This is a genomic window from Dyella sp. 2HG41-7 (assembly GCF_021390675.1).
GTDB lineage: Bacteria > Pseudomonadota > Gammaproteobacteria > Xanthomonadales > Rhodanobacteraceae > Dyella_B.
In genome coordinates this window covers 3,834,144-3,917,500 of record NZ_JAJEJV010000004.1, presented here as the reverse complement: position 1 = coordinate 3,917,500, position 83,357 = coordinate 3,834,144, and the positions used below count along the sequence as shown (strand labels likewise).

Sequence of the window (83,357 nt, the reverse complement as noted above, 5' to 3'; positions counted from 1 at the left end):
GCTACACACGTACTACAATGGTCGGTACAGAGGGTTGCGAGACCGCGAGGTGGAGCCAATCCCAGAAAGCCGATCCCAGTCCGGATCGTAGTCTGCAACTCGACTACGTGAAGTCGGAATCGCTAGTAATCGCAGATCAGCTATGCTGCGGTGAATACGTTCCCGGGCCTTGTACACACCGCCCGTCACACCATGGGAGTGAGTTGCTCCAGAAGCCGTTAGCCTAACCGCAAGGAGGGCGACGACCACGGAGTGGTTCATGACTGGGGTGAAGTCGTAACAAGGTAGCCGTATCGGAAGGTGCGGCTGGATCACCTCCTTTCGAGAACGACAGAACCTCCTCCGCAAGACGTCCACACAAGACACCTGCACATCCGCACGCCGACGGCGTGAACGATTCACTCCGCAAGGAGTGGGTCGTAAAGCTTTATGGGTCTGTAGCTCAGGTGGTTAGAGCGCACCCCTGATAAGGGTGAGGCCGGTGGTTCGAGTCCACCTAGACCCACCAGTTATTGGGATGCGACCCGGAATGACGGGGCCATAGCTCAGCTGGGAGAGCACCTGCTTTGCAAGCAGGGGGTCGTCGGTTCGATCCCGACTGGCTCCACCAGTTTTTAGGATGTGTAGCGCACACAAAAGATTTGAACGAAGCGAGCTGGCGTTGAGGCCAGTGTCGTGTTCTTTGAAAACGTAAACGAGTGACAAGCGTCTTGGTAAAACCTGGATGGCTTGCGTGAAAGCGTAAGTCGCCATTACCGAGATGTGTCGTTGAGGCAAAGAAGTAAGCGAAAGCGTTGTTTGGCGAAAGCTCATGCCCTGAGGAGGGAAGAGCGTAGCCCTGAGGCGACTTGGGGTTATATGGTCAAGCGACTAAGCGTATACGGTGGATGCCTTGGCGGTCAGAGGCGATGAAGGACGTGGCAGCCTGCGAAAAGTGTCGGGGAGCTGGCAACAAGCTTTGATCCGGCAATGTCCGAATGGGGAAACCCACTGCTTCGGCAGTATCCAGCACTGAATTCATAGGTGTTGGAAGCGAACCCGGGGAACTGAAATATCTAAGTACCCGGAGGAAAAGAAATCAACCGAGATTCCGTCAGTAGCGACGAGCGAACGCGGAGTAGCCCAAAAGTGCAGCATGTTTTAGCCGAAGGGTCTGGAAAGGCCCGCCGTAGCAGGTGATAGCCCTGTAGGCGAAAAGGCACGTTGCATGAAATTGAGTAAGGCGAGGCACGAGAAACCTTGTCTGAACATGGGGGGACCATCCTCCAAGGCTAAATACTCCTGACCGACCGATAGCGAACAAGTACCGTGAGGGAAAGGCGAAAAGAACCCCGGAGAGGGGAGTGAAATAGACCCTGAAACCGTATACGTACAAGCAGTGGAAGCCCGCAAGGGTGACTGCGTACCTTTTGTATAATGGGTCAGCGACTTACTGTCAGTGGCGAGCTTAACCGTCTAGGGGAGGCGAAGGGAAACCGAGTCTGAATAGGGCGCATAGTCTCTGGCAGTAGACCCGAAACCGAGTGATCTATCCTTGGCCAGGTTGAAGGTGCGGTAACACGCACTGGAGGACCGAACCCACATCTGTTGCAATAGATGGGGATGAGCTGAGGATAGGAGTGAAAGGCTAAACAAACTCGGAGATAGCTGGTTCTCCTCGAAAGCTATTTAGGTAGCGCCTCGTATGAATCTTCCTGGGGGTAGAGCACTGTTATGGCTAGCGGGCCATCGCGGCTTAGTAAACCATGGCAAACTCCGAATACCAGGACAGAATGTACGGGAGACACACGGCGGGTGCTAACGTCCGTCGTGAAAAGGGAAACAACCCAGACCCGCAGCTAAGGTCCCCAAGTTATCGCTAAGTGGAAAACGATGTGGAAAGGCATAGACAGCCAGGAGGTTGGCTTAGAAGCAGCCACCCTTTAAAGAAAGCGTAATAGCTCACTGGTCGAGTCGGTCTGCGCGGAAGATTTAACGGGGCTAAGCGATACACCGAAGCTCGGGGTGCATAGCAATATGCGCGGTAGAGGAGCGTTCTGTAAGCCTGTGAAGGTGGGTTGTAAAGCCTGCTGGAGGTATCAGAAGTGCGAATGCTGACATGAGTAACGATAATGCGGGTGAAAAGCCCGCACGCCGAAAGCCCAAGGTTTCCTCGCGCAACGTTCATCGGCGCAGGGTGAGTCGGCCCCTAAGGCGAGGCAGAAATGCGTAGTCGATGGGAAGCTGGTTAATATTCCAGCACTTGACTGTAGTGCGATGTGGGGACGGAGAAGGTTAGGTCTACCGGGCGTTGGTTGTCCCGGGGAAAGGCGGTAGGCATGTGGATTAGGCAAATCCGGTCCACTTTATGCCGAGCACCGAGACGAGCCCTTATGGGCGAAGTGACTGAGACCACGCTTCCAGGAAAAGCCACTAAGCTTCAGCTACAGCAAACCGTACCGTAAACCGACACTGGTAGGCAGGGTGAGAATCCCAAGGCGCTTGAGAGAACTCGGGTGAAGGAACTAGGCAAAATGGCACCGTAACTTCGGGAGAAGGTGCGCCCGCCGGTGTGGTCACATGCGTGACTGAGCACTAGCGGGTCGCAGTAACCTGGCCGCTGCGACTGTTTATCAAAAACACAGCACTCTGCAAACACGAAAGTGGACGTATAGGGTGTGACGCCTGCCCGGTGCTGGAAGGTTAATTGATGGGGTCAGCCGCAAGGCGAAGCTCTTGATCGAAGCCCCAGTAAACGGCGGCCGTAACTATAACGGTCCTAAGGTAGCGAAATTCCTTGTCGGGTAAGTTCCGACCTGCACGAATGGCGTAACGACAGCGGCGCTGTCTCCACCCGAGACTCAGTGAAATTGAAATCGCTGTGAAGATGCAGCGTTCCCGCGGCAAGACGGAAAGACCCCGTGAACCTTTACTATAGCTTTACACTGAACGTTGAGTTCTTCTGTGTAGGATAGGTGGGAGGCTATGAAACCGAGACGCTAGTTTCGGTGGAGCCATCCTTGAAATACCACCCTGAAGTGCTTGACGTTCTAACCTAGGTCCGTAATCCGGATCGGGGACCGTGTATGGTGGGTAGTTTGACTGGGGCGGTCTCCTCCCAAAGCGTAACGGAGGAGCACGAAGGTACGCTCAGCGCGGTCGGACATCGCGCACTGTGTGCAAAGGCATAAGCGTGCTTGACTGCAAGATCGACGGATCAAGCAGGTACGAAAGTAGGTCTTAGTGATCCGGTGGTTCTGTATGGAAGGGCCATCGCTCAACGGATAAAAGGTACTCCGGGGATAACAGGCTGATACCGCCCAAGAGTTCATATCGACGGCGGTGTTTGGCACCTCGATGTCGGCTCATCACATCCTGGGGCTGTAGCCGGTCCCAAGGGTATGGCTGTTCGCCATTTAAAGTGGTACGCGAGCTGGGTTCAGAACGTCGTGAGACAGTTCGGTCCCTATCTGTCGTGGGCGTTGGAGATTTGAGGGGGGCTGCTCCTAGTACGAGAGGACCGGAGTGGACGTTCCGCTGGTGTTCGGGTTGTCATGCCCATGGCATTGCCCGGTAGCTACGAACGGAAGTGATAACCGCTGAAAGCATCTAAGCGGGAAGCACGCCCCAAGATGAGATCTCCCGAGACTTTAAGTCTCCTAAAGGCCCCATCTAGACTAGGTGGTTGATAGGCGCGGTGTGGACATGCAGCAATGCACTGAGCTAACGCGTACTAATGAGCCGTGCGGCTTGACCATATAACCCCAAGACGCTTCGTGAGTCTTCGCACAACGAAACATCTCGAACTTCACCAGACGCTTGTCACTCGTTTACATCTTTGCGGAGCCGGCGCTTCAAAGCGCTGCTCCCACCCTTTCCCTGGCGGCTATAGCGCTGTGGCCCCACCCGATCCCATCCCGAACTCGGAAGTGAAACGCAGCTGCGCCGATGGTAGTGTGGACTTCCATGCAAGAGTAGGTCACCGCCAGGGGCTTTATCCTAAAAACGCCTTCCCAATCGGGAAGGCGTTTTGCTTTGCGCGGCCTACGAAATAGCGTCGTTGCGCACCGCCAACGCGGTCAACCAATCGAGGCTTGCTTACCTTGCGTGCTGGCAAAACGATCTGCTGCAAGCCTTCCTCAATTCGAAAATGACTCGGCCAGCCACTCCGGTACGGGAATGTTCTTCTCGCGCAAAAATGGCGGGTTGAAAAGTTTGGCCTGATAACGAGTTCCCGCATCGGCAAGTACAGTCACAATGGTGTGCCCAGGCCCTAAGTGCTTGGCGAGACGAATGGCGCCGGCAAGATTGACGCCACTGGAGCCGCCAACGCACCAGCCTTCGTCATGAAGCAACTGATGCAATAGCGGCACGGACTCCTGATCAGGGATCGACCAGGCAAGATCGATCGGCGCATCCTGGAAATTGGCGGTGATGCGGCTCGAACCGATGCCCTCGCTGATCGAATTTCCCTCAGCAATCAGCTCGCCTCGATTGATGTAATTGGCCAGCGCCGAACCGGTCGGATCGGAAAGTGCGATCGCGACGGTAGCCTTGCGAGCCTTTAACGCGCGACCGACACCGGCAAGCGTCCCGCCCGTTCCAGCCGAACAGACGAAACCGTCGATGTTGCCCTTCGTCTGCTCCCAGATCTCCACGGCCGTCGTCGTTTCGTGCCAGTCGCGGTTCGCTGTGTTGTCGAACTGATTCCCGAACCACGCGCTGCCAGGCGCCTGCTCGTTCAGGCTCTCGCAATAGGCACGCGCAATGTGCACGTAGTGGCGTGGGTCCTTGAAGGGGGCGGCCGGTACCAGCCGAACATCGGCGCCGGCGATCCGCAGCGCATCGATCTTTTCGCGACTCTGCGTATCGGGCATGAATATGATCGATCGATACCCTCGGCTCGCTCCGATCAGAGCCATGCCAATCCCTGTATTCCCGGCCGTCCCTTCGACGATCGTGCCGCCCGGCCGGAGCAGTCCTTTGCGCTCGGCATCCAGAATCAGGCCGAGCGTCGTGCGGTCCTTGATCGATCCGCCAGGATTGAGAAATTCGGCCTTGCCCAGTACCTCGCAGCCGGTCAGTGCCGAGGCGTGGCGAAGGCGCAGCAAGGGCGTGTGACCGACGGCCGAGGAGAGATCGGGCTGAATGCTCATAACGCGAAATATGACAGTCGAAGAGGAAAAGGGCCAGAAATATCCGGGCGTCTAGACTGCCATTCGGGCCCTCGGGATGGCGTCGCCGGGATATGGTTATTTCACATATGCCTAAAATATACGGCTATTTAGGGGTGTTTTTACGTATAGACGTCTAAACGTCCATTGACGGTAAAAAACGCGGTAGGTATAGTCGATTCCACTCATCGAGACCGGCTGAGGGACAGGCCCTTTGAAGCCGGGGCAACCTGCGGGATTCATTCCTGCAACGGTGCCAACTCCTGCGGGGCGCTACGGCGCCGACCGGTAGATGGGATGTCGTCAATCTATGCATTGCATGATTGATTTGGCGGCAGCTCTTCACAGGTTCTCCGCAGGGCGATGTACACGGAGAATGAAGATGCCTTACCTCGCCAATTCCTCACTCGACGATCGCCATACTGCTGTGATCGTATCCCTGCACCCTCGTAGCGCATTGACCGAGCAGCGCAGCTCTCGTCGCCTGACCTTGCAGCCCAAGTACGGCCAAGGCCCGAGTCATGTCGACGTTCGCTATCAGTGGACCGGCGCGCCCGATGCGCCGACCATCATCGTGCAGGGCGGCATCTCCGCGGATCGTCATGTTGCGGACAGCGAACAAGGTCAGTCCGGATGGTGGTCGGAATTGGTGGGCCAAGGTCAGGCGATCGATTTGGCGCATTGCCGCGTGCTCAGCATCGATTGGTTGACGCCCTCCGATTTCGAAAATAGCCCGCGCGCTATTTCCAGCGAAGACCAAGCGGATGCGCTGGCTGCGCTTGTCGATGCGCTCTGTATCGATCGTGTCGCGGCATTCGTCGGCTCGTCGTACGGCGCAATGACCGCGCTCGCCTTCGCCGCGCGCCATCCAACCAAGCTGGAAAAATTGGTTCTGCTTGCCGGTGCGCACCGCGCGCATCCGATGGCGACCGCACAGCGCGCGATTCAACGTCAGATACTGCGCCTCGGCCAATCGTCGGGCCAGATCGATCAAGCCCTTTCTCTAGCGCGTCAGCTTGCGATGACGACGTATCGAGGCAGCGAAGAATTCGGTCGTCGTTTTGCGAGCACACCCGATTATCGCGAAGGCCGTTTCCACTTTCCGGTCGAGGATTATCTCGAACACGCCGGACGCCGTTTTGTAGAGCGTTTCGATCTGGATCGTTTTCTCGCGCTATCCGAATCCATTGATCTGCACGAGGTTGCGCCGGAATCGATCACCGTGCCCGCCACGTTGATCGGCTTTCCTTCCGATCGTTTGGTGCCGCTGGCCGATCTGTGCGAACTGCAGCGTCGCCTGCGCGGTTCGGCAACGCTGGAAGTGATCGATTCGCCGTACGGCCACGATGCCTTCCTCAAAGAAACCCATCAATTGGCGCCGCTATTGCGCCAAGTCGTTACCCGTCGTTGTGGAGTCTGAGCCATGTGTGCTGACGTCGTGAAAGGAACCGCCCCCAGTACGCGCGCTGTGCGCGCAGGCATCGAATCGGATACGCAGCACGGCGCTATCGTGCCGGCATTGCATCTGTCGACCAACTACAGCTTCACCGGATTGGGCGGCAAGCGCGCCTACGATTATTCGCGCAGCGGCAATCCCACACGCGATCTGCTTGGCAATGCCCTCGCCGAATTGGAGCAAGGCGTGGGCGCTGTGGTTACGTCCAGCGGCATGTCCGCCGTGGCTGTTACGTTGGAATTGGTGCCTGCAGGCGCCACCGTTCTCGCTGCGCACGATTGCTACGGCGGCACTTGGCGCTTGCTCGATGCCTGGGCGAAGAAAGGCCGTTTCAACGTTCGGTTTATCGATCTCACCGACAACCATGCGCTTGCCGAAGGCCTCGCGCTGAAGCCGGCGCTGGTGTGGGTGGAAACGCCGTCGAATCCTTTGCTTCGCATCACCGATATTCGCCATGTCGCCCAGGCTGCGCACGCCGTAGGCGCGCTTGTCGTGGTCGACAACACGTTCCTCTCGCCGGCGTTGCAACAGCCGCTTACGTTGGGCGCCGACGTAGTCGTCCACTCCACGACCAAATACATCAATGGTCATAGCGACGTGGTCGGCGGCGCGGTGGTGGCTCGCGATGCCGCCGTTGCGGAGCAGTTAAAGTGGTGGGCTAACTGCAACGGACTTACGGGTGCGCCGTTCGATAGCTTTCTTACCTTGCGCGGTTTGCGCACCTTGAGCGTGCGTCTGCGTCAGCATCAGGAAAACGCGGAGCGCATCGCCACGCATCTCAGTCAGCACGATGCCGTGCGCAATGTGTATTACCCCGGTTTGGAACAGCACGTCGGGCACGCCTTGGCCGCGCGTCAGCAACAAGGTTTCGGCGCCATGTTGAGCTTCGAACTCCACGGCGACGTTCCGCAGATCGAAGCCTTTGTGGACGGCTTGCATTACTTCTCGTTGGCCGAATCGCTCGGTGGCGTGGAAAGCCTGATCGCACACCCCGCCACCATGACGCACGCCGCGATGGCTCCGGAAGCGCGTCGGGCGGCTGGTATCGCCGACACGTTGCTGCGCCTGTCGATCGGTATTGAAGACGGCGACGATCTGTTGAGCGATCTCAGTGCCGCGCTTGAGCGCGCTCAGGCGGTTGTGGAAGGCGCATCGAAACGTCGGGTGATCGCATGAATGCAGTGTTGGCCGAAGCGACTGTCCCGAGCATCGCGCCGGTTGTCCCACGGGATATCGCGCTGGTCTTGCTTGGCACAGGTGTCGTAGGCGGAGCGTTTCTCAAATTGCTGCGCACGCCGGTCGGCAAGCGCTTGCATCTCGTCGGCGCCGCGAATTCACGTAAGCAGCAAACCGAAGCCGCGCAACTTGCAGCACGCGATTTGCGCGATCGATTGAAGCGCGAAGGATCGGCGCGCGACGATGCTGCGTTGTTGTCGGCGTTGGATGCACATCACGCAAGTTTGAAAGTGATCGTCGATGCCACCGCATCGACCGAATTGTCATCGCGTCACGCCGATTGGCTGGCTCGTGGCTATCACGTCGTCACCGCGAATAAGTCGCTTGCGGGAGGCCATCTCGCAGGTTGGCGTGCGCTTCAAGCGGCGCGCGCGGCGGGTGGTCGCTATGGTGATTCGGCCACGGTGGGCGCTGGATTGCCGGTGATCTCCACCTTGCGCCGTCTATGCGATTGCGGCGATGCCTTGCTGACGCTGGAAGGCGTCTTTTCCGGCTCGTTGTCGTATTTGTTCAATCAATACGACGGCAGCCGTCCGTTCTCAGTGTTGCTCCGCGAGGCGCGCGCGTTGGGTTATACGGAACCGGATCCGCGCGCCGATCTCTCCGGTGAAGATGTCGCGCGCAAGTTGCTGATCCTCGCGCGCAATGCAGGTTTTGCGCTCGGCAGCGACGAAGTGATCGTGGAAAGCCTGGTGCCGGAAAACCTGCGTAGCATTTCCACCGAGGAATTCCTCGACCGTCTAGAGGAACTGGATGAACCACTGGCCGCATTGCACGAAGCAGCGCTCAAGCGTGGGCAAGTGCTGCGCTTTCTCGCGCGTCTCAATCAACGCGGCCGCGCGCGAGTCGGTATTACGGAAGTGCCGCTCACGCATCCTGCCACGCGCTTGTACGGCACCGACAATCAGTTCGCGCTGACCACGACGCGCTATCACACGCAGCCACTCGTGATCCAAGGGCCGGGCGCCGGCCCTGAAGTGACGGCGCAAGCGTTGTTAGGCGATATTCTCGCACTGGGTTGACGCGCAATGCGCGTCAACCGCACCGCCGATCAATGGCGCGCAATGCGCTCGGCGGCTTCTTCATCCGGCGGCACCAGCGGCAGATCGGGATGCATGTGCGCCGCGTCGCGCGCCGCTTCCACGGCTGGCGTGCGCCAACCCGACTTCACGCCCCACAGGTAAAACACCAGCCCGATCATTGCGACGACGAGCAGGTCGATGCCATACGGTAGATAACCCTGACCGCCGAAGGTGGTGCTTCCTGCCCACGACACAAACGCGATCACGGGCAAATAAACAATCAACCACCACGCACCGTTCAATTGACGTCCGAAGTCGTGCCAGTTGGATTTCGCCTGGTAGTAGAGATACACCGGCAGCGCCACCACCATCAGCAAAATAATTTCGCCGGTGAGCGGCCAGCGTGCCCAATACAGCAATTCCGTCGCCATGATGAAGGCGACGCCAGCAAGCACGGGCAGTCCTTTGATGCGCAACGGGCGATGCAATTCCGTGGCGGTTCGACGCAGGGTCATCACGCTCACCGGGCCGGTGAGATAGGAAATGATCGTGGCGACGGAAATCACCGCAGCCAGCGTGCCCCAACCGCGGAAAAAGAACAGAAACAGAAACGACACCACCAGATCGAGCCACATCGCCGCGCGCGGCACGCCCCATTTCGGATGCACGCGACCGAAGACTTTGGGCATCGTGCCGTTGCGCTCCATACCGTAGATCATGCGCGCCGTGGTGGCGGTATACGTCATGCCCGTGCCGCTCGGGCTGATAAACGCATCCACGTAAAGCAGCATCGCCAGCCAATGCAGATTGACGATAATCGCGAGCTCCGCGAACGGCGAGCGGAAATTAATGCCGTGCCAGCCTGCTTTGGCCAACAAGTCTTGCGGTACGGCGCCGAGATAGGCGACCTGCAAAATCACATACACCACGGTCGCCAGCAAGATCGAACCGATCACCGCGAACGGAATGCTGCGCCCCGGATTGTGCGCTTCGCCGGCAAGATTTACCGGACTCTGAAAACCGTTGAAGCTGAAAACGATGCCTGCCGTCGCGACCGCCGTCAGCACCGCAGCAAAGTCGATGGCGTGACGATCGCCATGAATGCCTACCGAGAAATTTTCCGGATGGAAGCCGCTGGCAATCAGCGCCAAGCCCGTTGCCGCCGGCACGATCAACTTGAACACGGTGATCGCCGTGTTCGAATGCGCAAACAACTTCACGCTCCAGAAATTAAGCAGGAAGTAGATGATTACCAACACGGCCGCAATCGACAGACCGGTGTGACTCAACTCGCCCACGCCGTTGGTGACGTGATACAGATCCTGCGCCCACTGCCACGGCCACGAGGCCATGTATTGCACCGATGCTTCGGCTTCCACCGGAATCACCGACACGATCGCGATCCAGTTCGCCCAGGCGGCAATAAAACCGACGAGCGAACCGTGCGAGTAATGGCCGTAACGCACCATGCCGCCGGATTCGGGAAACATCGCGCCGAGTTCGGCATAGGTGAGCGCGATGGTCATGATGATCGCCGCGCCCAGCACCCACGCCCACACGGCGCCGGGACCGGCCAAACCTGCCGCCTTCCATGCGCCGAACAGCCAGCCGGAGCCGATGATCGAACCTAGGCCGGTCAGCATGAGGGCAAACGGGCCCACATCGCGGCGGATCGCGTTGGAAGAAGACATCGAGCACTCCCTGAGGCTAAAGAACGGCCGCCTGCGCGACACAATCCGGCGATGATGACAGACCGGTACAGGTAGTGTCAGCCCGTGGCCGCCTTGGTTGCGTGTCAGGGCGGCGGCTCGTCGGCGTCCGAGCGTATGGCGGATTAGTCATATATCGCTTCATCCCGAATAAGAGATATATACTCTCTGGCGTGACGCCAAGGATCCCTTTATGCCGGCCATCAGCTTCGAATTTTTCCCCCCCAAGACCGACGAACAGCGCGCCCAGCTCGACCGCACCGCCAAGGAACTCAAGGCACTGAAGCCGGAATACGTCTCCGTGACCTTTGGCGCCGGCGGTTCGACCCTGAGCTACACCAGCGAAACCGTGGCCCGACTGCATCAGCAGCATGAGCTGGATGTTGCGCCGCATCTGTCCTGCATGGGCGGCACCCGCAAGGAAATCGCCGACTTGCTCGACGCGTATCGCGCGGCCGGTTACCGGCGCCTTGTCGCGCTGCGCGGAGACCTGCCTTCGGGCATGGCGACGCCGGGCGATTTCCGTTATGCCGCCGAGCTGGTGAGTTTTATCCGCAAGCACAGCGGCGATCACTTTCATATTGAAGTGGCGGCGTATCCCGAAATGCATCCGCAGGCGGAAGACGTCCACGCCGATCTGCGTCATTTCAAAACCAAGATCGATGCCGGCGCGAACGGTGCGATCACGCAGTACTTCTTCAACGCGGATGCGTATTTCCGTTTTGTCGACGATGCGCGTCGCCTGGGTGTTTCGGTGCCCATCGTGCCGGGCATCATGCCCATCTCCAATTACGCGCAGCTCAAGCGTTTCTCCGATGCGTGCGGCGCGGAAATTCCGCGTTGGATCGCCAAGCGCATGCAAGCGTATTACGACGACGTGGAAGCCATTCGCGCCATGGGCGCGGAAGTCGTTGCGGAAATGTGTCGTCGTCTGTTGCAAGGCGGTGCGCCGGGCTTGCACTTCTACACGCTGAACCGTGTGAAAGCGACGCGCGCGGTTCTTGATCAGCTGCACTGATGCACATGGCGCATCGGGCTATGCTTGCCCGATGCGTATCATCATTCTTCTACTGCTGCTTGGGTTGTTGCCGATGTGCGCCGCACATGCGCAAGGCGATATTCATCGCTGCATGGGTGCGAATGGCATTCCGGTATTTACTGATCGCGTGTGCGCCGACGTCGATGCGACACCCACGACGCCGGCGCCGACATCTACATCGAGCACGCATGCATCGGTCGAACTTCAGCAGCCTCCCGCCGTGCTTTGCGCGGCGGATCTGAAGCAACTCAAGCAAGCTGTCGTCGATGCATTCGCCGAACGCAATCCCAATCGTCTTGCGGGACTGGCGTTGTGGAATGGCGATGGAAAATCCACGGTGGTGACCGACATCCGCTTTTTCAGTCGCCTGATGTCGCATCCCTTGCTCGGCGTCAAAGCGATATCGGCTGCCGGCGACGACGATAGCGATGCGGATGCGTCCACGCTCGCGCTGTCGTCATCGCCCAGCCCGGCGCCGCCAAAGGGCGAAGCGCTTATCGTGCAAACCCAATCCGATGACGGCAGCGGCGCGGCCCAAAGCACCCGCTTCGATGTGGTGCACCGTTCCGGATGCGTCTGGTTGCAGCCTCAAAGCTGAGGCGTGAAAGGTGTCGAAAGCTTCGGCACGCTATCATGAGCGGTCCCCAACGGAGATCCCCCCATGGCCCAGCAGTACCCCGAATGGATCTGGCAAAACGGCGAAATTAAGCCGTGGAAGGATGCCACCGCGCACGTGATGTCGCATGCCCTGCATTACGGTTCGTCGGTCTTCGAGGGGATACGCAGCTACGTCACGCCGGAAGGCGCGGCGATCTTCCGCCTCACCGATCACCTCAAGCGTCTGTATCTCTCCGCCAAGATCTACGACATGGTGCTGCCGTACTCGCAGGATGAGTTGGCGGCGGCGTGCCGCGACGTGATCCGCAAAAACGGTTTCAGCGCGGCCTATTTGCGCCCGGTGGCGTATCGCGGCCTGGGCGGTTTCGGGCTCTCGGCGGAAACGCCGATCGATGTCGCCGTGGCGAGCTGGCCGATGGGTCCGTACCTCGGGCCGGAAGCGTTGGAAGTGGGCATTACCGCGTGCGTGTCGAGTTGGCAGCGTTTTGCGCCGAACACCATTCCCGCAGGCGCCAAGGCCGGCGGTAACTATCTGTCTGGTCAACTGATCGCGCGCGAAGCGCGTCGTTTGGGCTTTGGCGAAGGTATCGCGTTGGCGGCGAGCGGCTTGTTGAGCGAAGGCGCCGGTGAAAACTTGTTCCTGGTGTACGACGGCGTGCTGCATACCACGCCCGCCAGCGCGTCGATCCTGGCCGGCATCACCCGCGACACCATCAAGGTGTTGGCGCGCGAAGACGGTATCGAGGTGGTAGAGCGCGATATTCCGCGCGAATATCTGTACTTGGCCGACGAAATCCTGATGTGCGGCACCGCCGCCGAAATCACGCCGATCCGCGAAGTCGACGGCAAGCAGATCGGTAGCGGCAAAGCCGGGCGCATCACCCGTCGCCTGCAGGAACTCTACTTCGGTCTGTTCAACGGCAAGACCCAGGACAAGTGGGGCTGGCTGGAGCCGGTTTGACCCCTTGATGGACTAGTTCACGGAGAGTTTTGGGCGGGCACTTCATTTTCACCAAAAAAGGTGAAAAGATGTGCCCATGACCCTACAGCTCACCAGCCGTCAGTTCAACATCCTCGCCTTTGTCCGCGAGCGCATCGAGCGTGACGGCGAGGCCCCCACGCTGGAAGAAATCGGCCAGGCGATGGGCATCCCGAGCGTCAGCGCCGTGCTCAAACATGTGCGCTCGCTGGAGGCGAAAGGGCGGCTGGTGATCGAATCCAACCGCTCGCGCGGCATTCGTCTGGTGCAGGAAGTCGATCCGCTCGCCGCCGATACGTTGGAGCTGCCGCTGATCGGCCGCATCGCGGCAGGCGAGCCGATTTTTTCCGAATCGCGCGTGGAACGCAGCCTGCATGTATCGCCCTGGTTGTTTCGCCTGAAGCCGGATTACCTGGTGCGCGTGATGGGCGATTCCATGCGCGACGAAGGCATCCTGGACGGCGACCTCGTCGCCGTGCACGCCACACCGGTTGCGCGACACGGCCAAGTGGTGGCGGCCCGCGTGGCGGGTGATCGTTTCACCATCAAGCGGCTGTACTGGAAAGGCGACGTCATTCGCTTGCTGCCGAACAGTCCCGGCTATCAGCCGATCGATCCCGATCCGACGGAAGACTTCGCCATCGAAGGACTCTTCGCCGGCCTCGTGAGGGGCAGTTGATGGGCGCGGTAGTCGCTCTGTCGGAACTGTTGGACGCGCGGCAAGTCTGGCGCGGTCAAACGCTGTCGCCGATCGATGGCGAGCAACCCACCGGCTGGCCCATGCTCGATGCGGCATTGCCCGCGCGTGGTTGGCCGGAAGCATCGCTGACGGAAATCCTGTTGCCCGCCGACGGCATCGGTGAATTGCAATTGGTGTTGCCGACCTTGGCGCGACTTACGCAGGGGCATCGTCCGGTGGCGTTGATCGCGCCGCCGTATCTGCCGTGTGCGATGGGGTGGCGCCAGCAAGGCGTGAATCTGCAGCGATTGGAAATCGTCGATGCGGAAGAAAAGCACGTGTTGTGGGCTGCCGAGCAATGTCTGCGCTCGGGCAGTTGCGCCGCTGTGCTCGTGTGGCCGCATCAGGCGGACGACCGCAGTCTGCGTCGCCTGCAAGTCGCGGCGGATACCGGGCGCGCCTTGGCGTTCGTGTTTCGCGATCGCAAACATCTGGCGAACGCGTCGCCCGCATCGTTGCGGCTCGAGCTGGCGACACCGCCGCATACATCCATCTGGATACGCAAATGCCGCGGCGGCAACGCGCCGTCGCAACCCGTTTCCTTCGATCCTTCTCAACGTCTTTCCAGCGAGAGCCGGAATCCGGCGGCGGTGCATGTGGTTCATCAGCATATGCCTCGCACACCGGATTCCGGCGCTCGCCGGAATCACGCTCGAAAGAAGCAGAGCGCGTGAGGCCCCGCTATGTTGTGGGCCTGTCTGCTGCTGCCGCATTTGGCGCTGGATGGCGTCCTTCGTCGCCGGCCCGATGACGACCATCCGCTGGTGTTGGTGGACGGGCCGCTCAACGCGCGCGTTGTCGTCGCCGTCAATGCTTCTGCGCACCAAGCGGGTTTGCATATCGGGCAGCGCCTGACGACGGCGCAAGCTTTGCTCGCGCGTTTCGAAGCGATTCCGTATGACGCCTCTGAGGTCGATCGCTGGCAGCAGTTTCTCGCCAGCGTGGCGTATCGCTACAGCTCGCAAGTGGTGCTATTGCCGCACGCCATCGTGTTGGAAATCAGCCGCAGTCGCAGCCTGCTGGGCGAATGGCCGACGATAGAGCGCCATCTTCGCCACGATTTTTCCGCATTGGGTTTTCATCATCGCGTGGCTGCCGCACCCACGCCGCATGCGGCGTACGTGCTCGCGGGCGTGAGCGATGGTCAAGCCGTTTTTACGCATGACGCGATGCTGCACGCACTTGATGACGTGCCTTTGCAACACAGTCGCTTGCCGGACGATGCCATCGACGCGTTGCCGCGCATGGGCATCCGTTCGCTGGGTCAGTTGCTGCGCATGCCGCGCGATGGATTGCAGCGTCGCTTTGGCAAGACGCTTCTGCAAGCGATGGACCGCTTGCTCGGCGACGCGCCGGCCGGGTTCGATCTGTTCGTGCCGCCCGATGCGGTGGATTGGCGCATCGAGCTGTCGCACGAAGTGGAAAACATCGCCGCCCTGGTCTTTCCGCTGAAGCGCATGATGGGGGATCTCGCGGCTTATCTTTCCGGTCGCGACGGTGGCGTGCAGCGCTTTGTATTGCAGTTGGAGCATCGCGAAGGCGAGGCAACCCGCGTGCCGGTTGGCATGCTCTCGCCCGAACGCGATGCCGACGTGTTGTTCGAAGCCGCGCGTGGTCGCCTGGAACAAGTGCAATTGCCGTCGCCGGTGTTGTCGCTGCGTTTGATCGTCGACGATCTGCCGGGTTTCGTGCCAGCCGGCCGCGATTTGTTCGACGAACGTCCCGCCAATGCGTTGCCTTTCGAACAATTGCGCGAACGTTTGCGCGCGCGCTTGGGCGATCGCGCGGTGTATCGCTGGGGCACGACCATCGATCCACGGCCGGAGCACTCGCAACGTGTCGCGGTGCAGGATGAAAGCTTTATCGAGCCACGCGCACGTCCCACTTGGCTATTGGAACGTCCTATTCCCTTACGCGGCAATGTGCACATCCTTGCCGGTCCGGAACGCCTGGAAACCGGATGGTGGGACGGCGGCGAGATGCGTCGCGATTACTACATCGTCGAAACGACGCTCGGACAATTGGCCTGGGCGTTTTGCGCGCCGGACGAACAATCCGGATGGATGCTGCACGGGTGGTTCGCATGACGGACTACGCGGAACTGCATTGTCTGTCGGACTTCTCGTTTCAACGCGGCGCATCCAGTGCGCCGGAGTTGTTCGAGCGTGCTCGCGAATGCGGCTACGCCGCGCTGGCGGTTACCGACGAATGTTCGCTCGCCGGCATTGTGCGCGCGTGGGAGGCCTCGCGCGATACCGGTGTACCGCTGATCGTCGGCACGGAAATCCAGCTTGCCGATGGTCCCAAGCTGGTGCTGCTGGCGGAGAACAAACAAGGTTACGTTTCGCTTTCTCGTTTGATTACGCAAGGGCGACGAGCTTCCGAGAAGGGCGAATATCGTCTCGCCAGAGAAAATCTGGCCGATGGAGCGCCCGGCACGCTGGCGCTGTGGGCGCCCGAACGAAGACCTATTCGTGAGCATGGCGAGTGGGTGAAACACATCTTCGGCGATCGCGCGTGGTTGGCGGTCGAACTGCACCGCGACAGTTATGACGAAGCGCGCCTCGCCGAGCTCGAAGCCTTGGGCGATGCGTTGCAATTGTCGCGCGTCGCATGCGGCGACGTGCATATGCACATACGCAAGCGACTTCCCTTGCAGCAAACGATGACGGCGATCCGTCATCGCCTGACTATCGCCGAGGCGGGAGATGTGTTGTTTCGCAATGGCGAACGGCATCTGCGCAAACGGTCGGCGCTGGAAAAGATTTATCCCAAGGCATTGTTGGAAGAGAGCGTTCGCATTGCAAAACGCTGCACGTTCTCGTTGAAAGGGGATTTGCATTACCAATATCCCAAAGAGCTGGTGCCCGAGGGCTATGCGCCCATGCAGTGGCTGCGTCAGCTTGTAGCCGAAGGGTCGGTGCGTCGTTGGCCAAACGGCATTCCACAAAAGATTCAGGTCGATATCGAGAACGAGCTGAATCTGATCGAGAAGAAGGAATACGAAGCGTTCTTTCTCACGGTGAACGACATTGTGCGTTATGCGCGCAGCCAAGCCATCCTTTGTCAGGGGCGCGGCTCGGCGGCCAATTCCATTGTGTGTTTTGCGTTGGGTGTCACGGATGCCGATCCAGAGAAGGTCGGGCTTCTAACGGAGCGTTTCATTTCCATGGAACGCAACGAACCGCCCGATATCGATGTCGACTTCGAACACGAGAGGCGCGAGGAGGTCATCCAGTACGTTTACAACAAGTATGGGCGAGAGCGCGCTGCTATCGCGGCAACGGTCATCCGGTACCGCTCGAAAAGCGCAGTGCGCGATGTAGCCAAAGCTTTGGGATTGCACGAGGATCAAATCGAAAAACTCAGCAACAGTTTTTTCCGTCTTGGCGATGCGTCGCTTGACGGGCGCTTGCGTGAACAAGGCTTCGATCCCAGTGCGCCCGTGATACGCAAGCTTCTTGCGCTGACGGCGCAATTGCGCGGCAAGCCACGTCATCTGAGTCAGCACGTGGGTGGCTTCGTGATTCACGATGCGCCCTTGCATGAATTGGTGCCGGTCGAAAATGCGGCCATGCCGGATCGCACCATCATCCAGTGGGACAAAAATGATCTGGATACGATGGATTTGCTCAAGGTCGATTGTTTAGCGCTTGGCATGTTGACGTGCCTGCGCAAATGCTTCGATCTGGTCAAGCAGCATCGCAACAAAACACTGGATATTGCAACGATCGATTCGCGCGACGAAAAGACTTACCAAATGATCCAGCGCGCCGACACCATCGGCGTATTTCAGATCGAAAGCCGTGCGCAGATGTCGATGCTGCCGCGGCTCAAGCCCGCCCATTACTACGATCTGGTGATCCAGGTCGCCATCGTGCGGCCTGGGCCGATTCAAGGCGATATGGTGCATCCCTATTTGCGCCGCCGACGCGGGGAAGAACCCGTCACGTACCCCTCGGAGGCTGTCCGTCCAATACTTCAGCGCACGCTTGGCGTGCCGCTTTTTCAGGAACAAGTGATGAAGCTCGCCATGGTTGCGGCGGGTTACGAGCCAGGAGAGGCGGATGAGTTGCGGCGATCCATGGGAGCATGGGAACGCCGTGGCAACATGGAAAAACACCACGAGAAGCTTGTTTTCGGCATGCTGAAAAGAGGCTACACACAGGAATTCGCCGAGCAGATTTTCAATCAGATAAAAGGCTTCGGCAGTTACGGTTTTCCGGAAAGTCACGCAGCGAGCTTCGCCAATCTTGCTTTCGCCAGCAGTTGGCTGAAATGCCACGAGCCGGGCATCTATGCCTGCGCACTGCTCAATGCGCAGCCGATGGGTTTCTATGGTCCGAGCCAGATCGTGCAGGATGCGCAGCGGCATGGCATTCGCGTGCGGCCGATGGACGTGCGTTACAGCGATTGGGATTGCACGTTGGAACCCGATGCGCATAGCGAGAAAGAGCTGGCTCTGCGTTTGGGCTTACGTCAACTGCGCGGATGCAGCGAGAAAGTGGCTGCGCGTATTTCCGACGCGCGCAAGGTGATGCCTTTCCGAGATGTCGTCGATCTGTGTGCGCGTGCGGAGCTGGATGCGCGTCATCAAGATTTGCTGGCCGACGCTGGCGCTCTGCGTGGCTTGACGGGACATCGCCATCGCGCGCTATGGCTCACCTCCGGCGTGGAGTCGCAGTTGCCGTTGTTCGGTCGCGACAGCCCGCGCGAGCAGGACATCGTGCTTCCGCTGCCCACGTTGGCGGAAAACACGAAAGCCGATTACGCGCACAGCGGTTTGAGCCTTGGGCCGCATCCGTTGAGACTGTTGCGCCCGCGTCTGCGAGCAGCCCGGTTTGTGGATTCGCGCCGTTTGCAGAAACTGCCGCATGCCTCCCGCGTGCGCACCGTGGGTTTGGTCACCCAGCGTCAACAACCGCAAACGGCCAGCGGCGTCACCTTCATCACCATCGAAGACGAATTCGGTCCCGTAAACGTGGTGGTGTGGAACCACATTGCGCAAACCCAGCGTCGCCCTTATCTGGAAGCGCGCTTGCTATCCGTGGAGGGCAAATGGGAGGCCGTCGATGGCGTGAGTCACCTGATCGCGCGTCGGCTGCTGGATATGAGCGACATGCTGGCCGATCTGGATGTGCGCTCGCGAGATTTCCATTGACGCCATCCGGAGCACGCATCATGCAGACACTGCTTTTTGAGCCAAGCGTGCAAAGGATTGCCGACGATATGACCGGGCCGATCACGTATCGGCCGGACGTCATTCCACCCTCCTTAGCCACGGCGTGGTTCGACGCGTTGCGTCGTCAAGGCGATTGGCACGAAACCTCGCGCATAATGTACGAGCGCATGGTCGGCGTGCCGCGCCTGCATTGTCACTACGCCATCGCCGATCCCGCATTGCCGAAGGTATTGCGCGATGCATTGCTTATCGTCAAACAACATATCGACGCGCCGTTCAACAGCATTGGTCTGAATTTTTATCGCGACGAACACGACAGCGTGGCACCGCATAACGACAAATTGCATGAGCTGACGCCGCATCAACCGATCGTGCTGCTATCGCTGGGTGCGACGCGCACCATGGTGATTCGCCGCAAGTTGCCGCCGCATCTGAAAACCGAGCTGGAGCTGGAGGCGGGAAGTTTGCTGCTGATGGGGTGGAATGCGCAGTTGCATTACGACCACGGCATTCCGAAGTTGTCGCAGCCGGTGGGGCCACGGATCAGCGTAGCGTTTCGTGTCAGGCCGGTGCGTGCTTCGGAAACGTGGGGTGCTCAATGAAGAGCATGACCTGCTTGTAGAACGTCAAGCAATCCGCAACAACCCGGCAAGAAGCGCAGGATGCTCGACCACCACTTGCGCACCCGCTTCTTCAAGCTCTTGCCGACTACCAAAACCCCACAGCGCGCCAATGCCTGCAACACCATTAGCGACCGCGCCTTCGATATCGAAATGACGATCGCCGACCATGATGGTTTCTTTTGGCGACGCTTGAAAGTCCGCTAACGCCGCCGCAATCATCGATGCCTTTTCGCTATGCGGACTGGACGGATGCGGCCCATAGAGTTTTTCGAAGCGATGACCGAAGGGCAGGGCTTCGACGATCGGTTTCGCATGCTGTTGCGGTTTGCTGGTCACGACGGCAAGTCGATGACCTGCCGCATGCAGATCATCGATCATGTTTTCGATGCCGGGATACACGGCATGTTCGCGCCAGCCGTGCGTAGCGAAACGCTCGTGGTAATACTCGACGGCTTCTTCGATGCGTAGCGCGTCGTGATCGAGCAACGGCGCAAAGCTATGCCGTAACGGCGGACCGATCCAGGAGCGCAATTCGGCCGGTTCCGGCACGCCCAGTTTAATGAGCGCGTGCCGGATGCATGCAGTGATGCCGAGTTCGGAATCGATCAGCGTGCCGTCGAGGTCGAACAGACAAAGCATCGATTACTTCGCAGCACGCGCCTTGAGCGCGGCGACTGCCGGCAGTTCCTTGCCTTCCAGGAATTCCAGGAACGCGCCGCCGCCGGTGGAGATGTAGGAAACCTTGTCGGCGATACCGTATTTTTCCACGGCCGCCAGCGTGTCGCCGCCGCCGGCGATGGAAAACGCCTTGGAATCGGCTACCGCGTGCGCCAACACTTCCGTGCCTTTGCCGAAAGCATCGAATTCGAACACGCCCACCGGGCCGTTCCACACCACCGTGCCGGCTTTGGCGATCAGATCGGCGTAACGCTTGGCGGTTTCGGGGCCGATGTCGAGAATCATCTCGTCGTCTTTCACTTGTTCCACCGATTTCACCGAGGCGGGCGCATGCGCGGAAAATTCCGGCGCAACGACCACATCCACCGGCATCGGCACTTCGGCGCCGCGACGCTTGGCGTCGGCGAGCACTTTCTTGGCGGCCTGAAGAAGATCCGGTTCGTACAGCGAATTGCCGACCGGGTAACCGGCCGCCGCGATAAAGGTGTTGGCGATGCCGCCGCCCACGATCAGTTGATCCACTTTGCCGATCAGGTTTTCGAGCAGCGTGAGCTTGGTGGAAACCTTGGAACCGGCCACGATCGCCAGCAGCGGATGCGCGGGTTTTTCCAGCGCCTTGCCCAGCGCATCGAGTTCGTCACACAGCAGCGGGCCGGCCGCCGCGATGGGCGCGAATTTGATCACGCCGTGCGTGGACGCTTGCGCGCGATGCGCGGTGCCGAAGGCGTCCATCACAAATACGTCGCACAGCGCTGCGTATTTCTTGGAAAGCGCTTCGTCGTCTTTGCCTTCGCCGACATTCATGCGGCAGTTTTCCAGCACGACGACTTCGCCTTCGGCCACGTCCACGCCGTTGAGGTAATCGGCGACCAGGCGCACCGGCGTGCCGAGATGCTCACCCAACCATTTCGCCACCGGCGCCAGCGAGGATTCGGCATCGAACTGACCTTCCTTCGGCCGACCCAGATGTGAGATCACCATCACCTTGGCGCCGGCGTCGCGCGCGGCTTTGATGGTGGGCAACGAGGCATCCAAACGCTGCGTGGAGGTGATGTGACCGTTTTCGATCGGCACGTTCAAATCTTCGCGAATCAACACGCGTTTGCCGCGCAGGTCGAGGTCGCTCATGCGGGTGATGGTCACGGGAAAACTCCTGGCAGCTTCAGAAAAGTCGACCACAAGGCCGGAACCGCTTATTTTCCCGCCGCCTTCGCAACGATGCAAACGCCGCGGGATTAAACTGGCGCCCTCCTCATCCAGGGAACGGTCCATGTCCTCCAGCCTCGTTCTTTACAGCTACTGGCGCTCCAGCGCGGCGTTCCGTGTGCGCATTGCCCTGAATCTAAAGGGTTTGCGTTACGAAACGCGGGCAGTGCATCTGGTTCGCGACGGCGGTGAGCAGCACGCGCCGGACTATGTGGCGTTGAACCCGCAGCAGCTGGTGCCCGCCTTGATCGATGGCGAAAAAGTGATCACTCAGTCGATGGCCATCATCGAATACCTCGATGAAACCCATCCGAGTCCGGCGTTGCTGCCCGGCGATGCGGCAGGACGGGCTCGCGTGCGCGCCTTATCGCAGCTGGTCGGCTGCGATATCCATCCGATCGGCAATCTGCGTGTGTTGCAATGGATCGAATCGCAATTCGGCGCGGACGACGAACAAAAAGCGGTGTGGTCGCGGCATTGGATCGCGACTGGATTCCAGGCGTTAGAGGCGATGCTGGCCAACAACAAAGACACCGGCCGTTTTTGCCACGGCGATATACCGAGCATGGCCGATGCGTGTCTGGTGCCGCAGGTGTACAACGCGCGGCGGTGGAAAGTGCCGCTGGGGGATTACCCGACCATCCTGCGCATCGACGCGGCGTGTGCGGCGATGGATGCGTTTCATGAGGCGACGCCGGAGCGGCAGCCGGATGCGCCGAAGGCGTAGGGTGTTTGCCCTTTACAGAAAACCCCAAAGTTCGTCGTCCCGGCTTGACCAGCTTCGCTGTTGAAAAGCGCCTCGCCGGGACGACGATGGTGTGAGGTAAAGGTTTTAGAAGCCCAAGCCGTACGGATCGTTGCCCGCCAGCTCCGCCGTCTCCGAATTGCCGCCTTCGGACAAACGAATCTTCAGCGCCAAGCCATCGCGAGAGTCGGCCTTGGCCAGCGCTTCTTCCAGCTCGATGCGTCCGCTCTTGTACAACTTGTAGAGCGATTGATCGAACGTCTGCATGCCTTCCTGCAGGCTGCGATCCATGGCTTCTTTCACTTCGTGGATCTGGCCGCGGCGGATCATGTCGCGAATGAACGGCGTGTTGAGCAGCACTTCCACCGCCGGCAGACGGCGGCCGTCCTTGCCGCTCACCAGGCGCTGGCTGATCACGGCGCGCAGGTTCAGGGCAAGATTCATCAGCACGTTTTTATGTGCCGATTCGGGGAAGAAGTTGAGGATGCGTTCCAGCGTCTGGTCGGCGTTGTTGGAATGCAGCGTCGCCAAGCAAAGGTGACCGGTTTCGGAGAAAGCGATCGCCGCCTCCATCGTGTCGGTGTCGCGAATCTCGCCGATCATGATCACGTCCGGCGCTTCGCGCATCGCGTTGCGCAGGGCTTCGTGATACGTGTGCGTATCCAGGCCCACTTCGCGCTGATTGACGATCGATTTCTTGTGGCGGTGGAGGTATTCGATCGGGTCCTCGATGGTGAGGATGTGTCCGGACGAATTGCTGTTGCGGTGGTCCAGCATGGCCGCCAGCGTGGTCGACTTACCCGAACCGGTGGCGCCCACCACCAGGATCAGTCCGCGCGGCTCCATGATCAGGTCGCGGAAAATCTGCGGCAGCTGCAGCTGTTCGATGCTCGGGATCTCGCTCTTGATCGCGCGGATCACCATGCCCACTTCGCCGCGTTGCTTGAATACGTTGATGCGGAAGCGGCCGGCTTCTTTCACGGCCAGGGCCATATTGAGTTCCAGGTCACGCTCGAACTGTGGAACCTGTCCCTCGTCCATCAGCGAATAGGCGATTTTTTTCACCATGCCGCTGGGCAGCCCGGTGTTGCCGAGCGGGTACAGCTTGCCCTCGACCTTGATGTTCACCGGGGCGCCCGTCGTCAGAAACATGTCCGACGCGCCCTTGTCCACCATCAACTTGAGGAAGTAACCGATATCCACCTTAAAGACCCCAAAATTTTACGCATTGCATTCAAGTATTGTGCCTGCCCACAATACGCTGTGACACTCGAAGAGGAATGAGTGATGGTCCACATATTTTCCCCGTTGAAGCTGCGTGGCAAGCGCATCTTGGCGGTGGCCCCGGTGTTGCTGGTTTTGACGCTGAGTCTTGGCGGTTGCGCCAGCGTTCCCCCGCCGGATAGTGCAATGAATCAAGCACAAGCCCAGCTTCAGGCTGCGCGCGATGCGGGTGCGTCCGATTACGACCCGGTCGATTTCGGCTTCGCCCAGGATAAGTTCCAGCAGGCGCAGGCGGCCATGGCCGACCGCAAATATGCCCAGGCGGCCGACCTGGCCGACGAGTCCCGCGCAGACTCCACGCTGGCCCGCACCAAGGCGCAGCTTGCGGCAGCACGTGCCCAAATTCAGTCCAAAATGGACGCAAACAGTCGCCTGCGTGCTCAGAACGCCCAAGCGCAGTCCGAGAACGACCAGCATTACCAACAGCAGAAAGCGCAGTTGGCCACGCAACAGGCCGCCGCGCAGCAGCAAGGGCAGGGCGACGACCAGGGCAACGGCGACAACGGCGGCAATCCCGAGCAGCCGTCCTCCGGCGCACCGGCGCCGTCGAGCAGCGCACCGCAGCTGCCGACCCAGGCGCCCGTGCAGCAAGACATGCCGGCTCCGTCGTCCTCGGTGCTTGGCAATCCGCAACCGCAGCAGCAACAACCGGGGCAGGGTTTCCAGACCATGCCTGATTCTTCCGGTCAGCAGAATCCGGGAGGCCAGTAATGAAAAACGCCATCTCCAATCATCGCTTGTCGATCGTCGCCGTGTTTCTTTTGGCCATGTTGGTCAGCGTCGCCGCCCAAGCGCGCAAAACCGATATGGACGTCGATCGGCTTAACGGTTCGTTGAATCAGCTTGCGTCGGATCCGAACCTGGGCATTTATGCGCAGGCTGATCAGGCGCTCGCACGCGATGCCGTCAACCAGCTCGCGCAGGCCAGCTCGCACGACCGGCCGCATGCGTTGTATATCGCCGAGCGCCGGGTGGATCAGGCCAAGGCGGAAGCGCAGTTGCAGTCCTCGCAGCGCCAGCTCAATCAGCTCGATCAGGAAAACGCCCAGCTGCAGCTGGAACGCAGCCGTATCGACGCCACCGCCGCGCAGCAGCAGCTGGATATTCAGCGCATGCAGTACCAGATCGCCCAGCAGCAAGCTTTGCAGGCGCAAGCCCAGGGCCAGGCCGCTGCCGACCAAGCCGCGCAAGCGCGTCAGGAAGCCGAACAGGCCCGCAAACTGGCTGCCGCCCAGAGCCGCGTCGCCCAATCCGCCCGACGCCAGGCCGAGCTGGCCGCCAAGGCCGCCAAAGCGCTGCGTTCCCAGATGCAGGACAACCAGTCGCCCAGCGATTCCAACGGCGGCAAGTAAGCTTTTTCACGTCCTCTCCCGCGCGGGAGAGGACGATGCTACTTACGCAAATTTGACGACCGACCGCGCTCTGATGCGGTCTGGCGTGGGGTCCTTGCGCCCCTTTCGAGGGCGGAGTAGGGTCAAAGTCGCCGCGGTTCTCAAACCCCTGCGGCCTACCGACTGAACCATGCGCATTCTTTCCTTTCGTCCCCGTCCCTGTTCCCTGCACAAGGGTTACGGGGTTTGGTTATGCGTGTGATTCGCTTTTGTTCGCGAGCGCTCGTTAGCGAGCGTCCGCCGTTTTATCGCGAGGAGGTTGGATCATGTTCGAAGATCAGCAGCGAGATGCTGTCGAAGCCCTGATGAAAGCCGACGCTGAGTTTCGCCGGCTATACCAACGACACAAGGAGCTGAACAGCAAAGTGGACAATGCCGAGATCGGCGTTCTCCCTGTTGACGACATGACGCTTACTTCGATGAAGAAAGAAAAGCTTTACGCCAAGGAGCGCTTGCAGCGAATGTGGGACGAACATCGCGCCCATGAACGCCAGATTCATTAGCGCCTGACGTGCAATCCAAAAAAGCCCCGGAGCCCGCGCTACCGGGGCTTTTTTTCGCCCATGCGCAACCTGTTGGGCGGCGGCCCTACCGTGCCGCTTCGCCGTTCCCGTTATGATTGGGCTTCATATCAATCACGCATCACCGCTACGGAGTTTTCATGTCGGTCAACGCCAGCGTCCTCGAGCTGATCGGAAACACCCCCATGGTCCGCGCCCAGCACCTCGATACCGGGCGCTGCGAGCTGTTCCTGAAACTGGAAAGCGCAAACCCGGGTGGATCGATCAAGGACCGCATCGGCTTGTCGATGATCGAAGGCGCGGAAAAAGCCGGAAAAATCAAACCCGGCGCGACTTTGGTAGAAGGCACTGCCGGCAACACCGGCTTGGGGCTGGCGCTGGTGGCGCAAGCGAAAGGTTATCGACTCATTCTCGTCGTGCCCGACAAGATGAGCCGCGAGAAAATTTTCAATCTCAAGGCGATGGGCGCGGAAGTCGTGCTCACGCGATCGGATGTCGCCAAAGGGCATCCGGAGTATTACCAGGACATGGCCGAGCGCATCGCGCGCGAAACGCCCGGCGCGTACTTCATCAATCAATTCGGCAATCCCGACAACCCGCGCGCGCACATCGAAACCACCGGTCCGGAAATTCTCAAGCAGATGGACGGCAAGGTGGATGCGGTGGTGGTCGGTTGCGGTTCGTCCGGCACCATGACGGGGCTCTCGCAATACTTCGCCAAGACTTCGCCGAACACGGAAATCGTACTCGCCGATCCGGTGGGTTCCATCCTCGCGCAGTACATCAACGAAGGCGTGCTATCCACCAAATCCGGCAGTTGGATGGTGGAGGGCATCGGCGAAGATTTTCTTCCCACCATCAGCGATTTCTCGCGCGTGAAAAAAGCCTACGCCGTGTCCGACAAAGAAAGCTTTCTCGCCGCGCGCGAATTGTTGGCGAAGGAAGGCATTCTCGGCGGCTCGTCCACCGGCACGCTTTTGACGGCTGCACTGAAATATTGCCGCGAGCAGACCGAACCCAAGCGCGTGGTGACCCTGGTTTGCGATACGGGCAACAAGTATTTGTCGAAGATGTACAACGACTACTGGATGCTCGATAACGGATTCATCGACCGCGAACAGCGCGGCGATCTGCGCGATCTGCTGCTTCGCCCGTTCGCGCGTCGCGATACGGTAGTGGTAGGCCCGAACGAATTGCTGATGACCGCGTACACGCGCATGAAGCTTTACGACGTGTCGCAGCTGCCGGTGATGGACGGTCATCGCATCGTCGGCATCCTCGACGAATCGGATGTGTTGATGCATGTGCATTCGGACGAAGCGCGCTTCCGCGATTCGGTCGCCACCGCCATGATCAGCGATCTGCAAATGCTCGACGTGCGCTCGCCGATCGAAGCCTTGTTGCCGGTATTCGAACGCGGACATGTCGCCATCGTGGTCGACGGCGAACAGTTTATGGGCCTGATTACACGCATCGATCTGTTGAACTATCTGCGGCGCAAAGTGCACTAAGCTTGCGCTCCCTCTCCCCTATGGGACGCGGGGAGCGGCCATGGATGGCCGCGTTTTGATGAGCGAGGAAGATGGTTGGGGTGAGGGGCCAGCCCGCCTAGTAGCTGAATAAAGTGGCCGAACCAATGCATGCTTTTCATGGCGTGCCAAAGACAATCCCGGCCTCTCACTTTCCACTTCCAATCCCATGGAAAGTGAGAGTAGAAAGCTAGTCGAAACGACTTCCGTTCAAAGTCGCCGACTTCACATAACCTGTATTAGGAAAACACTTTATGTGTGGAATCGTTGCCGCCGCCGCCCAACGTGACGTTGCGCCTCTGTTGATCGCCGGTCTCAAGGCGTTGGAATACCGAGGTTACGATTCGGCCGGCTTGGCCGTGCTGGAAAGTGGGCAGGTACGCCGCGTTCGCGCCAAAGGCAAAGTGCGCGAAATGGAAGCCCTGTATCTGGCCGATCCGTTCCCCGGTGGCACCGGTATCGCGCATACGCGCTGGGCGACGCACGGCGTTCCCAACGAAGCCAATGCGCATCCGCATACGATCGGCCGCGTCACCCTCGTGCATAACGGCATCATCGAAAACTACGCATCGTTGCGTGCCGAACTGCAAGCGAAGGGCTGCGTCTTCACCTCCGAAACCGACACGGAAGTGATGGCCGCTTTGATCGATCAAAATCTTTCCAAAGGCGTGAGCCTGCGCGAAGCCGTGCTCGCCACCGTGCGCGATCTCGAAGGCGCCTACGCCATCGCGGTGATCAGCCGTGACGATCCAGGTCGCGTGGTCGGCGCACGTCGCGGCGCGCCGCTGCTGGTCGGCGTCGGCATTGGCGAAAACTTTCTGGGCTCCGATGCGCAGGCGCTGGTGCAGGTGACCAACCGCATCATCTATCTCGAAGAAGACGACGTCGTCGAGATGAGCCGCGAAGGTGTGCAGATTTACACACTGGACGGCAAGCCGGTCGAGCGCGGCATCCACGAAAGCGAATTGTCGGCCGATGCCGTGGAACGTGGCGAGTACCGCCACTACATGCAGAAAGAAATCTTCGAGCAGCCGCGCGCTGTCGCCCAAACGCTCGAAGCGCGCATCGGCGCCCACGGAGTCTTGCCCAACGTCTTCGGCGTCGGCGGCGACGAGTTGCTGTCGAAAGTGAAAGGCGTGCACATCGTTGCATGCGGCACCAGCTATCACGCTGGCATGGTCGCCAAATACTGGATCGAAGATTACGCGCGTCTTCCCGTCAGCGTGGAAGTCGCCAGCGAATACCGTTACCGCGAGGCGGTGGTGGCGGATGGCACGCTGTTCGTCGCCATTTCGCAATCCGGAGAAACCGCCGACACGCTCGCCGCCATGCGCGAATCGCGTCGTCGCGGCTATCTGGGCACGCTCGCCATCTGCAACGTGCCCGAATCGTCGGTCGTGCGCGAAGCCGATCTCAAGCTGATGACGCGCGCCGGCCCCGAAATCGGCGTGGCATCCACCAAGGCTTTCACCACTCAGCTTGCCGCGCTGGCGCTGCTGACACTGCACTTAGCCAAGCAGCATGGCTTGGACGAAAAGCGTTATCGCGAACTCGTCGAGCAATTGCATCGCTTGCCGCGCGCCATCGATGAAGCGCTCAAGCTGGAGCCGGAAGTCATTGCGCTTGCCGAGCGTTTCGTCCATCGCCATCACGCGTTGTTCCTGGGCCGTGGCGCGCACTATCCCGTCGCGTTGGAAGGCTCGCTCAAGCTCAAGGAAATTTCTTATATACACGCCGAAGCATATCCCGCCGGCGAACTGAAACACGGCCCGCTCGCGCTCGTTGACGAAGATATGCCCGTGATCGCCGTAGCGCCCAATGGTCCGCTGCTCGACAAGCTCAAATCCAACCTGCAGGAAGTTCGTGCACGCGGCGGCGAGTTGATCGTGTTCGCCGACGCCGCTGCGCACGTAGACGGCACCGCGACACGCGGTTCCATCTTACGCATCGATGCCGGCGGTGATTTCATCGCGCCTGCCGTGTTCACCGTGCCATTACAGTTGCTCGCTTATCACGTCGCCGTATTGCGCGGCACCGATGTGGATCAGCCGCGTAACTTGGCGAAGTCGGTGACGGTGGAATAGTCAGTCGGTTTTCGAATTTTCGTTGCTTGAATGCAAAACGGGCCAAGTCGAACTGGCCCGTTTTCGTTTGTGCGGCGTGCACTTGGGTGGTGCACTGCAACGGTGCAATTGAAAGTGCGCTCGCCCTTTAATGGTGCGCGATACGCGTATATTTCTAGCGATAGCTGCATAAGGCAGCCGAAATAAGCGTTTTCTCCCGTGGCATAAATGATGCAACGCATCATCCAGCAAGGCTCGCCGATCAGCGTTTTGCGCGACGGACGGGCCACGGTGTTGGACAGGTCATAGCGGCGGGGAAGACATGTCGAGCAAAGCTACGCGGATCGAGTTGTTTCGGCTGCGCACGCCTTCCATGCGTGCGTTCCATTTGAGTTGGTTGGCGTTTTTTGTGTGCTTTTTTGCGTGGTTCGCGGTGGCGCCGTTGATGCCGTTGATCAAGGGCGAGTTTCATCTCGATAAAGATCAACTCGCCAATATCAATATCGCGGCGGTCGCGGTTACCGTCTTTGGGCGATTGATCGTCGGTCCGTTGTGCGATCGATTCGGTCCGCGACGCACGTACACATGGCTGCTGGCGCTTGGCGCGATACCGGTATTCGGCATCGCTTTCGCGCACAGTTACACATCGTTTTTGCTGTTCCGTCTGGCGATTGGCATCGCGGGCGCAGGCTTTGTCATTACGCAGTACCACACGTCGGTGATGTTCGCGCCGAATGTTGTCGGCACCGCGAACGCCGTGGCGGCAGGGTGGGGGAATGCAGGCGGCGGCGTGGCGCAATCGGTCATGCCTTGCTTGGTTGCAGCGATGCTGGCGATAGGCGTGCAACACGACTTGGGCTGGCGCGCAGCGATGTTCGTGCCTGGCGTATCGATGTTGATCGTTTCGGCGTTGTATTGGCGTTACGCGCAAGATACGCCGCAAGGCGATTACAAAGATTTACGTGCGCAAAGTGCGCAGCGCGGAAGCGGCAGGCCCGGCGGATGGGCCGTGTTTCGCGCAGCGATGCGCAATTACCGCGTCTGGATGTTGTTCGTCACGTATGCCGGTTGCTTTGGCGTCGAGCTGTTCGTGCACGGCGTCGCGGCCAGCTATTACGTCGATCGATTCGGGCTGGATTTGCGTCACGCAGGCTTGGCGGCGGGGAGCTTCGGTTTATTGGCGCTGTTCGCGCGCGCACTGGGAGGCATCGCCTCCGATCGCTTGGCGCGTAAAAACGGACTCGCGGTACGCAGTTGGCTGCTCGGCGCCTTGATGCTTGGCGAAGGTCTGGGCCTGTTGTGGTTTTCCAGCACGCAAGTCGCGACGGTGGCGATTGCCGCGATGATCGTCTTTGGATTGTTCACGCATATGGCATGTGGCGCCACGTATGCGCTGGTTCCGTTCGTTGATCGCAAGGCGCTCGGCGGCGTGGCGGGCATCGTGGGCGCGGGTGGCAACGTCGGCGCAGTGGTCGCAGGTTTTTTGCTGAAAGGCACCGGATCGGTGCAGCACACGTTTGCACTGCTCGGCGCATTCGTCATCGCCGGTTCGTTATGCGCACTGGCAGTGCGTTTCAGTGCCGAGCACACGGCGCGTGAAGAACAACTCTATCGAGAGGCGTTACGTCAGGCGGAGCCGGTAGCGTCGCCTTCCGCCGCATGGGCCATCGACTAAGCGAGGAGACACGACAGATGACGATCAAATTGCTCGTGATCGGCAACGGCATGGTCGGGCACAAGCTGCTGGAAGCGTTGATGCAGCGCAATCCTCCCGGTCTGGATATCACCGTGCTATGCGAAGAAAGCAGGCCTGCATACGATCGCGTGCACTTGTCCGAATTCTTCAGCGGCAAAAGCGCGGACGATTTGTCGCTGGTCGCGCCAGGTTTCTTCGAGCAACAAGGTCTGCATTTGCGTTTGGCGTCGCAGGCCGCGCATATCGACCGCGCACAGAAGCGCGTGACGACGCAAGACGGCGAAGTGATCGCTTACGACAAGCTTGTGCTTGCCACTGGCTCCAAACCTTTCGTACCGCCAATTCCAGGCAACGATCGGCCCGCGTGCCTGGTCTATCGCACCATTGCCGATCTGGAAGCGATGACGACGTGGAGCAAAAGCTCCAAAGTCGGCGTGGTGATCGGTGGCGGCCTGCTTGGTCTGGAGTGCGCGAAAGCTTTGCGCGAATTGGGACTCGAAACGCACGTGGTCGAATTTGCGTCGCGCCTGATGGCGGTGCAGGTGGACGATGTCGGTGGACAGATGTTGCGCCGAAAGATCGAAGAGCTCGGCGTCACCGTGCATACCGGCAAAAGCACGGCCAATATCGTCGATGGCGACGGCGCGCGGCATCGCATGAACTTTGTCGACGGCGGCCATCTCGAGACCGACATGATCGTGTTCTCCGCCGGCATCCGTCCGCGCGACGAACTGGCCAGGCAATGCGAACTTGGCGTAGGCGAGCGCGGTGGTATTCACGTCGACAACTATTGCCGCACGCGCGATTGGGATGTCTACGCTATCGGCGAGTGCGCGTATTGGGGCGGTAAAACTTTCGGCTTGGTGGCGCCGGGTTATGACATGGCGCGTGTGGTGGCCGCGCATCTGAACGCGTTGCTGGAACGCAAGCATGCGCAAGTGTTGCCGGAATTTATCGGCGCCGATATGTCCACCAAACTGAAACTGATGGGCGTGGATGTGGCGAGCATTGGCGATGCGCATGGTGCGACGCCGGGCAGTCGCAGTTATCAGTTCAGTGACGAGCGCCGCCAGATCTACAAGAAACTGGTGGTGTCGGGGGACGGCAAACAATTGCTGGGTGGCGTGCTGATCGGCGATGCCGCCGAATACGGCACGCTGTTGCAGATGATGCTCAACGGCATCGAACTACCCGAAGATCCCGAGTTTTTGATACTGCCGTCGGCGGAAGGCAAAGCGAAGCCCGGACTGGGTGCGAATGCGTTGCCGGCGTCCGCGCAAATCTGCTCGTGCAATAACGTCTCCAAAGGACTGCTTTGCGAGGCCGTTGCGGCTGGCGCTACGTCCATTGGCGAGTTGAAGGCGAACACAAAGGCGGGAACGACCTGCGGCGGTTGCGTGCCGCTGGTCACGCAAATCATGAAGTCGGAGATGAAGCGCCAAGGTTTGGCGGTGAACAATCATCTGTGCGAGCACTTCGCGTATTCGCGCCAGGAATTGTTTCATCTGGTGCGCGTAGAACGCATCAAGTGTTTCGATGACTTGCTGCATCGACACGGTCGCGGTCTGGGTTGTGATATCTGCAAGCCGGTCGCCGCCAGCATCCTTGCTTCCTGCTGGAACGAATTCGTGCTGCAGAAAGAGCACGCCTCATTGCAGGATTCGAACGATTACTTCCTCGCCAATATTCAGAAAGACGGCACGTATTCGGTGGTTCCGCGCATGGCTGGTGGGGAGGTCACACCGGACGGCCTGATCGCCGTCGGCCACGTCGCGAAGAAATACGGTCTCTACACCAAGATCACCGGCGGCCAGCGCGTGGATATGTTCGGCGCGCGACTGGAGCAGCTCCCGTCGATTTGGGAGGAGTTGATCGCAGCCGGCTTCGAATCGGGACACGCATACGGCAAATCGTTGCGCACGGTGAAGTCGTGCGTCGGCTCCACCTGGTGCCGGTACGGCGTGCAAGATTCCGTCGGCACGGCGATTCATTTGGAAAATCGCTACAAAGGTTTGCGCTCACCGCACAAACTGAAGTTCGGCGTATCCGGTTGCACGCGCGAATGCGCCGAAGCGCAAGGCAAAGATGTCGGCGTAATCGCCACCGAGAAAGGCTGGAATCTTTACGTGTGCGGCAACGGCGGCATGAAGCCGCGCCACGCCGAGCTGCTGGCGGGCGATCTGGATACGCCCACCATGATTCGCTACATCGACCGTTTCCTGATGTTCTATATCCGCACGGCGGATCGCCTGCAGCGCACCAGCGTATGGCGCGACAACCTCGAAGGAGGCCTGGATTACCTCAAGGATGTCATCGTCCAGGACACGCTCGGTATCGGCGCGGAACTGGAAGAGCAGATGCAACACATTGTGAACACCTACGAGTGCGAGTGGAAAAAGGCTGTGACCGATCCGCAAACGCGCGCCCGATTCCACCATTTCGTTAATAGCGCAAACAGCGATGAAAACGTTGTCTTCGTGGCGGAGCGCGGACAGATTCGACCTGCCACGATGGAAGAGAAGCGAACTCGTCGCCCCCCAATCCCTGCACACGTCGTAACGGAGTAATCGCGATGGACGATACGATAATCGCGCAAGGTTGGGTGCTGGCATGCAGTCTCGACGATATCGTGCCGAATACGGGCGTCTGCGCTTTGGTCGACGGCGAGCAAGTCGCGATATTTCGCGTCGGCGAGCATCAGCTTTACGCCATCGACAACTACGATCCGAACGCAGATGCGTCGGTGCTCTCGCGCGGCCTGCTTGGCAGCATCGGAGATCGCGTCGTCGTCGCTTCGCCGATCTTCAAGCAGCACTTCGACTTGCGTACCGGCACGTGTCTGGAAGCACCCGAATATTCCGTCAATACGTGGCAGGTGCGGTTGGAAGGCGACCTCGTCTTGCTGGGGCAGCCGAAACGGTGAGCGCGACGCGGCCCAAGCTGGTGGTGATCGGCAACGGTATGGCTGGCATTCGCACGGTCGAGGAGCTGCTGCAACTTGCGTCCGGTTTGTACGACATCACGGTGTTTGGCGCGGAACCGTATGGCAATTACAACCGCATCCTGCTTTCGATGTTGCTGAGCGGTGATAAGGGCGCCGACGAGATCATGCTCAACACGCGGGAATGGTATGCGGAGCGCGGTATCGCGTTGCATGCGGGCGATCCGGTGGTAGCGATTGATCGGCGTCGCAAGCGCGTGCGGTCGCGCAGAGGCGTGGATGTTTCTTACGATCGCCTGCTGATCGCAACGGGTTCGCAACCTTTGATCATCCCCGTGCCGGGACGCGATTTGCCCGGCGTGATCGGGTTTCGCAGCATCGACGATGTCGAGCGCATGCTGGAAGCGGCGCGTATGCATAAGCGCGCGGCGGTGATCGGTGGCGGCCTGCTTGGCATCGAAGCGGCCAATGGACTTTCCCGGCGCGGGATGCGTGTGACGTTGATTCATCGCACCGATTCGCTGCTCAATCAACAACTCAACGCCGACGCGGCGAGCTTGCTTGCCCGCAATCTGGAGGCGCGCGGCTTGACGCTACGATTGAACGCTGAAACGGTGTCGTTGTACGGCGACGAGCGTGTTGAAGGGGTGGCGTTGGCGGACGGCAGTCGGATCGACGCCGATCTCGTGGTGATGGCGGTGGGCGTACGACCGGATATCGCGTTGGCGAAGTCCTGCGGCTTGTATTGCGAAAACGGCATCGTGGTCGATGACACGTTGCAGACCTACGATCCCTACATCTACGCGGTAGGCGAATGCGTGCAGCATCGCCGCATCACGTTCGGTCTGGTGGCGCCGGTATGGGAGCAGGCGCGCGTATGCGCTTCGCATCTGGCGCGTGTTGGGCATCGTCGCTATCGCTCAGCGCAAACCGCCACCAAGTTGAAAGTCACCGGCATCGATCTGTATTCGGCAGGCGATTTTATCGGCGGCGCCGGCACCGAGGATCTGGTGCTGCGCGATCCGCGCCGAGGCGTTTACAAGCGGCTTGTGTTGAAGGGCAATCGAATTATCGGCGCCGTGCTTTACGGCGATGCGAAAGATGGCGGCTGGTATTTCGAACTCATCCAGGACGGCACGGATATCACGCCCGTACGCAACCGCTTGCTGTTCGGCAAACACTATTGCCAGCCTGACGCGGAGCAAGTGGGAGCGGTTGCATGAATATCGCAACCACCTGTCCCTATTGCGGCGTAGGTTGCGGCGTATTGGCGCGCGTCGGTAGAGATGGCGCGACGCATGTGGAAGGCGATCCGACGCATGCGTCCAACTTCGGCCGCTTGTGCGTAAAGGGCGCAGCGCTGGGCGAAACGGTCGACCTGCAAGGACGGCTGTTGCATCCGATGGTGCGCGAGGCGGATAGCTCGTTGCGCCGAGTCAGCTGGAACGATGCGCTGGATCGCGTGGCGGCCGGATTTCGTCGCGTCATCGATGAGCACGGCCCAGATGCCGTCGCATTCTACGTATCGGGACAGTTGCTCACCGAGGATTACTACGTCATCAACAAGCTCGCCAAAGGCTATATCGGCACGGCGAATATCGACACCAATTCGCGCTTGTGCATGTCGTCCGCCGTGGCGGGCCACAAGCGAGCTTTCGGCGAAGATGTCGTGCCGGGCTGTTACGAGGATCTAGAGCAAGCCGAGTTGGTTGTGCTGGTCGGTTCGAATACGGCGTGGTGCCACCCCATCGTGTTTCAACGCATCACCAAGGCGAAAGAAGCCGGCGGCGATGTGCGCGTGGTGGTAATCGATCCGCGGCACACCGCGACGTGCGAATCGGCGGATTTGCATCTGCCGATCAAGCCGGGCACCGATGTCTGGTTGTTCAACGGCCTGCTGGCGTTTCTTTGCCGACACGGCGCGATGGATGCGCACTTTGTCGACGAGCATACGGAAGGTTTTGCGCAAGCGTTCGCGGCAGCCGAGGCGGATGCGGGCGATCCTGCGGAGGTGGCGCGCATCTGTGGTGTGCAACTTACGGATCTGCTGACGTTCTATCGTTGGTTTGCGCGGTATGAGCGAACGGTAAGCCTGTTTTCACAGGGTGTGAATCAATCGTCCAGCGGCACCGACAAGGTCAACAGCATTATTCATTGTCATCTGCTGACGGGGCGCATCGGCAGGCCCGGCATGGGACCTTTTTCCATTACCGGGCAGCCCAATGCGATGGGCGGTCGCGAAGTGGGTGGGCTGGCGAACATGCTTGCCGCGCATATGGAGTTGGAAAACCCTGTGCATCGGGAGATCGTGCAATTGTTTTGGCGATCGCCGCGCATCGCGAGTCGGCCGGGATTGAAGGCAGTCGATCTGTTTGACGCCATCGACGATGGCAAAGTCAAAGCGGTGTGGATCATGGCGACCAATCCCGTGGTCAGCCTGCCCGCCGCCGACCGCATCAAGCGCGCGTTATCGCGCTGCGAATGGGTGGTGAGTTCCGACATCGTTACGCAAACCGATACGAACGCGTTCGCACATGTGTTGCTACCCGCATTGGGATGGGGCGAGAAAGACGGTACGGTCACCAATTCCGAGCGACGCATCTCGCGACAGCGCGCGTTTCTGCCGACACCCGGCGAAGCGCGGGCGGATTGGCGCATCGTGTGCGATGTCGCACAGCGCATGGGCTTCGACAAGGGTTTCCAGTTCGACCATCCGCACGAGATCTTTGTCGAACACGCGCGTCTCACCGCATATCACAACGGCGATCAGAAATCGGACGGCGAGCTCACCGCACACCGACTGCTCAATCTTGAAGGGTTGACGGCGATATCACGCCGAGCCTATGACGCGATGTCTCCCGTGCAGTGGCCCGTATTGCCGAACGGCGACGGTACCGCACGCTTGTTTGCGAACCATCGCTATTCGCATCCCAATGGTCGCGCGCGCTTCATCGCGATCAGGGCGCGCGCGCCAGCTTACGTCGCGGACCGCGACTACCCGCTGATTCTCAACACCGGCCGCGTGCGCGACCAATGGCACACCATGACGCGTACCGGCAAAGCGCCGCGATTGACCGGACATATCCCCGAACCTTTTGTCGACATGCATCCGCATGACGCCTTGCGTTGCGGCGTACGCGAAGGCGAACTGGCGCGCGTGCAATCGGCGTGGGGGGCGATGGTGGCGCGGGTAAAGCATGGTGGCGGCGTGCTTGCGGGAAACGTGTTCGTGCCGATTCACTGGAACGATCAATTCGCGTCCGACGCACGCGTAGGCAGCGTGGTGAATCCGGTTGTCGATCCGATTTCCGGCGAGCCCGAATTCAAGCACACGCCGGTGCGCATCGAGCCGTTCCCCGTGCGTTGGTACGGCTTTGCGCTCAGCCGACGCTCCCTGGCGCCGGATGATTTGAGCTATTGGACCTCCATCCAGGGCGACCGCTTTCGCCGTTACGAAATCGCGCATCGCGAACGGCCGTCCGACTGTCGCGCTTGGGCCCGCGCATGGCTTGGGGTGACGGATGCCGATGCCGACTGGCTGGAATACGAAGACCGCAGCACCGGTATCTATCGCGCTGCGCATTTGGTGGATGATCGCATCGAGTCGAGCGTGTTTCTCTCCTCGCGTCCCGATCTACCGTCTCGGCATTGGCTGGCGGGTTTGTTCTTGCACGAGCGCTTGGATGAGGTGGATCGGATTGCGCTTTTGATCGGCGAACCTGGCGATGCGGGTGCGTCGACCGGACCGATGGTGTGCTCGTGTTTCGGCGTGGGGCGCAACACGATTTGCGATGCCATTCGCTCGCAGGGTTTGGAGTCGCCCGCGCAGATTACATCGCGCTTGCGCGCGGGCGGCAATTGCGGTTCCTGCGTGCCGGAGTTGCGTCAGTTGATTGCGGAGGTTCGCGCGGAAGTCAACGCTTGAAAGTAACTGCTGGGCGCACAAGCCTGCGTATCGAGGAAACACCATGAGTCTCTATCCACTCTTTGCGGATTTGACTGACCTGCCCGTGCTGGTGGTGGGTGGCGGTCACGTTGCGGAACGCAAGGTCGCGGCGCTTCTTACGGCTGGTGCGAAGGTGCGCGTCGGGGCGTTGCAATTCACCGATACGCTGACGCAGTGGGCGAGCGCCGGGCGCATCGAACCGATCCTTGAGCCTTTTGATACAACTTGGCTCGACGATATATGGCTCGTCATTGCAGCGACGAACGATCGTGAACTCAATGTTCAGGTCGCTGCGTGCGCGCACGCGCGGCGCATCTTGGCGAACGTGGTGGACGATCCGGCGCTCTCGCGTTTTCAGGTGCCGGCGGTGGTGGATCGCTCACCCTTGACGGTCGCCATCTCCACCGGTGGCGCGGCGCCGGTCGTGGCGCGGCGCGTGCGCGAAACGCTAGAGTCCGAGCTTGATCATGCATTAGGTCCGCTGACGGCGTTGGCCCAGCGACATCGCGCGCGGATCACGCGGCGATGGTCGGATATGAGCGAGCGCCGCGCGTTCTACGACTGGTTGCACGACGGACCTGTGATGGCACTGCTGCGCAATGCGCAGCCCGAGGAAGCCGAGCGTGTTTTGCTTGACGCCTTGAGCGCGAAACCATCCACGCCGGAAAAAGGCTCGGTGACGCTGGTCGGGGCCGGGCCCGGCGATCCCGGACTGCTCACGCTGCGCGGATTGCGCGCACTCAACCAAGCCGACGTGATTCTTCACGATCAACTTGTCAGCGAAGCGATCCTTTCGCTGGCGCGACGCGATGCCGAGCGCATCGACGTGGGTAAGCGTTGCGGTGGACGCCATACGCAACAGGAGCGGATTCATCAGCTTCTACTTGAGCATGCGCAAGCGGGGCGCCGCGTTGTGCGACTGAAAGGCGGCGATCCGTTTGTATTCGGGCGAGGCGGCGAAGAAATGGAATTTTTGCACCGACACGGCATTGCCTGCGAGATTGTGCCAGGCATCACCGCCGCCGTGGCGTGCGCTGCCTACGCTGGCATCCCGCTGACGCATCGCGATCATGCGCAATCCTTGCATCTGCTCACCGGTCACGGCAAAGAATCGCTGGACGCCCTCGATTGGCCCGCACTGTCGCAGGCGCATCAGACGTTGGCCGTCTATATGGGCGTGGCGACATTGGGTATTTTCACGCAGCGATTGCTCGAACACGGTCGCCATCCCGATACGCCCTTCGCCATCGTCGAAAGCGGTACGCTGCCGCAGCAGCGCGTGGTGACGGGCGCGTTGTATGAGCTTCCGACGCGCGCGAAACTGCACGATATTCGCACCCCGGCGCTGCTTGTCGTCGGGGAGGTGGCGGCTATGGCGAACGACTATCATTGGTTTGGCGTATCGTCTCCCGCTATAGAGGTGAGAGACGATCTTGCGTCCACGCCGATGGAGGTTTGCGCGCATGATTGAACCGGTCGGGCCGGGTCTTCCATTGCAGGGGCGCTGCATCGCCATTTCGGAGTCGCGCGAACTGAATGTGTTCACCGCGCTGCTCGAACGACGTGGCGCTACGGTGATGCGTTGTCCGTTGATCGATATTCGCGACGCGCCCGAGCCGGGTCCCATCCTGACGTGGCTTCACACTTTCTGCTCAGGCGGTTGCGACGATCTGGTTTTGTTTACCGGCGAGGGATTGCGTCGCTTGCTCGATCTGATCGAGCATCGCGTGCCGGAACTGCGCGAACCGTTTGTTGCGCGTCTTGCTGACGTGCGCATCATCGCGCGCGGCCCCAAGCCGGGACGCGTGCTGCGCGAGCTTGGCCTGAAGGCAACGCTTGTTGCCGATCCTGCCACCACGGCAGGAATCATCGCTCTGCTTCAGACGCTCGATCTGAAAGGACGTCGCGTCGGTGTGCAGCTTTACGGCAGCGATCCCAACGCACCTTTGATGGATTATCTCGCCGTCGCGGGCGCGAAGGCGTTGCCGGTTGCGCCTTACATCTACGCCGATGCCGCCGCGGATGCGGATGTGCTTGCCTTGATCGAGGTCATGCATCAAGGACGCATCGATGCGATCGCCTTTACCAGTTTGCAGCAGGTCGAGCGTTTGTTTCGTGTGGCCGATGCGTTCCAGCATGTGGAACTGCTTGAAGAAGCATTGAAGCGAACCGTCGTTGCCGCTGTCGGTCCATTGGTGGCCGATGCACTGAGCGCGCATGGCGTGACGTCACAAGTGATTCCCACGGACAACTATTACTTGAAGCCGCTCACGCAGGCGTTGATCGAAAAATTGGGTGCGTGACCCAGACGGCGCGATGGACGCGCGGTCTGGATCAACGCATGCACGGTTACGGCCGAACGGCCGTGACTTCGATTTCGACGCGAAATCCCGGATTGGCGAGTCCCGCAACCTGGACGGCCGAGCGCGCAGGCAGCTTGGGTTGATCCTTGGTGCCGAAAAACTGCGTATAGCCGGCCATAAAGCCGGCAAAATCCATGCGCCCGCCATGGCTTTCATCGCCAACCAGAAAGACGTGCATCTTGACGATATCGCCCATATCCAGGTGCATGCTTTGCAGTTGTTTCTGGATCGCGGTGAGCGCGCCGATGGTCTGCGTTTTGGTGTCGCCGTAGGCGGCAATCGAATCCTTCGGCGCTTTGGCGTCGACGACGGGCGGCACCATGCCGCTGAGGTAAACCGTGGATTTGCCGCTGGGCACTTCGACGGCGGCGGAAATCGGGAACGTGCTGTTGTTGGGGAGTTTGTAGCGAGTCACGTCTTGCGCGTGGGCGGGAGCGGCAAGCCATAACGCCACGGCTACGATGGGGACGAGCTTTTGCATGGTGGTCCTCTCCGGGTGGAATGCGAGCGGCGGTAGTTGAGCACAACTACCGCGGGCCTGTCGCGGACCGCTTTGCTTAGAAATCAAAGGTCGATGGTCGACCACCGTGCTCGTTGGCATCGTTCGCCGACAAACAAAAGAAACCCTCCCGTGCGGGTCGCAGGGGAGGGAAAAGTCAGAGCAACTTCGCTATGCAGGGGAAGCTTCGATGGCTCAGACGGCCATTTCTTCAGTTTCTTCGGCCGTCACGTCGACGGGCAGGCGGATCAAATAATCGAATGCGCTCAGCGAAGCTTTGGCGCCTTCTCCCATCGCAATCACGATTTGCTTGAACGGCGTCGTGGTGACATCGCCCGCAGCGAACACGCCGGGTACCGAGGTTTCGCCGCGTGCGTCCACTTCAATCTCGCCGCGCGGCGACAATTTCACTGTGCCCTTCAGCCAATCGGTATTCGGCAACAAACCGATTTGCACGAACACGCCTTCCAGCGCGACCTGTTGCGATTGACTGTTTGTGCGGTCGGTGTAGGTAAGGCCAGTCACCTTGTTGCCGTCGCCAAGCACTTCGGTCGTTTGCGCACTGACGATCACTTTCACGTTGGGCAAGCTGCGCAGCTTGCGTTGCAGCACGTCGTCCGCGCGCAGCTTGCTGTCGAATTCCAGCAGCGTGACGTGATCAACGATGCCGGCCAGATCGATCGCCGCTTCCACGCCGGAATTGCCGCCGCCGATCACCGCCACACGCTTGCCCTTGAACAGCGGACCGTCGCAATGCGGGCAATACGTCACGCCCTTGTTGCGATATTCCTGTTCGCCCGGCACGTTCATATTGCGCCAGCGCGCGCCGGTGGAAAGCACCACCGTTTTCGCCTTCAACGACGCGCCGCTGGCAAGGCGCACCTCGATCAGGCCGCCGGCTTTGTCGGCGGGAATCAGTTGCTCGGCGCGCTGCAGATTCATCACATCCACGTCGTATTCGCGCACATGCTGTTCCAGCGATGCGACCAGCTTCGGGCCTTCGGTGTACGGGACCGAAATGAAATTTTCGATGGACATCGTGTCGAGCACCTGACCGCCGAAACGCTCGGCCGCGACACCGGTGCGTATGCCTTTGCGTGCGGCATAGATCGCCGCCGCCGCGCCGGCCGGGCCGCCGCCGACCATCAGCACGTCGAACGGCGCTTTGGCGTTGAGCTTCTCGGCATCGCGCTGCCCAGCGCTGCTATCCAAGCGCGCAGCGATCTGCTCGATCGTCATGCGGCCTTGATCGAACGGTTGGCCGTTGAGAAACACGGTGGGCACGGCCATCACCTGACGTTCGTTCACTTCGTCCTGAAACAGCGAGCCGTCGATGGCGATGTGTTTGATATTCGGGTTGAGCACGCTCATCAGGTTCAGCGCCTGCACCGTATCCGGGCAGCTGTGGCAGCTGAGCGACATAAAGGTTTCGAACACGTACTCGCCTTCGAGGTTGCGCACTTGTTCGATCACGTCCGTGTCCGCTTTCGGCGGATGGCCGCCGACTTGCAGCAGCGCCAGCACCAGCGAGGTGAATTCGTGTCCGAGTGGAATACCGGCAAAGCGCACACTCACGTCCGTGCCGATGCGGTTGATCGCGAAGGACGGCTTGCGCGACTCATGACCGTTCGTGCGCAGCGATACTTTCGGCGACAGCGATTCGATATCGCGCAGCAATCCGAGCAACTCCTGCGAAGCGGCGCCGTCATCGACCGAGGCAACCAACTCGATGGGATGAACAACCCGTTCGAGATAGGCCTGCAATTGCGATTTGAGATCGTTGTCCAACATGGTTGCGTCTCCGTCGAGGCGTGTTTTGGAGTAGACGCCGCCGTCACCCGATACAACATGGGTGGGGAGGCGTCTGCTTGTTTCCGATAATTCCCTCTCCCCTTTGGGGAGAGGGTTAGGGTGAGGGGGGCAATCTTGCGTTACGGGTAATTAGAGCGACGTTGCGATGAACTTTTGCGCCAGCCTTGGCCCCTCACCCCAGCCCTCTTCCTCGCTCCTCAAAACGCGGCCATCCATGGCCGCTCCCCGCGTCCCGGAGGGGAGAGGGAGTAGTGCAGTGTGTTTAGATCTTGCCGACCAGATCCAGCGACGGCTTCAGCGTAGCGGCGCCTTCCTTCCACTTGGCCGGGCACACTTCGCCCGGATGCGCGGCGACGTATTGCGCGGCTTTCACCTTGCGCAGCAGTTCTGACGCGTCGCGGCCGATGCCGTTGTCGTGGATTTCGCACAGCTTGATCTGGCCTTCCGGATTGATCACGAAGGTGCCGCGCAGCGCCAGGCCTTCTTCTTCGATCATCACGTCGAAGTTGCGGGTCAGCGTGCCGGTCGGATCGCCCACCAGCGGGTACTTCACCTTCTTGATGGCGTCGGAGGTGTCGTGCCATGCCTTGTGCGCGAAATGGGTGTCGGTGGACACGCCGTAGATTTCAACGCCCAGCTTCTGGAATTCAGCGTAATGGTCGGCCAGGTCTTCCAGCTCGGTGGGGCAAACGAAGGTGAAGTCGGCCGGATAGAACACGATCACGGACCACTTGCCTTTCAGCGTTGCGTCGGTTACGTCGATGAACTGGCCATCTTTGTATGCGGCGGCCTTGAATGGTTTGACTGCGGTGTTGATCAACGACATCTGTATCTTCCGTTGGTTGAGTAAGGGGCAGGCGTTCAACGATACGGGGGACGCATCGAAAGAGCCAATTGATTGTTGGGATGGGAGTGATTTATCAAAGCTATCGATCAGCCCGCGCGCGTTTCCCCGCGCCAGGCGATCGATGGAATACACGAGGTGGGGATGCGTCGACCCCATTAAAAGCCGCCATGCGCGGCGGCTCGCGTCCGCTAGAAAACTATTCGCGTTCGGCCAACGCCTTGTTGACGCGCAACGCCAGCAGCGTGCAGGCCACGCCGGACAGAAGATACAAACTCACCGCCGCCAGGCCGAATCGCGTCGACAAGCCCAGCGCGACCAAGGGCGCGAAGGCGGCGCCGATCAACCACGCGAAATCGGACGTCAATGCGGCGCCCGTGTAGCGCAGACGGATATCGAAGTTCGACGTCACGCTGCCGGCCGCCTGTCCGTACGACAGTCCCAGCAAACCAAAGCCGATGATGATAAAGGCGTCCTGGGCGGCTGCGCTACCGTCCAGCAGCCATGGCGTGAACAGCGCGAACACGCCGATCAGCGCGGCCGCCGTGCCCAACATCGTGCGTCGGCCGATGCGGTCGGCGATCATGCCGGACGCCACGATGCCGAGAATGCCGACCAGCGCGCCGACGATCTGTACCCCCAACACCGAATTGATCGATTGCGTGGTGCCGAGCGAAATCCACGAGAGCGGAAAGATCGACACCAGGTGGAACAGCGCATAGCTCGCCAACGCCGCGAACGCGCCGACGAAAATGTTGTAACCCTGCAGCTTCAGCATTTGGAAAATGCCGATCGGCGCCAGTTCGCGCTCTTCCATCGCCAGCGTGTATTCCTCCGTCACGACCAGGCGCAAGCGTGCGAACAACGCCACGACATTGATGGTGAAGGCGACATAGAACGGATAACGCCAACCCCATTGCAGAAAATCGTCAGTCGCCAATTGCGTATGCAAAAACAGGAACAGGCCCGCGGCGATGATGAAGCCGATCGGTGCACTGAGCTGACCGAGCATCGCGTACCAGCCGCGACGCTGCGGCGGCGTGTTCAGCGCGAGCAGCGAAGGAAGGCCATCCCACGAGCCGCCCAATGCAAGACCTTGCAGGAATCGGAAGAACGTCAACAGGCCGATCGCCCAGCCGCCGATGGTGTTGTATTCGGGCAGAAACGCCATGCCCGCCGTGGCGCTGCCCAACAGAAACAACGCGATGGTCAGCTTGGTGCCGCGGCTCCAGCGACGCTGAAACGCCATAAACAGCGTGGTGCCGAGCGGGCGCGCGATAAACGCCAGCGAGAAAATCGCGAACGACAGCAGCATGCCGTCCAGTCGGCTTTCGAACGGAAAGAACACCGACGGAAACACCATGACGCAGGCGATGCCGAACACGAAGAAGTCGAAGTACTCGGACGTTCGCCCGACGATCACCCCGACGGCGATTTCGCCAGGGGCGAGTTTGGCATGGGCATGAATACGCCCAAGATCTTCCGGGGAAAAGCCGGCGGGTTCGCGCTGATCCTGAAACGTACTGGACATCGTCGTTACTCGGATAAGGGTGCGGCGCGTACAGCATGGCACCGTCGCGCCGCGAAGGCTAGGGCGTGCGGCATATCGGCCCACGGTCCCGAGCGGAAAGAGGGGCTTGGGTGCGCGTCAAACTTTAAAGAGACGTTACGAACACAAGCATTTCATGCCGTGGTTGCGCACCGATCCGCATCATGACAAGTCTTGTCCTCGCCAACCTCCCCCGAAGGAGTGGGAGCGCATGTGGTCTCTACACATAGACATGACAACCAGATTTCCGCAGGGCGAAATGTCGCAAGATGCGTCCAAATGCGCCCGAACCATTTGCGCATCGCCTGCTGATCGGCGTACCTTGTGAACACAGTAGTACCTCTTCCCTCTTGGTTGCGTCGTCGGTTATGTCCATGAAGGCTCTCCGCGGACTGCTACTGCTAGCCGTTGCCCTGGCGTTGACGGGCTGCCACACGGTGCTGATGTCGCCGTCCGGCGACGTCGCGCTACAGCAGCGCGATCTCATCATCATCGCGTTGATTTTGATGCTGATCATCGTGGTGCCGGTGATCGTGGCCACGTTCGTATTCGCGTGGCGGTATCGAGCGTCGAACGAGAAAGCGCCTTACGATCCGGATTGGGATCACTCCACCATCGTGGAGTTGATGATCTGGTCCGCACCGCTGCTGATCATCATCGCGTTGGGCGCCGTCACCTGGGTGAGCACGCACAAACTCGATCCGTATCGTCCGCTCGATCGCTTGTCGCACGGACAGGTGGTGCCGGCCGATGTGAAGCCGCTGGAAGTCGATGTGGTCGCGCTCGACTGGAAGTGGCTGTTTATCTATCCCGAGCAAAACGTCGCAGTGGTGAACGAATTGGCGGCGCCGGTGAATCGGCCGATACATTTCAATCTCACCGCGTCAACGGTGATGAATTCCTTCTTTGTGCCCGCATTGGCCGGACAGATCTACGCGATGCCGGGCATGCAGACTACGCTGCATGCGGTGATCAACAAGCCCGGCGACTACTGGGGCTTTTCCGCCAATTACAGCGGCGCGGGTTTCTCGTACATGAACTTCACGTTCCACGGCATGAGCGACGACGATTTCGCCAAGTGGATCGCCAAGGCCAAAGCCCAGGGCGTTGGCACGCTCGATCACGAGACGTACGCCAAGTTGGAAGCGCCTAGTCAGCAAGAGCCTGTGCGTTATTACGGCAGCGTGGCGCCCGAGCTTTTCCAATCGATTCTCAACCGCTGCGTGCATCCCGGTCCCGATTGCATGAACATGCTTCGCGTGCCGGAGTCTGGCGAGGGCGGCGAAACGTCTGCGACATCCGAAAGCCATGCGGCGATGCCGATGGCTCATCCACAGTGAATTCAAGCCCGGTGCCGCGATGACTTATCAACATCCCGATCTCACCAAGCTGATTTTTGGACGTCTGACGCTTGACGCCATTCCGTATCACGAGCCGATTCTGATCTTCACGTTTATCGGCGTAGCGATCGGCGGCATCGCGGTGCTCGGTCTGACCACGTATTACGGCAAGTGGGGTTATCTCTGGCGCGAGTGGTTCACCAGCGTGGACCACAAAAAGATCGGCATCATGTATATCGTGCTGGCGCTGGTGATGCTGCTGCGCGGTTTCGCCGACGCCTTGATGATGCGAGCGCAACAAGCCGTGGCATTCGGTCCGCACGAAGGCTATTTGCCGGCGGCGCACTACGATCAGATCTTCACCGCGCACGGCACGATCATGATCTTTTTCGTCGCCATGCCGTTTATCACCGGCCTGATCAATTTCGTGATGCCGTTGCAGATCGGTTCGCGCGACGTGGCGTTTCCATTCCTCAACAACTTCAGCTACTGGATGACCGTGGCTGGCGCCATCTTGATCATGGCGTCGCTGTTTATCGGTTCATTTGCGCGCACCGGCTGGCTGGCGTATCCGCCGTTGTCGGAAATCGCGACCAGTCCCGATAGCGGGGTGGATTACTGGATATGGGGGCTGCAGATCGCAGGCGTCGGCACCACCCTCTCAGGCATCAACATGCTCGCCACCATCGTCAAGATGCGTGCGCCCGGTATGACCATGATGCGGATGCCGATTTTCACCTGGACCGCGTTGTGCGCGAACGTGCTGATCGTCGCGGCGTTTCCGGTGCTCACCGCCACGCTCGCGCTGCTGACGCTGGATCGTTACGCCGGCACGCATTTCTTTACCAACGAGCTTGGCGGCAACTACATGATGTACGTCAACCTCATCTGGGTGTGGGGACACCCGGAGGTGTACATCCTGGTGTTGCCGGCATTCGGCGTGTTTTCCGAAGTCACCTCCACGTTCTCGCGCAAGCGTCTGTTCGGCTATGCGTCGATGGTGTATGCCACGGTGGTGATTACGGTGCTTTCCTATCTGGTGTGGTTGCACCACTTCTTTACCATGGGGTCGGGCGCGAGCGTCAACTCGTTCTTCGGCATCACCACGATGATCATCTCCATTCCAACCGGAGCGAAGATTTTCAACTGGATGTTCACCATGTACCGCGGGCGCATTGTGTTCGACGTGCCGATGCTCTGGGTGGTGGCGTTTATCGTGACCTTCGCGATCGGTGGCATGACCGGCGTATTGCTGGCGGTGCCGCCGGCGGATTTCGCGCTGCATAACAGCCTTTTCCTCATCGCGCACTTCCATAACGTGATTATCGGCGGCGTGTTGTTCGGCATGTTCGCCGGCGTCAATTACTGGTTCCCGAAAGCGTTCGGTTTTCGACTCGATGCGTTCTGGGGCAAGGTGTCGTTCTGGTTCTGGGTGGCGGGCTTCTACTTTGCCTTTATGCCGCTATATCTGTTGGGATTGATGGGCGTAACGCGTCGCCTTCGCCATTTCGACGATCCATCGCTGCAGATCTGGTTCGAATTGGCCGCGTTCGGTGCGGTGCTGATTTTGATCGGCATTGCCGCGATGATCGTGCAGATTGCCGTGAGCATCATGCGTCGCGATCAATTGCGCGATGACACGGGCGATATCTGGCATGGGCGTACGCTGGAATGGTCCACGTCTTCGCCGCCGCCGCCGTACAACTTCGCGTTTACGCCGATCGTGCACGACGTGGATACGTGGTGGCAGATGAAGCAGAGTCATTGGCGTAGACCGACGCAAGGTTTTCTGCCGATCCATATGCCGAAAAACACCGGCACGGGCGTTTACCTCGCCGTGCTGAGTTTTATCTTCGGCTTCGCGATGGTCTGGTACATGTGGCTGCTGGCGGCGGTGTCGTTCGTGGCGCTGCTTGCGGTGGGCATCCACCACACCTTCAACTACGACCGCGATTACTACATACCCGCTGATGAAATAAATCGCGTCGAAGCGGCCCGCGTGGGAGCCTGACCGCCATGTCCGACATGACCATGACTGCAAGCAGCGGCGGTGCAGACGAGGCGCTCACGTTTCATGTGATCGACGACCGTCATCCGGAAAACGGCACCTTGCTGGGTTTCTGGTTGTACCTGATGAGCGACTGCCTGATTTTTGCGTGCTTGTTCGCGACGTACGGCGTGCTCGGTCGCGAATACGCGGGCGGACCTTCGGCAAAAGAAGTGCTGGAATTGCCAATCGTGGCGGTCAACACCACGCTGCTGTTGCTCTCATCGATTACCTACGGCTTCGCCGTGCTGGAAATGCAGGTCAATCGCCGCGGGCCGATGATGGCGTGGCTGATCGTGACGTGGTTGCTCGGCGCCGGGTTTATCACGTTGGAACTGACAGAGTTCACGCATCTGGTGTCGATCGGCGCGGGTCCGCAGCGCAGCGCATTTCTGTCTTCGTTCTTTACCCTGGTTGGCACGCACGGCTTGCACGTCACCTGCGGTTTGATTTGGATGATCGTGTTGCTGGTGCAAGTGGGTAAGAAAGGCCTGACCGGCGCCAACAAGCGAAGGCTGATGTGCTTGTCGATGTTCTGGCATTTCCTCGACGTGGTATGGGTGGGCGTTTTCAGTTTCGTGTATCTGATGGGAGTGTTGTCATGAGCGAACATGCAACGTCACACGGTCATGACGACGGTCACCACGAAGGCGCGCACGATGGCGTCGACGCCATCCATGTCACCCTCAAGGGTTATCTCACCGGGTTCACTGCGGCGGCGTTTCTCACCATTCTTCCGTTCTGGCTGGTGATGTCGGGCGCGTTTTCGAAGACCGGTCCCGCCGATGCTTTCATTCTTTTGCTGGCCGCAGTGCAGATCGTGGTGCATATGGTGTATTTCCTGCACTTAAACGCGAAATCCGAAAACGGCTGGAACATGCTCGCGTTGATTTTCACCATCGTGCTGGTGGTGATTACCTTGAGCGGATCGATCTGGGTGATGTACCACCTCAACCAGAACATGATGCCGTCGATGATGAAGAACGTGCAAAACCTGCCGTAATCGACATACTTCGTTGATACCGCACGTCATTCCGGCGAAGGCCGGAATCCAGTTTAAATTCGTCGTGCGAAGCACTCAAAACCTTGAATGTGTGCTTCGCACCACGTACCTGACTGGATTCCGGCCTTCGCCGGAATGACGTAAGGATGCGACTGAGACATTTTGCTTCGCCGTGTGCCGCGTCGAGTCGTGCGATCATTAACGCATGCCTCCCCACGACACCACCTCCTACGACACCCCGCGCGCCCCACGCGGCCCCGCCGCCTTGTTCTTCCTTATCGTCTTCGCGCTAGCTCTCTTCGCCGGCTTCGTTTCACTCGGCAACTGGCAAGTGCACCGACTCGCGTGGAAACGCGACCTGATTGCCCGCGTCGATCAGCGCGTGCATGCGCCGCCCATCGCGCCACCGTCGCGCGCTCAGTGGTCCGGCGTGAATGCCGAAAAAGACGAATACGTCCATGTGCAACTCACCGGCGAATTTCTCCACGACAAACAAACCTTGGTATGGACGGCTTCGGACGAAGGCAGCGGCTTTTGGGTCATCACACCATTGCGCATGGCGGACGGCTCCATCGTGCTGATCAATCGCGGTTTTGCGCCGGCCGATTGGTGTGGTCGCGATGCGCATTGCGCGCCGGGGCCATCTGGCGACACCACAGTGACCGGCTTGCTACGGATGTCCGAACCTTCGGCCTTCCTGCGTCGCAACGATCCGGCGCACAACACGTGGTACACGCGCGATGTGCCGGCGATCGCCGCCGCGCGCGGCCTTACGAATGTAGCGCCGTATTTCGTCGATGCCGACGCGTCATCGAGCGGAAGCAATTCGCCGCAGTGGCCGGAAGGCGGAAAAACGGTGATCGAATTTCCCAACAATCATCTCAGCTACCTGATCACCTGGTATCTGCTTGCGTTGATGGTGTTGGGCGCCAGCCTTTACGTGGGCTACGACGAATATCGCCTGCGGCGATCTCGTAAGGCGTAACGGCGAAATCAGGGGTTGGAGCCGAAGAACGTCGCGGTGAAAATCGTGCTCAGCACCGTTCCCGTGGACGCATCGGACATCTCGTTGGGCATGCTCATATTGAAGTACAGCATGCCGTCGATCAGCGACATCATCGCCAGCGCAAGATCGGCGGCCGGCGCGGGCAGCGGTTTTTCCATACGACGGCAGAACTGCGTGATGTAGTAGGCGATCATGTCGCGCTTTTCCAGGCACAGCGTGTTCAATCGCTGGCGGAATTTCGCATCGCGTACCGAATGCAAGCGCGCTTCGGCCCACAACACGTAGCTGGTGTGATCGCGATAGCACTGGCTGTAGAACTGCGCGAGCTGCTTCTGCAGATCTTCGGTGGACAGATCCGCGTCCAGCAGCTGTTGCATGTCCTGCTGAATATCGGAGTGATCGCGCTTGAGTAGCTCGATAAAAAGATCGGTTTTGCTTTTGAAGTTCGAATAGAACGCGCCGCGCGTGTACCCGGCGTGCCCGGCGACGTCTTCCACGCTGGTTGCGGCCAACCCTTTTTTCGCGATAACCACCGCCGCCGCGTCCAGTAGGCGCAGGCGGGTCTGTTCGCGGCTTTCTTCTCGGGTCAATCGTTTGCGTGACATGCGCCATGGTACCACGACGCATGGCACATGTATTTGGATGCTTAGTTGCATTCAGATACAACACTGAATTAGAGTTCATAGCCGTATTTTTAACGCATCCCCTTCTCATCCCCAGGAGCGGTCTGTGAGTGACCTACCTTTTCCCAAGCCCAATGGGCTGACGAAGCGCTACGCCGGACGAACGCTGTTCCTGGCTATCTCTTTGATTTTACTGGCGGCATGCGGCAAAAAGCCGGCCGACGCTGACGCGGCCGTGCCGGTCATCGCGCTACCTGTTAAGGCCGTCGATGGCGCCCAGACGGGTCGTTTCCCTGGCGATGTGCATGCTCGCTACGAAATGCCGCTCTCGTTTCGTATCGGCGGCCAGCTGTCGGCCCGGTACGTGGACCCGGGCCAGGCGGTGAAGCAGGGCCAAGCGCTGGCCCAGCTCGATCCGGCCGATACCAATAAGCAATTGGCCGCGGCCAAGGCCGCGCTGGATGCGGCGGAGCACCGTCTGTTGTTCGCCACGCAACAGCGCGACCGCGACGAAGCGCAGTTCAAACAAAACTTGATCAGCCAACTTCAGCTGCAAACTACGCAGGATGCGTATGCCTCCGCACTCGCCGGTCGCGATCAAGCGAAGCAGCAGTACGAGCTTGCGCAAAATCAATCGCATTACGCGACGCTGGTGGCCGACCACGATGGCGTTATCACCAGTCGTCAGGCCGACGTGGGGCAGGTGCTTGCTGCGGGGCAGTCCGTGTTCGGTTTCGCGTGGTCGGGCGAGCGCGAGATTTATCTGGACGTGTCGGAAAGCCGCGTCGACGGCATCGCGATCGGGCAGTCCGCGACCGTAACGTTGCCCGCGTTGCCTGGCCGCACGTTCACCGCGCACGTGCGCGAAATCGCGCCGGCCGCGGATGCGCAGTCGCGCACGTATCTGGTGAAGTTGAGCGTCGACAATCCCGGCGCAGCCTTGCAATTGGGCATGACGGCGGATGTCGCGTTGCGCAGCGATGCGTCTTCGGCTGCTGCTGTCGAAATTCCCGCCACCGCGTTGTTTCATCAGGACGAACATCCCGCCGTATGGGTGGTGCGCACCGATTCCACGCTTGAGCTTCGTCCCGTCACCGTGGTGCGTTACGGCGAACGCGACGTGTGGATCAGCAACGGGTTGAAGGCTGGCGAACGCGTGGTGATGCAAGGCGTGCATACGGTCTCGGTCGGTGAGAAGGTCGCGCTGATCGCGCCGCCGCATCCTGAGGATGCGCCGCGATGAATCACGAAGAACGCTTCAATCTCTCTGCATGGACCTTGCGGCATCAGTCGTTGGTCTTCTTTTTGATGGCGTTGATCGCGCTGTTCGGCCTGCTGTCGTACAAGAATCTGTCGCAATCGGAAGACCCGCCGTTCACCTTCAAGGTGATGGTGATTCAAACCTATTGGCCGGGCGCCACGTCCAAGCAGGTGCAGGAAGAGGTCACGGACCGCATCGCGCGCAAGCTGCAGGAAACGCCGAATATCGATTTTCTGCGCAGCTATTCGCGTCCGGGTGAGTCGCTGATCTTTTTCAATATCAAGGATTCGGCGCCCTCCGCCGTGGTGCCGGAAACGTGGTACCAGGTGCGCAAAAAGGTGGGCGATATCGCCGCGCAATTGCCGCAAGGCGTCCAAGGTCCTTTCTTCAACGACGAATTCGGCGACGTTTACACCAATATCTATGCGTTGGAAGGCGACGGTTACACGCCCGCGCAGTTGCACGACTACGCCGATCAATTGCGCGGAGAACTGCTGCGCGTGCCAGGCGTCGGCAAGGTCGACTATTTCGGCGATCAAAATCAGCACATCTATATCGATGTGTCGAACGCGAAATTGGCGAAGCTGGGCATCAGTCCGCAACAGATCGGGCAGGCCATCAACGAACAGAATGCGGTCGCCTCGACCGGCGTGCTCACCACGGCGGACGACCGCGTTTATGTGCGGCCGAGCGGACAATTCGACGATCTGGATGCCTTGGCCGATTCGCTGTTGCATGTCAATGGCAAGAGCTTCCGCTTGGGCGATATCGCCACGATCCGTCGCGGCTACGACGATCCGTCCAGTCAGACCATGCGCTTTATGGGCAGGCAAGTGCTGGGCATCGGCGTCACCATGCAGCCTGGCGGCGATGTGATCCATCTCGGCAAAGCGCTCGATGAAAAGATGGATGTCTTGCAAAAACGCTTGCCGGCGGGATTGAAGCTGTCGGAAGTAACCAGCATGCCGCACGCGGTGTCGCACTCGGTCGACGATTTTCTGGAGTCGGTCGCGGAAGCCGTCACCATCGTGTTGATCGTGAGCTTGCTGAGCCTCGGTTTCCGCACGGGCATGGTGGTGGTGATTTCGATTCCGTTCGTGCTCGCGGCCACCGCGCTCTGCATGGATATGTTCGGCATCGGTCTGCACAAAGTCTCGCTGGGTACCTTGGTGCTGGCGTTAGGTTTGCTGGTGGACGACGCGATCATCGCCGTCGAGATGATGTCGGTGAAATTGGAGCAAGGCTGGGGCCGCGTGCGTGCGGCGGCGTTTGCGTATACCAGTACGGCGTTTCCGATGCTCACCGGTACTTTGGTGACGGTGTCGGGATTTCTGCCGATCGCGTTGGCGAAATCGAGCACAGGTGAATACACGCGTTCGATTTTCGAAGTGTCGGCCATTGCGTTGCTCGTATCGTGGCTCGCGGCGGTGATCGTGATTCCGCTGCTGGGCTATCACATGCTGCCCGAGCATCACGAGCGCGCCAAACCTGGCCAGGAATGGTGGGCTCGCATGCTACCCGCGCGTTGGAATGAAGCGCGCGCGGCCAAAGCCGTTGCGCCGGTACACAACGGCGATGAAATCGAAATTTACGACACCCGGTTCTATCGGCGCTTCCGCGGTTGGCTGGATGCGTGTCTGCGTTATCGCTGGTTGGTGCTCGCGTCGACGGTCGCGTTGTTTGTCGTGGCGCTCGCCGGTTTCGGGCTAGTGCCGAAGCAATTCTTCCCCAGTTCCGATCGCCCGGAATTGTTGGTCGACCTTCGCTTGCCGGAGGGCGCTTCCATCATAGCCACGCAACGCGAAGTCAAACGTTTCGAAGCCGCGCTGCAAGGCCGCAAAGAGATCACCAACTTTGTGAGTTTCGTCGGCAGCGGCGCGCCGCGCTTTTATCTGCCGTTGGACCAACAATTAGCGCAACCCAACTTTGCGCAGTTCGTGATTACTGCGAAAGACGTCAAGGAACGCGAAAAGCTGGCGACGTACCTGGAAGGCGAACTGAAGCGCGACTTCAGCGAGGTGCATAGCCGCGTGAGTCGTTTGGAAAACGGGCCGCCCGTCGGCTTTCCCGTGCAGTTCCGCGTCGAAGGCGACGATATCACCACGGTGCGCGGTATCGCCGAGCAAGTGGCCGGCGTGATGCGCGCCAATCCGAATACCACGAACGTGCAATTCGATTGGGACGAACCGGCCGAACGCTCTGTGCGCTTTGAAGTGGATCAGTTCAAAGCGCGTCAGCTGGGCATCAGCTCGCAGGACATCGCCAACTTTCTTGCCATGACTTTGTCGGGCACGACGGTGACGCAGTTCCGCGAACGCGACAAGCTGATCGCCGTGGATCTTCGCAGCCAGGAAGGCGACCGCATCCATCCCGATCAGATCGAGCGTTTGGCGATACCGACGCCCAGCGGCACCGCCATTCCGCTCGCGCAACTCGGGCATGTGGCGTACGGCCTCGAATACGGCGTGGTCTGGGAACGCGATCGCCAGCCGACGATCAATGTGCAAAGCGACACGCGCGGCGGGGCCCAGGGTCTGGATGTTACCAACGCCATCGACCAGAAACTTGGCGATATTCGCGCGCATTTGCCGGTGGGCTATCGCGTCGAAGTCGGCGGGTCAGTAGAGCAGAACGAGAAGGCGCAGGGTTCGATCAATGCGCAGATGCCGCTGATGGTGGTGGCGGTGCTTACGCTATTGATGATTCAGCTGCAAAGCATCGGCCGCACCTTTATGGTGGTGTTGACCGCGCCGTTGGGATTGATCGGCGTGATTCTCGCGTTGTTGTTGTTCCATCAACCGTTCGGGTTTGTGGCGATGCTCGGCACGATTGCGATGTTCGGCATCATCATGCGTAACTCGGTGATCTTGGTGGATCAGATCGAGCAGGATATTCGTGCTGGTCATCCGCGTTGGGAGGCGATTGTCGGCGCGACCGTGCGACGATTCCGGCCGATCACCTTGACCGCCGCCGCCGCCGTGCTGGCGTTGATTCCGCTCCTACGCAGCAACTTCTTCGGCCCGATGGCCACGGCGTTGATGGGCGGTATCACGGTAGCGACCGTACTGACGTTGTTTTATTTGCCGGCGCTGTATGCCGCGTGGTTCCGCGTGCGCGCCGACGAACCTGCCAAGGAACCGGAGGCTCTCACATGAAGCCCTCACGCAGCATCGTTTTTTCGACTCGAATCACGGCGTTGGCCGCGGTGCTGGCTTTGACGGGTTGCGCTTTCGCGCCGCCCGCCAAGCCGCCGGCTTCGCCTTTGCCGAAACAGTACACGGCGACACCCGTGCCTGCCGACAGCACCAAGGTGGACGGCGTCGCGCAACACTTCAGTCTCGGCGAACGCGCTGTGCCCGAATGGTGGCGCGAATACGGCAACGAGACGCTCGATGCATGGGTGGAAGAGGGATTGCGCAACAATCCCTCGTTGGCTGCGACCAAGCACACGCTTGAAGCCGCGCATCAGCTGCTGCGCGCGCAGATCGGCGCCACCATGCTGCCATCGTTAGACGCCCAAGCGCAGGCTACGCGACAACGCGCGTTGGGCTTTCCGAGTTTCGGTCCGCCGACCAACCTTTACGATGTCTACGCCGGTCAGCTGGCGCTGAGCTACGACTTCGACGTGTTCGGCGCGGCGCGGCACGGGGTTGAGCAGACGGCGGCGCAGGTCGATCAACAATCCTACGAATTCGACGCCGCGAAACGCGCATTGGCGGCCAATATCGTGATTGCGGCCATCAACGCAGCCTCGCTGCAAGAGCAACTCACCACCAGCGAGCGTCTCGCGACATTGGCGCATCAGCAGACCGATATCAGCGAACATGCGCGCCAACTGGGCGCAGCCTCGCAAGACGATGTACTGGCGTTGCGACAACAGGCGGCAAGTATCGACACATCGCTGCCGCCGCTGCGCGCACAGGCCGAACGGGCGCGTCACGCGTTGGCCGTATTGATGGGGCGCACGCCAGATCAAGCGCCGGCGAATCTCACCTTGGCGCAATTGAGCCTGCCACCCAATGTTCCCTTAAGCGTGCCGTCCGACTTGCTTCGCCAACGCCCCGATGTGCTTGCGGCAGAAGCGGCGGTGCATGCGGCGTCCGCAAAAGTGGGCGTGGCGACGGCGAACATGTTCCCGCATATATCGTTGTCCGCGTCGTTGGGCTCAGCCGCGTTCAAGCCGTCGAATCTGTTCACCAGCGCCGGATCGATATGGAGCGCGGGTCTATCGCTGACGCAGCCGATTTTCCACGGCGGTGAATTGATCGCACAGCGCAAGGCGGCGATTGCCGATTACAACGCGGCGATCTCGAACTATCAGCAAACGGTGCTCAATGCATTTCAGAATGTCGCCGACACGCTGACGGCATTGAATCAGGATGCGTTGACGCTGCAAGCGGCGCAGGATCAGGCGGCGGCTGCGCAGCAATCGTTCGCCAATACCGATGCTCGGTATCGCCTCGGGGCGATCTCTTATCCGTCCAAGGTGCTGAGCGAGCAGCACTGGCAAAGCGCGGCGCTGACGGAAATCCAGGCCAGGGCGTCGCGCCTGACCGACACGGCTGCATTATTCCAGGCGATGGGCGTGCCGTCGTCTGCGGAGCTTGCCGATAACGCGAGTCGCTAACTTCCGTCGCCCCAGCGAAGGCCGGGGCCTAGCGTCTTTGTCGTTACGAAAGAATCGAAGTCAGTGGGCCCCGGCGTTCGCCGGGGCGACGAATGACTATGTCTTGCGGTGAGCTGACAGATCGCGCCGTCGCAAATCCATTTCAAAAACGCGCCACCGAAACGTCTTTAGAGGAATTGCAGTCGTTTCTCCGAGGCGTACGTCTTGAACAAGTCAAACCAACCGCCCGCAGGCGTCCTGGGATTGGGCATGGAAGCCTTTTTGCCGCCGGGCGTTTACGTGCCCGACATCCGCCGATTGCCGCATGGCACATCACTGGCGGAACGCGTCCGCGCGGCGTTGCTCCGCAGTGGCGCGGATGTTTTGGAAGCCTGGCGTTCCAGGCCGCTGGCGAATACGTTGCAATCGCTGCGCAACCGCCAGGACTGGACCGGACCTTGGTACAAGCGCAGCGTTACGGGCATGAAATACCTCGTGCGTAGTGCGTGCATGCCTGTGCGGCATACCTGCTTTCTCGCCTTTGTCGACGCACATCCCGCGATGGGTGTCTACCGTCAGCGCGATCCGCGTTTGTTGGAGCGACACATGCATCGCTTTATCAACGCCACGTGGCGCCGTAGCGATCGCCTGAATTACCTGCAGCAACATTATCGTTTTGCGTTGGCGCATTTGCCGCGCGATTTGTTCGAGCGCGTCTATGTCAACGGCCACGCCGATTTGGGAAGCCTGACGGCCAAGGACGGCTCCCTGTTGAAACTTTGCCTGCGCCCGCCGATTTTAAAAGGCTGCGAGGGCGAACTGGGCCTGCAGCTTTGCGATGCGGATGACGTGCCGCTCTACAGCATTATCTTTACCGTCGCCGACGAGAAGCCGAGCTTGATGATCGGATGTCTGCAAGGGCCGCGCGGCGCTGACGCCCGTGACGTGGTGCGTGCATTGACGCGCAATTTGCACGGCATGCGCCCCAAGCACCTAATGTTGTCGCTGGTCTATGCGTTTGCGCGTCACTACGGTATCGACAAACTGGTGGCGATCAGCAACGACGCGCATCCGCTGCGCCGCAGCGGTCGTCCGGTTTATTCGGACTACGACGCATTCTGGAAAGAGCAGCATGGCCGGCGCATCGGCGGCGGCTGGTTTGCATTGCCGTCTTCTCAAGCACATAAAACCGAAGCGGAGGTGCCGAGCAACCACCGCGCCGCATTTCGTCGACGCGAAGCGTTACGCCGGCAAGCAGAGCATATGTTGATTCAGGCCTTGGCACAGCCAGAGCCTGAGATTCAGCCTGTCCCGGCGCGTGTGCCGGCATCGCTGCGCACGCTATCGGCAATTGTGGCAGGCTCTTATCACGGGCTATAGGGCATGAGCACTGTGACGCTAACCGTGCACGTGAGCGACATCGAAAAGCTCTTCAGGGAGCACAGTCGTGCCCTGATCGCGTTTCTTCAATGCCGCCTCCATTCGTTGTCGGATGCGCAGGAGGTCGCGCAGGAAGCATATTTGCGCATGCTGACGATGGAAAACCGCGAGGACGTAGAGTCGCTGCGCGGCTATTTGTTCACGGTGGCCGCAAACCTCGCCACCGATCTTATGCGCAAGCGCAAGGTACGCAGCGACTTTTCCATCGCGCAATCGCAGGACGAGCCGATGGACGAGCACAGCCCTGTACACCACGCCATGGCGGTGGAGCAGGCGGCCGGCATTCGTCACGCGCTGCGCGAGCTACCCGCCAAGGCCAGCCAGGCATTTGTGATGCATGTGATCGAGGGGCGCGACTTCGGAACGGTTGCGCGAACGATGAAACTCAGCGAGCGCATGGTGCGCTACCACGTCGCTAACGCGCTGGCGCATTGCCGCGCGCGCGTCGACGAGAAGGAGATGCCGTAATGGCGATCAAACAGCATGACGACGTCGTACGCGCTGCCGCCGATTGGTGGGTGCGGCTGCGCGAGCCGCAGGCGAACGATAGCGAGACATTCGAGCAGTGGCTGGCGTGGACCGATCAGGATCCGCGCCATCTGGAAGTGTTCGAGCGCATGAACGATTTGGGCGAGCAGTTGAGCAAACTCGACCGCGTTTCGCGCCAGGGCCTGATCAATGCCTTTGCGCGCCCGGTTTCGCCGCAGCGCCGATGGGTTCCTATGGCCGCGGCCGCGTCGATCTTGGCGGCGGTGTTGGCCGGCGCCGGATACGTCGCGTGGACGCGCATGGGCGCGGGCGTCGCCACACAAACCTATCAAAGCGACATCGCGCAAAACCGCGACATCACGTTGCCCGACGGGTCGAAGGTGGCGTTGGGCGCGGCATCCGCGATCACCGTGCGATTCGATGGCGACCAGCGACGTGTCGAACTCAGTCGTGGCGAGGCGTACTTTCAGGTGGTGCACGACGAGGCCCATCCGTTCGTCGTGACGGCAGGCGATGTCGCGGTGCGCGATATCGGCACGGCATTCGACGTTCGCCGTACGGGCGATCGTGTGGCGATCGCGATTACACAGGGGCGCGTAGCCATTGCTGATCGTCGCTCCGGAGCCGGCGCACAGGCGACGCTGGAGGCGGTCGCGGGTCAGCGCGTTTCCTACGATCCGAATGCGTCGAGCATGACCGTCGGCAGCATGGCGGCGGAGCAAGCGACGGCATGGCGCGACGACCGCCTGGAATTTATCGACGAGCCGTTGAGCGTGGTGGTCGACAATTTGAATCGCTACACCCGCACGCCGTTGCATGTCGCCGATGCCGATCTGGGCCAACTGCATTACACCGGGACGGTTCGCGTCGATGCGATGGACGGTTGGCTACATGCATTGCCGGAGGTCTTTCCGGTACGTGTGACCAAGCAATCCAATGGCGTCGTTCTTTCGGATGCGCAGCGTTCCACGCACCATTGATGCAGCGCCGCTGAAACGGTGATTTGAAAGTTTGCAGCAAGCCCGGATATTGGTATCGCTATCAATCGGCAGGTTTCGTATCGCAAGCACGTGCCAATCGAAACGCCGCGTGTCACACTCGTGATTTCTCGCGGAGTTCACGCATGTCATGAGCCGGTTTGCCTGGCTGCCCGCTTACGGCTGCCTGACGTTGGTGTTAGCTGCAGGGGCGGTTTGCAGTAGCCCGGTTCGCGCAGCGGAGCAATCGGTCGGCATGCGTTTCGCGATACCTGCTCAGTCGCTTGCTACGGCGTTGATCGCTTTTGGCAAGCAGGCCAATGTGCAGGTGCTGACAGCGAGCCAAACGGTCGATGCGCTACGTTCGCGTGCGGTGAACGGTACGTTCGCACCGAACGTCGCGCTCGCGCAGTTGCTCGAAGGCACGAAGATGAGTTTCGTGTTCGTCGACGCGCGCACGGTGGTGGTGAAGCCGCTTGCGTCGGCGTCCGTGCCGCCAAGCAAGAGCGCTCCAACGTCAACGTCGGCGAAGTTGCTGCCGCCGATTCAGGCGATTGGTCTGGTGGGTAGCGATGCAGGCTTTATGGCGGATGTAAGCAGCGGTCCGACGCGCACACTTTCCGATCCGATCGATGTGCCCCAATCGGTTGGCATCGTTACGCAGAGTCTTTTGCAATCCGAGCAGGTGCAGACGATCGCCGATGCGATCCGCAATGTCGCCGGCGCGGAGTACATCGACGGTTCGAGCGGGTTGCCGATCTTCGATGTGCGGGGGTTTATCGCCGGCAATGGTATGACGGACGGCATGCCGAATAACGTGCTTGCCGTCGGCGATTATCCGCCGATGATCGGCGTGGAGCGTGTGGAGGTTTTGAAAGGACCGCAGGCGATTCTTGGCGATACGTCGGCTTACAACAATTTTGGCGGCTTGATCGATGTGGTGTTGAAGAAGCCGCAAAGCGAGCCTATCCATCAGCTGATGTTTTCCCTAGGCGACCATGGCGAGAAGCAACTAGGCGTCGATTTCGCGGGTGCGCTGAGCGACAGTCGCACGCTGACGTATCGGTTGGTGATGAATGGCGATGCGGCGGATCGCACGCCGCAAGGTATGCGAGGTCAGCGCAATCGCTATATCGCGCCATCCATCGGCTGGTCGACGCCCAACACCACGGTGATCGCCGGGCTTTCGTGGATGACGAATCACATGCCCATCCCCGATCATACGGTGTTGCTGGGCGACACCGTCGGTACGGCTTCGCCGCCGGGGTTGCTGCTGGACAATCCCAACGATCGTACGGCAGTGGAAACGCGTCGGCTGTTCTATTTATTGGAGCATCGATTCAACGACATCTTTACCTTCCGCAGTCGCGCGCAATATGTGCGCGAGTCGATCGATCTGCAGGATTGGTCGTTGTCGGGCATGCAGCCTTCGGGCGACACGACGGCTGCAGCTGAGCGATATCACTCTTCCGACACGTACTACACGTTGCAGAACGATGTGACCGCAACGTTGGGTCACGGTTGGATGCAGCATGCATGGGTGCTTGGTTTCGATTACTCGCGTATCCAGGACGGCAACGGTTTCGATGCGTTTGGCCCGAACGTAACGTACAACGTCTTCACGGGCGGCGTATTGCCGCCGCCTACGTCGGTATTGTCATCCAGCGACTATGCGGCAGGTTATTTTTCCGGCAGTCCGTGGACGAAAGAAAGCGGGGTGTTTCTTCAGGATCAAATAAGTCTCGGCATGCATTGGAATGTGCTGTTGGCCGTACGGCGCACGAGTTATGAAATTCAAACGACGTATCCGGACGGCTCGCCGTGGAATTTGCATAAAACACATTGGGTACCCAACTTCGGCCTGGTCTACAAGCTCACGCCGAACATGTCGTTGTATGGAAATTCGTCCAATGGATTTCAGCCCGATACGTACCTGGGCAAGGACGGACGTCCCTTACCGCCGTCGTTGTCGCGGCAGATTGAAGCCGGCGCGAAATTCGATCTTTTTCAGGATCGCGCGCGTCTGACCGTGGCTGCCTATCGCATCATGCTGGATCACAGCGAAGATCTTTTGTCGTTGCAGCCGCCGTATTACATCGTTAGCGGTCCAGGGCAATCGAACAAAGGCATCGAGGTGGAATTCAACGGAAAGGTGACGTCGAACGTCAGCGTAAGCACGGCCTATACGCGCGCTTCGGTTCGCAATAACGACGGAACGCCGGCGACAGGCGAGCCGAAACAGCGCTTCAATTTATGGGCCAGTTACTGTTTTCCTTTGGGTGCGCTACGTGGATTTGGCGTGGCGGGCGGGGTGCTCGCGCGCAGTCGAAGTTTGGGTCAGTTTTCCGATGGCAGCGCGTATATCCATATACCGGGGCAAGCCGATGTGGCGGCCAATGTGTTCTATCGCACTGCAAGTTGGAGCCTCACATTCGGTGTGAAAAATTTGCTCGGTCGTCAGCTCTATAGCCCGGTGTTCGACGAGACGTTTGTGCCGCTTCGCAATCATCGAACGTACCTGCTGAGCGGTACCGTGAGTCTTTGAGAGATTCGTTGTGATGAGGGTCGAGTGCATGCGCTCCATGCGTGCGTGAGTCGCCGGCGTTTCATTTCTTCACGAAGTCGTCACGAAAAAGTCGCCGCATCAAATTGCGATGGCAATCGTGCACATCGTTCGTTGTGCGCGCGGATTTATAACGAATGATTTCAATAAACGCACGTCGAAAACGATGGATCGCTGCATCGATGTGGCGAAAATGCGGGAGATAACGACGATAGGAAAATTTCTATCGAGAAACTCGTCGTGAATCTCGATGCTTGATAGCGAATCGATGCGCATGCGCTTGATGCAGGCGTTGCCACAACATTTTGCGCCTACAAATTTTTGTGATCTGTGTCATGCCGTTGTCATCTATCGACTACGGAAGTCGCGTGTTAGAACTACATCGCAGGGGAAAAAAGAAGACGCGCAACGCGTGCACGCGTAGCAATCGTCTTGTTACTGCGTTGAGAGGTATCGAGGGAAGACCTAAGCAGTCGTACATCGAAGTAATGCGTGATTGTGGATTTTCGTTTGGTGCATCGTGGCTTCGTGACGCCGCCGCCAACACGGGACGCATGTCAGCTGCGCGAGCACCCTTTCTTACACAAACTCCGTGGGGAGAATTGAACGTGAGATTTGGATCCGTACGTCCAGGCGGCCGCCGCGCTGCCAAGTTTGTGCTGTCCGTTTTGGCAGTGAGTCTTGCATCGAGCTATGCCGCGAGCAGTCACGCCGGCACGATCGGTTTGTTGTCCAAGCCGCAGATTACGCAGGCGCCGAGCAACAATAATCGTGTGACGCTGGAGGGTAACGTTTCGCCGCACGCCACCGCCGCCAACGATCGCGGTCGCGTCGACGATTCCATTCAGCTCGATCACATGCTGTTGCAGCTGAAGCGTCCTGCCGACCGCGAAGCGGCGTTGGAAACGCTGATGCAACAACAAACCACCAAGGGTTCGCCCAACTACCACCAATGGTTGACGGCCGCGCAATTCGGCGAACAGTACGGCCCTTCGCAGATGGACGTCGACGCGATCACAAGCTGGTTGAAGCAGCAGGGCTTCACAGTGAATCGCGTGTACGAAAGCGGCATGACGGTCGACTTTTCCGGTACGGCGGGACAGGTCCGTCAGGCCTTCGGTACGGAGATGCATCATCTGAGCGTCAATGGCGAGAACCATATCGCCAATATGAGCAATCCGCAGATTCCGGCCGCGTTCGCGGGCGTCGTACAAGGCGTGGTGTCGTTGAACGACTTCCGCCCGCACGTGAACTACAAGCCGCATGGCGACTACACCTTTACCAGCGGCACCAGCACCTATCAGGCGGTAACGCCGTCCGATCTAGCGACGATCTATAACCTCAATCCGTTGTTCAGCGCGGGCGTAAACGGAACTGGGCAAACGATCGTGTTGATCGAAGACACCAACGTGTATTCGACCAGCGACATCACCACGTTCCGTTCGACCTTCGGGTTGCCCACGGCGACCTTCAGTCAGGTGCATCCGGGTAGCTGCACGAATCCTGGCGTCGTGACGGGCAACGACGGCGAAGCGGAGTTGGACGTGGAGTACGCCGGCGCAGCCGCACCGAGTGCCGCGCTTGAACTGGCGTCGTGTGCGGATACGTCGACCACGTTCGGCGGCTTGATCGCGGTGCAGAACCTGATCAACGGTGCGTCGGTGCCGACGATCATGAGCATCAGCTACGGCGAGTGCGAAGCGGCGAATGGCGCTACGGCGAATGCTGCGTACATTTCCACCTATCAGCAGGCGGCGTCGGAAGGTGTGTCGGTGTTTGTTTCTTCCGGCGATGAAGGCGCGGCGAGCTGTGATGCTGACCAGGCGAATGCCACGCATGGCATCGGCGTAAGCGGCTTTGCCTCCACGCCTTACAACGTAGCGGTGGGCGGTACCGACTTTGGCGATACGTACGCAGGCACGAACAGCACGTATTGGAACTCCACCAACACGTCGACCTACGGTTCGGCCAAGTCGTATATCCCGGAAATTCCGTGGAACGATTCGTGCGCCAGCAAACTGATCACGGCTGCGTTGGGTTATTCCACGCCTTATGGCAGAACCGGGTCTTGCAACAGTACTGCCGGCCGAAACTATCTGACGACGGCGTCGGGTAGCGGCGGTCCTAGCGGTTGTGCAAGCGGTACTCCGAGCACATCGGGCGTGGTGAGCGGTACCTGCAAAGGTACGGCGAAGCCTTCGTGGCAATCGATCCTTGGCAATCCGTCCGACGGCGTGCGTGATATTCCCGACGTCTCGCTGTTCGCCGCGAATGGTGTGTGGGGTCACTACTACGTTTACTGCTACACCAACACCGCCGGCGGCGGCGTCGCCTGCACGGGTGCACCGAGCGGTTGGGCCGGCGCGGGTGGTACGTCGTTCGCGTCGCCCATCATGGCGGGCATTCAGGCGCTGGTGAACGAGCACAACAACCTCACCAGCGGCGCGGGCAATCCGAACCCGGTGTATTACTCGTTGGCCAACACCGAGTACGGTTCGTCGGGTAGTGCGACGTGCAATTCCAGCAATGGCAACACCGTGGGCAGTTCGTGCATCTTCTACGACGTGACCCAAGGCGATATGGATGTGAACTGCACAGGTACGCACAGCTGCTACAAGCCGTCGGGTACCTATGGTGTGTTGTCCACATCCAACTCGAGCTATGCGCCGGCTTATGGCACGAGCACGGGCTGGGATTTCGCGACCGGTATCGGTTCGTTGAACGCCTACAATCTGGTGTATGCGTCGGGTTGGTAAGCGGTAGAAGCGCTTGCTGTAAACGAAGACGCCCCCGATGTATCGGGGGCGTCTTTATTTGCGACGTAAGTTCAAATTACTGGGATGCGGGCGGATTCGCCGTAAACACATCGGCGCCAAACGTGCGCAGTTGGTCGTCTTTGGCGTAACCCAAATGCGACAACCCGAATATATCTTCCAGACTGCGCAGCAAGCTGTAGTGGTTGTATTCCACTTTCGATACGGTGCCGGGCGCGATGTAAGGCGAGAGCATCACGGCGCCGATTTGACCGCCGCCCGGGCCGATTTTGCCGCCGGGTTGCGGGCCGCCGGGCAATGGTTTTTCGTTGCAGCATGAGGTGCCGTCGTTGCCTTCGTCGAAGGTGATAATCAACAAACCATCTTGCTTGAACGCGGGCGAATCGACTATGCGCGGCACCCAGGCGCGCAGAAACGCATCGGCCGAAATCAGGCCGCCTTGCTCGCCGTTTTTACACGGCGCGTCGTGACCGTCGTGGCAAAGATTCGGCGTGATGTAGACGAAATTCGCTGTGGTGCTGATATGAGCGAGATCATTGGCGAGATGATCGAGATTCACCACATGGCTGTTGCAGGACGACTTCGAGTCGATAATCGAATGGAAGTACACGAACGGATTGTGCTTCGTCGCGTATTGATCGTTCGGTGCGGCGTGCTCGGTAATATCCACAGCGCCGATCGCCGGATGCGCGCAGGTGGCCGCTTCGCGTGAAAGGTCCGCGCCCATATCTTCCATGTACGCCTTCCAGCTCAGGCCGGCGCGCGTGAGTTGGTTGGCGATGGTCAGCACGCTCTTGGGATAGACGCAACCCGTGCCCGGTAGTTGCCCGTACGCGTCGGCCTTCTTCGACGTGGACACGAATTCGACGAAGTTGTCGCAATCGGCCTGTGTGGCGGGGTTCGGCGCTTGCCCGCTGATCATTGCAATGTAGTTGTCGAGGCTGTAATGCCCGATGCCGTAGTAGTTGGGCAGCAAGGCGCCTTGCTTGGGCAGCTCGTGCGCCAGATACGGCGCGGGCGATTGCTCGCCGAACGTGACCGGATACGACTCGTTCTCCAGCATGATGATGAAGACATGCCGCACGGGTGCAGGCATTGCGGCTGTTGCGGCCATGCACGCGCCCGAAAAACAAAGTGCGCCGATCAAAGCGACGAGCGCGAGGCGAATACGCATCGACGTACGACGCGTACCAAAATAAGTCGATAGATAAGACATCCGCGGATTCCTTCAGCCATCGCGCCTTGCCAACCGCAACGCGCACAGGCTATTGCAGCGACTTTGTACGACAGGATCAAGTCGTGCGGATGTCGTTGCGAATGCGCCAGCCCGCGAACGCCGTGGGTTGGCTATGTATCACGCGCGGCCGTAGACGTCGTCGAAGCGGACGATGTCGTCTTCGCCGAGATAACTGCCGGACTGCACTTCGATCAGCTCCAACGGCACCTTGCCGGGATTGCGCAGACGGTGAACGCTGCCGAGCGGGATATACGTGCTCTGGTTTTCCGCCAGCAGATAGACCTTGTCATCGCAGGTGACTTCCGCCGTGCCCGACACCACGATCCAATGTTCCGCGCGGTGATGATGCTTCTGCAGGCTAAGGCTGGCGCCGGGTTTGACCACGATGCGTTTGACCTGGAAGCGCCCGCCCGCTTCGAGCGAGTCGTAGCTGCCCCATGGACGATGCACGACGCGATGGAACGAGTGCTCGGTGCGGCCGGAAGCCTTCAATTGATCGACGATTTTTTTCACATCTTGCGCGGCATCGCGATGCGCGACCAAGGTGGCGTCCGGCGTGCTGACGACGATGAGATCGTCCACGCCGACGGTCGCGATCATATGGCGATCGTGCGAACGCAGCAGCGAATTGCGCGTGTTGACGGTGAGCGTGTCGCCTTCGCGCTGATTGCCGTGTTCGTCGTGGTGACCCGACAGCCACAGCGCGGACCACGAACCGATATCGCTCCATGCGCAACTCACCGGAATTACTGCGGCTCGCGAGGTTTTTTCCATCACGGCATAGTCGATGGAATTGTCCGGCACCTTCGCAAAAGCCTCGGCATCGACGCGCACGAAATCCAGATCGCCGTGGCCGGTGGCGTACGCTTTGCGCACGGATTCAAGCATGTCCGGCGCGTGCTGGCTCAGTTCCTCGAGATAGCGCGCTGCCTTGAACAGGAACATGCCGGAGTTCCAGTCGTAGCCGCCGTCTTTGACGTAGCTTTCGGCGGTGGACTGATTCGGTTTCTCCACGAATCGCTCGACGCGATAAGCACTGCCGCCCAGCGATTCGGCGCGACGGATATAACCAAAGCCTGTTTCAGGGCGATCCGGGCGAATACCGAAGGTGACCAGCCAGCCATCGCGCGCGGCGGGAAGCGCCTGCTGCACGGCCGTGGTGAAGCTTTCCGTATCGCCGATCAGATGGTCGGCGGGCAACACCAGCAACAGGGCGTCTGGATCGCGCTCCAGCGCCTTCAACGCACCAAGGGCGATAGCTGGCGCGGTGTTGCGGGCCACCGGCTCCAGCAGGATCGTGGCGCCTTGTACGTCGGCTTCCAGAAGCTGATCGGCGGCCAGAAAGCGGTGATCCTCGCTCGCGACGATGATCGGCGCGGTCACTTCGGGCAGCTTTTGCGTGCGTGCGACCGTTTGCTGAAACAGCGTGCCATCACCGCTGAGCGATAGAAATTGCTTGGGCAGGTTTCTGCGCGAGACGGGCCATAGGCGCGTGCCGCTACCGCCGCTGAGAATCAGAGGGATCAGCATGATTCAACGAACCTGCTTGGCGAGAGTATCGATGACATGGTCCAGGCCTTGCTGCCAATCGGCTAAAGCATAGCCGAAGCGTTGCTGGAAGCCTTGATTGTCCAGCACGGACCAGGTGGGACGCTTGGCCGGCGTGGGGTAGTCGGCGGTGGTGATCGCCTGGACTTTCGGCGTGCGAGCGATCAAGCCGCGCGCATGGGCTTTTTCGAAGATGGCCTGCGCAAACCCGTGCCAGCTGGTGTGGCCGCTGGCGACCAGGTGGTGCACACCATGCAGCGTTGCGCATTGCGACGCATCGGCGTTTTTCCATGCTGTCAGCGCGGCGAGCGTGGCGTGGACGATGATGTCGGTGCTGGTCGGCGCGCCGTATTGATCCGCCACCACGCGCAACTCATCGCGATCCGCGCCGAGTCGCAGCATGGTGCGCAGAAAATTATGGCCGTGCGGCGCGTACACCCATGCCGTGCGGAACAATAGATAGGCCGCGCCGCTGGCTTGCAGCGCCTGTTCTCCTGCCAGCTTGCTGCGGCCGTAAGCGCCGAGCGGCGAAGTGGCTGCGTCAACCGCATACGGTGTCGTGGCATCGCCGTCGAAAACGTAGTCGGTGGAAAAATGCACGACCAAGGCGTCGTTCGCCGCAGCCCAGCATGCGATCGCGGCAACGGACTCGCCATTCACCGTGGTGGCGAGCGACTCTTCCTGTTCGGCGCGATCCACCGCCGTGTACGCGGCGGTGTTGATGATGACGTTGGGCCGAACCTTGTCCAGCACGGCCTGTAGCGTGGCAGGAGCGGAAAGATCGGCAACTTCGGCAACGCCGTCATCGAAGCGCGCGCCATCGCGGCTAGCCGCCGTGACGTTTCCCAGGTCGGCAAGGCCGCCTTGTTCGATAAAGCTGCGGCCGAGCTGGCCGTTGGCGCCAAGTAGCAGAATGTTCATGCGACGAAGAGGGGCAGTCGTTCCGCGGGAATGTCCGCCAGCAGCGGCGCTTTGAGATCTTTCTCGGACAACTGTGGCGCACGCACCGGCCAGTCGATGCCGAGCGCTGCGTCATCCCAACGCACGCTAGCGTCGGCCTTGGCGTCGTACAACGCACTGCATTGGTACGTAAAGGTAGCGTGCTCGGACAACACGCAGAAGCCGTGCGCGAATCCTTCCGGAATCCAGAAATGACGATGGTTGTCGGCGCTCAACATCACGCCAGCCCACTGGCCGAAGGTGGGTGAACCGCGACGGATGTCGACGGCCACGTCGTAGACCTCACCCTCCAACACGCTAACGAGTTTGCCTTGCGGGTTGGGCCACTGGTAATGCAATCCGCGCAGCACGCCTTTGCTGGAGCGCGACACATTGCTTTGCACGAAAGTTGATGTGATGCCGGCATCGACGTATTTCGCGTGGTTATAACTCTCGTAGAAAAAGCCGCGCGCATCGCCGAACACCTGCGGCTCGATCACCACCGCGCCGGGCAGGGAGGTTTGGATGACCTTCATTTCACATGCCCTTGTTCGACCATATGCAGCAAGTATTGGCCGTAGCCGGTTTTCGAAAGTGGCGCGGCGAGCCGCTTCACTTGTTCCGCGTCGATCCAGCCGTGCGAAAAAGCAATTTCTTCAGGGCAGCAGACTTTCAAGCCTTGGCGGTTTTCGATGGTCTCGATGTAATTGCCCGCTTCCATCAACGATTCGTGCGTGCCGGTGTCCAGCCACGCATAACCTCGCCCGAGCTGCTCCAGATGCAAGGTGTTGTCTTCGAGGTAGCGGCGATTGAGGTCGGTGATTTCCAGCTCGCCGCGCGGAGAGGGCGTTAATTCCGCAGCGAAATCGCAGACGCGTTTGTCGTAGAAATAGAGACCGGTAACGGCATAGTGGGACTTCGGTTTGGCGGGCTTTTCTTCCAGACCAACCACGCGGCCGCTGGCGTCGAATTCAGCGACGCCGTAGCGTTCGGGATCGCGCACCCAGTAACCGAACACGGTGGCGCCGTCCTGTCGCGCGTCTGCGCGCTTCAGTCTTTCCGTGAAACCGACACCGTAGAAAATGTTGTCGCCAAGCACCAGGCAACTCGGATGGTCGCCAATAAAGTCGCGACCGATCAGAAATGCTTGCGCCAGTCCATCCGGCGAAGGCTGCACGGCGTAACGAATGTCCAGGCCCCACTGCGAGCCGTCGCCAAGCAAACGCTGGAACAACGCCTGCTCATGCGGCGTATTAATGATGAGGATTTCACGAATGCCCGCCAGCATCAGCGTCGCCAGCGGATAGAAAATCATCGGTTTGTCGTAAACCGGCAGGAGCTGTTTGCTGACGGCTTGCGTGATCGGATAAAGCCGCGTGCCGGATCCGCCGGCCAGGATGATCCCTTTGCGTGTGCTCATGCGCCCAAACGCTCCATGCGGTAGCTGCCGTCGAGTACGCGTTGCGTCCACGGTTGATTCGCAAGATACCAATCGACCGTTTCTTCGATGCCGCTTTCGAAAGTGTGCGAAGGTTGCCATCCAAGCTCGCGCTGCAATTTGCTGGAGTCGATGGCGTAGCGACGATCGTGACCCGGGCGATCTTTTACATACGTAATAAGCGATTCGCGCTTGCGGCCATCGGCGAGCGGACGTCGCGCGTCGAGCAGCGCGCAAATCGTTTTCACCACGGTGATGTTGGTGCGCTCGGCGTTGCCGCCAACGTTGTAGGTTTCGCCGACACGACCGCCTTCAAGCACGCGATGAATCGCCGAGCAGTGATCGCCGACGTACAGCCAATCGCGAATGTTCAAGCCATCGCCGTAAACCGGTAAGGGTTCGCCGGCAAGCGCCTTTTGAATAACGAGTGGAATCAACTTCTCGGGGAACTGGAACGGGCCGTAGTTGTTGGAGCAATTGGTTGTGAGCGTCGGAAGGCCATAGGTGTGATGGAACGCGCGCACCAAATGATCGGACGCAGCCTTTGAGGCGGAATACGGTGAGTTGGGAGCATAAGGCGTGGTTTCGGTGAACTTGCCTTCTTCCCCGAGCGAGCCGTAGACCTCGTCCGTCGAGACGTGCAGGAAACGGAACGCATCTTTGCTGGAACCTTCCAGACCGCGCCAGAAGTCGCGCGTGGCCTCCAGCAAGCCCAGGGTTCCTACGACGTTGGTATGGATGAACGCACCGGGGCCATCGATCGAGCGGTCGACATGGGACTCGGCAGCGAAATTGACCACGGCGTCGGGCCGATGCTCTCCAAGCAGGCGGGCGACCAAAGCCCGATCGCCGATGTCGCCCTGCACGAAGACATGTTTGTCGTTGCCATTCAGAGACTCGAGCGTGTCGAGGTTTCCGGCATACGTCAGTTTGTCCAGGTTGATCACCCGCAGGCCGTTCGCGACCATCTGCAGAACGAAATTGGCGCCAATAAAACCGGCTCCTCCGGTTACGAGCAGTGTTTTCATCAGTCCCTCCGGGTTGGCCGGTTATTCTGTCATATGGGCATGGGATGTGGTTCTTTTGGCGTGCCTGGCCTCTCTTGACAATGGGCGGTCAAGCCACGACTGGCACAGCGTGAATAACCAGTTGTCTCAAGGGCTTCCGCTCACTTCCGATCCAATCTCATCCATGGAAAACCACCGTGACCGGCGCGTCTCCATTGGGTTTGACCGTTGCCGGCGGCCAGCGACTTTCGTGCACGCATTGGCAACGTTCGCGTCTCGTCCGGAATTGGATGGTTTCGAACCGGGACCGGCTACTCGTGTTTCCAGTCAGGTGCCAAGGACGTTGGGCGGCAATACGTTGTAAATCGCATTCAATGCGAACTATCAGAAAATCGAAATTTGTTGCGTTTATGTCGTTCGGCACAGCTGTCGTGAATTTTTCTTGACGACCAAAAAGACCAAGGTATACAACGGAAAAAGTTTGACGGAGTTAGCAGTTTGCATCGTGCCATCCTCGAATGGCACCAGGGGATACGGGGGCAAATTGGAAACTGGAATGTGCAGAGCGTTCGCACAGCGAACCTTGCAGGGGACTGTCGTGTGCGTCCATCACAGGGAAGGGAGGGGTGGGGCGATGGCTACGTGATCAAGCTGCTGTCTGAGATGCATTAGATCTGATTTCAATTCGAGCGGCTGGTTACGTTGTTTGTTCGGCGCTACACCCAACAACGTGGGTGATCCGACAATCTCTACGACCAGGCCTGAAAGGGATTCCCTTTCAGGACGCGAGCCAGCGCTCATCACCTTGGTTCGAACTCTGGGAAGATTCCTCATGAAGCTGAAGCATTCCATGCTGGGCGCGTCGATCGCCCTCGCACTGATCGTCGCGCCGGCCACGCAGGCGAATAACGCCAGCAACATCCTTGCGAATTTGCATACGACGGAAGCGCCGCGCATTACAGTCGTCGTCAACAACAACAGTGTCGTACCCGTCTCCGGTACGCACATGAATATCAATGTGGCGCCTAGTAGCGGCATTCCCGATACAGCCACGATGAATCACATGCAGCTGATTCTGAAGCCTAGCGCGCAGCGTCAGGCGGCACTGAAACAGTTGATCGCCGCGCAGCATAATCCGCAGTCGCCGAGCTTCCATCAGTGGATCACGCCCGATCAGTACGGTCAGAATTTCGGCGTTGCCGATGCCGACATCGCCACCGTGACCGCTTGGCTCACCTCGCAAGGCTTCACGGTCAACAACATTTATCCGAATAAAACCCAGATTGATTTCAGCGGCACCGCCGGCCAGGTGCGTGCGGCGTTCCATACCCAGGAAAATCTCTACACCTTGCGTCAGACGCTGGGCGGCGCCACCACCTCCGTCACGCATTTGTCCAATAACAGCGACATCAGCATTCCGACTGCGCTGCAGGGCGTGGTGGCCGGCGTCATGGGACTCAACGACTTCCATGCCCAAGCATTTGCACAAAAACAGCACGTCATGCACTGGAATGCGGCGGCCAAGACCTACGAGCCGATTTCCGCCGAGGATATCCATCGTCAGCAGGTCACCCAGCTGGTGGCCCAAGGCGGCAAGTTCGGCGGTGGAGTGGGCGGCAAGGCCCAGACCATCGCGCCGATCGGAACCGTCGGAATCCGGGGCCTGGTGCCCTATGACATGAATCAGATGTACGACGCCAACGCCCTGCGTCAGCAAGGCATTACGGGTCGAGGCGTTACGATCGCGGTGGTCGAAGACGACGACATGGTGCCGGCGGACTGGACCAATTTCACCCAGACGTTCAACCTCACGCAATGGGGCGGTACGTTTGCGCAGGTCAATCCGGCGCCGCCCAGTGGTACGACCAACTGCCTCGATCCTGACGCCATCAGCGGTAAGCAGGACGATGGCACCGAAACGCTTTTGGATGCGGAATGGTCCTCGGCGTTGGCGCCCAGCGCGAATATCGTGGTGGCTGCCTGCTCCGATGTGGATGCCAATAAAAACCCGATGACCTCGAATGCCTTCGGCGGCGTTTTCATTGCGGCCACGAACGAAATCAACCTGACGACGGGCCGCCCCAACATCATCAGCGCCAGCTACGGCTATGGTGAATATTTCACCGACTCCGCGAGCAAAAGCGGGATCGACGCCATGTGGGCCCAGGCGGATTCCGAAGGTATTTCGGTGTTCGTATCCACGGGCGATTCCGGTTCCAATCCCAGCTTCAACGGTGCCGTGATCAATGGTGAAGGCGGCAACACCGCCGTCGACGCCAATGCGTTCGCCACCTCGCCCAACGATACGGGTGTGGGCGGCACGGACACCGCCGACGTGTTGGACGGCACCACCAGCAAGTACTTCGCCTCCACGACGCAGGCCTATGGCGGCTCCGCGCTTGGCTATGTGCCTGAGATTCCCTGGAACGAGTCTTGCGGCAACGGCATCGCGGCGGCGGCGTTGGGCTACACGCCTTTGGCGTTCTGTCAGGCTTATCTGCAGTGGGACCAGAGCGGTTACTACGTGACGTCCGAGGCGGGCAGCGGCGGACGCTCCGGCATTGACGCGAAGCCCGCGTGGCAAGGCGGGGTCTACGATGCGGCGCCTGATGGCATGCGCGATCTTCCCGACGTTTCCCTGTTCGCCGGCTCGTACGGCGGCCATACCTGGGCCATCATTTGCACGGCGGCCGATCACTGCGCCCTCAATTCGTCAGGACAACCGACGACCGGCAACGTGGCATTGGAAGGTGGTACGTCGCTTTCGGCCCCGATGTTCGCCGGCATTCAAGCGCTTATCGATCAGGCGATGGGCAGCAATGGAACGCCGGCCAACCAGGGCAACGCCGCGCCGACCTTGTACGCGTTGGCCCAGCAGGAGTATGGCACCAGCACCACGCCGAACAATGCTCAATTGAGCACCTGCGCCTCCAACGACACCGGCAGCTACGCCAACAATGGCTGCGTGTTCCATAACATCGTGCGTGGCGACATCTCTACCCAGTGCTATCAACCTTCCAACTTTGCCTTTGTCACGTACAACTGCTATTTCTACGGCACCATCGAGTACGGTCAAATTCAGGTCGGCTTGACGAGCAACAATCTGATGCCGACCGACTACACGGGGACCGATCGTGCTTACACGTCGCGTCCAGGTTGGAGTCTGGCTTCCGGCCTGGGTTCCGTGGATGCAGCGAACCTTGTGGCGGCCTGGAAGAAGTACGCCGCATCGCGGCCCTGATTTTCCGTCTTTTGTAGACACGCGTTCCAAGGATCGGACGCAAAAAAACCCTGGCGGGGAACTGCCAGGGTTTTTTTGTGCGAAGCGTGAAGCGTCTTCAAGGTCCGCGCCCGTTGCTGACAACGATCGCTACGGTAAGCAACGTGCTGTGGCTGGCGTTATCAAAACGGCATTACGCCGCCGAAGCCATGACGTTTTTGGGTGAAGAAGGTCCGAGGCGCTGCAGTGTGCGTCTCGCCGGCGTTTCGATCAGCACGTAGGTGAGCCAAGACAGCGTCACGGTGACCAAGGCCGCCAATGCGATAGCTCGTACGGGATGCGTAGGCAGAACGAGCTGGATGTTCTTCAACACCATGAAGTGCAGCAGGTAAAACGAATAGGAGATTCGCCCTAAAAACTGCGCCACGCGATTGGTTAAGAACCATGGCCTTGCGACCACGGCCGCAGAAAACAACAACACAGTGGCGAACAAATAGATCGGGTATCCCCACGGATGCGGCCAAGGATCGCCAGACAGGTGCGCGGGAAGATGGCCGACCTGCGCCAGCAATCGCGGCAGGGCCAGCACGAAGAGCGCAAAGCTGAGCCAAAACGCCCACGCCATCCAGGGCGCTTGACGTTTGGATGCGTCGATTAGATCGCCCGAGTGCATGCCTAAAATCATTCCGGCAAGAAAAAAGGGCAACTTGTCGTGCAGCTGAAGGAGCGAGTTGCTCTCAATACCTTCGAATGGAAGCCACGACACTGCCGCCAGAGCCAGTACATAGCCCCACATGGCCGGAGCGGAACGGCGACGCAGCGTCCACGCAATGACGAACAAGCCATAAAAAATCACTTCCGGCCCGATCGTCCAAAGCACCTCGTTACCCCTCACAAAGGCCAGATGCAAAAGCATCTCGTGCAGCGTGGGAATCGGGTACACATAAAAGGAACCGCCTTGACGCGATATCGCAAAGCAGAAAATCACCACGAGTAAAAACATGGGATAGATGCGCGCCATGCGATTTACGGCGAATCGGTACGCAGTAACCGGCGATGCGATTTCACCCATGTACAAATGGGCCATGAGAAAACCGCTAAGTACGAAAAACAACATCACGCCAAGCTGACCACCGCCCCATCCCGCGATGATGCCCCCGAAATAAATGTTCGATGCATGGGACAGAAACACGACGAGGACAGCGAGGCCTCGAATCCCATTCAGAACGGGGATTTCAACGCGACGATGGTTCATAAGCGGCCTCGACGCGAGATGGTCGCGAACAAACTGTCGTTCGCTTTCGTAAGTTTTTCCACGCGATTTGGAATCCAGGGCGCTTTGGTGGCGGTTAGCTGCATGTTCGAAATGATGTCCTCGGTTCACACAATGGAGGGCGCAGCAACGAATCGGGCGTGAATTCACGCCACAGCGATCGGCTCCCTCCAGACAAGTTTAGCGTCGTTCCATCATCCTTCCGCTGATGGCCGGTCCCAGGAGATTGGCGAGGTTCTGGGGGGAATTTGCAGCTAAAGCACACGAGTTGGCCCGAAAAGCATTGGCGGACAAGGCGTCCAAGACTCCGTCAAACATAAACGCCGTCGCCGGTTGTGCGTTTCAGCCTTGATGCGAGTTGGCGAAAGCACGTTGTGCCGGTCCTGCGGCCTTTTGCCCCATCGGGTCGGCATTCACGCTGGGAACGGGCGCTTCCACGCCATTGGTTTATTTAAGCTATTCAGCCGTAACAGGTATCATGGCGCGTTTATGGCGATGACCCTACGGGCTAAGGGCAAAAAAGCATGAAGAAATCCACTAAGGCGGCGGCGAAGCAAGGATTGGGCACGCGAGCCATCCATGCGGGGCAACAGCCCGATCCCTCGACCGGCGCCATCATGACCCCGATCTACGCCACCTCCACCTACGTGCAGGAAAGTCCGGGCAAGCACAAGGGATACGAATATTCCCGCACCCAAAATCCGACGCGCATGGCCTATGAGCGTTGCGTTGCCGATCTGGAAGGGGGCGTGGCGGGCTTTGCGTTCGCGTCAGGCCTGGCCGCCGCGGCCACCGTGCTGGATTTGTTGGAGTCAGGCAGCCATGTCATTGCCATGGACGACCTCTACGGAGGCAGCTATCGCCTCTTCGAGCGGGTCCGCCGGCGTTCGGCCGGGCTGGATTTCAGTTTTGTCGATCTGAACGATACCGTCGCGCTTAAGGCGGCCCTCAAACCCAACACCCGCATGATCTGGGTCGAGACACCGACCAACCCGATGCTGAAGCTGGTCGATCTCTCGGCCATTGCCCGCTTCGCCAAAAAGCATGGGTTGATCATGGTGGTGGACAACACCTTCTGCTCACCCATGCTTCAGCGCCCGCTGGAACATGGCGCCGACCTTGTCCTGCATTCGGCCACCAAGTACCTCAATGGCCATTCGGACATGGTGGGCGGTATCGTCGTCGCAGGCTCCAAGGCGTTGGCCGAGCAGATGGCGTTCGTGCAGAACTCGGTAGGAGCGGTCGCCGGGCCTTTCGATTCGTTTCTCGCCATGCGCGGCCTGAAAACGCTCCATCTGCGCATGAAGGCCCATTGCGCCTCCGCGCTGGATATCGCGCGATGGTTGGAAACTCATCCAGCGATCGATCGGGTTATCTACCCTGGCCTCAAGAGTCATCCGCAACATGCGCTTGCTCGCCGTCAGATGAACGGTTTCGGCGGCATTATCAGCGTGGAAGTAAAGGGTGGCCTGAAAAAGGCGCGCCGCATGCTTGAGCGTTGCGAACTGTTTGCGTTGGCCGAGTCCTTGGGTGGTGTGGAAAGTTTGATTGAACATCCGGCCATCATGACGCACGCGTCGGTGCCGGCTGCCAATCGCAAGCGTCTGGGTATCAGCGACGGCTTGGTGCGCCTCTCCGTAGGCGTCGAGGATGTCGAAGATCTGCGCAATGAGCTTGATTCGGCATTGAGCTGATGGTCGACGCTTACTCGGTAAGGGAGGCTCGTGTTGCGGGTCTCCTGCGATTCGGTCGGTACGTGCACCAGATTTAAGGCATTTCATGATTTCCAATTACCGACTCTCAAACCCATTGTCGCCCTTCATGCCGCTCAAGCGGCACCACGCGCTGGTCGTGCAAATCGCCAAGCGGGACGTCATGGGCCGGTATCGCGGATCCTTTATCGGCCTGCTGTGGTCGTTTCTCAATCCGCTTTTCATGCTAGCGATCTATACCTTCGTGTTCAGCGTGATCTTTCATTCCCGTTGGGTCGGTCAAACCAGCGGACATTTCGACTTCGCCGTGATTTTATTCGCGGGACTCAATATCAACGCTTTTTATTCCGAGTGCGCCAATCGCGCACCGACGCTGATTATTGAAAACACGAATTTCGTCAAGAAGGTGGTATTCCCGCTGGAAACGCTTGGCTGGAGCATCTTGGGTTCGGCGCTGTTTCATTTGCTCGTATCCACCATCGTGTTGCTGGCGTTTTCGTTGTTTGTGCGCGGATCGGTGCCGCTTACCATCGTGCTTTTTCCAGTCGTTGTGTTGGCCTTTCTGCCGGTGATGGTGGGTACGATTTGGCTGCTGGCGTCGCTGGGCGTATTTCTGCGCGATCTAAAGCAGGCAATCGGCGTCATTACGACGGCCATGCTGTTCTTGGCGCCGGTGTTCTACCCGATCACCAACATCCCGGGGCAGTTGCGCTACTGGATGTACCTCAATCCGTTGACCGAAATCGTCATCGCATCGCGCGACGTGCTTGTTTGGGATCGCATGCCGAACTGGACTGCACTGATTTTGTATACCGCGGTGGGTATGTGTTTCGCGTGGGCGTCTTTTGCATGGTTCCAGCGCAGCCGCCGGGGGTTCGCCGATGTCCTTTGATGAAGTGGTGCCCGCCGCGTCCATTGCTGTTTCGGTGAAAGGGCTTTCAAAACGATACGACATCTACGCCAGCCCGCAGGATCGCCTCAAACAGATGGTGATTCCTCGTTTGAGGAAATGGCTGGGACGTAGTTCGCGTTCGTACTTCCGAGAATTCTGGGCGCTCAACGACGTTTCGTTCGACGTGCGCCGGGGTGAGGCGGTTGGCGTTATCGGCCGCAACGGATCGGGCAAATCCACCTTGCTGCAAATTGTCTGCGGCACCTTGGAAGCCTCCAACGGCGAGGTGCGCTCCCATGGGCGCATTGCCGCGCTGCTCGAACTGGGCGCCGGGTTCAATCCGGAATTCACGGGTAAGGAAAACGTCTTCCTCAGCGGCCTGGTCTACGGCATTCCCGAAGAAACCTTGAAGCGGCGCTATCAGGAAATCGTCGATTTTGCCGAGATCGGCGAGCATATCGATCAACCGGTCAAGACGTATTCGAGCGGTATGTACGTGCGCTTGGCGTTCGCGGTGGCGGCGTTCTGCGATCCGGATGTGCTGATCATCGACGAGGCGCTGTCGGTCGGGGATGTGTATTTTCAACGCAAGTGCTTCAAGCGTATCAACGAGCTGCGCGAAGGCGGATGCACGCTGCTATTCGTAACGCACTCGCTGGATACGCTTATGCAGCTGTGCGATCGCGGGATCGTGATCGATCGCGGCAACATGGTGTTCGACGGTCCTGCCAAGCCTGCAGTCACCGAATATCTGCGCCGTGTATTCGGTTCCCATAGCCCCGTAAAGGCCATCAAGAGCGAGACGTCATCGTCCGAACCAAGCGAGGTGGAAGCGATCGCCCTTGGCGACCGCAGTTATTTCGCCGCGCTGGCGCACCAGGATTTGTTCGCGCATCGCGCAGGCTACAACCGAGACGAAACGCGCCTTGGCGACGGCTCAGCCCGTGCATTGGATTTTGTGGTCGAAGGTCAGCGCGACGTACCGCCCATCGTCAATGCGCGCGAGCGGTTCCGATTGCTGGTCAGATACGGATTCGAACAAGGCGCCGATCGCATCATCTTCGGCATGCAAGTGCGTACGCGCGAAGGATCGGTGGTGTACAGCGCAAATTCCTTTACGGTGCATAACAGGCTTTTCAGCTATGCGGCCGGAGCTATTGCGCTGATCGAGTTCGACCTGCGCGCGACGTTGTTGCCGGGACAGTATTTCGTGACCGTCGGGGTATCCCAATACGACGATCAAGGTGCGGAAATTCGCGCCATGGATCGTCGCGTGGACGCGATCATCCTTACGATTATCGGCGGCGCGCAGCACACCAATGGCATAGCGGATATGGAGCTGGACGTTCATGTCACGGAGGCGGATAGTGCGGACATTTAAAAGGGCTTGCGGGGCGATTAATGTCGACTGAGTCCTTGCTCGTATCCGCTCCGAACGAGGGCGGGCTGTTTTACGTCGCCAATGGCGTTGCGCAACGTCTTTCCACGTTGGATGCAACGGGATTGGCTATCGCGGATGGTCGCTGCGTGCGGGCGTTGCAGGCAAACGGCGCAAGCACGGTTTCCGTATGCAAGAACGGAACGTACGCGCACATCCCGCTGGCCGACCACGAACTGGATCTCCACGATATCTTGATCGATAGTTCGACGATCTACGTCGCTTGTACGTACCCGAATGCAGTAGTCGCTTACGACAGCGATTGGCGTGAGCTTGAACGTTGGGTATTTCCTGGCCAACAAGATTCCATCCATCTCAACTGCCTATGCCTTTATCAGGGGCGTCTTCTCGTAGGCATGTTCGGTGATTTCGATCTTCATCGCGAATACAAGGGACAGACGGCCCGCCGTGGTATCGTGCGTGATGTTCGCAGCGGAGAAATCCTCATCGATGGATTGTCTCAGCCGCATACCATGGTCGCCTGCGGCGACGAGTTGCTGTTATGCGATTCGGAAGCCGGCGAGCTGCGCGTGTTCAAAAATTGGGAGTGCGTGCGGACTCTGTCGGTGGGCGGCTATGCGCGCGGCTTGGCGGTGGGAGCGTCGCACTATTACGTGGGCGTCAGTCTGTCGCGCAATACTCCGGTGAATGCGCAACATGCCAGCGGACATATTGCCGTTATCGACAAGCATAGCGGTGAAGTCGAGCGCACGATTCCCGTACCTTCGCGTGAGATTTACGACGTGCGCTTATGCGATGAATCTTCGCATTTGCCGCAGCTGGTTATGGCGCTGTGTACCGAAACCGCTCATGTTCTTGAGCGGCGCGATGCGGAACTTGCCCAAGCGCGTTCGCACATCGCAAACGATAGTCGCGAGCTCATCGAGCGTACGGAACGAATTCAGTCGATCGAAAGCGAGCTTCATTCCGCTAAAGGCGATTTATTTCGAGTAACTCAGGAGAAGCGAGCGTTATACGATCGTGCCAGCGATCTACGGAAAGAGGTGGAAGCATGGCGAAATCTTTCCCAGAAGATTGTGGACTCGTATTCGTGGCGCATCACGAAACCACTTCGCGTTGTAAGCAAAGTTGCGCGCGGCGATTGGGCTGCTCTAACGGACTCGCTACGTAATACCAGGATAATGCAGTCGCGCTTTGCGTCGCCGCTAAAGCGCGCAGCCCGAGCGTTGATTCATTCACGGAAAGCCCCGGGTGGTTCGAATGCCGCCGTGAAGTTGCATATCTCGTCAGAAGAGATCGACGATATGCTCTCGGCGCTGGCATTTCCGTCTATCGACAAGCCGTTGGTCTCCATCATCATTCCGACATACGGCCGGCTTGACTACACCTCGCGATGTCTGAAGTCGATCTCCGAATATCTGCCGAAAGCCAAGGTGGAAATATTGGTTGTCGAAGACGATTCTGGGGATTCGGAAATACACCGTCTGGCGCAAGTGCCTGGGTTGCGATACGAAGTCAATCCGCAGAACCTCGGGTTCATTCGCAGTTGCAATCGCGCGGCTGGGCTGGCGCGCGGCCGCTATGTCTATTTCCTCAACAACGATACCGAAGTCACTAAAGGTTGGTTGGACGCGTTGCTACGCGTATTCCAAGAGCGCTCCGATTGCGGCGCCGCCGGCTCCATGTTGGTGTACCCGAACGGTCAGTTGCAGGAAGCTGGCGGCATCATGTGGAAGGACGGCTCCGCCTGGAATTTCGGACGCTTCGGCGATCCCGAGGATCCGCAATTCAACTACGTGCGCGAGGTGGACTATTGCTCTGGCGCCTCGTTGTTAATCGATCGCGCACTATTTGAGCGAGTAGGCGGTTTCGACGAGCTCTATTTGCCGGCATATTGCGAAGATTCGGATCTCGCGTTCAAGCTTCGCACTACTGGACACAAGGTGTATTACACGCCGTTCTCGCGCGTCGTCCATTACGAAGGCATTTCGCACGGCACGGATGAATCCAGCGGCATCAAGGCCTATCAGGTCGCCAATCAGAAGAAGTTTGCAGAACGCTGGGCGAAGACGCTCGACGCCGATAACTACCCCAATGCTCAGCATGTATTGCGTGCGCGGGAACGCGCGCGCAAGAAGCATGTCGTGCTAGTCGTCGATCACTACGTGCCGCAACCGGATAGAGACGCCGGTTCGCGGACGATGATGCAATTCATGCGCTCTCTTTGCGATCTAGGGTGCTCGATCAAATTCTGGCCTGAAAACCTGTGGCGCGACCCCGCGTATACGCCCGCCCTGCAGGCAATGGGTGTGGAGGTGATCTATGGGGTTGGCTGGATGGATGGATTTGAGCGTTTCCTGCGTGAATACGGCAGCGAATTGGACAGTGTCCTGCTCAGTCGTCCGCATGTCGCCATCAAGTTCATCGACGCAATTAAGCTTCACGCGCCTCAAGCGCGGGTTGTTTACTATGGTCATGACCTTCATTTCATGCGGCTGCGACAGCAATATGAAGTGAGTGCCGATCCCAAGCAAAAAGCTCAGGCCGATCAGGCAGAGTCGCTCGAAGCGATGTTATGGGCGCGCTCGGACGTCGTGTTGTATCCAAGCCAGGAAGAAATCGATACCGTGACCCGACTTGCGCCCAATGTCGCGAGTCGGGCAGTTCAGGCTTATTGCTTTGACGACTTTGGCGCGCCGGATACGCCGCTCGCCTCGCGCAATGATCTGCTGTTCGTGGCAGGGTTTGGGCATCCGCCGAACGAAGACGCAGCCGCGTGGCTCGTGGAATCGATTTTCCCTCTGGTACGTCAGAGCCATCCTTCGGTTCGCCTGTATTTGGTGGGATCCAATCCGACAGAACGAGTACGTTCGCTCGAGTCGGATCATGTGATCGTTACCGGCTATGTCGAAGACAAAGTGCTGCAGGATTTTTACAAGCATTGTCGCGTCGCCGTGGTACCGCTTCGCTTCGGTGCGGGCATCAAGTCCAAGGTCGTTGAAGCGTTGCAGCGCGGCGTGCCGCTGGTCACCACGTCAGTCGGTGCTCAGGGGCTGCACGGAATTCAGGAAGTGGCGCGCATCGTCGACGATGAATCTTCCATTGCGCAGAGCATCGTCGAGCTGCTTCGTAACGACGAGGAGTGGCAGCGCTTGTCATTAAACTCGGCTCAATATGCCAAAGCGCGTTTCTCGCGAGAGAGCATGCGTCGTTCGCTCGCGGATATCTTTTCCATTGAGGTCCGCCAATGATCGTCCGTTCACGCGCGCCATTGCGTCTTGGTCTTGCAGGCGGCGGCACCGACGTGTCTCCTTACTGCGACGTGTTCGGTGGACATGTCATGAATGTCACCATCGACAAACATGCATTCGCCATCCTCTCTGATAGCGAGAGCGGTCGCTGCGAATTCGCGGCGCTGGACGTGGGTGTCAGTGAAGAAATCGACTGCGGCAGCGACGTCGCGCTTAGCGGTCCGCTTCAACTGCTCAAGGGTGTCTATGCGCGCATCTGCCGGGAGTTTTTGCATGGCGAACAACGGGCGCTGAAGGTGCAGACTTTTTCCGATGCGCCGCCCGGTTCGGGCTTGGGCTCGTCGTCGACCATGGTCGTCGCGTTGGTTCAGGCGTTTGCCGAATTTTTCGCGCTCCCGTTGGGGGAGTATGAAGTAGCGCACTTGGCCTATGACATAGAGCGCAACGATCTGAAGCTTGCCGGCGGCAAGCAAGATCAATATGCGGCGG

The 83,357-nt window shown here is 59.5% G+C and carries 59 protein-coding genes, 2 tRNA genes, 3 rRNA genes, 1 pseudogene and 1 riboswitch (2 of these 66 cut by a window edge); of the genes and pseudogenes, 48 read left to right on the top strand and 17 right to left on the bottom strand.

Translation table 11 applies throughout. From position 1 onward, the window contains the following. From L0U79_RS19165 to rrf, 5 genes are all read left to right on the top strand, one after another. Positions 1-322: ribosomal RNA gene (locus L0U79_RS19165) — 16S ribosomal RNA — on the top strand (it extends 1,223 nt beyond the left edge of the window). 109 nt (positions 323-431) lie between these two features. After that, positions 432-508 (top strand) — tRNA-Ile (locus L0U79_RS19160). A gap of 26 nt (positions 509-534) precedes the next feature. Beyond that, positions 535-610: transfer RNA gene (locus L0U79_RS19155), tRNA-Ala, on the top strand. Between the two features lie 250 nt (positions 611-860). Further along, a 23S ribosomal RNA gene (locus tag L0U79_RS19150) occupies positions 861-3,737 on the top strand. 120 nt (positions 3,738-3,857) lie between these two features. Next, positions 3,858-3,970 (top strand): 5S ribosomal RNA (gene rrf / locus L0U79_RS19145). Together the 16S, 23S and 5S rRNA genes with 2 tRNA genes alongside form the textbook arrangement of a ribosomal RNA operon. Positions 3,971-4,118: 148 nt before the next feature. On the opposite strand, the gene L0U79_RS19140 is transcribed toward rrf, so the two are convergent. Beyond that, complete coding sequence (locus tag L0U79_RS19140; protein WP_233843809.1) at positions 4,119-5,135, bottom strand: cysteine synthase A; 1,017 nt, start codon at positions 5,133-5,135, stop codon at positions 4,119-4,121. A 200-nt stretch (positions 5,136-5,335) separates the two neighbouring features. Next, positions 5,336-5,452, top strand: a riboswitch (SAM riboswitch). An 83-nt stretch (positions 5,453-5,535) separates the two neighbouring features. On the opposite strand from L0U79_RS19140, the gene L0U79_RS19135 reads away from it, so the two are divergent. Genes L0U79_RS19135 through L0U79_RS19125 form a run of 3 tightly spaced genes read left to right on the top strand, consistent with a single transcriptional unit; the run spans position 5,536 to position 8,867 of the window. Further along, positions 5,536-6,573, top strand: a complete 1,038-nt coding sequence (locus tag L0U79_RS19135; protein ID WP_233843808.1) for a homoserine O-succinyltransferase — start codon at positions 5,536-5,538, stop codon at positions 6,571-6,573. Positions 6,574-6,576: 3 nt separating this feature from the next. Then, a complete protein-coding gene (gene metB / locus L0U79_RS19130) occupies positions 6,577-7,785 on the top strand; it encodes a cystathionine gamma-synthase (protein WP_233843807.1) in 1,209 nt (402 codons plus the stop codon). Then, positions 7,782-8,867 carry a homoserine dehydrogenase gene (locus L0U79_RS19125; RefSeq protein ID WP_233843806.1) on the top strand — a complete coding sequence of 362 codons (1,086 nt, stop codon included), beginning with the start codon at positions 7,782-7,784 and terminating at the stop codon, positions 8,865-8,867. Before metB ends, L0U79_RS19125 begins: the two co-directional genes overlap by 4 nt. 29 nt (positions 8,868-8,896) lie before the next feature. On the opposite strand, the gene L0U79_RS19120 is transcribed toward L0U79_RS19125, so the two are convergent. After that, on the bottom strand, positions 8,897-10,558 hold the full coding sequence (locus tag L0U79_RS19120; protein ID WP_233843805.1) for an APC family permease: 1,662 nt from the start codon (positions 10,556-10,558) through the stop codon (positions 8,897-8,899). A 211-nt stretch (positions 10,559-10,769) separates the two neighbouring features. On the opposite strand from L0U79_RS19120, the gene metF reads away from it, so the two are divergent. The 8 genes and pseudogenes from metF to L0U79_RS19080 all read left to right on the top strand — a co-directional run bounded on the left by metF (position 10,770) and on the right by L0U79_RS19080 (position 19,735). Further along, positions 10,770-11,594: a methylenetetrahydrofolate reductase [NAD(P)H] gene (gene metF, locus L0U79_RS19115; protein ID WP_233843804.1), complete on the top strand. Its 825-nt coding sequence runs from the start codon at positions 10,770-10,772 to the stop codon at positions 11,592-11,594. Positions 11,595-11,625: 31 nt separating this feature from the next. Further along, positions 11,626-12,213 (top strand): DUF4124 domain-containing protein, encoded by a 588-nt coding sequence (locus L0U79_RS19110; RefSeq protein WP_233843803.1) that lies wholly within the window; start codon positions 11,626-11,628, stop codon positions 12,211-12,213. A 63-nt stretch (positions 12,214-12,276) separates the two neighbouring features. Next, positions 12,277-13,194, top strand: a complete 918-nt coding sequence (locus L0U79_RS19105; protein ID WP_233843802.1) for a branched-chain amino acid transaminase — start codon at positions 12,277-12,279, stop codon at positions 13,192-13,194. Between the two features lie 76 nt (positions 13,195-13,270). Further along, on the top strand, positions 13,271-13,891 hold the full coding sequence (gene lexA / locus L0U79_RS19100) for a transcriptional repressor LexA (RefSeq protein ID WP_233843801.1): 621 nt from the start codon (positions 13,271-13,273) through the stop codon (positions 13,889-13,891). Then, positions 13,891-14,493: pseudogene (gene imuA, locus L0U79_RS19095) on the top strand (translesion DNA synthesis-associated protein ImuA); the annotation flags it as partial. The gene lexA and the pseudogene imuA, both read left to right, overlap by 1 nt. 141 nt (positions 14,494-14,634) lie before the next feature. Further along, complete coding sequence (locus L0U79_RS19090; protein WP_233843800.1) at positions 14,635-16,038, top strand: DNA polymerase Y family protein; 1,404 nt, start codon at positions 14,635-14,637, stop codon at positions 16,036-16,038. Further along, positions 16,035-19,112, top strand: a complete 3,078-nt coding sequence (locus L0U79_RS19085) for an error-prone DNA polymerase (RefSeq protein ID WP_233843799.1) — start codon at positions 16,035-16,037, stop codon at positions 19,110-19,112. Before L0U79_RS19090 ends, L0U79_RS19085 begins: the two co-directional genes overlap by 4 nt. Positions 19,113-19,132: 20 nt before the next feature. After that, the gene (locus tag L0U79_RS19080) at positions 19,133-19,735 is read left to right on the top strand and encodes an alpha-ketoglutarate-dependent dioxygenase AlkB (protein WP_233843798.1); all 603 of its coding nucleotides are present in this window, start codon (positions 19,133-19,135) and stop codon (positions 19,733-19,735) included. 24 nt (positions 19,736-19,759) lie between these two features. On the opposite strand, the gene L0U79_RS19075 is transcribed toward L0U79_RS19080, so the two are convergent. After that, on the bottom strand, positions 19,760-20,395 hold the full coding sequence (locus L0U79_RS19075) for an HAD hydrolase-like protein (RefSeq protein ID WP_233843797.1): 636 nt from the start codon (positions 20,393-20,395) through the stop codon (positions 19,760-19,762). Positions 20,396-20,398: 3 nt separating this feature from the next. Beyond that, the gene (locus L0U79_RS19070) at positions 20,399-21,577 is read right to left on the bottom strand and encodes a phosphoglycerate kinase (RefSeq protein ID WP_233843796.1); all 1,179 of its coding nucleotides are present in this window, start codon (positions 21,575-21,577) and stop codon (positions 20,399-20,401) included. A 127-nt stretch (positions 21,578-21,704) separates the two neighbouring features. Here L0U79_RS19070 and maiA point away from each other — a divergent pair, with 127 nt between their 5' ends. Next, complete coding sequence (maiA, locus tag L0U79_RS19065) at positions 21,705-22,367, top strand: maleylacetoacetate isomerase (protein ID WP_233843795.1); 663 nt, start codon at positions 21,705-21,707, stop codon at positions 22,365-22,367. A gap of 105 nt (positions 22,368-22,472) precedes the next feature. Here maiA and L0U79_RS19060 read toward each other — a convergent pair whose 3' ends face one another. After that, on the bottom strand, positions 22,473-23,588 hold the full coding sequence (locus L0U79_RS19060) for a PilT/PilU family type 4a pilus ATPase (protein WP_233843794.1): 1,116 nt from the start codon (positions 23,586-23,588) through the stop codon (positions 22,473-22,475). A gap of 84 nt (positions 23,589-23,672) precedes the next feature. On the opposite strand from L0U79_RS19060, the gene L0U79_RS19055 reads away from it, so the two are divergent. From L0U79_RS19055 to L0U79_RS19000, 12 genes are all read left to right on the top strand, one after another. After that, positions 23,673-24,380: a DUF4398 domain-containing protein gene (locus L0U79_RS19055; protein ID WP_233843793.1), complete on the top strand. Its 708-nt coding sequence runs from the start codon at positions 23,673-23,675 to the stop codon at positions 24,378-24,380. Further along, entirely contained in the window at positions 24,380-25,021 is a 642-nt protein-coding gene (locus L0U79_RS19050; protein ID WP_233843792.1) for a hypothetical protein, read from the top strand. The genes L0U79_RS19055 and L0U79_RS19050 overlap by 1 nt, the downstream gene beginning before the upstream one ends. 305 nt (positions 25,022-25,326) lie before the next feature. After that, positions 25,327-25,563 carry a YdcH family protein gene (locus tag L0U79_RS19045; protein WP_233843791.1) on the top strand — a complete coding sequence of 79 codons (237 nt, stop codon included), beginning with the start codon at positions 25,327-25,329 and terminating at the stop codon, positions 25,561-25,563. Positions 25,564-25,721: 158 nt separating this feature from the next. After that, on the top strand, positions 25,722-27,092 hold the full coding sequence (locus L0U79_RS19040) for a pyridoxal-phosphate dependent enzyme (RefSeq protein WP_233843790.1): 1,371 nt from the start codon (positions 25,722-25,724) through the stop codon (positions 27,090-27,092). Between the two features lie 272 nt (positions 27,093-27,364). After that, complete coding sequence (glmS, locus tag L0U79_RS19035) at positions 27,365-29,194, top strand: glutamine--fructose-6-phosphate transaminase (isomerizing) (RefSeq protein WP_233843789.1); 1,830 nt, start codon at positions 27,365-27,367, stop codon at positions 29,192-29,194. A 301-nt stretch (positions 29,195-29,495) separates the two neighbouring features. Beyond that, positions 29,496-30,848 carry a NarK family nitrate/nitrite MFS transporter gene (locus L0U79_RS19030; protein ID WP_233843788.1) on the top strand — a complete coding sequence of 451 codons (1,353 nt, stop codon included), beginning with the start codon at positions 29,496-29,498 and terminating at the stop codon, positions 30,846-30,848. Between the two features lie 17 nt (positions 30,849-30,865). Continuing rightward, positions 30,866-33,436 carry a nitrite reductase large subunit NirB gene (gene nirB, locus L0U79_RS19025; protein WP_233843787.1) on the top strand — a complete coding sequence of 857 codons (2,571 nt, stop codon included), beginning with the start codon at positions 30,866-30,868 and terminating at the stop codon, positions 33,434-33,436. Between the two features lie 5 nt (positions 33,437-33,441). Continuing rightward, complete coding sequence (gene nirD / locus L0U79_RS19020; protein ID WP_233843786.1) at positions 33,442-33,792, top strand: nitrite reductase small subunit NirD; 351 nt, start codon at positions 33,442-33,444, stop codon at positions 33,790-33,792. Then, positions 33,789-35,033 carry an FAD-dependent oxidoreductase gene (locus tag L0U79_RS19015; protein WP_233843785.1) on the top strand — a complete coding sequence of 415 codons (1,245 nt, stop codon included), beginning with the start codon at positions 33,789-33,791 and terminating at the stop codon, positions 35,031-35,033. The genes nirD and L0U79_RS19015 overlap by 4 nt, the downstream gene beginning before the upstream one ends. Then, complete coding sequence (locus L0U79_RS19010; RefSeq protein WP_233843784.1) at positions 35,030-37,735, top strand: nitrate reductase; 2,706 nt, start codon at positions 35,030-35,032, stop codon at positions 37,733-37,735. Before L0U79_RS19015 ends, L0U79_RS19010 begins: the two co-directional genes overlap by 4 nt. A gap of 43 nt (positions 37,736-37,778) precedes the next feature. Beyond that, positions 37,779-39,227: a siroheme synthase CysG gene (gene cysG / locus L0U79_RS19005; RefSeq protein ID WP_233843783.1), complete on the top strand. Its 1,449-nt coding sequence runs from the start codon at positions 37,779-37,781 to the stop codon at positions 39,225-39,227. After that, positions 39,220-40,059, top strand: a complete 840-nt coding sequence (locus L0U79_RS19000) for a uroporphyrinogen-III synthase (protein WP_233843782.1) — start codon at positions 39,220-39,222, stop codon at positions 40,057-40,059. Before cysG ends, L0U79_RS19000 begins: the two co-directional genes overlap by 8 nt. A gap of 46 nt (positions 40,060-40,105) precedes the next feature. Here the strand turns inward: L0U79_RS19000 and L0U79_RS18995 are convergent, their stop codons facing one another. From L0U79_RS18995 to L0U79_RS18980, 4 genes are all read right to left on the bottom strand, one after another. Beyond that, entirely contained in the window at positions 40,106-40,600 is a 495-nt protein-coding gene (locus L0U79_RS18995) for a RidA family protein (RefSeq protein WP_233843781.1), read from the bottom strand. Between the two features lie 213 nt (positions 40,601-40,813). Next, positions 40,814-42,409 carry an alkyl hydroperoxide reductase subunit F gene (gene ahpF / locus L0U79_RS18990; protein WP_233843780.1) on the bottom strand — a complete coding sequence of 532 codons (1,596 nt, stop codon included), beginning with the start codon at positions 42,407-42,409 and terminating at the stop codon, positions 40,814-40,816. A 283-nt stretch (positions 42,410-42,692) separates the two neighbouring features. Further along, complete coding sequence (gene ahpC, locus L0U79_RS18985) at positions 42,693-43,256, bottom strand: alkyl hydroperoxide reductase subunit C (RefSeq protein ID WP_233843779.1); 564 nt, start codon at positions 43,254-43,256, stop codon at positions 42,693-42,695. A 217-nt stretch (positions 43,257-43,473) separates the two neighbouring features. Then, positions 43,474-44,805: an MFS transporter gene (locus tag L0U79_RS18980; protein ID WP_233843778.1), complete on the bottom strand. Its 1,332-nt coding sequence runs from the start codon at positions 44,803-44,805 to the stop codon at positions 43,474-43,476. Between the two features lie 392 nt (positions 44,806-45,197). On the opposite strand from L0U79_RS18980, the gene cyoA reads away from it, so the two are divergent. The 5 genes from cyoA to L0U79_RS18955 all read left to right on the top strand — a co-directional run bounded on the left by cyoA (position 45,198) and on the right by L0U79_RS18955 (position 50,198). Further along, entirely contained in the window at positions 45,198-46,163 is a 966-nt protein-coding gene (gene cyoA / locus L0U79_RS18975; RefSeq protein WP_233843777.1) for a ubiquinol oxidase subunit II, read from the top strand. 52 nt (positions 46,164-46,215) lie between these two features. Beyond that, positions 46,216-48,174, top strand: coding sequence for a cytochrome o ubiquinol oxidase subunit I (gene cyoB / locus L0U79_RS18970; RefSeq protein ID WP_233843955.1), 1,959 nt, complete (start codon positions 46,216-46,218; stop codon positions 48,172-48,174). Positions 48,175-48,188: 14 nt separating this feature from the next. Beyond that, positions 48,189-48,815 (top strand): cytochrome o ubiquinol oxidase subunit III, encoded by a 627-nt coding sequence (gene cyoC / locus L0U79_RS18965; RefSeq protein WP_233843954.1) that lies wholly within the window; start codon positions 48,189-48,191, stop codon positions 48,813-48,815. Next, entirely contained in the window at positions 48,812-49,213 is a 402-nt protein-coding gene (gene cyoD / locus L0U79_RS18960; RefSeq protein WP_233843776.1) for a cytochrome o ubiquinol oxidase subunit IV, read from the top strand. Before cyoC ends, cyoD begins: the two co-directional genes overlap by 4 nt. 205 nt (positions 49,214-49,418) lie before the next feature. Continuing rightward, on the top strand, positions 49,419-50,198 hold the full coding sequence (locus L0U79_RS18955; RefSeq protein WP_233843775.1) for an SURF1 family protein: 780 nt from the start codon (positions 49,419-49,421) through the stop codon (positions 50,196-50,198). 8 nt (positions 50,199-50,206) lie between these two features. Here L0U79_RS18955 and L0U79_RS18950 read toward each other — a convergent pair whose 3' ends face one another. Then, positions 50,207-50,824 (bottom strand): TetR family transcriptional regulator, encoded by a 618-nt coding sequence (locus L0U79_RS18950; protein WP_233843774.1) that lies wholly within the window; start codon positions 50,822-50,824, stop codon positions 50,207-50,209. Between the two features lie 124 nt (positions 50,825-50,948). Here L0U79_RS18950 and L0U79_RS18945 point away from each other — a divergent pair, with 124 nt between their 5' ends. The 8 genes from L0U79_RS18945 (at position 50,949) to L0U79_RS18910 (ending at position 64,934) form a co-directional block, all read left to right on the top strand. Further along, positions 50,949-52,085 carry an efflux RND transporter periplasmic adaptor subunit gene (locus tag L0U79_RS18945; protein ID WP_233843773.1) on the top strand — a complete coding sequence of 379 codons (1,137 nt, stop codon included), beginning with the start codon at positions 50,949-50,951 and terminating at the stop codon, positions 52,083-52,085. Beyond that, entirely contained in the window at positions 52,082-55,258 is a 3,177-nt protein-coding gene (locus L0U79_RS18940; protein ID WP_233843772.1) for an efflux RND transporter permease subunit, read from the top strand. The genes L0U79_RS18945 and L0U79_RS18940 overlap by 4 nt, the downstream gene beginning before the upstream one ends. Beyond that, positions 55,255-56,730, top strand: a complete 1,476-nt coding sequence (locus L0U79_RS18935; RefSeq protein ID WP_233843771.1) for an efflux transporter outer membrane subunit — start codon at positions 55,255-55,257, stop codon at positions 56,728-56,730. The genes L0U79_RS18940 and L0U79_RS18935 overlap by 4 nt, the downstream gene beginning before the upstream one ends. Before the next feature lie 204 nt (positions 56,731-56,934). Continuing rightward, positions 56,935-58,089: a DUF535 family protein gene (locus tag L0U79_RS18930; RefSeq protein WP_233843770.1), complete on the top strand. Its 1,155-nt coding sequence runs from the start codon at positions 56,935-56,937 to the stop codon at positions 58,087-58,089. A gap of 3 nt (positions 58,090-58,092) precedes the next feature. Then, positions 58,093-58,617, top strand: a complete 525-nt coding sequence (locus L0U79_RS18925; protein ID WP_233843769.1) for an RNA polymerase sigma factor — start codon at positions 58,093-58,095, stop codon at positions 58,615-58,617. Then, positions 58,617-59,618 carry a FecR domain-containing protein gene (locus tag L0U79_RS18920; RefSeq protein WP_233843768.1) on the top strand — a complete coding sequence of 334 codons (1,002 nt, stop codon included), beginning with the start codon at positions 58,617-58,619 and terminating at the stop codon, positions 59,616-59,618. Before L0U79_RS18925 ends, L0U79_RS18920 begins: the two co-directional genes overlap by 1 nt. Positions 59,619-59,766: 148 nt before the next feature. Next, a complete protein-coding gene (locus L0U79_RS18915) occupies positions 59,767-62,160 on the top strand; it encodes a TonB-dependent receptor (protein ID WP_233843767.1) in 2,394 nt (797 codons plus the stop codon). A 626-nt stretch (positions 62,161-62,786) separates the two neighbouring features. After that, positions 62,787-64,934, top strand: a complete 2,148-nt coding sequence (locus L0U79_RS18910) for a S53 family peptidase (protein WP_233843766.1) — start codon at positions 62,787-62,789, stop codon at positions 64,932-64,934. Between the two features lie 76 nt (positions 64,935-65,010). Here L0U79_RS18910 and L0U79_RS18905 read toward each other — a convergent pair whose 3' ends face one another. From L0U79_RS18905 to rfbB, 6 genes are all read right to left on the bottom strand, one after another. Further along, positions 65,011-66,168 (bottom strand): alkaline phosphatase family protein, encoded by a 1,158-nt coding sequence (locus L0U79_RS18905; protein WP_233843765.1) that lies wholly within the window; start codon positions 66,166-66,168, stop codon positions 65,011-65,013. 138 nt (positions 66,169-66,306) lie between these two features. Continuing rightward, positions 66,307-67,719, bottom strand: a complete 1,413-nt coding sequence (locus L0U79_RS18900; protein WP_233843764.1) for a mannose-1-phosphate guanylyltransferase/mannose-6-phosphate isomerase — start codon at positions 67,717-67,719, stop codon at positions 66,307-66,309. 3 nt (positions 67,720-67,722) lie between these two features. After that, positions 67,723-68,658 (bottom strand): dTDP-4-dehydrorhamnose reductase, encoded by a 936-nt coding sequence (rfbD, locus tag L0U79_RS18895; protein WP_233843763.1) that lies wholly within the window; start codon positions 68,656-68,658, stop codon positions 67,723-67,725. Beyond that, positions 68,655-69,212: a dTDP-4-dehydrorhamnose 3,5-epimerase gene (gene rfbC / locus L0U79_RS18890; RefSeq protein WP_233843762.1), complete on the bottom strand. Its 558-nt coding sequence runs from the start codon at positions 69,210-69,212 to the stop codon at positions 68,655-68,657. Before rfbC ends, rfbD begins: the two co-directional genes overlap by 4 nt. Next, positions 69,209-70,096, bottom strand: a complete 888-nt coding sequence (rfbA, locus tag L0U79_RS18885; RefSeq protein WP_233843761.1) for a glucose-1-phosphate thymidylyltransferase RfbA — start codon at positions 70,094-70,096, stop codon at positions 69,209-69,211. The genes rfbC and rfbA overlap by 4 nt, the downstream gene beginning before the upstream one ends. Further along, positions 70,093-71,142 (bottom strand): dTDP-glucose 4,6-dehydratase, encoded by a 1,050-nt coding sequence (gene rfbB / locus L0U79_RS18880; RefSeq protein WP_233843760.1) that lies wholly within the window; start codon positions 71,140-71,142, stop codon positions 70,093-70,095. Before rfbB ends, rfbA begins: the two co-directional genes overlap by 4 nt. 811 nt (positions 71,143-71,953) lie before the next feature. Here rfbB and L0U79_RS18875 point away from each other — a divergent pair. Beyond that, complete coding sequence (locus tag L0U79_RS18875; protein WP_233843759.1) at positions 71,954-74,362, top strand: protease pro-enzyme activation domain-containing protein; 2,409 nt, start codon at positions 71,954-71,956, stop codon at positions 74,360-74,362. Between the two features lie 172 nt (positions 74,363-74,534). Here the strand turns inward: L0U79_RS18875 and L0U79_RS18870 are convergent, their stop codons facing one another. Continuing rightward, a complete protein-coding gene (locus L0U79_RS18870) occupies positions 74,535-75,596 on the bottom strand; it encodes an acyltransferase (protein ID WP_233843758.1) in 1,062 nt (353 codons plus the stop codon). Between the two features lie 542 nt (positions 75,597-76,138). On the opposite strand from L0U79_RS18870, the gene L0U79_RS18865 reads away from it, so the two are divergent. The 5 genes from L0U79_RS18865 to L0U79_RS18845 form a co-directional block, all read left to right on the top strand. Then, the gene (locus L0U79_RS18865) at positions 76,139-77,308 is read left to right on the top strand and encodes a cystathionine gamma-synthase (RefSeq protein WP_233843757.1); all 1,170 of its coding nucleotides are present in this window, start codon (positions 76,139-76,141) and stop codon (positions 77,306-77,308) included. A gap of 85 nt (positions 77,309-77,393) precedes the next feature. After that, on the top strand, positions 77,394-78,218 hold the full coding sequence (locus tag L0U79_RS18860; protein ID WP_233843756.1) for an ABC transporter permease: 825 nt from the start codon (positions 77,394-77,396) through the stop codon (positions 78,216-78,218). Further along, the gene (locus tag L0U79_RS18855) at positions 78,208-79,599 is read left to right on the top strand and encodes an ABC transporter ATP-binding protein (protein WP_233843755.1); all 1,392 of its coding nucleotides are present in this window, start codon (positions 78,208-78,210) and stop codon (positions 79,597-79,599) included. Before L0U79_RS18860 ends, L0U79_RS18855 begins: the two co-directional genes overlap by 11 nt. A gap of 20 nt (positions 79,600-79,619) precedes the next feature. After that, complete coding sequence (locus L0U79_RS18850) at positions 79,620-82,868, top strand: glycosyltransferase (protein WP_255682820.1); 3,249 nt, start codon at positions 79,620-79,622, stop codon at positions 82,866-82,868. 89 nt (positions 82,869-82,957) lie between these two features. Next, positions 82,958-83,357 carry the 5' portion of a dehydrogenase gene (locus L0U79_RS18845; protein WP_233843753.1) on the top strand. The gene runs 536 nt beyond the window's last position, so the window shows 400 of its 936 coding nt (coding positions 1-400); the start codon lies at positions 82,958-82,960; the stop codon falls past the right edge of the window.

Bases quoted from the DNA above. Each gene is read 5' to 3' on its own strand.
- L0U79_RS19110 (WP_233843803.1), top strand. From the start codon at position 11,626: ATGCGTATCATCATTCTTCTACTGCTGCTTGGGTTGTTGCCGATGTGC.
- nirD (WP_233843786.1), top strand. From the start codon at position 33,442: ATGGACGATACGATAATCGCGCAAGGTTGGGTGCTGGCATGCAGTCTC.
- L0U79_RS19055 (WP_233843793.1), top strand. From the start codon at position 23,673: ATGGTCCACATATTTTCCCCGTTGAAGCTGCGTGGCAAGCGCATCTTG.
- L0U79_RS18915 (WP_233843767.1), top strand. From the start codon at position 59,767: ATGAGCCGGTTTGCCTGGCTGCCCGCTTACGGCTGCCTGACGTTGGTG.
- L0U79_RS18920 (WP_233843768.1), top strand. From the start codon at position 58,617: ATGGCGATCAAACAGCATGACGACGTCGTACGCGCTGCCGCCGATTGG.
- L0U79_RS19075 (WP_233843797.1), bottom strand. From the start codon at position 20,395: ATGCTTTGTCTGTTCGACCTCGACGGCACGCTGATCGATTCCGAACTC.
- glmS (WP_233843789.1), top strand. From the start codon at position 27,365: ATGTGTGGAATCGTTGCCGCCGCCGCCCAACGTGACGTTGCGCCTCTG.
- cyoA (WP_233843777.1), top strand. From the start codon at position 45,198: ATGAAGGCTCTCCGCGGACTGCTACTGCTAGCCGTTGCCCTGGCGTTG.
- L0U79_RS18950 (WP_233843774.1), bottom strand. From the start codon at position 50,824: ATGTCACGCAAACGATTGACCCGAGAAGAAAGCCGCGAACAGACCCGC.
- L0U79_RS19010 (WP_233843784.1), top strand. From the start codon at position 35,030: ATGAATATCGCAACCACCTGTCCCTATTGCGGCGTAGGTTGCGGCGTA.
- L0U79_RS18850 (WP_255682820.1), top strand. From the start codon at position 79,620: ATGTCGACTGAGTCCTTGCTCGTATCCGCTCCGAACGAGGGCGGGCTG.
- L0U79_RS19000 (WP_233843782.1), top strand. From the start codon at position 39,220: ATGATTGAACCGGTCGGGCCGGGTCTTCCATTGCAGGGGCGCTGCATC.
- L0U79_RS18995 (WP_233843781.1), bottom strand. From the start codon at position 40,600: ATGCAAAAGCTCGTCCCCATCGTAGCCGTGGCGTTATGGCTTGCCGCT.
- L0U79_RS19050 (WP_233843792.1), top strand. From the start codon at position 24,380: ATGAAAAACGCCATCTCCAATCATCGCTTGTCGATCGTCGCCGTGTTT.
- L0U79_RS18980 (WP_233843778.1), bottom strand. From the start codon at position 44,805: ATGTCCAGTACGTTTCAGGATCAGCGCGAACCCGCCGGCTTTTCCCCG.
- L0U79_RS19140 (WP_233843809.1), bottom strand. From the start codon at position 5,135: ATGAGCATTCAGCCCGATCTCTCCTCGGCCGTCGGTCACACGCCCTTG.
- L0U79_RS18940 (WP_233843772.1), top strand. From the start codon at position 52,082: ATGAATCACGAAGAACGCTTCAATCTCTCTGCATGGACCTTGCGGCAT.
- ahpC (WP_233843779.1), bottom strand. From the start codon at position 43,256: ATGTCGTTGATCAACACCGCAGTCAAACCATTCAAGGCCGCCGCATAC.
- L0U79_RS18855 (WP_233843755.1), top strand. From the start codon at position 78,208: ATGTCCTTTGATGAAGTGGTGCCCGCCGCGTCCATTGCTGTTTCGGTG.
- maiA (WP_233843795.1), top strand. From the start codon at position 21,705: ATGTCCTCCAGCCTCGTTCTTTACAGCTACTGGCGCTCCAGCGCGGCG.
- nirB (WP_233843787.1), top strand. From the start codon at position 30,866: ATGACGATCAAATTGCTCGTGATCGGCAACGGCATGGTCGGGCACAAG.
- L0U79_RS19125 (WP_233843806.1), top strand. From the start codon at position 7,782: ATGAATGCAGTGTTGGCCGAAGCGACTGTCCCGAGCATCGCGCCGGTT.
- L0U79_RS19120 (WP_233843805.1), bottom strand. From the start codon at position 10,558: ATGTCTTCTTCCAACGCGATCCGCCGCGATGTGGGCCCGTTTGCCCTC.
- L0U79_RS18860 (WP_233843756.1), top strand. From the start codon at position 77,394: ATGATTTCCAATTACCGACTCTCAAACCCATTGTCGCCCTTCATGCCG.
- rfbD (WP_233843763.1), bottom strand. From the start codon at position 68,658: ATGAACATTCTGCTACTTGGCGCCAACGGCCAGCTCGGCCGCAGCTTT.
- L0U79_RS19090 (WP_233843800.1), top strand. From the start codon at position 14,635: ATGTTGTGGGCCTGTCTGCTGCTGCCGCATTTGGCGCTGGATGGCGTC.
- L0U79_RS18875 (WP_233843759.1), top strand. From the start codon at position 71,954: ATGAAGCTGAAGCATTCCATGCTGGGCGCGTCGATCGCCCTCGCACTG.
- lexA (WP_233843801.1), top strand. From the start codon at position 13,271: ATGACCCTACAGCTCACCAGCCGTCAGTTCAACATCCTCGCCTTTGTC.
- L0U79_RS18935 (WP_233843771.1), top strand. From the start codon at position 55,255: ATGAAGCCCTCACGCAGCATCGTTTTTTCGACTCGAATCACGGCGTTG.
- L0U79_RS19085 (WP_233843799.1), top strand. From the start codon at position 16,035: ATGACGGACTACGCGGAACTGCATTGTCTGTCGGACTTCTCGTTTCAA.
- cyoD (WP_233843776.1), top strand. From the start codon at position 48,812: ATGAGCGAACATGCAACGTCACACGGTCATGACGACGGTCACCACGAA.
- L0U79_RS19040 (WP_233843790.1), top strand. From the start codon at position 25,722: ATGTCGGTCAACGCCAGCGTCCTCGAGCTGATCGGAAACACCCCCATG.
- L0U79_RS19135 (WP_233843808.1), top strand. From the start codon at position 5,536: ATGCCTTACCTCGCCAATTCCTCACTCGACGATCGCCATACTGCTGTG.
- L0U79_RS18900 (WP_233843764.1), bottom strand. From the start codon at position 67,719: ATGCTGATCCCTCTGATTCTCAGCGGCGGTAGCGGCACGCGCCTATGG.
- rfbC (WP_233843762.1), bottom strand. From the start codon at position 69,212: ATGAAGGTCATCCAAACCTCCCTGCCCGGCGCGGTGGTGATCGAGCCG.
- L0U79_RS18905 (WP_233843765.1), bottom strand. From the start codon at position 66,168: ATGTCTTATCTATCGACTTATTTTGGTACGCGTCGTACGTCGATGCGT.
- L0U79_RS19045 (WP_233843791.1), top strand. From the start codon at position 25,327: ATGTTCGAAGATCAGCAGCGAGATGCTGTCGAAGCCCTGATGAAAGCC.
- L0U79_RS19030 (WP_233843788.1), top strand. From the start codon at position 29,496: ATGTCGAGCAAAGCTACGCGGATCGAGTTGTTTCGGCTGCGCACGCCT.
- L0U79_RS18955 (WP_233843775.1), top strand. From the start codon at position 49,419: ATGCCTCCCCACGACACCACCTCCTACGACACCCCGCGCGCCCCACGC.
- rfbB (WP_233843760.1), bottom strand. From the start codon at position 71,142: ATGAAAACACTGCTCGTAACCGGAGGAGCCGGTTTTATTGGCGCCAAT.
- metF (WP_233843804.1), top strand. From the start codon at position 10,770: ATGCCGGCCATCAGCTTCGAATTTTTCCCCCCCAAGACCGACGAACAG.
- ahpF (WP_233843780.1), bottom strand. From the start codon at position 42,409: ATGTTGGACAACGATCTCAAATCGCAATTGCAGGCCTATCTCGAACGG.
- cyoC (WP_233843954.1), top strand. From the start codon at position 48,189: ATGACCATGACTGCAAGCAGCGGCGGTGCAGACGAGGCGCTCACGTTT.
- metB (WP_233843807.1), top strand. From the start codon at position 6,577: ATGTGTGCTGACGTCGTGAAAGGAACCGCCCCCAGTACGCGCGCTGTG.
- L0U79_RS18870 (WP_233843758.1), bottom strand. From the start codon at position 75,596: ATGAACCATCGTCGCGTTGAAATCCCCGTTCTGAATGGGATTCGAGGC.
- cysG (WP_233843783.1), top strand. From the start codon at position 37,779: ATGAGTCTCTATCCACTCTTTGCGGATTTGACTGACCTGCCCGTGCTG.
- L0U79_RS18925 (WP_233843769.1), top strand. From the start codon at position 58,093: ATGAGCACTGTGACGCTAACCGTGCACGTGAGCGACATCGAAAAGCTC.
- L0U79_RS18865 (WP_233843757.1), top strand. From the start codon at position 76,139: ATGAAGAAATCCACTAAGGCGGCGGCGAAGCAAGGATTGGGCACGCGA.
- L0U79_RS19080 (WP_233843798.1), top strand. From the start codon at position 19,133: ATGCAGACACTGCTTTTTGAGCCAAGCGTGCAAAGGATTGCCGACGAT.
- L0U79_RS19105 (WP_233843802.1), top strand. From the start codon at position 12,277: ATGGCCCAGCAGTACCCCGAATGGATCTGGCAAAACGGCGAAATTAAG.
- rfbA (WP_233843761.1), bottom strand. From the start codon at position 70,096: ATGAGCACACGCAAAGGGATCATCCTGGCCGGCGGATCCGGCACGCGG.